This is a genomic window from Streptomyces exfoliatus (assembly GCF_000725545.1).
Lineage (GTDB): Bacteria > Actinomycetota > Actinomycetes > Streptomycetales > Streptomycetaceae > Streptomyces > Streptomyces exfoliatus.
The window spans coordinates 1-115,343 of record NZ_JNZP01000007.1 but is presented as its reverse complement, the minus strand read 5'-3'; the positions used below and the strand labels follow the sequence as shown (position 1 = coordinate 115,343).

The following is a 115,343-nucleotide window of genomic DNA, read 5'->3' as shown; positions in this document are numbered from 1 at the left end:
AAGAATTGGGAAACCGCCCCGCACGGCCCGTCAGCGGTCCGGAAGGACTGTGCTGTGGTGCGCCCTCGCCCGACCTTGCCCGCCTCGCGGGCGCGTATCCGAAGGGAGGACCGTGACCCTCGGATTCGCTCCGTCCACAGCCGCCTCGCTCAGATCGTCGTCCGTGTCCGCCAGCCGCCTCGCCCGGATACTCGAACCGGCCGAGTGGTCCGCGGCGGGGGTCCCGCTGCTGCGCAATCCGCGTGAGGTCGTCAGCGGGCTGCACTCGCGTCATACGCCCACGCCCGAGACGGCGGTTCTGGCGGTCCTGGACCACGAGGACCGCCTCGCCGCCAGCGCATCGTTCGTGCGGCGGCCCGTTCCGGCGGACGGCTGGGAGTTCCGCAACGCGCTGCTCGCGCATCTGCGGCGGGTCATTCCGCACGACCTGCGGAGGCGTACGCCGGTGCGTACCGCCGTCCTGCTGTACTGCCGTGAGGGCGACGAGCGCTGGACGGAGGAGGACGGTGCGTGGATGTGGGGCCTGCGGGACGCCTGCACCCTGCACGGTCTCCGCTGCGGTGCCTACATCACGCTGACCCGTGGGGGCTGGCAGGTGCTCGGCGAGGGCCGGGGCGGGCGGCGCCCCAGCTCCGACTCGCTCCCGCTGCCGCTCGGCGACGGGCCGGCCGAGCTCGGCCGTCTGACGCCGAGACCCGAGAGCGGCTCGGCGGAACCGCTGCGCCGGGCCGCCGCGCGCTGATCGCGCGGACGTCACCGGGCCTCCGCCGAGCCGGGTTCGGTCCGGCGGAGGGACGGCAGGCGGGCGCGGTCGGTCAGACGCCGGCGCCCGCTCCGAGGAGCGTGGTGACGCGCTGCTGGTCGCCGCAGACGATGAGCAGCGCGCCGGCGCGGGCCATCGCCGACGGCAGGGCCTCGGCGGTCGTCTCGTCGTCTCCGCCGTTGACGGCCACGATCACCACGGGTCGGGGGGCAGCCCGCTCGACGGAGGCGGCGCGCGCGAAGAACACGTCGTCCCCGGCGTCCTGCTGCGCCCAGTAGGACGCCTCGCCGAAGGACAGCTCGTGCGTGGTCCACGGGTGCGGGTCGCCGGTGGTGAGGACGAGGATCTCGCCGGGCGCCCGGCCGCTCTCCAGGAGCATGTCCAGGGCCTCTTCGGCGGCGTCGAGCGCGCCGTCGACGGGGGCCGGGATCAGCTGGAGCTGCGGCGTGGACCGCTGGTCGGAACGATTCTCCGGGGTGTTCGCCGGAGTCGGGGTGGTCGCCGGGGTCGGGCCGGCGACGGGGGCCGGGCGCGGGGCCGGCGGCGCGGGCCTGGGACCGGGGACGGGGCGTCCGGGCCGCGGAGTGGCCGCGGATCGCGGGCCGGGTACGGGACGGGGGGTCGACGCGGGGCGGCCGGTGGCCGCGGTGGCGCGGGGACCCTGGGCGCTCTCGTGAATCTGAGGCTCCTCGGGGATGAGAGGCATGAGTGGATGTCTATCAAACGCCGCTGCGGGAAGCACCGGCGGGTGGGCACGCATGTGCACCCCGGTCGTACTGGAGGCCCTGCGACAGGGACCCGCGACCGGAAGATCAGAAGTCGAAGCCGAGTTGGCCCCCGCTTTCCAGCGCGACCGCCTCGGCGGAGAGGCGGACCTTTTTGAGGTGGCGCCACCTGGGCATGGCGTCCATGTACGACCAGGAGAGACGGTGGTGAGGGGTGGGCCCCAGCTCTTCGAGCGCCGCTTTGTGGACCGGCGAAGGGTAGCCCGCGTTGGCTCCGAAGGCGTACGCCGCGTACTCCTCCGACCCGGCGGCCAGCTCGGCCATGACGGCGTCCCGCCGGACCTTGGCGATCACGGAGGCGGCGGCCACGGCGATGCAGGACTGGTCGCCCTTGATCACCGTACGGACCTGCCAGGGGGTGCCGAGGTAGTCGTGCTTGCCGTCGAGGATCACCGCGTCGGGCCGTACGGGCAGCCCTTCGAGGGCCCGGACCGCAGCCAGCCGCAGGGCAGCGGTCATGCCGAGCTCGTCGATCTCCTGCGGGGTGGCGTCGCCGAGCGCGTACGCCGTGACCCAGCGTTCCAGTTCCACGGCGAGCGCGGTACGGCGCTTGAGGGTGAGCAGCTTGGAGTCGGTGAGCCCTTCGGGCGCCCGGCGCAGACCGGTGACGGCCGCGCACACTGTGACGGGGCCGGCCCAGGCGCCGCGTCCGACCTCGTCCACTCCGGCGACGATCCTGGCGCCGGTGGTGGCTCGGAGCGACCGCTCGACGGTGTGGGTGGGTGGTTCGTAGGGCATGGCGCCTGACAGGTTACGCCGCTCGGTGCCGCACGCGGTACCCGGATTCCCTCCGGGGGCCCGAGGGGCGTGCGCGCCGGGGCGCGAGGCCCCGGCGGGCTGCCCCTCGGAGGCGCCCCGTCCGGGTCACACCCGTAGCAGCGGCAGCATGATCCGGTCGATCAGATCGGCGATCTCGGTGTCCGGCCATTCGCTTGCGCACACTTTGGAGCGGTACATCAGCATGGCCGGGATGACGTCGAGAACCAGGTCGTCGTTCGCGTCCGCTCGCACCTCTCCCCTTGCGATTCCGCGCCTCAGCACCTCACTGAAGAGTCGGGCCGAGGGCTCGACGACCCCCGCGACAATCAGGTGATGGAACCTCTCGGCGGACTCCGCATCGCATTCGTGAAGCACGGCGCGCAGTGCGAAGCCGGGCTTGGAGTACATGACGTCCCGGACCCGGCGGCACAGCTCGTACAGGTCCTCGCGCACCTTTCCGAGGTCCGGCGCCTCGTCGAGCGCCGGCAGCCCGGCCTGAAGCGCGTCGGCGACGAGGTCTTCCTTCGACGGCCAGCGCCGGTACACCGCGGCTTTACCCGTCTGCGCGCCGACGGCGACACCCTCCATCGTCAGACCGTTCCAGCCGACACTGCCCAGCTGTTCGAGCGTGGCCTCCAGGATGGCCTTCTCGAGCACGGGACCGCGGCGGCGCAGGGACACCCCTTCCGGCCGGGCGGCGGCCGTGGAGCGTGAACTAACCATCAGGATCTCTCCGTTGAGGCGAAGTCCGTCGTCGGCGGCGCCCAGTGAACGGTTGCGGTCACTGAGGGGGACTCACTACCGTGATGGACAGTGAACGGGTGCGTTCACTAATTCTTCCGTGGGGGATCCATAGTGACAACTTCTCCGGTGGACACACAGGCCAAGGACGGACCCGCTCGCGCCGGAGGTCGGCCGGGTATCGCCTTGACCGTCATCGCCGCCTGCCAGCTGATGGTCGTCCTCGACGCCACCATCGTGAACATCGCGCTGCCGCACATTCAGGACGCGCTCTCCTTCTCGACCACCGACCTGTCGTGGGTGCTCAGCGCCTACACGCTCACCTTCGGCGGACTGCTGCTCCTCGGCGGACGGGCCGGGGACATCCTGGGGCGCCGCCGGGTGTTCATGGCCGGCATCCTGCTCTTCACCTTCGCCTCGCTGCTCGGAGGCTTCGCCCAGGAGCCCTGGCATCTGCTCGCCGCACGGGCCCTGCAGGGCGTGGGCGGCGCCATCGCCTCGCCCACCTCGCTCGCCCTGATCACCACGACGTTCCCTGAAGGTCCCGAGCGCAACCGGGCGTTCGGCGTGTTCGCCGCCGTCTCCGCCGGTGGCGGCGCGATCGGTCTGCTCGCCGGCGGCATGCTCACGGAGTGGCTGGACTGGCGGTGGGTCCTCTTCGTCAACGTGCCGATCGGCCTGCTGATCGCCTTCCTCGCCCCGCGCTACATCGGCGAGTCCGAGCGTCACCCCGGCCGGTTCGACATCGCGGGCGCCACGACCTCGACACTCGGCATGGCCGCGCTGGTCTACGGGTTCATCCGAGCCTCGGAGAAGGGCTGGAAGGACGAGCTGACCATCGGCTCCTTCGTCTCCGCGGTGATCCTGCTCGTGGCCTTCGCGGTCGTGGAGTCGCGCGCCAAGGAGCCGATCACCCCGCTCCGGATGTTCGCGGACCGCAACCGGTCGGGCACGTACGTCATCATGCTCAGCCTGGCAGCCGCCATGTTCGGCATGTTCTTCTTCATCGTGCTGTGGGTCCAGGGCGTCCTCGGATACAGCCCGATCCGGTCCGGTCTCGCCTTCCTGCCGGTGACGGTGGCGATCGTGACCGGCGCGGGGCTCGCCCAGCGGCTGCTGCCGACACTCGGGCCCAAACCGTTCATGGTGAGCGGTTCGGCGATCACCGGTGCCGGTCTCTTCTGGCTGACGTTCATCAGCCCGGACAGCAGTTACGCGAGCGGGGTCCTCGGCCCGATGGTCCTGTTCGGCTTCGGCATGGGCCTCAACTTCGTGACGCTCACGCTCACGGCCGTCTCCGGGGTGGCCCAGCACGAGGCGGGCGCCGCATCGGGCCTGCTCAACGCGACCCAGCAGGTCGGCGGTTCGCTCGGCCTGTCCATCCTGGTCACGGTCTTCGGCACCGCCAGCCGCGAGGAGGCCGAGAAGCAGATGCCCGGCTTCCTCAAGGCCGCCACGCCCGAGCAGCAGGCCGAGGCCCTGAAGACGAAGGAACTGCCCGCGCCCTGGGGCCACGAGGTGCTGACCTCGGGCATCGCCTCGGCGTTCACGGCGGCCGTCGCGATGGTGCTGATCGCGCTGCTCACCGCGGTCCTCGTGATCCGGGTCCGCAAGAGCGACCTGGAGGCGCTCAGCGGCCGCGCGGAGGCCGCGGGGCCGGTGGCCTGAGAACACCGCGATGCCCCCTGGGCCCCGCGCAGGGGCTCAGGGGGCATCGTGCCGCTTCAGGCGCGTCGGACTCGGGTCAGCGCAGCCACCTCAGGCCGCCGCGCCGAGGACCCACTCCGGCAGGGCCTCGGTCTGTCGCAGCCAGTCCGCCGGCGGCGCACCGTCCGCCGCGGCGGCCACCACACCCCCCGCGATGGCACAGGTCGTGTCGACATCGCCGCCGACCTGCGCGGTCGTCCAGAACACCCGCTCGAAATCGCCGAGGCCCCGGGCCGCCGACCAGAGGGCGAACGGAACCGTGTCGTGCGCGCTCGTCCGCCGGCCGCTGCCGAGCACCGCGGCGACCGTGCCCGCGTCGCCGTAGTCGAGCATGTCGCGGGCCCGGCGCAGCCCCGCCCCGACCGCGCTGCGCGGCACGAGGGCGATGACGCCGTCGAGCAGCTTCTCGGCCGTGGGCGGCCCGGCGGGGTCGGCGGCCAGCGCTGCGGCGGCGGCCACGGCCATGGCGCCGACCACGGCCTCGCGGTGCTGGTGGGTCGTGTACGCGGAGATCTCCGCCTGGTGCGTCGCCTGCTCCGGGTCGTCCGCGTACCAGGCTCCGAGCGGGGCGATCCGCATCGCGGCGCCGTTGCCCCAGGACCCCTGGCCCTGGAAGAGCGCGGCGGCCAGTTCCCGCCAGTCGCCGCCTTCCCGGATGAGCCGGAGCATCCGGTTGACGGCCGGGCCGTAGCCGCGGTCGAAGTCATGGTGCTGGGCGAAGGACATCGCCAGGGCGTCCTGGTCGATGCGTTCGTGGCGGGCGAGGACGGCCAGGACGGAGCAGGCCATCTCGGTGTCGTCGGTCCACTGCCAAGGGCCGTCGGGCAGCTCTCGCCGCTTCAGCAGGGGATAGTGGGCGGGTACGAAGAACTGGGAGCCCAGGGCGTCTCCCACGGACAGCCCGCGCAGGCTGGCCAGGGCGCGGTCGAAGCGCCGGTCGAATGAGGAGTCAGCGGTCATCGGTCTGCCACTCTATCCGGTATGGCCGTACGGTTCCGGGGTGCGCCAGCGCTCGAACGGCCGGTCAAGACGGTATCTCCCGTCCTCGCCGAGCAGGAGCACGCGGGTCTCGGCGTTGCCGGGGTTGGAGAGCGACTCGAAGTCCGCCACGGTCCAGTGGAACCAGCGCATGCAGAACAGGCGCATGGTCAGCCCATGGGTGACGAGGAGGACGTTGGGCGGATGGTCGGGCGCCTCGAAACTGCGGTACAGGCTCTCCAGGAAAGCCCCGACGCGGTCGTAGACGTCCGCCCCCGACTCACCCTGGGCGAAGCGGTAGAAGAAGTGCCCGTACGCGTCCCGGTAGGCCTTCTGCAGACGGACGTCCTCCCGCTCCTGCCAGTTGCCCCAGTCCTGCTCCCGGAGGCGCGGCTCCTCCCGTACCCGTACCTGCCCCGGCGGCAGCCGGAAGGCGCGGAGGGTCTCATGGGTGCGGCGGTACGGCGAGACGTAGACGCTGACCGACTCGTCACCGAACAGCTCCCGAAGCCGCTCCCCCGTCTCCCCGGCCTGCCGCAGCCCGGTCGCGGTGAGCCCCAGCGCGTGGTCGGGCTCACGTTCGTACACCGTGTCATCGACATTGCCCTCGGACTCTCCGTGCCGTACGAGAACGATGCGCCGCGGTCGTGCCATACCCCGACCCTAGATCGCCGGTCCCGGACCGGCTCAGCCGAGGTGGTGTCCGGAGTCCATCCGGCGTACGCGGGCGGGCGCGGGCCGGCGTGTTCGTACCGGCTCAGGCCTTCACACCGTCCAGGTCGGCTCGAGCTGCACCACGTCCCCCGTCAGCGCCGCCACGTCGGCCGCGGTCCTGGCCCGCAGCCCGAGCCGCTCGATGCGCTCCACCCGGTACTTTCCGTGCTCCGCCGCCGAGTGCCACATCGACAGCACCAGGAACTCGCTGCCGGGCGCCTCGCCGAACATGCCCCGCAACATGCCGGGAGAGCCGGCCATCGCCGGGTTCCACACCTTCTCCTGCATGAGCGCGAAGTGCTCGGCACGGTCCTCGTGGACACGGCAGTGCGCCACCCGTGCCACGTCGGCGTCGGAGAACCGCGGCTCGAAGCCCATCTTCACGTCGAAGCGGTGGTCGAACAGCTTGGCCTGGGCGTCCTTGAACGTGCCCGCCTGCGCGGCCGCCAGTCGATCGTGCGAGCGCGCCATGAACGAGTCGTAAAAAGCCCGGCTCTCCCAGAACGCGAAGACATGGGCGACGTCCGGCCGAGCCCGGCTCCACCCGCCGCCCTGGCCCCGGAATCCCGGCTCACCGAGCAGCCCCGCCCATTTCCGCTGCCCCCGCTCGAACCCTCGACGGTCCATCACGGTGCAGCGAATCCACTTGACCAGCACCGCGCCATCGTACGGGGCCGACGAGCGCCCCGGCAGACCCTCGCGGACCCCGTCAGACGCCCGTCGGGTGCATTCGTTCCAGGCCCGCGCGCTCCTCTTCGTTCAGTTCGATGCCGAATTCGGACTGAAGCGTCGCGATCAACACCCCGGTACCGACCACGCGTTCCTCGGCGGTGCCGTCCGGCCGCACCACCGAGAGCGTCTCGCGGACCAGAGCCCTGCGCGCCTCCTCGCCGGGCCGCTGGGCCACGACCTGGCCGAGGAAGCGCGAGTGCGGATGACTGGAGCTGTAGTGGTTCATCACGGTGAAGTCGCCGGGGTAGAGGGTCTGGGGAGCGAAGGCGTACAGATCGGTCCAGCCCTGCGGTCGCAGGGAGCGGAGTACGAGGATGCCCTCGCCCTCGGCCTTGATCCCGAACGTCCAGCCACTCTGCTCGACCCTGACCCCGTCGCGCAGGGGCACCGGTTCCAGCGGCCCCTGCCAGCCGAACCCGACGTCGCAGAGCCACTGTTCGCCGTCGACCGTCACCACGAGCAACGCGTGCGTGACGGGCGGCAGCGTGGCGCCCCGCGAACGGTTGCGGGCGCCGCGCGCCGCGACCGTGAAGCCGATCCGTTCGAGGACCGCAGCGAACAGGGAGTTCTGCTCGTAGCAGTACCCTCCGCGACGCCGTCCGACGAGCTTGTCCTGAAGGCTCTTCAGATCCAGGGGAACCGACTTCCCGAGGGCGACGTCGAGATTCTCGAACGGCACGGCCCGGACATGCGCCCGATGAAGACCCCTCAACGTCGCGAGGTCAGGGGCGAGTTCACCTCCGCTCCCCGCCTGCCATCCGATTCGAGCCAGATATGCGTCGAGATCCAGCTCGTCACCGCTCCACAAACCGCTCTCCCCCTCCACCCTCGGGTCCTCTGTCGTAGCCACATGACACCATGGGCAACCGGCCACGACCACGGGCTTTCGAGCGGGTCGGCGGTACGGAGCGAGGCGTGCGCGGGGGCGTACGCGGAGAGGGGAAGCACCATGAGCGGACTCAACAAGGGAGTGGGACGCGTCGAGGTGACGCTCAAGTGGGACCCCGCCCCTATCGGCGCGCCCGCCCACGACCTCGACATCGTCGCCGGCGTCTTCACGTCGGACGACCCGCACGGAGCGCCGGCCCATCTGGTGCACTTCGGCAGCCGCTCCCCCGACGGCACGATCACACTCCACCGCGACAGCCGTACGGGGCAGGGTTTCGGCTACGACGAGGCCATGACCCTGGAACTCGACCGGCTGGCACCGCGGTACGCGCGCGTGGTGGTGGGCGTCGCGATACAGCAGGCCGGGGGACGAAGGACCTTCGGCGACATAGCGAACACGGGCATCCGGGTCCGCGAGGGCTACACGGACCTGCTGGTCCACGACTTCGCGGACGTGCCGGACGCCCTGTCGGCGACGGTCGTGGAGTTCACCAGGGACGGCACCGACGGCTGGGCGTACCGTCCCCTCAGCCACGGCTTCGACGCCACCCCCCAGGCCTTCGCCGCCCTACTGGGCACACCCCGCCCCTGACCGGCCCGGCCCACACCGAAGGGGACCGACCCAGAGGCCCGGTCCCCTTCATGAAGCACTGATCAGCACGCGCCGCTCAACCACGTGCGCGAACGAGCGTCATTCCTCGGCGTCCGGCTCCCGGTCGGGGAACGCACGCAGCCTCAGCTGTGGCGCCCGGTGGTCGGCGAGCCATCGCATACGGTTGTCGTCCGCCGCGAACCCCGCGCGTGCGGCCTGGGCCCACTCCTCCCGGTCGAGAACTTCGAGGTAGGTCGCCCGAAGCGCTTCCTGCTGAGCCTCAGTGCACCCCGCGGCCTCCGGGGGCTCCGTAGTCAGGTGCTGAGTGAGCACCGCGATCGTGAAGTAGCGCTCGATGGTCGGGCCGAGCGAACCCACATGGCGAGCATGAGCCTCCAGGACCACGCCCGAATGGGGATAGCGGGCGAGGGTGAGTCCCATGCTCCCGCAGTCGATCATCAGATGAAGGAGCCGACCTATGTGGTCGACCATCTCGCTGTCCGTGTCGAGGCCCGAAAGCGCCTCATGGAGTCTGGCGACTGTGGCGACCCGGCCGGCGAAGTACCCGTTGAGGAAGTCTCCGTCGCAGGCCCTGCGAAGCAACCACGGTCGGGCAGCTGGGTCGTCGAGCCGGCAGAGAGCCTCAACGACATAGACGCGTCCCCAACCGGTGACTCGCTCGGCAAGCCAGAGCAGGGCCTCGACTCCCCCTGGCCGACTCTCGAAAGCGTGCGCCGCCAGTGGACCGAAGCGGTCGGACAGCAGCCCGATCGTTTGAATCAACGGGATGTCGTCGGCTGTTCCCACGACAGCGACCAGGGCCAGCCCAACGGTGACCGCGCATCGGTCGGTGCCATGTCGGACGAGCCAGCGGCCCGTTCGGCGAACGCGTTCTCCGTCCGCCCGCAAAGCCGCGGCGGCGATGTGATCGTTGGGGTGAATCGGGATGTGGACGTCGTGGAAGGCGTCGGCCAATTCGCTGGGGTGGGCGGAGGTGCGCGCGAAGTACGCGTCCAAGATGAGCGCCGCGTCCTTGCCGGTCAAGTGCCGGTCCTCGGGTGCGCGCGGGCCTTTCCGATGACGGTGCAAGCCGTCGTCGGGGTACGGCTCCCCTTCGCGATGGAGCGGCTCTCCGGGCGCCAGCCGGTGCAGCCGGAGGGCATGGTCGAACAGTGTGGTCGGACATCCGGGCAGTCCTGTCCCGGTCGTCTCGCTCATCGGCGGACGGAGGACTCGATTCTCTTGATCATGACGCGGAGCATGTCACGCCGACCGTCATCGGAACAAGCCCTCGCCACAGCTGTGGAGCGGATACGACGAAGGGGATCGACCTGTGGTCGATCCCCTTCAACGAGCTGCTGGTCAGCTACGCGCGCGGGCTACGCCGGACGGTGCGTCCGGCGCGATTCCGCCCGGTGTCAGCTGCAGCCGCTGGTCGAGCCGCAGCCCTCGCAGATGTAGCAGGAGCCGGCGCGCTGCATCTTCGTGCCGCAGGAGAAGCAGAGCGGGGCGTCGGCGCTGATGCCGAGCTGCATCTCGACGAGCTCCGCCGAGGTGTGGGCCTGCTTCGGGGCCGGGATGTCGGCCTTCGGGGCCGGGGCCGCGACGGCCTTCAGCTCCTGGGCGCGGGGCGCGGACTGGGCCAGCGCCTCGACGTCGACCTCGTCCTCCTCGGACTGCTCGTACGAGCCGGTGTCCAGGTGACGCTGACGCTCCTCGGCGGAGTGGATGCCGAGCGCGGAGCGGGTCTCGAAGGGCAGGAAGTCCAGGGCCAGGCGGCGGAAGATGTAGTCGACGATCGACTGCGCCATCCGCACGTCCGGGTCGTCCGTCATGCCGGCCGGCTCGAAGCGCATGTTGGTGAACTTCGAGACGTACGTCTCGAGCGGGACGCCGTACTGCAGGCCCACGGAGACGGCGATGGAGAAGGCGTCCATCATGCCGGCGAGGGTCGAGCCCTGCTTGGACATCTTGAGGAAGACCTCGCCGAGACCGTCGTCCGGGTAGGAGTTGGCGGTCATGTAGCCCTCGGCTCCACCGACGGTGAAGGAGGTGGTGATCCCCGGGCGGCCCTTGGGCAGGCGCTTGCGGACCGGGCGGTACTCGACGACCTTCTCGACGGCCTCGCGGATCGTCGCCTCGGACTTCGCGGTGACCTCGGCCTTCTCGGTCTCCTTCTTCTTCGCGGAGAGCGGCTGGCCGACCTTGCAGTTGTCGCGGTAGATCGCGAGCGCCTTGACGCCCATCTTCCAGGCCTCGAAGTAGACCTCCTCGACGTCCTCGACCGTGGCCGTCTCCGGCAGGTTCACGGTCTTGGAGAGGGCGCCGGAGATCCACGGCTGGATGGCGGCCATCATGCGGACGTGGCCCATCGCGGAGATGGAACGCTCGCCCATGGCGCAGTCGAAGACCTCGTAGTGCTCGGTCTTCAGGCCGGGGGCGTCGATCACATTGCCGTGCTCGGCGATGTGGGCGACGATCGCCTCGATCTGCTCCTCCTGGTAGCCCAGGCGGCGCAGGGCCTGCGGGACGGTGCCGTTGACGATCTGCATCGAGCCGCCGCCGACGAGCTTCTTGAACTTGACCAGGGCGAGGTCGGGCTCGAGGCCGGTGGTGTCGCAGGACATCGCGAGACCGATGGTGCCGGTCGGGGCGATGACCGAGGCCTGGGCGTTGCGGAAGCCGTTCTTGGCGCCGAGGTGGATCACGTCCTGCCAGGCCTCCGTGGCGGCGGCCCAGATCGGCGAGTCCAGGTCGTCCATGCGGACGGCCTTGGTGTTCTCGTCGGCGTGCTGCCGCATGACGCGCTGGTGCGGCTCGGCGTTGCGGGCGTAGCCGTCGTACGCGCCGACGACCGCGGCGAGCTCGGCGGAGCGCTTGTACGAGGTGCCGGTCATCAGGGAGGTGATGGCGCCGGCGAGGGCGCGGCCGCCGTCGGAGTCGTACGCGTGACCGGTCGCCATCAGCAGGGCGCCGAGGTTGGCGTAGCCGATGCCGAGCTGGCGGTAGGCGCGGGTGTTCTCGCCGATCTTCTGGGTGGGGAAGTCGGCGAAGCAGATGGAGATGTCCATCGCGGTGATGACGAGCTCGACGACCTTGGCGAAGCGCTCGACGTCGAAGGACTGGTTGCCCTTGCCGTCGTCCTTGAGGAACTTCATCAGGTTCAGCGAGGCGAGGTTGCAGGACGTGTTGTCCAGGTGCATGTACTCGCTGCACGGGTTCGAGCCGTTGATCCGGCCGGACTCGGGGCAGGTGTGCCAGTGGTTGATCGTGTCGTCGTACTGGATGCCCGGGTCGGCGCACGCCCACGCGGCTTCGGCCATCTTGCGGAAGAGCGACTTGGCGTCGACCTCCTCGATGACCTCGCCGGTCATACGGGAGGTGAGGCCGAACTTGCCACCGGACTCGACGGCCTTCATGAACGTGTCGTTCACGCGGACGGAGTTGTTGGCGTTCTGGTACTGGACGGACGTGATGTCGTCGCCGCCCAGGTCCATGTCGAAGCCCGCGTCGCGCAGCGCGCGGATCTTCTCCTCCTCCTTGACCTTAGTCTCGATGAAGTCCTCGATGTCGGGGTGGTCGACGTCGAGGATGACCATCTTGGCCGCGCGACGGGTCGCACCGCCCGACTTGATCGTTCCCGCGGAGGCGTCGGCACCGCGCATGAAGGAGACCGGGCCGGAGGCGTTGCCGCCGGAGGAGAGCAGCTCCTTGGAGGAGCGGATGCGGGAGAGGTTCAGGCCGGCGCCGGAGCCGCCCTTGAAGATCATGCCCTCTTCCTTGTACCAGTCGAGGATGGACTCCATGGAGTCGTCGACGGACAGGATGAAGCAGGCGGAGACCTGCTGGGGCTGGGGCGTGCCGACGTTGAACCAGACCGGCGAGTTGAAGCTGAAGATCTGGTGCAGGAGGGCGTACGCCAGCTCGTGCTCGAAGATCTCGGCGTCGGCGGGCGAGGTGAAGTAGCCGTACTCCTCGCCGGCCTTCGTGTACGTCTTCACGATCCGGTCGATGAGCTGCTTGAGACCGGTCTCGCGCTGCGGGGTGCCGACAGCCCCGCGGAAGTACTTGCTGGTGACGATGTTGACCGCGTTCACCGACCAGAAGTCGGGGAACTCGACGCCACGCTGCTCGAAGTTGATCGAGCCGTCGCGCCAGTTGGTCATGACGACGTCTCGGCGCTCCCAGGTCACCTCGTCGTACGGATGCACGCCGGGGGTGGTGTGGATGCGCTCGATACGCAGGCCCTTGCTCGCCGCCTTGGTCCCCTTGGAACGAGAACCACGTGCCGGACCGCTCGCCGTCTCTGTCATGCCGCCTCCCATATACGGGCAAAACACACTTTGGCACCCAGAAAGTCCCAGGGCACCGTCTTCTGTACGTCGTTCTGTACTGCTGCCACGAGCGCCACGGGGGTCACTCGGGGCACGTCTGCCAGGCCGCTCGGCGGCCGGCCGCCGGGCACTGTCGGCCCGGACCGCCGGTCAGTCGGCGGCGGTGGCGGGAACGGGGACCTCAGGGGTCGCACCGGTCCCGCGGTTCTCAGCGGGAGGCCGCACGCGGAGTTCCACGATGGCGGCCTCGAAGTCTTCGAGGCTGTCGAACGCCCGGTACACGGACGCGAAGCGCAGGTACGCGACGAGGTCGAGCTCCTGCAGGGGGCCGAGGATGGCCAGACCCACGTCGTGGGTGGTCAGCTCGGCGCTGCCGGTGGCGCGCACCGCCTCCTCGACCCGCTGGCCGAGCTTGGCGAGGGCGTCCTCGGTGACCGGTCGCCCCTGGCACGCCTTGCGTACGCCGGAGATGACCTTGGTACGGCTGAAGGGCTCGGTGACACCGGAGCGCTTCACCACCATCAGCGAGCACGTCTCCACCGTCGTGAAACGACGGGAGCAGTCGGGGCACTGGCGACGACGCCGGATCGACGTCCCGTCGTCCGTGGTGCGACTGTCGACGACACGACTGTCGGGGTGCCTGCAGAAGGGGCAGTGCATTGGTTCCGACCCTCCCTCACGGCACGACTGGTGAGCCTCGCCCGACCCGTCAAGGCCTTGCGAAGCGACCACCAGCATAGGCGATGTGGGCACCCCCGGCAGACCGGGGACCACTACCCCTGGGTGGCCGGTGCCATCCAACCACTAGATCTTGGGTTGGGGGCGATTCCGGGCGCTCCGCGTGTCGCGGCGCACCCGGGCCGGAAATTCCGCCCCGCCGGCCCTCAGGATGCGACACTGAGAGGGCGCACGGACGCTCGCGACCCAGCGGGGAAGGTTACCGTAACGGCTGATTCGGGGCGGCTGCGTGAGAGTGCTCATACACCCGTATGCGAACAGACGTAAGGCAATCTGCGAATTTTCACTCGAACGTGTGTTTGGCGCAACCTTTCGAAAGCCACTACCGTTGTGCCAGCCAGGGAGACCATTCGAGAGGGGCCGACGACGTGACCACCACCGCAGACAGTGCCACCATCACCGCCCAGGACCGCTCCCAGGGCCGACTCGAGCCGGTGCACGCCATGAATGACACGGGCATGAACGGCGAGGACCCCGGGCGACCCGCCCGGGCCCTCCCCGGGCGACCTCCAGGCATCCGAGCCGACAGCTCCGGTCTCACCGACCGGCAGCGCAGGGTCATCGAAGTCATCCGCGACTCGGTCCAGCGTCGCGGCTACCCGCCGTCGATGCGTGAGATCGGGCAGGCGGTCGGCCTCTCCAGCACCTCTTCGGTGGCGCACCAGCTCATGGCGCTGGAGCGCAAGGGCTTCCTCCGCCGCGACCCTCACCGCCCCCGGGCGTACGAGGTGCGGGGCTCCGACCAGCCGAGCACCCAGCCGACGGACACCACCGGCAAGCCGGCCGCGTCCTACGTGCCCCTGGTCGGCCGGATCGCGGCCGGTGGCCCGATCCTGGCCGAGGAGTCCGTCGAGGACGTGTTCCCCCTCCCCCGGCAGCTGGTCGGCGACGGAGAGCTGTTCGTCCTCAAGGTCGTCGGCGACTCCATGATCGAGGCCGCGATCTGTGACGGCGACTGGGTCACCGTTCGACGGCAGCCCGTCGCGGAGAACGGCGACATCGTCGCCGCCATGCTGGACGGCGAAGCCACCGTCAAGCGCTTCAAGCGCGAGGACGGTCACGTCTGGCTGCTCCCGCACAACGCGGCGTACCAGCCGATCCCCGGCGACGAGGCCACGATTCTCGGCAAGGTCGTGGCGGTACTGCGGCGGGTGTGACACACCCCGCCGGCTCTGACCGGGCCCCGGAACCCTCTGCGCCGGTTCCGGGGCCCTGCCATGTCCCGCGCAGCGCGCGACACCCTCCGCCTCAGACGCCTGCCGCCTTCGACGCGGCGTCAATGGCGGCGAGCGACTTCCGCACCTGGTTGCGGTCGGTCGTGTACCAGAAATCGGGCAACGAGGCCTTCAGATAGCTGCCGTACCGCGCCGTGGCCAGCCGGGGGTCGAGGACCGCCACGACACCTCGGTCGCCCGTGGCACGCACCAGCCGACCGGCGCCCTGGGCCATCAGCAGGGCCGCGTGCGTCGCCGCGACCGCCATGAAGCCGTTGCCTCCGGCCTCATCGACGGCCTTCTGCCGGGCGCTCATCAGCGGGTCGTCCGGGCGCGGGAAGGGGATCTTGTCCATGACGACCAGCTGACAGCTGGCGCCCGGAACGTCCACGCCCTGCCAGAGCGAGAGCGTCCCGAACAGGCAGGTCTTCGGATCGGCGGCGAAGTTCTTGATCAACTCGCCAAGGGTGTCCTCACCCTGGAGCAGGATGGGCAGCTCCGGGACTCGGGTCCGCAGCTCCTCCGCGGCAAGCTGTGCCGCGCGCATGGACGAGAACAGCCCGAGGGTCCGCCCGCCGGCCGACTGCATCAGCTCGGTCAGCTCGTCGAGCATGTCGCCGCGGTCCCCGTCACGCGCCGGACGGGAGAGGTGCTTGGCGACGTAGAGAATGCCCTGCTTGGGATAGTCGAACGGGGAGCCGACGTCGATGCCCTTCCAGACCGGCAGGTCGTCGCCCGTGGTGCCCTCGGGCGCGAGACCGAGCGAAGCGCCCACGCCGTTGAAGTCGCCGCCCAGCTTGAGCGTCGCCGAGGCGAGGACCACCGAGCGCTCCGTGAACAGCTTCTCCCGCAGCAGCCCCGAGACGGTGAGCGGGGCGACCCGCACCGAGGCCCCGAAACGATCATGACGCTCGTACCAGACGACGTCGTACTCCGAGCCCTGGGTGATCCGCTCCGCGACACCGTGGACCGTCTCCACGGAGGCCATGGCCTGCTTGCGGACGGCGTCCTCGTCCTGCACGGACCGGTCCCTGGTCGAGCCCAGGGCCGTGATCACCGCCCGGGCGGCGTCGCGCAGCGCCATCAAGGCGTACCCCAGGTCCTCCGGGATCTCCTCCAGGCGCCCCGGCAGTGCCAGCTCCATGACCCGCTCGAAGCCCTCGGCGGCCGTCTGCAGCTGGTCGGCTACCTTCTCGTCGACGAGCTTGGAGCACCGCCGCACGGCTCGGTTGACCTGGCCGGGCGTGAGCTCGCCGGTGGCGACGCCGGTGACCCGGGAGACCAGCTCATGGGCCTCGTCGACGATCAGCACCTCGTGCTGGGGAAGCACGGGGGCGCCCTCGATGGCGTCGATGGCGAGGAGGGCGTGGTTGGTCACGACGACGTCGGCGAGCTTGGCACGCTCACGCGCCGCCTCGGCGAAGCACTCCGCCCCGTAGGCGCATTTGCTCGCGCCGAGGCACTCCCGGGACGAGACGGAGACCTGGGCCCATGCCTTGTCGGAGACGCCCGGCGTCAGGTCGTCCCGGTCCCCGGTCTCCGTCTCGTCCGACCAGTCCCTGAGCCTCATCAGGTCCTGGCCCAGCTTGCTGGTGGGCGCGGCCGCCTCGAAGGGATCGAAGAGGCCGTCCTCCTCGTCCTGCGGGACCCCTTCGTGGAGCCGGTGCAGACACAGGTAGTTCGACCGGCCCTTGAGCATGGCGAACTGCGGGCGGCGGCGCAGCTGCGGGTGCAGCGCGTCGACCGTCCGCGGAAGGTCGCGCTCGACGAGCTGGCGCTGCAGCGCCAGGGTGGCCGTGGCCACCACCACCCGCTCGCCCTGGGCCAGTGCCGGGACCAGGTAGCCCAGCGACTTTCCGGTGCCGGTGCCGGCCTGGACCAGGAGGTGGGAGTTGTCGTCGATGGCCTCGGCCACGGCCTCGGCCATGGTGACCTGGCCGGGCCGCTCCGTGCCGCCGACGGCGGAGACGGCGGCGTGGAGGAGGTCGGGGAGGGATGGCTTCGTCATAGCCCTTCCAGCCTACGGGGCTCCACTGACAGCCCGGTCACGCGCGGACGTCACGCGAGCGGGTTGGCGACGGTGCCGTGGACGGCCGCGTGGGGCCGTTCCGAGCGGTCGCGGTATCCGTCCAGGTGCAGACGGTTGCGGTTGAGGCAGAGTCGGTCGATCCGGGGGGTGAGGAGGTCGAACAGCTCGAACCGTTCCTTCAGCTCGGGGAAGCGCTCCTGATGGCGGAGGATCTCCGCCCGGACGAGGGACCAGAAGGTCGTCTCGGATACTCCGAGTTGTGCCTCGCAGAGCGGCGCAAGGTAGCGGAAGACACCGACGAAGAGCCCCGAATGGATGAACTGGACGAGGAAGTCGGGTTCTTCGGTCAGGAGTACGGCACGGACGTCGTCCGGCAGGGTGTCGTGTTCGGGGAGCGGCCGGGCGCTGATGTTCACGTCGTCGACGAAGTCCTTGATCGCCAGGCGTACGGGGACGTCCTGGTCGTCGTAGACGACGATGGCGTTCTCGCCGTGCGGGGAGAAGACCGTGCCGTACCGGTAGAGGAAGTGCAGCAGCGGGGGCAGCAGGGCGGCGAAGAGGCGCTGGAGCCAGACGGCGGGAGCGAGTCCCGAGCGCTCGACGAGTTCGGCGACGAACGCCCGGCCGGCGGGGTCCGTGTGCAGCAGGGAGGCCAGGGTGCGGGCCCGCTCGCCCGGGGGCAGCCGCAGCGGTTCGCGCCAGATCGCGCCGAGGAGTTCCTTGTACTGGTACGGGACTTCGGGCAGCCGGTCGTACAGGGGGTGCTCGACCGTGACGGAGGCGACCTCGCCGAGGAGGACCACCCCGCACTCGTCCCGCAGGAACGGGTCGGCGTCACGCAGGCCGTGCACCCAGGCGGTGACGGCGGGCGCGGCGAGGGTCCGCTCGGTGGGCAGGCCGCGCCAGACGAGGGTGTTGAGCACCGACAGGGGGAGCTTGACGGTGTGCCGGTCGGGGCGGCTGGTGTTGAGGAAGGTGCGGACCGACTGCTGCGGAAGCCGGAGGTCGCCGTCGGCGCCGAGGGGGACGACCGTCCCGGCGGCGATGTGCGGGGCGTAGAGGGGGAGCAGGATCTCGTCCCACTGCCAGGGGTGGACGGGCAGCAGGAGGTAGCCGTCCGGTTCGTGGCCGCGTGCGGTCAGTTCGGCGCGGAAGGCGGCGCGGATCTCGGGGTCGAGTTCCCGGGCGTAGAGGCGGTCGGGAGTGTCGAGGCCGGGCACGCCGCAGTAGGCGGCGAGGCGGTTGCTGACGGCGATCCAAGGCAGCCTGGTCGCGCGCCGCGCTTCGGGGGCCCAGCGGGCGGCGTCGGTGGCGGAGAAGCCGATGCGCCCCTTGTTGAGGACGAGCCAGGGGTGGCCGGTCTGGTGGCCTTCGAGTTCCGCGTAGGAGAGGTCGGCGAGCAGGGCGGCGGAGAGGGCCGTGTGGTCGAGGCGGGTGTCGGCGGCGAGGGTGGCGGAGAGTTCGCGGAGGAGATGGCCGAGGGTGGCGCCGTCGAGCCGGAGCAGGCGGCGGGCCCGGACCAGGAAATCGAGGGGGTCGGTCATGGGCCGGCCCTCGTGGGTGATCGAGTCGGCGGCGATGTACCAGCTGCCGTAGGCGCCGCGGCGGGCGCGGAAGGCGAGGGTGGTCCCGTCGTCGAGCCGCAGGACGTGGTCGCCGGGTGCGCCGTCGGCCGCGGGGGCGGGTTCGACGATCTCCTCGTAGGCGAACTCGGCGAGGGCCTTGGCGAGGAGGCGGGACGAGGCCCGGCTCCAGGCGGCGGCGTTCAGCTCCGGGGGCGCGAGCAGCTCGGGGGCCGGTTCGGCGCCGGAGGACGGGGCGGGCGGTGTGGGCTGAGCGGAGTCGTGGGGTGCAGGGGACATCGACACGAGGACTCCTCGGGGTGGGAACCGCTGCGGGACGAGCGGTGTATAGAAGGCAGAGGGTTGTTCACAGAACGTGACGAAGGGCGCGGTCACGGATCATGAGCGCCGCTCGCTTGTCGGGAAGGTCGACTTCCGCCGCGTAGCGGAAGCCGCCGTTGAGGAAGGCCGAGACGGAGGGGGTGTTACGGATGTCGGGTTCGGCGACGACCCGGGTGCAGCGGGGACGGTGGTCGAGGACGAGGTCGGCGACGGCGCGCAGGAGCGCGGTGCCGACACCGCGGCCCCGGTCGGTGACTCCTCCGATCAGCAGATGGATACCGGTGTCGTGGGGGCGGGCCGGGTAGTGCCGGGCGAGCGGGTCGAGGTCGGCGCGGTAGATCTCGAAGTAGCTCATGGGCGTCGCGTCGAGCAGACCGAGGCAGGGGACACTGCGTCCGTCGCCCTCGAGTTGGGCGCGGAGGTGCTCGGCGGTCACGGCTTCGGGTCCGGAGAGTTCCCAGAAGGCGGCGACGGCGGGGTCGTTCATCCATCCGGCGAGGAGCGACACGTCGCGTTCGAGTCGCACGGGGACGAGGCGGAAGGTGCCGACGGGCGTGACGGCCGGGTCCCAGGAGGCGACGGAGTCCAGCAGGTCGCCGTCGAGGAGCTCGGCGTCGGAGTGACCGACTTCGGGGTGACGGCCGCCGGGGTGTCCGCCTTCGGGGTGACCGCCTTCGAGGAGGGCGACGAGCTCGTCGAGCCTCAGGTCGAGGGTGTCGTCGCCGGGCGGGTCGGCCGGTGGGCGGGTGGGTGACACGGTGTCGCTCTCCTCTCGGCGGTGCGGTCGGGACATGGGGGCGCGGAGGGCGGGCTCAGGTACGGAGGGGGTTGGTGACGGTGACGTAGACGGACTGGGTGTCGACGGGTCCGACGAGTTCGTCCATACCGTGCAGGCGGGTGAGGAGGTTGGCCTTGCTGCGGAGGGTCGCGGCCTCCAGGAGCCGGTGCGGCAGTGGTGAGCCCAGGCTGGTGGCGGAGGTGAGGAAGCTGCGGAAGGCGGCGAGCAGGACGCGTTCGTCGGCGAGGTGCTGGGCGCCGAAGGCGCCGATCAGGCCGAGGACGTTGTTGATACCGAGGTAGTAGGCGAAGCGCTCGTCCGTGACCGGGTCGGAGACGAAGGTGTCGCTCTCGGCACCGATGCCGGGGAGGCGGCTCTCCAGCTCGCTCCGGCGGGACTCCCGGAAGTAGTAGCCCTGGTTGTCGCGGTAGCGGCCGCCGACGGGCCAGCCGTCGGGGTCGAGGAGCACCAGGGTGTTCTGCTGGTGGGCCTCCAGGGCGATGCCGGCGTGTCCGTCGAGCCAGAGGACGGGGCGGACGACCTGGTCGAGGTAGCGCAGGAACCACTCCGCGGAGACGGCCGTGAGGGGGCGGCCGGTGCGGGCGGCGAGGCGGCCGATGACGTCGGCGAGGCGGGAGCGCATGGCGGTGGCCCCGGGCCACGGGCGGGGGGCGGTGAGGGAGGCGATGCAGACGGCGTCGTCGCCGGGCCCGAAGGGGTTGTGGCGGATCATGACGTCGAGTCCGGGGACGGGGACGCCGTCCGGGGCGTCGACGGCGAGCCAGGCGGGGTCGCGGACGATGTCGAAGCCCGGGTGGGCGGCCTGCCACTCGTCGACGAGGCCGGTGCGGAGCAGCCGGTGGACCTCGACGCCGCGGTGGAGTTCCTTGCGCAGGTTCTCCCTGCGGGAGTTGGTGATCCGCAGGCCGAGGGAGAGCTTGAGCATGGCCCGCGCGCCGGGGCGGTGCACGGTACGGACGGAGGAGGTGGGGTGCCAGGGACTCCCGTGGAGACCGAGGTCGTGGAGGAGGCCCGCGTTCAGGAGGGCACGGATGTCGGGGCGGTGCAGCAGCTCGCGGGCCTGCCAGGGGTGTACGGGCAGGGGTGCGGTTCCGGCCAGGAGGGGGAGGCCTTCGGCGAGGCCGAGGGCGAGTTGTTCCGCGGTGACGGGGCGGCCCTGTTCGGTCCAGGCGGAGTCGGAGGCCAGGAGGGAGGAGTCGACGGCCAGCCAGTGGAGCGGGAAGGAGCCGTGCAGTTCCGGTGAGTAGAGACGGGCCTCGGCCTCGGAGAGGCCTTCGCGGCTCTTGGGGGTGGGGTGCAGGGGGTGGCCGAGCAGCAGGGACTGTTCGGCGGCCAGGAAGAGGTCGGCGTCCGGGTGGGGCAGGGGCCGGCGGCGTCGCTCGGTGAGGAAGTCGGCGGTGCGGCGGGTGGAGTCGGCGACCCTGCCGACGAGATCGGTGCCCTCGGGCCGGCCGGTCTCCCGGCTGAGCAGAGCGGCGACGGTCACGGCGTCGACGGTCGGCGCGGTGACCGGGAGCCCTTCGAGGGTGGGGGCGCCGAAGCGGTGCCATCCGGTGGGCGACCAGTAGGTGACGGGGACGAGGAGGGCGGTGCCGCTGGCGGCGAGGGGGATCCGCACGGTGGTGGAGCCGGGGGCGGGCAGGTTCTTCTCCCGGACCCAGCAGCGGAGCAGGTTCTCGATGGCGGCCGCGTCGGCGGCTCGGTGCGGGTCCGGGTCGTCCAGGGGGTCGGCGACGGTGGCCGGGCGGTGCGGCCTCGGGTCGTGCGGACAGGTGTGCTGGCGCGGGACGGTGGGGTCGGCGGCGGTGCCGGGAGGGGTGACGGGCTCGGGGCCGAGGGCCTCGGAGGGAGGCGGCTGGGGGGCGAGTGCCTCGGCGGCGAGGATCTGGGAGGCGAGTTCCTTGACGGTGAAGGGGGCCTCGGTCTCGGGCGCCGGGGAGGGGGGCGTGGCGTTCACGGGGGCTTCCTAGGGGTGGGGCCGGTGGCGGTCCGGGTCAGTGGGACGGCCCGGGGGCGGCGGTCGCGGGGGCCGTGGCCCGGCGGGAGGCGGGCGATTGGGGGATGTGGGCCCGTTCGGCCGCGGCGAGGGCGTCGGCGAAGCGGTCCAGGACGGCGGTGGCCTGCTCGTCGGTGAGGGTGAGCGGGGGCAGCAGCCTGACCACCGCGGAGTGGCGGCCGCCGAGTTCGACGATGAGTCCGCGGGCCAGGCACTCCTGCTGGACGGCGAGGGCCAGGGCGGAGGAGGCGGGCGGGACGAGGTCGTCGGGGCCGGCCGCGTCGGGGTCGACGAGTTCGACGCCGATCATCAGGCCCCGACCGCGGACGTCGCCGACGCAGGGGTGGGCGGCGGCGAGGCCCCGGAGTCGGCCGAGGATGCGGTCGCCGAGGATGCCGGCCCGTTCGGCGAGTTTGTTCTCGCGGACGTACGCGAGGGTGGCCGTGCCCGCGGCCATGGCGAGCTGGTTGCCGCGGAAGGTGCCCGCGTGGGCGCCGGGTTCCCAGGCGTCGAGCTCGGACCTGTAGACGATGACGGCGAGGGGAAGGGAGCCGCCGATGGCCTTGGAGAGGACCATCACGTCGGGCACGACGCCGCTGTGCTCGACGGCCCAGAAGGCGCCGGTGCGGCCGACGCCGGTCTGGACCTCGTCGACCACGAGGGGGATGGAGCGGTCGGCCGTGATCCGGCGCATCCGGCGCATCCAGTCGTCGGGCGCGGGGATGACCCCTCCTTCGCCCTGGACGGCCTCGACGATCATCCCGGCGGGGGCGGCGACACCGCTCTTGGGGTCGTCCAGGAGGTTCTGGGTCCAGTGGGCGGCCAGTTCGGCTCCGCGGGCGCCCCCGACGCCGAAGGGGCAGCGGTAGTCCTGCGGGTAGGGCAGCCGGGTGACGCGGACGTCGGTCGCTCCGCCGGAGGCGGCGAGGGCGCCGGCCGTCATGCCGTGATAGGCGCCGGTGAAGGCGAGGAGGCCGCTGCGGCCGGTGGCGGTGCGGACGAGTTTGAGGGCCGCTTCCACGGCGTCCGTGCCCGCCGGACCGCAGAACTGGACGCGGGCGTTGTCGGCGAGCTCACCCGGGAGGGTGGCGAACAGCTCGGAGGTGAAGGCGTCCTTCACGGGGGTGGCGAGGTCGAGGACGTGCAGGGGCGCACCCGAGTCGAGGACCTTCTTGATCGCTTCCAGGACCACGGGGTGGTTGTGTCCGAGGGCGAGTGTCCCGGCGCCGGACAGGCAGTCCAGATAGCGGCGGCCGTCGGCGCCCTCGATGGTCAGCCCCCGGGCGCGGACGGGGACGATGGGCAGGGAACGGGCGTAGGTGCGGGCGGCGGACTCGCGCAGGGACTGCCTGCGCAGGATGCCCTCGTATCCACCACCGCCCTGGTCGGGCGTTCCCCGGTCCGGGGCGCCCCGGACCGTCGGGTCGTGCGCCCCGGTGCCGGGGGCGTCGGACGTCCCGTCGGGCGTCCGGGTCTGCGTCCGCGCGGCCGGTGGGACGGCCGGAGCTGATTCGGTCACGGCCACGGCTCGGTGTCCTCCCGCTGTAACAGTTGCGTTGCACATCGGGACGTCGTGGAGCCGCCGCAAGGGCCGCCCTGTGCGCCACCGTTGTGTCCCCCGTACGTACCAACGACGCGAACTGCCCGGGATCACGGGCCGGAGGCGAGAACTTGGCGTGTCCCGGATCACGGCACGGCAACGGACCGACGATGGCCGGAACCGCCGACCGGCCGCGTACCGTCCCCTCCGGCACCGGCATAGTGGGGGCCGTCGGCCGCTGTCCACGCCGGGCACGGCCGCTGTTCGTCCATGCACCAGTTGACGTAGTCCCAGGGGGATCACGAGATGCGATCGATTCGTCCGCTCCTTACGGCGGCTTCCGCCGTCGCGGCGCTGACGCTCACCGTTACGGCCTGCGGGCCGAGCGAGGAGAACGCGGGAGACAAGCCCAGCGCGCCCGCGAGCCAGAACCCGGCCGACAAGATCAAGATTCCGGAGGACCTGAAGGACCGTCTGAAGGAACACGGGATCGACCTCGACCAGTGGCGCGGCGGTGAGTGGAAGAACTGGGACCGCGACAAGTGGCTGCGTGAGGCCAAGGACTTCGTCAACCCGATCATCGAGGACCTCTGGGACCCGGACCGGATGCGGGACGCCGAGCGTCCCGACAAGCCGGTCGAGGAGGAGGACATCTCGGGTGACGAGGGCGTGACCGACCCGACGCCGGATCCGGTGCGGGCGAAGGCCGTGCCAGCGAAGTACCACGGCAACGCCCCGGAGTCCGGGAAGGTCTTCTTCGACGGCCCCGAGGGTTCGATGGTCTGCTCGGCCACGGTCGTGCAGGACCCGGCGCACCCGGGCAAGTCGAACATGGTGTGGACGGCCGGCCACTGCGTGCACAAGGGCAAGCAGGGCGGCTGGTACCGCAACATCGCCTTCGTGCCGTCGTACAACGACTCCGCGCTGCCGACGTCCGCCCTCGAGAAGGCGACGCGGGAGCAGGTCGCCCCGTACGGCGTGTGGTGGGCGGACTGGGTGAAGACCTCGGACCAGTGGATCGCCCAGGGCGCGTCCACCGGCGGTGCGGGCGCCCCCTACGACTACGCGGTCATCCAGGTGACCCCGGAGAAGGGCGGCTCGGGCAAGTCCCTGGAGGAGACGGTCGGTTCGGCTCTCCCGGTGGACTTCAACGCGCCGGCGGTGCCGAAGATCGCGAGCATGGAGGCGACGGGCTACCCGGCGGCCCCGCCGTTCGACGGCCAGAAGATGTTCCAGTGCGAGGACAAGCCGGGCCGGCTGTCCCTGAAGGCGGAGCAGCCGACGATGTACCGCATCGGCTGCACGATGACCGGTGGTTCGTCCGGTGGCGGCTGGGTCGCTCAGGGCAGTGACGGCAAGCCCGCGCTGGTGTCGAACACCTCGATCGGCCCGTCGACGGCGGGTTGGCTCGCCGGTCCGCGCCTCGGTCCCGAGGCGAAGGCCATCTTCGACGAGGTCAGCAAGAAGTACGCCGGCCAGTAGGCGCGGCGGAACGGGAGGCGGGGCCCTGGGGTCCCGCCTCCCCCATGCTCGTCCGCCGGGCCGGCAGGCCCGCACCTGCATCAGGCCTCACCCGCGTCCGGTCCGACGTGCATACTGTTGCACCGCAAGTGACGCGTCCATGGCAACGTCAAGGCGGTATCGCGCCGGATCGTGGCCGCTCCCGGACGCGGAATCATCACAGGGGGAATTCACCACATGCGTTCTGCACGACTCCTGCCCGCCGCCCTGGGCCTGGTCACCGCGCTCGCGCTGACCGCCACGGCCTGCGGCCCCACCGAGACCCCGGCCTCCGACAAGCCGTCCGCCGGGGCCAGCAGTTCCGCGCCGGCCACCGACGGCGGTGACACCGACCTCACCAAGGACCTCGCCGACAAGCTCAAGAAGCACGGCGTCGACGTGGACAAGTGGAAGGACGGCGAATGGAAGAACTGGGACACGAAGACCTGGCTCCGTGAGGCCGAGGACTTCGTCAACCCGGTGATCGACGGCCTCTGGGACCCGGCGCGCATGCAGTCGGCGAAGAGCCCGGACCCGACGATCGCCGCTCAGGCCGGCAGCAGCGGCTCCGACCCGACGCCCCGCCCCGTCCAGGCGCAGCGCGAGAAGACGCCGTACCACCGCAACGCGGCCCCGGTCGGAAAGATCTTCTTCGACTCGCCCCAGGGCCACATGGTCTGCTCCGGCACCATCGTGAAGGACCCGCGCCGGCCCGGGAAGTCCAACCTGGTCTGGACGGCCGGCCACTGCGTCCACGCGGGCAAGAAGGGCGGCTGGTACCGCAACATCACCTTCGTCCCGGCCTTCAACGACCTGGGCAAGTCGCCCGCCGCGCTCAACAACGCGAAGCCGCACGAGGTGTACCCGTACGGCCAGTACTGGGCCGACTGGGCCGTGACCTCGGGCGAGTGGATCAAGTCCGGCGGCAGCAACCAGGCCTGGCCGTACGACTACGCCGTGCTGCACGTGAAGCCGCAGCGGGGCGGCAAGTCCCTGGAGGAGACCGTCGGCGCCGCACTGCCGGTCGACTTCTCCGCGCCGGCGCCCGCGCGGGCCGGAACGGTGGGGGCCTGGGGTTACCCGGCGGCGCCGCCGTTCAACGGCATGATCATGCACAAGTGCCTCGACCGGGCGACGCGTTACACGACGGCTCCGGCCACGCCGACGATGTACCGGATCGGGTGCACGATGACCGCCGGTTCCTCGGGCGGCGGCTGGTTCCGCGTCATGTCGAACGGCAAGACGGCGCTCGTGTCGAACACCTCGATCGGCCCGGCCGGCAGGAGTGGCTGGCTCGCCGGACCGCAGCTGGGCCGGGGCGCCAAGAACGCCCACGAGATGGTCAGCAAGAAGTTCGCCCGCTGACGCACGGCCCGCGACACCCGTCCATGGACCGGTCCATGGCACCGGTCCACGGCACCGGTCCACGAACGCCCATGACATGACAGAGGGCGCTGTCCTCCTCCCGTGAGGAAAGGAGGACAGCGCCCTCTGTCGTTCAGCCGTGGGTCAGTGCGCGGCGGGGACGTACGGCGCGAGCATCGCCGCCAGCTCCTCGTGCACCCGGGCCTTGAGCAGGGTGCCCTCCGGGGTGTGCTCCTCGGACTGGACCTCGCCCTCGGCGTGCACCCGGGAGACCAGACCTCCGTGCGTGTACGGCACGAGGGCTTCGAGTTCGACCTGCGGGCGGGGCAGCTCGGAGTCGATGAGCGCGAGCAGCTGCTCGATGCCCTGGCCCGAACGGGCCGAGACGGCGATGGAGTGCTTCTCCATCCGCAGCAGTCGCTGGAGTACCAGCGGGTCCGCCGCGTCCGCCTTGTTGACGACGACGATCTCCTTGACGTTCACCGCGCCGACGTCCCGGAAGACCTCGCGCACGGCGGCCAGCTGCTCCTCCGGCGCCGGGTGCGAGCCGTCCACCACGTGCAGGATGAGGTCGGAGTCGCCGACCTCCTCCATGGTGGAGCGGAACGCCTCGACGAGGTGGTGCGGCAGGTGCCGGACGAAGCCGACGGTGTCGGCCAGGGTGTAGATCCGTCCGGTGGGCGTCTCGGCCCGGCGGACGGTCGGGTCGAGCGTGGCGAACAGCGCGTTCTCCACGAGCACGCCCGCGCCGGTGAGTCGGTTGAGCAGGGAGGACTTGCCCGCGTTGGTGTAACCGGCGATGGCGACCGACGGCACCTTGTTCCGGCGCCGCTCCTGCCGCTTGATGTCGCGGCCGGTCTTCATCTCCGCGATCTCCCGGCGCATCTTCGCCATCTTCTCGCGGATACGGCGCCGGTCGGTCTCGATCTTGGTCTCACCGGGACCACGGGTGGCCATGCCGCCACCGCCGCCGCCACCCATCTGCCGGGAGAGCGACTGACCCCAGCCGCGCAGGCGCGGCAGCATGTACTGCATCTGCGCGAGCGCGACCTGCGCCTTGCCCTCTCGGGACTTGGCGTGCTGGGCGAAGATGTCGAGGATCAGGGCGGTCCTGTCGACCACCTTGACCTTGACGACGTCTTCGAGGGCGATGAGCTGGCCGGGGCTGAGCTCGCCGTCGCAGACGACGGTGTCGGCACCGGTCTCGATCACGATGTCGCGCAGTTCGCGCGCCTTGCCGGAACCGATGAAGGTCGCCGGGTCCGGCTTGTCGCGGCGCTGGATCACGCCGTCGAGCACGAGGGCGCCCGCCGTCTCGGCGAGGGCCGCGAGTTCCGCGAGGGAGTTCTCCGCGTCCTGGACGGTCCCGGAGGTCCAGACACCGACCAGCACGACGCGCTCCAGGCGCAGCTGGCGGTACTCGACCTCGGTGACGTCCTCGAGTTCGGTGGAGAGGCCGGCGACGCGGCGCAGGGCCGCGCGCTCGGAGCGGTCGAACTGGTCGCCGTCCCGGTCTCCGTCGATCTCGTGGCTCCAGGCGACGTCCTCTTCCATCAGGGCATCGGCCCGAAGGCTCTCGGTACGGCTCGTCTCCGCGAAGCTCTGCTCGTCCTGGGAAGGGGAAGAAGAGGAGGTCATTTGATCCTTACGTCGATTGCTTCATGTCGATCGAATCGATGAAGCGATGAGTCTGATGCCGTCACAACGCGTGAGGGCGCCGGAAGATTCCCGGGCCGTCGGCCGCGTCGCCGACCTGACGATGGTGACACGGCCCGGCGGGGCCCGTCACCCGGGTTTCGGGGTGGTCCGCCCGGCCCCGGCCGGGCTGCTGCGCCAGTCCGGGTGCCCGGGCATCGCCGGGGTCTTCGCCTCGTACAGCCAGCCCCGGAAGAAGGCGGCGAGGTCGCGTCCCGCGATCTCGGAGGCCAGGGCGGTGAAGTCGGCGGTGGTGGCGGTGCCGTCCCGGTGGTCGGCGACCCAGCGGCGCTCCAGGCGCTGGAAGGCCTCGGTGCCGATCTCCTGGCGGAGCGCGTAGAGGACGAGGGCGCTGCCGTCGTAGACGACGGGCCGGAAGAGGCTGATCTTGTGGGTGGGCGAGGGGGGCTCGGGTGCCGCCGGGGGGCCGCCGTCGGCCCGCCATCCGTCGGAGGCGGCGTAGGCGGCCTTCATGCGCGCCTCCAGGGACCTGCCCGCGGTCTCCTCGGCGTACAGCGCCTCGTACCAGCTGGCGTGTCCCTCGTTGAGCCACAGGTCGGACCAGGTCCGGGGGGAGACGCTGTCGCCGAACCACTGGTGGGCCAGCTCGTGCACCATGATCGAGTCGACGTACCACTCCGGGTAGCCCGGCTCCGTGAAGAGTCCGCGCTCGAAGAGCGAGAGCGTCTGGGTCTCCAGCTCGAAACCCGTGTCGGCGTCCGCGACGAGCACCCCGTACGTCTCGAAGGGGTACGGGCCCACCTGCCGCTCCATCCATTCCAGGTGGCCGGGGGTCTTGCGCAGCCAGGGCTCCATGAGTTCCCGGTCGGCGGTGCGCACGACGTCCCGTACGGGCAGGCCGTGCGGGCCCGCCCGGTGCACGACGGTGGAGCGGCCGATGGAGACCTGGGCGAGCTCGGTGGCCATGGGGTGCCGCGTGCGGTACGTCCAGGTGGTGGTGGCGCCGTGGGTGACGCGGCCGGCGGGCAGGCCGTTGGCGACGGCGGTGAGCTCGCTGGGGGCCGTGATCCTGAAGGTGAAGTAGGCCTTGTCCGCCGGGTGGTCGTTGGACGGGAAGACCCGGTGGGCGGCGTCGGCCTGGTTGGCCATGGCGAGGCCGTCGCCGGTACGGACCCAGCCGCCGGTGTCGGCGGGACCGCTGGGGTCGCTGGTGTGGGTGACGGTGATCTCGACGGACTCGCCGGCGTCGATCGGCGCGACGGGGGTGATGACGAGGTCCTCGCCGCTGCCGGTGTGCTCGGCGGGCAGGCCGTCGACGGTGACGGCGGAGACCGTGCCGTGGGTGAAGTCGAGGTTGAGCCGTTCCAGGTCTGCGGTGGCGAGCGCGTCGATCCTGGTCACGGCGGCCAGCGGCTCGGTGTTCACCCCGCGATAGGTGAGGTCGAGGTCGTACGCGAGGACGTCGTAGCCGGGGTTGCCGAGGTGCGGGAAGAGCGGGTCGCCGATGCCGAGCGGCGCCGGGGCGGGCAGTGCGGCGGCGACGAGGCCTGCCGAGGCGGCGACCAGGACGGCGGAGCGGAGCCACCGCGCGCGGGGCAGGGGCGTTCGGACGAGCGGCATGGGCCAGGCCTTTCCGGAGGACTGGCCCTACGGCTACCAGCGGATCGGCCGCTCCCCCGGGCGGCGCGCTCGCCCGCCACCCGAAGGGGGACACCATACGGAGCGCACGCCGCTCCCCTCCGTACTCCGCGCCGCTTCAGTCCCCGCGCGGTTCCCGGGACGAGCGGTGGCGGGCGCGGCTCACGTCGTACACCCCGGGCACGTCCCGCATGGCGCGCATGAGGGCGGAGAGCCTGCCCACGTCGGGCAGGTGGAGGGTGTACGTGTGGCGGACCCGCTGCTCGTTCGGCGGCTCGACGTTCGCGGAGACGACGGCCGCTCCGGCGACGGCGATGGCCTCGGTGAGGTCGGCGAGGAGGCCTGGGCGGCCGAAGGACTCCGCGATCAGGGTGACCCTGCCCTGGGCCGTGTCGCCCCAGCGGACGGAGACGGGCTCGCGGCCCAGCCTGCGCATGGTGTCGACGGCCGCGCAGCCCGCGCGGTGGACGGTGACGGAGCCTCCCCGTACCCGGAAGCCGGTGATCTCGTCCGGTGGTACGGGGGTACAGCAGCCCGCCGGCCGGACGGCCGCGCTCGGCTCGCCCTCCAGGTCGGCGTGGAGCTCGACGCCGGAGCGCCGGTCGGCGCCGGCCTGGGCCTGGGGCCGGGCGCCTCCGGCGGTGGCGGCGACCGGCGCGGCGCTCTCGGGGTGCGCCTGGAGCCAGCCGGTGATCGCGATCCGGGCGGCCGGGGTACGGGCGTGGTCGAGCCACTCGGGGGACGGCCCGGACACGGGGTCCTGGGCGAGCAGCAGCTGGACGGTGTCGCCGTCGCCGAGGACGGTGCTCAGCGGCGCGAGGCGGCCGTTGACGCGGGCGCCGAGGCAGCCGTGGGCGGCCTCGCCGTGCTGCGCGTAGGCGGCGTCGACGCAGCTGGCCCCGGCGGGCAGGCTGATCGTGCCGGGAGCGCCTCCGTCGGCACGGAAGACGGTGATCTCGTCGTCCTCGGCGAGGTCGGCACGGAGGGACGTCCAGAACGTGTCCGGGTCGGGGGCGGCCTGCTGCCAGTCGAGGAGCCGGGAGAGCCAGCCGGGGCGGGTGGGGTCGACGCGCTCGCCGTCCTCGGGCGGGGGCGTGCCGGCGGGGCGATCGGCCTTGGTGTCGGCGTCGGCGGAGGGGTGGGCCTCGGCGGACTGCCGGGAGAGGACGCCGGGCCCGTCGGAGGTGCCGGGCCGGTCGTGCGACGGCCGGCCGGCCGGGACGGTCGAGGCGGGTAGGCCGGTCGAGGCGGACGTGTCCTCGGCGCCGGGTCGAGAAGCGGTACCGGGTCCAGGAGCGGCGTCGGGTCGAGGAGCGGTGGCCGGCCGCCCGTCGGTGGTTCGGGGTCGTGTGCTGGCGTCGGCACCGTCGCCGCTCCCCGCGAGGGCCGGCGGGGTCGGCGGAGGGGCGGTGTTCCCGTCCGCTGTGGCGTCGGGACGGCCCCCGGCTTCCTGGCCCACGTGAGGATTCCCGAGGGCGACGACCCCCGCCTCCGCGACCTTGTGCATCCGGTGGGTCCGGATGAGGACCTCGGCGACGGCGCCGTCGGGGGCGGCGATCGCGGTGTGCAGGGACTGGTACAGGTTGAACTTCGGGGCCGCGATGAAGTCCTTGAACTCGGAGATCACCGGGGTGAAACAGGTGTGGAGCTCGCCGAGGACCGCGTAACAGTCCGCGTCCTCCGCGACCAGGACGAGGAGCCGTCCGAAGTCACAGCCGCGCAGTTCGCCGCGCTTGAGGCGGACCCGGTGGACGGAGACGAAGTGGCGTGGACGGACGCCGACTTCGGCGCCGATGCCGGCCTCACGCAGGACCGCCGACACCTGCTCCGCGACGGCGTTCAGCGCGTCGCCCGCGTGCGGGTTCGCGGCGATGAGCGCGCGGGTGGTCTCGTACTCCTCGGGGTGGAGGATGGCGAAGACGAGGTCCTCCAGCTCCGTCTTCAGGGCCTGGACGCCGAGCCGTTCGGCGAGCGGGATGAGGACGTCGCGGGTCACCTTGGCGATCCTGGCCTGTTTCTCGGGCCGCATCACCCCGAGGGTGCGCATGTTGTGGAGCCGGTCGGCGAGCTTGATCGACATCACCCGGACGTCGTCGCCGGTGGCGACGAGCATCTTGCGGAAGGTCTCGGGTTCGGCGGCGGCGCCGTAGTCGATCTTCTCCACCTTGGTGACGCCGTCGACGAGATAGGCGACCTCGTCGCCGAACTCCCGGCGCACCTGATCGAGCGTCACCTCCGTGTCCTCGACGGTGTCGTGGAGGAGGGAGGCGGTCAAGGTGGTGGTCTCCGCACCGAGTTCGGCGAGGATGAGGGTCACCGCGAGCGGGTGGGTGATGTACGCCTCGCCGCTCTTGCGGAACTGGCCGCGGTGCGAGGACTCCGCGAGCACGTACGCCCGGCGCAGCACCGTGAGGTCGGCGTCGGGATGGTGGGCGCGGTGCGCCTCGGCGACATGGCTGATGGCGTCGGGCAGCCGGTCACGGGGCGCCGGTCCCGCGGTGGCGCCCAGGAGGGCGGCCCGTCCTAGCCGGCGCAGGTCGATACGGGCGCGTCCGCGTCTGCGTACGGTCACATCGGTGGAGGCGGCTTCCGCCGCGCTCACAGGGTTGGTGGCCTCTGCGCTCATGGGGCACCTCCGGCAACGTCGACCGGCGGTGGGCGGGCCAGGCGTGCCCGGGGGGCCGGTGCTTGATGCTACCGACCCCACCACGCGGTGCAGTCGCCCTCTCGCTCAGCGTGAACCGGATCACCCATTCGAGCGAAAAATCAGTCGTTGACTGTTTCGATTCTTCGACTCACGCGACCCGGTCGGGCGTCAGGAGGCGAGCCAGGCCGGGTCGACGGTGCCTTCCGCGACGATCACGGCGGGGCCCGTCATGTCGATCCGGCCGTCGGGGTGCTCGGTGATGATCAGCGTCCCGCCGAGTACGTCGACGGTGTACGTGACGGGGGTGCCGCTCTCGGCGGGGTCGGCGCCGTCCCGGCGGGCGGTGGCGACGGCGACGGCGCACGCGCCCGTGCCGCAGGAGCGCGTCTCGGCGGCGCCGCGCTCGTGGACCCGCATGGCGACGTGCCGGGGACCGCGGTCGGCGACGAACTCGATGTTCACACCGTCCGGGTAGACCGCGGCGGGCTCGTACGGCGGCTCGGTGTAGAGGGTGCCGGCGTGGTCGAGGTCCTCGACGAAGGCGACCGCGTGCGGATTGCCCATGTTCACGTTCCGCGCGGGCCAGCTGCGGCCGTCGACGGTGATGGTGACCCCGTCCTCGGCGAGGACCGCACGGCCCATGGAGACGGTGACGGAGCCGTCCTTGTCGAGGTGGACGCGCTTGATCCCGCCGCGGGTGGCGACGGCCACCTCGCCCGCGGTGACGTGCCCGGCGTGCTCCAGGTAGCGGGCGAAGACCCGGACTCCGTTGCCGCACATCTCGGCGACCGAGCCGTCGGCGTTCCGGTAGTCCATGAACCACTCGGCTTCGTCGGCCATGTGCCGGGCCTCGGGGTGGGCGGCACTGCGCACGACGTGCAGCAGTCCGTCGCCGCCGATGCCGGCCCGCCGGTCGCAGAGCCGCGCGACGGCGTCGGGGGGCAGGGCGACGGCGTTCTCCGCGTCCGGGACGATCACGAAGTCGTTCTCGGTGCCGTGGCCCTTGAGGAAGGGGAGGGGTGAGGTCTGCGCGCTGGTCACGAGATCAACTGTACGGGGTGGGGCAACGGACGGCCCGGTCGTCCACAGAACCAGGTGCCTCGGCAGAGCGGGTGCCCAGCGGAACCAGGTGCCTCGGCAGAGCCGGGTGCTCAGCGGAGGCGGGCGACGCGCCAGACCGCGAGGGCGACCAGGGCCGCGGTCGTCGTCGCGTACAGGGCGACGTACCGCCAGTTCGGGCGCTCGCCCGAACCGCGCTGCGGAAGGCCCGGCCAGGTGTAGCCGACCTTGCGGGCGGCCATCATGCCCCAGCCCGCCGCGCAGGAGCTGATCAGCAGTCCGAGCATGGCGAGGACGGCTCCGCCGTCCCCCGAACCGAAGGCGAGCGGGAACGCGAACATCAGGGAGCCGACGGCGGCCAGACCCACGATCGGGGCGAGCTGCCAGATCCGCAGACGGCGCTGGGGGCGCAGTTCGACCTCGACCTCGTCGGCGTCCACCTCGACGGCGGTGCCCACCGCGTCGTCGGGACCGTCCGGGGTCAGCCCCGAAGCGCCGACCGGTACGTCGGCGGCGGTCGGACGGCCCGGTGTGTCACCCATCGGGTCACCCAGGGCCGCTTCGTGCTGTTCTCTGTCGCGAGGGCCGGCCTCCATCGCCACGCGCCCTCCCCACTCGGACTCCACCTTGGTCGATCGATGCTCGATGATGGCACGCTCCTGACCGCCGGAATGACGGGCAGGGCGTCCCGATGCCATCACGTGATCAGGCTGTAACCGCTCGTTCGACCAACGACAGCGCCTCCCCCGGGAGTTCCCCCCGGTGATCGGCGGCTCCGCTGAGCCAGTGGACGCGCGGGTCGCGGCGGAACCACGAGTCCTGGCGGCGGGCGAAGCGCTTCGTCGCCCGTACGGTCTCCGCGCGCGCCTCGTCCTCGGTGCACTCCCCCGCGAGCGCCGCGAGGACCTGCTGGTAGCCGAGGGCCCGGGCGGCCGTGCGGCCCTCGCGCAGGCCCCGCGCCTCCAGGGCGCGGACCTCGTCGACGAGGCCCGCCTCCCACATCCGGTCCACGCGCGTGGCGATCCGCTCGTCCAGCTCGGGGCGGGCCACGTCGACACCGATCTGGATCGTGTCGTAGACGGAGTCGGGCCCCGGCAGGTTGGCGGTGAAGGGCTTGCCGGTGATCTCGATCACCTCGAGGGCGCGGACGATGCGGCGCCCGTTGCTGGGCAGGATCGCCCGGGCCGCCTCGGGGTCCGCCTCGGCGAGCCGGGCGTGCAGGACGCCGGAGCCGCGTTCTTCGAGCTCGGCCTCGAGCCGGGCCCGGACGGCGGGGTCGGTGCCGGGGAACTCCAGGGCATCGACGGCCCCCCGTACGTACAGCCCGGAACCGCCGACGAGGACGGGGGTGCGGCCGGCGGCGAGCAGCCGGTCGATCTCGGCGCGGGCGAGCCGCTGGTACTCGGCGACGCTGGCCGCCTCCGTCACCTCCCAGATGTCGAGGAGGTGGTGCGGAACGCCGCCGCGCTCCTCCGGCGTCAGCTTGGCGGTCCCGATGTCCATCCCCCGGTAGAGCTGCATCGAGTCTGCGTTGACGACCTCGCCCCCGAGCTGCTGGGCCAGGAATACACCCAGATCGGACTTTCCGGCTGCCGTGGGGCCGACGACGGCGATGACCCGCGGGGCGGGAGCTGCGCTTCTCACCGTCCCAGTCTCGCAAACCTCACGGCCCGTCCCCGAACGAGCTACGTGACGGGCCTCATCCGGCTTCGTTGCCTGTTGCGAGGTTCCGGCCGTCGATCGCCAAGGAACCACCCCCGTCCGAGTACGCTATGGAGTGAATATGGGCGTTTTTGCAGTATTTCGCCGTAAGAAGAAGGATGTGGCGGCGGTCTCGCCCGAGACGGCGTCGGAGGAGGCCGGGACCGCGGCCGTGGCCGAGACTCCGGTGGAGGATGGCGACGCGGCGTCCGGGGTAGGCGGTCCGGAGACCGTAGCCTCGACCGAGGTGACGGACGCCGAAGCGGAGGACGCGGACGAGACGGTCGCGGCGGAAACCGTGGAGGCCGCCGCGGACGCTGTGGAGATCCCGAAGCAGCAGTCGGCCGAGGCCGCCGCGGACAACGAGGCGGGCGAAGGCGTCCGTCGCTGAGCCCCCGGAGACCTGGGGGCAGGACACGGCAATCGGACCCCAGGGGGGTCCGCGGAGGGAAGGTGCCCCATGGGTCTCCTGGATTCGCTGAAGGCCAAGCTCAACCCCGCCAAGGACAAGGTCGCCGGTCTCGCGCAGCAGCACGGCGAGAAGATCGACCACGGCCTGGACAAGGCGGCGAAGCTGGTCGACGAGAAGACCAAGGGCAAGTACAGCGACAAGATCCAGTCCGGCACGGGCAAGGCCAAGGAAGCCATCGACCGGATCGGTCACAAGGACGACGGCACGCCCAGGAGCGGCGGCACGACACCGCCGCCGGCCGCCTGACGTCCGGCGTCACCCGACAGTCCCTCCCGCACGGCGGACGGCCGCGGAGCACCTCGCTCCGCGGCCGTCCGCCGTTCTCGTCCGTCCGTCCGCCTGTTCGTCGCGGTTCTCTCAGGACCAGGCGGCGACGAAGTACCCCACCCCGTACGGGGCGTCCTCGAAGAGCAGCCGGCCGTCGAGCCCGGCGTCCTCGGCGGCGCCCGCGAGGACCTGCCAGGGAGCGCGGCCGGCGACCTTCAGTTCGTACGCGAGTTCCGGGTCCAGGGCCAGCAGCGCGGCCACGTCAGCCGTGCCCAGGGCGCGGGCGGCCTCCGCGTCGAAGCCGGCGGCCCGCTCGTCCAAGTAGCCGGGGGCCTTCACGGTCCGGCAGGCGCTGCCGTCCCCCAGCACGAGCAGGGCGACCCGCTCGGCGGAGGCGGCGAGTCCGCGGCCGAGGCCGGCGCAGACGCCGGGTGTGGCCGCCTCGTCGACGCCCAGGCCCTCGATCGGCGCGTCGGCCCAGTCGGCCCGGTCGAGGAGCCAGGCGCCGACGGCGAGGGACGCGGGCAGGGGCCGGGCGCCTGGCGAGGCCGTGCCGGCCGGAGCGGTGCCGGGCTGGTCGGTGCCGGGCCGCTGGTCGTCCTCCGGGGCTTCGCCCAGGCGTACGGAGAGGTCGACGCCGAATCCGGCGAAGGAGCCCGCCGACCCCGCGGGAAAGACTCCGTGGGCGCCCTCCGGCGCGGGCCCCAGGACGTACAGCCGGTCGGGGCGGGCGGCGGCGAGCAGCCCGACGGCGTCCAGGCACGCGGCCCGCGCCGCGTCCAGTTCGTGGGCGGCGCCGGTCGCGACCTCGGGTACAAGAAGCGGCGGGCAGGGGCAGACGGCTGCGGCGACAAGCATGATCGGCAGCCTACTGCGCGAGGATCGGGGACTCCGGGACCCGCGACACGCGGTACACGCGGCACACGACCGACAAAGCCCCCGCCGTACCCGGCCGCCGACCGCGCGTCGCCGACCCGCGCGTCGCCGACCGCCGGCGCCCGCGACCGGCGGAGCCCGCCGGTCGCTCGTGTCCCCGTCCGGTGTGGGTCAGTGGCTTCCGCAGGCCGGGGCGTCCATCGCCGGGAGGGGTTCCGGGGCGCCGATCTTCGGCAGGCCGAGCAGGACGCCCGCCGGCTTCGACGCCGCCTGCGTGGTCCGCTTCTCCCAGGCGTCACCGGCGCGGGTGCGGCGCACCGCCGTGACGGGGCCTTCGGCGAGCAGGTGGTGCGGGGCGGCGTACGTGATCTCGACGGTCACGACGTCGCCGGGGCGGACGTCCTCGCCGGGCTTCGTGAAGTGGACGAGCCGGTTGTCGGGGGCGCGTCCCGAGAGGCGGTCCGTGGCGCCGTCCTTGCGGCCCTCGCCCTCGGCGACCATGACCTCCAGGGTGCGGCCGACCTGCTTCTTGTTCTCCTCCCAGGAGATCTCCTCCTGGAGGGCGACGAGCCGCATGTAGCGCTCCTGCACGACCTCCTTGGGGATCTGGTCCTCCATGTCGGCCGCCGGGGTCCCGGGGCGCTTGGAGTACTGGAAGGTGAAGGCGTTCGCGAAGCGGGCCTCGCGGACGGTGTGCATCGTCTGCTGGAAGTCCTCCTCGGTCTCGCCGGGGAAGCCCACGATGATGTCGGTGGAGATGGCGGCGTGCGGGATGGCCGCGCGGACCTTCTCGATGATCCCGAGGAAACGCTCCTGCCGGTAGGAACGGCGCATCGCCCGGAGGATCGAGTCCGAGCCGGACTGGAGCGGCATGTGGAGCTGCGGCATGACGTTCGGCGTCTCGGCCATCGCCGCGATCACGTCGTCGGTGAAGTCGCGGGGGTGCGGGGAGGTGAAGCGGACCCGCTCCAGGCCCTCGATCTGGCCACAGGCGCGCAGCAGCTTGGAGAAGGCCTCGCGGTCGCCGAGGTCGGAGCCGTACGCGTTGACGTTCTGACCGAGCAGGGTGATCTCGGAGACGCCCTCGGCGACCAGCGCCTCGATCTCGGCGAGGATGTCGCCGGGGCGGCGGTCCTCCTCCTTGCCGCGCAGGGCCGGGACGATGCAGAAGGTGCACGTGTTGTTGCAGCCGACCGAGATCGAGACCCAGGCGGCGTACGCGGACTCGCGGCGGGTCGGCAGCGTGGAGGGGAAGGCCTCGAGGGATTCGGCGATCTCGATCTGGGCCTCCTCCTGCACGCGGGCGCGCTCCAGGAGGACGGGCAGCTTGCCGATGTTGTGCGTGCCGAAGACGACGTCGACCCAGGGGGCCTTCGCGACGATGGTGTCGCGGTCCTTCTGGGCGAGACAGCCGCCGACGGCGATCTGCATGCCGGGGCGCGTGGTCTTCATCGGGGCGAGCCGGCCGAGGTTGCCGTACAGCTTGTTGTCGGCGTTCTCGCGGACCGCGCAGGTGTTGAAGACGACGACGTCGGCGTCCCCGTCGGAGCCCTTGGGGGCCTTGACGTAGCCCGCCTCCTCCAGCAGACCGGAGAGCCGCTCGGAGTCGTGGACGTTCATCTGGCACCCGTAGGTGCGGATCTCATAGGTCTTGGTGCCGTCAACGCTCACTGCGGTGCTCCGGTCGCTGCTGCTCGTCATGCGTCCAAGGGTAGGCGGTCCGGGGAGGGCCTCCGCCCGGGTCCGGGAGGGCGTACGGCGGACCGCGCCCCGTCCTCGGGCTGCGCACCCTGCGGTTTTCCGCAGGGGTGGGGGTGCGGGGAACCGCACCGGGCTGGGCGGTCCTCCTCATACCGCCGCTGAGCGGGGGTTCCTAGGTTCGATGACGAAGCACGGGGCGCCCGCCCCGGGTCGTCCTCCCCGCCCGCTTTTTGGAGCCCTCATGGACCCCGTCATGAACCTCACGCCCCTGGCGCTCGCCCAGCAGCCCGCGGACGGTGTCGCCGGCTGGGCCGCCGGTCTCGTCGACACGATGGGCGGTCCCGGAGCCGGTCTCGCCATCGCCCTGGAGAACCTCTTCCCGCCGCTGCCCAGCGAGATCATCCTGCCGCTGACCGGCTTCGCGGCCGGTCAGGGCGTGCTGAGTCTGGCCTCCGCGCTGTTCTGGACCACGCTCGGCTCGGTGGTCGGCGCGGTGGCGCTCTACTGGATCGGGGTCCTCTTCGGCCGGGAGCGGATGCACCGGATCTGGGCGCGACTGCCTCTGGTGAAGGCCTCGGACCTGGTCCGTACCGAGGAGTGGTTCGGCAGGCACGGCGCCAAGGCGGTCTTCCTCGGCAGGATGGTGCCGATCTTCCGGAGCCTGGTCTCGGTGCCGGCCGGTGTCGAACGGATGCCGATGCCCCTGTTCATCGTGCTCACCACGCTCGGCAGCCTCGTCTGGAACAGCGCCCTCGTCGTGGCGGGGTACTGGCTCGGCGACCGCTGGGACGTCGTGGAGACCTACGTGGGCGTCCTGTCGAAGGTCGTGCTGGTCCTCGCCGTCGCCGCCTTCGCGGCCTACGTGGCGGTCCGGCTGCGCGGCCGGAGCGGGGCGCAGCACCGACGCACCTCGTGATCCCCGGCTCCCGCCCCGGCGGTACGGCACCGCCTCCCGTACGGCCGCCGGGGCGATCTTGTCCGGGTCCTACGGGCGCACTACTGTCGAGTCCCGTGCAGGAGGAGCCGGGAGGGACCGCGCCCTGGCCGCGGCGCGGCCTCGGGACCCTCGTCGGCTGTGCGACCGCCCTGCTGGGCGCGCTCCACTTCCTCGTCGCCGGCGTGGCCCTCGGACCGTTCCTGCTGTGGCCGCGCACCCGGGCCGCGGCTCTGCGGATCCTGATGGCCGGCGCCCGGCGCCTGGCCGGCCTCGAACGGCTCCGCCGCTCCGCCTTCTTCGGTGACCGCTTCCCCGGCCGGTACCAGGCCTCCGACCGGAAGATCCTGCGCTACCTCGGGGTCCGCGCCGCCACGGGACTGCTCTGCGCGGTGGTCGTCGGACTCCTCGTCTTCGGTGCCGTCCTCGCCGGGCTCCTGGTCCACGGAGCCGTCCGGGGCACCCTCGGCCGGTACGAGCTGCTCGGCCAGGTCCTGCTCGGCGGGGTGCTCCTCTTCCTCGACCTCCAGGGCCTGTACTCGCTGGCCGCGCTCGACGCCCGTACCGCCCGTGAGTGCTTCGGTCCCTCCGAGCGGGAAATACTCCGGCGCCGGATCGACGAACTCGCCGCCAGCCGGGCCGCGGTCGTCGAGGCCGTGGACGCCGAGCGGCGGCGCATCGAGCGCGATCTGCACGACGGGGTCCAGCAGCGCCTGGTGGCGCTTTCGATGCTGATCGGCCGGGCGCGCCGGGGCCGTGACCCCGGGCAGGCCGACGCGCTGCTGCTCCAGGCGCACCAGGAGTCCCAGGGCGTGCTGACCGAACTGCGCGAGGTGGCCTGGCGGGTGTATCCGTCGGCCCTGGACGGTCTGGGGCTTGAGGAGGCGATCGGCGGGGTCGCCGAACGCTGCGCCATCCCGCTGCGGACCCGCTTCGAGGTCGGCGCACCGCTGCCGCGGCCGGTGGAGACCGCCGCCTACTTCGTGGTGTCGGAGTCCGTGACGAACGCGGCCAAGCACTCCGCGGCCTCGGCAATCTCGGTGGCGGTGGTGCTCGACGGGACACGGCTCACCGTCCGGGTCGAGGACGACGGCACGGGCGGCGCGGACGCGACCGGCGGCGGGCTGACCGGCCTGCGCAGCCGGGTGGCCGCGCTCGACGGCGTCCTGCACATCCACAGCCCCCTCGGGGGACCCACCACCGTCACCGCGGAGCTGCCGTGCGCGTGATCCTTGCCGAGGACTCGACCCTGTTGCGTGAGGGCCTGGTCAGACTGCTGGCCGAGGAGGGCCACGAGGTCCTGGCCGCGCTGGGGGACGCGGTGACGCTGCTGAAGGAGGTCGAGGAGCGCCGGCCGGACATCGTCGTCGTCGACATCCGGATGCCCCCGACCCATACCGACGAGGGGCTGCGGGCGGCCGTCGCGATCCGGGAGCTCTTCCCCGAGGTCGGCGTGCTCGTCCTCTCCCAGCACATCGAGCGCGCCTACGCCGCGCAGCTCCTCGCGTCGAACGCCGAACGGGTCGGCTATCTCCTCAAGGACCGGGTCGGGCAGGTCGAGGAGTTCCTCGACGCCCTGGAGCGGATCCACGCGGGCGGGGCGGCGATCGACCCGGAGGTCGTACGGCAGCTGGTCGTACGGACCACCCGCGCCGACCCGCTGGCCCGGCTCACTCCCCGGGAGCGCACGGTCCTGGAGGCGCTGGCGCAGGGGCACACGAACACGGCCATCGCGGGAAAGCTGCACATCTCCCTGAGCGCGGTGGAGAAGAACCTCAACGCCGTCTTCGACAAGCTGGAGCTGTCCCGCACCAGCGGCTACAGCCGACGGATCCTGGCGGTGCTCCGCTACCTGGAGTCGTAGGCCGGCCGCGGGGGCGGGACGGTGAGGAGCCTCAGCGACGCCACTCGGCGAGGACTTCTTCGGTGTGCTCGCCGGGCAGCGGAGCCTGGCCGGGGGCTTCGGCGGGGGTGCGGTCGAAGCGGGACGGCGGCGCGGGCTGCAGTGCGTCCCCGACGCGTACGAAGGCCTGGCGGGCGGCCAGTTGGTGGTGCTCGGCGGCCTCTGCGGCGGTGAGGACCGGGGCCACCCCGGCGTCCACCGCGTCGAAGAGCTTCACCCAGTGTTCCCGGTCTCGGGTCGCGAAGCGGGCGGCGATCAGTGCGCGCAGCGCGGGCCAGCCGCTCGGGTCGGCGCGGTCGGGCAGCCCCTCGGCGTCGGTGAGGCCGAGCTGGTCCAGGAGGCTCTGGTAGAGCCGGGGTTCGATGGCGGCGACGGCGAGGTGGCGGCCGTCCGCGGCGCGGTAGAGCGAGTAGTGCGGGGCGTCCGTGACGGTGTGGTTTCCGGGCACCTCCCGCCATTGGTGGATCAGGGTCGAGATCAGGGCGGCGCCGTCCGCGAGCGCGGTGTCGACGACCTGGCCGCGGCCCGAGCGTTCCCGCTCGTGGAGCGCGGCCAGCAGACCGTGGACGTGCGCGTTGGCGCCGCCGGCGAAGCTGGAGAGGTACGCGGTGGGCGGCGGCAGCGGGTCTCCGGTGGCCGGGTCGGTGTCCAGGGCGCCGGTCAGGGCAAGAACGGTCAGGTCGTGGGCGGCGCGTCCCGCCCACTCCCCCTCGCTGCCCCAGCCGCTGAGCCGCCCGTACACCAGGCGCGGATTGCGGACCAGAGCAGGACCGGGGCCGATGCCGAGGCGGTCGGCGACGCCGGGGCGGAAGCCCTCGACCAGGATGTCGGCGTGCTCGGCGAGCGACAGGGCCTGCTCGGCCCCGACGGGGCTCTTGAGGTCCAGGGCGACCGAACGGCGACCGCGGGAGAGCGGGTTCTCGGGCGGGCGCGGGGCGTCGGGGCCGGGAGCGGTCCCGGGGGCCCGGTCGACGCGTACGACATCGGCGCCCAGACCGGACAGGACCGTGCCGACGAAAGCGGTGGGCGCCGAGCCCGCGAATTCCAGAACGCGTACTCCCGCCAGCGGTCCTGCCATGGCCAACTCCCTCGCGTAGAAAGGCTTTCGAGGAAATCCACGCTATGGCGCGACGGGACCTACGTGACTGCGGAGATCCGTAGCGTACGGAATTCGGGGGCGGCCGAGACTGGGGGAATTCCCCTTCTCCGAACCGAAAGGCCCGCGACATGGCCGTCGTCTACACCGCCGAGGTCACCTCCACCGGAGACGGGCGCAACGGCGCCGTGCGCTCCTCCGACGGGCTGCTCGACCTTCCGCTGTCGAGTCCCAAGGCCGTGGGCGGCTCCGGTACCGCCACCAACCCCGAGCAGCTCTTCGCCGCCGGCTACGCCGCCTGCTTCCACAGCGCGCTCCGGGTCTCCGCCCGCGAGTCCAGGGTCGCCCTCGCGGACGACACGGTCGTCGCCGAGGTCGCGCTGCACAAGGAGGAGAGCGGATTCCGTCTGTCGGTGGTGCTCACCGTCGAACTGCCCGGGCTCGACCCCGCCGAGGCGCGGCGGCTCGCCGACGCGGCGCACGGGCGCTGCCCGTACTCCAAGGCGATCCGGGGCAATGTGGAGGTGCGGGTGAACATCGTCGCCTGATCCGTTCTCCGCGCTCACGCGGGGAAAAGCCCCCGTGGTGTTTCCACGGGGGCTTTTCTCGTGCCCGAAGACGTACCGCTCCGCCGTCAGGGCTTCGCCGCGGCCGCTGCCGCCGCCGCTGCCGGAAGCGCCTCGACCACCCGGCCGATCGCCGTGTCGTCGTGGGAAGCGGAGACGAACCAGGCCTCGAACGGCGAGGGCGGCAAATAGACGCCCCGGCGCAGCAGCTCGTGGAAGAAGGGCCGGTAGCGGTACGACTCCGTGGCGCGGACGCCGTCGAAGTCGACGACCTCGTCCTCGGTGAAGAACACGGAGAACATCGTCCCGGAGTACTGGAGCCGGTGCGCCACGCCCTCCTTGGTGAGCGCGGCGGACACCTCGCGGCCGATCGTCCCCGACACGTGGTCGAGCCGCTCGTACACCTCGGCGGTGCTGTGCCGGAGGGTGGCCAGACCCGCCGCGGTGGCGACCGGGTTCCCCGAGAGCGTGCCCGCCTGGTAGACGGGACCCGCCGGGGCGAGGTGGGCCATGACGTCCGCGCGGCCCCCGAAGGCCGCCGCGGGGAAGCCGCCGCCCATGACCTTGCCGAAGGTCAGCAGGTCGGGGGCGACGCCGTCCCGCCCGTACCAGCCGGCGCGGCTCGCGCGGAAGCCGGTCATCACCTCGTCGGAGATGAACAGCGTCCCGTGCCGGGCGGTGATCTCCTTCAGGCCCGCGTTGAAGCCGGGCAGCGGAGGGACGGCGCCCATGTTTCCCGGGGCGGCCTCCGTGATGACGGCGGCGATCTCGTCGCCGATCTCGGCGAAGACCTTCTCGACGGCGGCCAGGTCGTTGTACGGCAGGACGATCGTGTCGCTCGCCTGGGCGCCGGTGACGCCCGGTGTGTCGGGCAGCGCGAAGGTGGCGAGGCCGGAGCCGGCCGAGGCGAGCAGCGCGTCGACGTGACCGTGGTAGCAGCCCGCGAACTTCACGATCTTGCCGCGGCCGGTGAAGCCGCGCGCCAGGCGGATCGCCGACATCGTGGCCTCGGTGCCGGAGCTGACGAGCCGTACCTGCTCGACCGGGGCGACCCGGTCGACGATCTCCTCGGCGAGCTCGACCTCTCCGGTGGACGGAGCGCCGAAGGACGTGCCGCGTTCGAGGGCACCGGTGACGGCCTCGACGACGGCCGGGTGCCGGTGCCCGAGGATCATCGGGCCCCAGGAGCAGATCAGGTCGACGTACTCGTTGCCGTCGCTGTCGGTGAGGTACGGGCCCTGGGCCGAGGCGATGAAGCGCGGGGTGCCGCCGACGGCCCCGAAGGCGCGGACCGGGGAGTTGACGCCGCCGGGGGTGACCCTGCGCGCGCGCTCGAAGAGCGCCTCGCTGCGGGTCGTCGTTCCGCCGCTCATCGGCCGGCCTCCTCGGGGGCTTCGTGGCTGAGAGCGGCGTCCAGGACGACGGCGCCCCGCTCCAGGACGCGCACGGGGTTGAGGTCGAGGGCGAAGCCCGCCGGCCAGTCCTGGACCAGTTCGCCGACGGCGTGCAGCAGCTCGGCGGCGGCCCGCACGTCCACGGCCGCCCGTCCCCTGGTGCCGGCGAGTATCTTGGCGCCGCGCAGCCCCGCGAGGAGTTCGGCGCCCTCCCCCGGGGCCAGCGGCAGGAGCCGGTGGCCGACGTCGTCCAGGACCTCGGTGAAGATCCCGCCGAGGCCGGCGGTGAGCACGGGCCCCAGGTCGGTGGTGTGGACACCGACGATCAACTCGACTCCTTCTCCGACCAGTTCCTCGACGAGGACCTGTCCGCCGAGCGCGGCGAGCCGGCCGAAGACCTCCGGCGCGGTGTCGGCGGTGACGCCGATCTCGACGCCACCGGCCTCCGTCTTGTGGAGCAGGCCCGGCACCACGGCCTTGAGCACCGCCGTACCGCCGACCTCGGTCACGGCGCGGGCCGCGTCCTCCGCGTCCTCCGCGATACGGCCCCGGGGCACGGCGATCCCGGCCTCGGCGAGGAGCCGCTTCAGCTCGGGCTCCGAGGCGTCGACGCCGGGGCCGGGAACGGTCCCGGGGCGCGGGGCGTCGGGCAGCACCCGGGGACGGCTGACCTCCCACAGGGCGGCGGCGGCGCGCAGCGCGCGGGCGGGGGTCGGGTACTCGGGGAGCCCGGCCTCGCGCAGGTCGCGCGGGGCGTCGGGGGCGAGGAAGTCGGCTCCCGTGCGGGCGACGAGGATGGGCTTGCCGCCCTTCAGGGCGGCCCGGAAGAGGGCGTTGACGGCCTTCTCGACGTCGGGGCCCGCCATCACGCAGAAGGCGGCGACGATGATGTCGACGGTGTCGTCGGCGATCAGGACGTCGAGGGAGCGGTCGAAGAGCGAGGGGTCGCTGAGGACCGTGGCCGTGATGTCGACGGGGTTGTCGATGGCTCCGAAGGCGGGGACGATCTCGGCGAGCGCCTCCTTGCTGCGCGGTTCGAGGGCGCTGAGTTCCAGGCCGTGCGCCTCGACGGCGTCGGCGGCGAGGATGCCGGATCCGCCGGAGGTGGTGACCACGGCGACCCGGTTGCCGGTGGGGCGCCGCTCGGACTCGAAGACCCGTGCCACGTCGAGCAGTTCGTCGATGTCGTCGACCCGGACGATGCCGAGGCCGCGCAGGGCGGCGTCCAGGACGCGGTCGTCGGTGGCGAGGGCCCCGGTGTGCGAGGCGGCGGCGCGGCCGCCCGCCTCCGTACGGCCCGACTTGAGCAGGGCGACGGGCTTTCCGGAGCCGGCCAGCTCGCGCAGCGTCGCGATGTCGGGGGTGTCCTCCAGGTAGCCGAGCAGACCGGTCACTTCGGGCACAGCGGCGAGCTCGCGGAGGACTTCGAGTGCGGTGACGTCGGCGTCGTTGCCGGTGCTGACCACCCAGCCGGGGCGCAGGCCCCGCTCCAGGGCGAGGCTGGCGGCGCCGAAGCCGAGGGCGCCGCTCTGGCTGACGAAGGCGAGGGTGCCGGGTTCGAAGGGCACGGACTCGGCGCCGAAGAGGGGGCTGAAGGTGGCGAGGACGCGGTTCTCGTACCCGACGGCTCCGATGCAGTTGGGGCCGATGATCCGCAGGCCGCCGGCACGCGCCTTGGCGACCACCTCCGCCTGGAGGCGGGCGCCCTCCTCGCCGGTCTCGGCGAAACCGGACGAGGCGATGACGGCGAGCTTGACGCCCGCGGCGACGCAGTCGTCGACGGCGCCGGGGACGCGCTCGGCCGAGACCATGATCAGGGCCAGGTCGACGGGGCCGGGGGCGTCCTTCACGCTGGGGTACGCGGGGATGCCGAGGATCTCCGGTGAACGCGGGTTGACCGGCAGGACGCGGCCCTTGTAGCCGTACCGGAGGAGGTAGTCGAGCGGCTTGCGGCCCAGGGCGCCGGGGCGCTCGCTGGCGCCGATGACGGCGATGGATCCGGCTTCCCAGAGAGCCGAGATGTCACTCATGCGATGGCCTCGATCTTGTTGTCGGTCGTGCTGTTCGTGGTGTGCGTGGTGTTCACGTCGTTCGTGGGGGTGTCGGTGGTGGTGCCGGTGGTGCCGTCCTCCGCCGCCGCGAAGAGGCGCGCGAAGGCGGCGATGTGCCGGGCTCCGTCCGGGTCGGCCGCCAGCTCCCGCACGAGGACGGTCGGCTGATGGAGGGCCTTGTCGACGATGCGGCGCACGCTGCGGTCGATCTCCTTCCTGACCGCGCTGTCGACGCCCTCCAACCGCCTTTGCAGTCGGTCGAGTTCGGCCTCGGCGGCCTCGGTGGCGGCCGCCCGCAGCGCGGTGAGGACGGGCTTGGCGCCCGCCAGGCGGAGACCGGTGCGGAACCGGGCGACCTCCGCGTCGATCAGCTCGTGCGCGGCCTGGACGCTGGCCGTGGAGATCTCGTCCTCCTGGCCCTCCTCCGCGATCCGGCGCAGGTCGACGAAGGTGACGCCGGGCAGTCCGGCCGCGGCGGGCGCGATGTTGTGCGGCAGCGACAGATCGAGCAGGAACAGTTCCCGGCCGTCCCGGGCGGCGAGCGCCTCCTCGACGTGCCGTGCGGTGACGAGGTGGCCGGTGGCGGCCGTCGCGCCGACCACCACGTCCACCTCGGTGAGCAGCCGGGGCACGTCCGTCAGGTCGTACCCCGCTCCCCCGCCGGTCTCGGCGAGGCGCTGTGCCTTCTCCGGGGTGCGGTTGGCGACGTGCACCCGGTCGAGGCCGGAGCGGCGCAGCGCGGCCACGACGACTCCGGCGAACGCTCCGGCGCCGATGACCAGGGCGGTCTTGCCGTGCAGGGAGCCGGCCGAGCCGATCCGGCGCTCGAAGAAGCCGAGTCCGGCGGTGGCGAGCGAGCGGCCCGCCTCGTTGAGTCCGGTCTCGTTGCGGGCCCGCTTGCCGACCCGCAGGGCCGTCTGCACGGCCTTGGCGAGGACCCGGCCGGTCCGGTCGAGCCGCTGGGACCGTTCGAGGCCCAGTTTGACCTGGCCGAGGATCTGGTCCTCGCCGACCACCACCGATTCGAGGCCGGAGGCCACGGCGAAGAGGTGGCGTACGGCCCCGTCGGCGTGGTGGCTGTAGAGGTGGGGGGCGATCTCCTCGTGGTCGACGCCGGTGTGCCGGGCGAACAGCGCTCCGAGCCCTTCGAGTTCGGAGGGTCCGCCGGCTCCGGAGGAGCCGACCCGGGTCTCGGCGTAGATCTCCAGGCGATTGCAGGTGGAGACGACGACGGCGGCGTCGATGCCGTCGACGGAGGTCACGTCGGAGACGAGGTCCTCGGTGGGCCGGTCGGTCCCGGCGAGTCTCTCCAGGAGGTCGAGCGGGGCGCTGGCGTGGCTGATGCCGAGGACCAGCATGGTGGAGGACGCGGTCACCGGGTCACCGGTCCAGGCTCTGGGCGAACTCGGAGGCCCAGTACGTGATGATCTGGGTGGCGCCCGCGCGGTGGATGGAGGCAAGGCTCTCGCGGACGACCTGGTCGCGGTCGATCCAGCCCTTGGCGGCGGCCGCCTCGACCATGGAGTACTCGCCGGAGACCTGGTAGGCGGCGACGGGCACCTGCACGTGGTCGGCGATGAGCCGGACGATGTCGAGGTACGCGAGCGCGGGTTTGACCATCACCAGGTCGGCGCCCTCGGCCACGTCCAGCGAGACCTCCAGGAGGGATTCGCGGATGTTGCCGGGGAACTGCTGGTAGCCCTTGCGGTCGCCGCGCAGGGTGGACTCGACGGCGTCCCGGAAGGGGCCGTAGAAGTGCGAGGCGTACTTGGCGGAGTAGCCGAGGATGGCGACGGACTGGTGGCCGGCCCGGTCGAGGGCCTCGCGGATACGGCGCACCTGGCCGTCCATCATGCCGCTGGGGGCGACGATCTGGGCGCCCGCGTCGGCCTGGACGACGGCAGCCCGGGCGTACAGCTCGATGCTGGCGTCGTTGTCGACGTCGCCGTTCGCGTCCAGGACTCCGGTGTGCCCGTGGTCGGTGTACTCGTCGAGGTTGATGTCCCCGATGATCACGGTGGAGTCGCCGACCTCGGCGACGACGTCGCGCAGGGCGACCTGGAGGATGCCGTCGGGGTCGACGGCACCGGTGCCGGTGGGGTCCTTCTGCTCGGGGATGCCGAAGAGGATCAGTCCGCCGACGCCGTTGGCGACCGCTTCGGCCGCGGCCTTCCTGAGGGTGTCGCGGGTGTGCTGGAAGACGCCCGGCATGGACGGGATCTCCCGGGGCTCGCCGAGGCCCTCGCGGAGGAAGAGGGGCTGGACGAGGTTGGCGGGGCCGACCCGGGTCTCGGCGGCGAAGCGGCGCAGCGCGGGCGTCCGGCGCAGGCGGCGGGGGCGGTAGTAGGGGGCGGCGGGGTCGGTGCCGGCGATGTTGCGGCCGTAGGCGGCTTCGTACGTCATGGGCGTGGCTCCCTGGAGGGCGTGGCGGCGTGCGAGTACGAGTACGGGTGCGGGTGCGCATACGGGTGCGCGTGCGTATGGGGGTGCGGGTGCGTATGGGGGTGCGGGTGCGGGGCGTGAGGGGCGCGCGGCGCGGTGGACACGGCATCTCCTAGAGGGCCTCGCCCAGGAACACCTGCTCCAGGTGCTTGGCCACGGGCTCCTCGGGGCGGCTGAACCAGTAGCCGTGGCCGCTGCGCTGGAAGAGCTTCAACTCGCCCAGCTGCACGAGGGTTTCGGCGAGTTTGACGGCGAGTCCCGCCGGGTCGATCACCGGGAGTCCGTGCAGCTCGTGGATGCCGAGGTGCCAGAGGATCTCGTTGGGGATGCCCTCGGCGGGGATGATGACCTCCGCCCCGGCGCGTGCGGCCCGCTCGGCGGCTGCCGAGTACACCTCGACGAACTCGTCGAAGTCCCCTTCGAGGGAGCGGTGCACGGAGTCCCAGCCGCCGGGGACGACCTCGTAGGAACTCAGCGAGGATTCGAGGCGGTACTGCCGGATGTTGGCCCGGATGGGCTCCTCCAGGGGCGGCATGAAACCGAGGACGCCGAAGCGCTGCCCGGTGAGCGCGGACAGGAAGAAGGCCGTCTCGCCGTAGCCGAGGGTGGGGATGGAGGCGAGGTGCCGGGCGTCGCGCAGGCCGGGGTCCTGGCCCGCGGCGATCACCCAGGCGTCGTAGCCCTCGCGCTCGGCGACGAGCGCCGACTCGGAGAAGTGCCGGCTGAAGAGCACCTGCGCGGAGTGGTGGCCGACGAGCCCGAACGGTGTGCGGTCGGGGTACGTGTCGGCCGGCAGGGTCTTGATGTCGACGGTGGTGCCGGGTGCGGCGATCGCGTCCAGGTGTTCGCGGTACCACTGGTCGAGCAGCGGCAGGCGTCCCTCAACGGTGTGCTTGTGAAACCAGATCCGCATGCGCCTCACCTTTCGGGGGTCGTGTCAGGGGTCGTGGTGCGACGTCGAGAAGTGATGCCTTGAGCAGGTAGTCGGTCGCCGAGCGGGGGTCGGCGGCGGTGCGCCTCAGGGAGGCGAGCCGGGCGGGGAGTTCGGCCGCGCTGTCGAGTCCGGCCGTGCGGGCCTCGCTGCGGGGGATGACCGCCGTCTCGACGACGGAGCGGCGGCGCCCGAGGGCCGTGTCGAGCGGTGCCTCGTCCGGCCCTTCGCCCCGCAGCACGGCGGCGAGGGCCCGTCCCGTCTCCACGGCGTCGTGGATCCCGCAGTTCATGTTCAGGCCGCCCGCGGTGGAGGTCAGGTGGGCCGCGTCCCCGGCGAACAGCACCCGGCCGGCCCGGTAGCGGGGCAGCAGGAACCGTGCGAGCCGGTAGGTGTGGGCGTCGGCGACGCGCACGGCCCGTCCGGCGGCGCCCGGCAGGGCCTGCTCGACCCTGGCCCGTACGGCCTCCGGCGTGAGGACCTCGTCCCGCGCCACCCCGTTCGGGATCCGGAAGATCAGTCGCCAGTGGTCGGGCATGCCGAGCGCGCTGAACGAGGCCCTCGGGTCGCGGACGTACGCGAGCGGGGCGAGCCCGGGGAGCAGCTCGTCGAGCGGTGACTCGGTGACCACGCGGAGGGCGTAGTCGGGGTACTCCTCGGCCGTGCCGGGGAGCCCGGCGAGTTCACGGAGGCGACTGCGGCTGCCGTCGGCCGCCAGGACGTACGGGTGACGGCTGACGGTCCCCCGCCCCGCCGCGTCTTCGGTGCGGAGCCGCACCCCGTCGCCGGTGTCCTCCGCTCCGGTGACGGTGGCCCCGAACCGTATGTCGGCGAGGCCGGTCGCGGTGAGCCGGTCGAGCAGCAGCGGGGTGAGCCGGGCCTGTTCGACGTGGAGCCGGTACGGGTGCGCGGTGTGCCCGGCGAGCAGGGCGTAGTCCAGTTCGGCGTGGACGACGCCGTCCAGGTCGCGCCACTGGACGCGGTCGACCGTACGGCCCTGGCGGCGCAGGGCGACGGCGACGCCGAGTTCGTCGAGGAGGTCGAGGGTGGACGGGTGGAAGGTGGACGCGCGGGACTCGGTGGCCGGCGCGTCCCTGGACTCCACGAGGGTCACCGGGACCCCGGCCTCGGCGAGGACGAGGGCGGCGGTCAGACCGACGGGGCCTGCGCCGACGACGGCGACGGTGCCGACGGAGGCACGGGAGGCACGGGAGCCGCTCACGACACGGCCAGCGCGTCGCGCCCCGCGGTGTCGTCACGGCCGGTCCGCTCCGCGAGCCTGCGCAGCAGCGGGTGCGCGTCCGGGCCCGTGGCCGGGAGCCCGAGGGTGTCGCGGGCCCACCAGGCGCTCGCCAGGTTGGAGGTGAGCAGGGTGCGTCCGCTGTCGCGGCCCAGCTCGGCGAGGGCGTCGAAGGTGAACATGCCGGTGCCGGTGAACAACAGCGTCGCGTCCTCGGGGAGTTCGGCCTCCCGGACCTGGGCGACGAGTTCGCCGGTGGTCACGTCGTACGGCGAGAAGCGGGCGCCGGCCCGGACCTTGACCACCCGGTCGACCGCGAGTCCCGCGGACTCCCAGTAGGCGCGGGAGAGTTCGGTGAGCCAGGGCTCGTACGGCGAGACGAGGACCAGCCGCTCCGTACCCACCGCCCGCGCGGTGTCGAGAATGGCGAGGGCCGCTGACCGTACGGGTGATCCGAGGCGCTCGGAGAGTTCCGCGCAGAGGGCCAGGTCGCCGTCCGGCGTCAGAAGGTAGTGCGAACCGGTGCAGGAGACGACGGCGGCGTCGAGACGCAGTCCGCCGAAATTCCCCAGCACTTCGGGGAGCACGTCGTTGTACGTCTCGAGCCGGCCGCGCAGGTCTTTTCCGGGGAGCACCGGAAATCGCGAGGTGTGGACATGGAAAGCGGGGCTGACGAGGCTGCCGATCTCGGGTTCGGCCGCGGCGTTTCCCGAAGGAACCACCACACCGAGTCGCGGCGCCGAATGCAGAGCCATGAACGAGTCTCTCCCATCCGTCGGTGCCATTGACATCACCGTACGATCCCGACGGGCTGTACATCGATACGGGATTCCGCACCCGCGGCTTGATCCGGCACCGGGATTCACGCAAAAAGAACGGCGCCGCACCGTATTACGGTGCGGCGCCTCCGAAAAGCTGAATTCAGTGGGCGCGGGCGGCTTCCGCTTCTGCTTCGGCCACGAATTCGTCGATCTTCGCCCGGCGGGTGAGAGCGCCGTTCACGGCCCAGTTCCCCTCCGGGATCTCGTTGACGACGACCCAGACCACGGCGTCGGAGCCCGTCGCCTCCCTCGCCTGCCGGGTGATCTCCACGGAGAGGGTCTCGTTGCGCTCGGGGGTGAGGAAGCCCTCCAGGGGCGTGACCACGACCAGGACCCCGGGGGGCGTGCCGGCCCCGGTGGTCGCGAGCCCCTTGGCGGCCTCACGGACGTACACCCAGGTGGCGGAGGCGAAGAAATCCGTGTGCGGCAGCCCCATGGCCGTCAGCACGGAGTCGGCGACCCGCTGCTGCAGGACCTGCGCCGCAGCCTCGGAGAGGGCGCCCTCGGGAACGGTTATCTCGACCAGCGGCATGGTGACTCCCCATCGTGTGCGTGTGGTGTGGCGGACCGGTCAGAGGGCCGGCGCGGCTTCGAAGCGGCCGATGGCAGCGGCCAGTTGGGCGCGGCGTCGGATGTCGAGCTTGCGGTAGATGCGGGTGATGTGCAGCTCCACGGCCCGGGTCGACACCGTGAAGGAGTCCGCGATCTGGCGGTTGGTCAGACCGTCGAGCATCATCGTGGCGATGCGCCGCTCGTGGGCGGTCAGCCCCTCACGGGTGCTCGGCGGGGCGAGCGGTGCGACGGGCGCCGGGACGCCCCGACGTATTCGCTCGTGGGTCCCGGCCCCGCCGGTGGTCCGCTCCAGGCCCGCGAGCACCGCCTGCCCCATGGTCGCGTTCCATTCCCTGACCCGTACCTCTCCGATGAGGTGGGCCTGCGCGTACGGGTCGGCGTACAGGACCCGTAAGAGTGCGCGGCGGTCGCGGGCCTCACAGACCAGGAGTTCCCCGCTGCCGTCCCGCCAGGGACCGCCGCCGAGCAGGATGCCGTGCGCGGCCATCCTTTTCCAGTAGGTCCGGTGAGCCTCTCCGAAACTCAACCGGTCCGTCTCATTTCCACGGAAGACGAGTTCGACGACAAAAGGCACGTACGACTCCCCCACAAAGGCCGGGTGTTTCCGTATATGACGCTACCATCCGTCACCCGTACCATTAATGAACACAATGTTGCGGCCGACCGCCCGGCATTTCCGAGGGAATGGCGCGCACCCGGCCGCCGAAAACGGCCGGGTATCGCCTTGCGGTGCCGATTTTCGACGGTGGCCGGCTATCGGCTCCGATCGGCCGCCACCGCGGCCGGTACGGAGGCGGCCGGGGGCTGCGGCTCGGGTGCGGGGCGCGGCTTGCGCCGGAGCAGACCGGTGGCCGCGAGGACCGCCACCGCCCCGAGCCACACGGTCCAGCCGAGCGGCTCGTTCAGCACGACGGCGCCGAGGACGACGGCCACCGCGGTCATCAGGTAGGTGACGGTGGAGGCGACCGTGGGCCCGTCCTTGATGATCAGCTCGAAGTTGAGAAGCGCGGCGAAGCCGGTGCAGACCACGCCGAGGACGAGGACGGAGATCACCGAGTCGGTGCGCCAGGTGACGGTCTGGAGTCCCAGGAACGGGAAGGCGGCCAGGAGCAGCACGGTGGCGGCGCCGAGCTGCCCGCCCGCGAGCATCAGGGGCGGGACGCCCTTGCCGACGAGGAATTTGCCCATGTACGCGAAGCTGGCGCCGAAGCTGATGGAGCCGAGGACGAAGCAGAGGATGCTCCAACCGGTCCCGGCGGAGGCGGAGTTCCAGGGAGAGGCGATGAGCGCGGTGCCACCGAGGCCGAGCAGCACCCCGCCCGCCTTGAAGCCGGAGACCTTCTTCTCCTGGCCGAGGAGCAGGGCGGCGGCCAGGGTCCAGATCGGCGCGCTGCCGTTGACCACGGCGGCGACGCTGCTCGATCCGGCGATCTCCCCCTGGGCGTACAGGGTCCACGGGACGGCGTTGCCGAGGAGGGCGGCGACGGTCAGATGGCCCCAGGTGGCCGGATCCTTGGGCAGTCGGAGGCCCTTGGCGTACCCGATGGCGAGGATGACGACGGCGCCGAGGGCGAGCCGGATCAGCACCATCTGCACGGGTGAGAAGCCGTACCCGGCGATCTTGATCCACAGGAAGACGGAGCCCCAGATGAGGCTCAGCGCGGCCAGCCGCGTGTACGTGGCTTTGGACATGGGTGTTCCGCTCCAGGAGGAGAGAAGGGGGAGAAGCAGGGGGTGCGCGGGGCGGTCCGCGGTACGGGTTCGAGCCTCGCACCGGCGGCCGGGCCGGTCCAGCAACGGCTTGTGGACGGTACCGTCCACGAGCCGTGGCGAATCGCGTTCCGCCTGGTCAGCCGGGCGTGCGAATCGCTCTGCCTGGTCAGCCGGGCGGGCGAATCGCTCCGCCTGGTCAGCCCGCGACGGCCGCCGTGGCCGCGGTGCGGAGCGCGTCCAGGACGGCGGCGATCTCCGGGGAGGTCTGGCTGCCCTCGCGTACGGCGGCGAAGACCGTGCGCGAGGGCGCCAGCTCGCTGAACGCGCGGATCGTCACTTCGGGCCGCGGCGCCGGCTTGGCGAGCCGTGGCACCAGCGCGACCCCCAGGCCGAGCCGTACCGCCGCGAGCGTGGCGTCCCAGTCGCCGATGGCGTGGGAGGCCTGCGGGGTGAACCCGGCCGCCGTGCACGCGGCCACCCCGATGTCGTGACAGAGGCCCGTGGTGGCGAAGATCCAGGTCTCGTCGGCGAGGTCGGCGAGGACGAGCCGCTCGCCGTCCAGGAGCCGGTGGCCTTCCGGCAGGGCGATGTCGAAGGGGTCGTCGCAGAGCGGGACCCGGTGGAACCGGCCGTCGGGGCGGCCGTCCTGCGCCGCCGTGCCCGGGGCGCGGGCCGTGTCCAAGGCGCGGGCGGTGTCGGCGGAGATGACCACGTCCGCCTCGCCGCGGTGCAGCAGGGAGAAGCTCTCCGGCGGGTCGACCTCGGCGAGCGAGGTCCGCAGCAGCGGCCGGGTCTCGCGCAGCCGGGCCACGGCGGGCAGGATCAGCGCCGAGAGGGTCGTGGAGAATCCGGCGATCGCCACCTCGCCACGCTCGCCGCCCCGGTGGGCGGCGAGTTCCGCGCGGAGCTGCTCGACCTGGGTGAAGACGACGTCGGCGTGCCGGAGCACGATCCGTGCCGCCGCCGTGAGCCGCAGCCGACGCCCGGACGGTTCGGTGAGGGGGACGCCCAACTCCCGCCCGAGGGCGCTGATCTGCTGCGAGACGGCCTGCGGGGTGAGGTGGAGGGCGCGGGCGGCCGCGCTGACGGTGCCGCGCTCGCTGAGTTCCCTCAGCACCCGCAGCTTCCGCAGGTCCGGATCGGTCATGTCGCCTGCCCCCGTACCCTGCCGTGCCGCTCCCGCTGCCGCCGTCCGGTCATCGTACGCAGCCGGCGTCCACGTCGATGACCTCCTTGACCAGTGTCTCCAGCACGTCGAGGTCGCGGGCGGTGCGGCCCGGCTCCCGCCGGTCGCCCGGGTAGGTGGGGTCGAGGACGACGGCCCGCGCGCCCAGGTCCTGGAGCAGTCCGAGGTCGTCGGCGATCTGGTCCCGCGTGCCCTCGCCGAGGAGCCGCCCGTGCCCCAAGGGGCGTGACGTGAGCCGGAGTTTGATGCGGGGGCAGACGTCGGGCACGGGCAGTTCCTGTTCCTCGGCGACCCGGCGGAGCGCCGGAAGGCCGACGCCGATGAGCCAGTCACCGGTGACGGACGTGGGGTGCCAGGCGTCGCCGAGGCGGACGGCCCGGCGGAGCGCGCCGTGGCTGTGTCCGCCGACCCACACGGGCGGGCCCGGCCGCTGCACGGGAAGCGGTCCGGTGTGCAGGTCGCGGAAGGAGACGTGGGCGCCGTCGAAGGAGGCGACCTCGTCCGCCCAGCAGGCCTTGATCGCGGCGAGGTACTCGTCACTGATCGCGCCGCGCCTGCGGTACGGGACGCCGAGTGCGGCGAACTCCCCCGCCGCCCAGCCGGCCGCCGCGCCGAAGACGAGCCGGCCGTTGCTGAACCGGTCGATGTTGGCGGCGACCCGTGCGGTGTGCACGGGATGGCGGTACGGGAGGATCGTCACCGTCGTGCCGAGGCCGACGGTCCTGGTGACCCCGGCGAGCCAGGCGAGGGTCGCGAGGGGGTCGTAGAACGGGGCGGGGAACAGGTGCTGCACGTCCGGGGTGAGCGCCACGTGGTCGGAGACCATGGCGTAGTGGTAGCCCATCGACTCGACCCGCAGCGCCCAGTCGGCGAGCGCGTCGGGGGTGGCCTCCGGCCCGTAGTTGGGCAGATTGACGCCGAACTTCATGGGGCGTTCCTTTCCGGGGCCCCGGCCGCGGTCGCGTCCGCGGCTCCGGCCCCGTGGGCGTGTTCCGTGGTGGGCCGGCCGGTCCTGGCCTCGCGCCGGGCGAGCGCGGGCACGGCCGTGAGATGGAGGAGGACTCCCGCGCACGCGACCCCGGCGGCCAGGAGCGGGAGCCGGCCTGCATCGAGCCCGTGGGCGAGGGCGAGGCCGCCGAGCGCGGAGCCGACGGCGCCGCCCAGGTAGGTGGCGGAGCTGTTGAGGCCGACGGCGGCCGCGCCCCCCTGGGCGTCCGGGCCGAGGAGCCGGTGCTGCTGCGGCACGACGAAGGCCCAGCCGACCGCGCCCCAGACCACGAGGGGCAGCAGGACGAGTCCGGGTACGGCGCCGGCCCACGGCAGCAGGGCCAGGGCGCCGCCGAGGGTGCCGAGCAGGGCGACGGCGAGCAGGGCGGGCTTGCCCGTCCGGTCGACGAGGGTGCCGGCGAGGAGGCTGCCGCAGACGCCGCCGATGCCCCAGACCCACAGGTACGGCACCACGCTCCCGATGCCGGCGACGCGGTGCAGGACCGGCTCCAGATAGGTGTACAGCCCGAGGCCGGCGACGGTCTGGGTGAAGGTGACGGCGACGACCACGGCCACCCGGGGCCGGGCGAGGGCGCCGAACCTGGCCCGCAGCGAGGGCGCGGCAGCTCCCCGGACCGGGGGGAGGGCGCCGGCGACGCCGAGCAGTGCGGCCACGCCGAGTGCGGTGATCAGCCAGAGAGCCGCCCGCCAGCCGTGGGCGGCCGCGACGAGCAGTCCGAGCGGCACGCCGAGGACGGTGCCCGCGCTCATCCCGCCGAGGACCAGGCCGAGGGCCCGGCCGCGCCGCTCGGGCGGGACGAGCGCGACGGCGGCGGTGGCCGCCGCCGGGGTGAAGAGGCCCGCCGCGGCCCCGGCGAGGGCGCGGGTGCCGAGAAGCCCGGCGTACGAACCGGTGAGCGCGGTCCCGGCGTTGGCGAGGACGAAGACCACGAGGGCGGTCACCAGGACGGTACGGGTGCCCCAGCGGGCGAGGACGGCCGAGAACAGGGGCGCCGCCAGGGCGTAGCAGAGGGTGAAGGCGGTGACGGACTGGCCGGCGAGGGAGACGGAGACGTGCAGGTCGGCGCCGATGGCGGGGAGGAGTCCCGCCATCGCGTAGGCGTCGGTCCCCATGGCGAAGGAGCCGAGGGCGAGCAGGGCCACCGCGCGCGTGCCGCCCATGGTCCCCCCGAGTCGCTGATCCGCGTACGTCCTGTCGATCCGTCCCGCCGACGCTACTGACCGGCCGTCCCGCTCGCAGCGGTCGACGCCGAAGAGGGTTCGGGGTTCCGCAGCCTCGGGCCCCCGGTCCGCTCGAATCGGCCGGTCACCTGCCTACCGTGGATCTCCGCAGGAACCCCAGGAGGGAGTCCACCGTGCTCGACCTGTCCGTCATCAACGCGATGTTCCCGCCCGATCTCCCCGAACCGGCCGACTGGGAGCGGCGGTTCCGGCCGCGCGCCCTTCCGGCGGGTGCCGAGGTGACGCGCTTCGCCCCGAGCCCCACCGGACATCTGCACATCGGCGGTCTCTACACGGCGGCCGTGGCGCGCGCCCTGGCCCACCAGTCGGGCGGCGTGCACGTGCTGCGCGTCGAGGACACCGACCGCTCGCGCCGGGTGGCGGGGGCGGCGGAGGAGTTCTCACGCCTCCTCGGCGCCTTCGGGCTCGCCCCCGACGAGGGCGGGACCGCCGGGGACGGCGATTGGGGCCCGTACCTCCAGTCGGAGCGCCGGGACGTCTATCTCAGCCATGTGCGGGAGCTGCTGCGCCGGGGCCGCGCGTATCCCTGCTTCTGCGCGAAGGACCGGCTCGCCCGGAGCGCGGAGGAGCAGCGCGCGGGCCGATCGCCGCTGGGCTACTACGGCCGGTGGGCGCCGTGCCGGACGGCCGCCCCCGAGGAGGTGGCGCGTCGGCTCGCGGCGGGCGAACCGTACGTGGTGCGGTTCCGCTGCCCGTACGAGTTCCCCGGCCGGGTCCGTTTCGCGGACCGCATCCGCGGCTCCGTCACCATGCGGGACAACGGCAACGACATCGTGCTGCTCAAGTCCTCGCGGGAGGAACTCCCGCTGCCGACCTACCACTTCGCGCATGTCGTGGACGATCGCCTGATGCGGGTGTCGCTCGTGGTGCGCGGCGAGGAGTGGCTCTCGTCGACGCCGGTCCATCTGCAGCTGCACACGGCACTCGGCTTCGAGCCGCCCGCGTACGCGCATCTCGCGCCGCTGATGAAGGCCGAGGGGCCCTCGCGTCGCAAGCTCAGCAAGCGCAAGGACCCCGAGGCGTCGGTGGACTACTACCTGACCGCCGGCTATCCACCGGCCGCGGTACGGCACTACCTGCGAGGTCTGGCCAACATCCGGCTGATGGACGTCCCCACGTCCCAGGCGCTGGCCGCCCCCGTCCGCCTCGACGGGATGCGCCCTTCGGGCCCGCTCCTCGACCTCCCCAAACTGCAGTCGCTGAGCCGGGAGTTCATCGCCTCGCTCGCCGCGGACGAGCTGTACGACCAGCTCCTCGCCTGGGCGGAGGAGCACGATCCGGAGCTGGCGTCGGTCCTCGTCCGCCACCGGGGGCTCGCGCTCGCCGCCGTGGCCACGGGCCGCCCCGAGGGCGCGCCGGCCCGGAAGGACCTGGACCGCTGGTCCTGCTTCCGCGATCGTTACGGCTTCTTCTTCACGGAGCTCTTCGGTCCGCCGCCGGCCGCCGACGACGACCGCTACGGCGGCCTCGCCCCGGATCTCGTACGCCGGATCGCGGCCGACTTCGCGGCGGCGGTGCGGCAGGCGGTGGGCGCCGGGACGCCGGAGCGGTGGCTCGCGGAGCTCCGCGAGCTCGCCGGGCGGCACGGCTACGCGCCGGACACGGCGGCCTGGCGCCGGGATCCGGGCCGCTGGGCGGGCCCGCCGAGGGACGTCGCGAACGTGGTCCGGGTCGCGTTGACGGGCGCCACCCGCAGCCCCGACCTGTTCGCCGTGGCACGGGTCCTGGGGGTGGAGGAGGTGGTGCGCCGCCTCACCGCCGTGGCGGGGTGAGGCGGGCGCGGTCCCTCACCGCCGTGGCGGGGTGGGGCAGGGGCGGTCCCGCCGGGTCAGTCCAGCGGCATGCTCCGGTCCGATGACCGCACACCGGGAGCCGTCGGCGCGGGGATCTTGAGGAGCCCCTTGTCGCTGGAGCTCGCGGGCGCGTCCGCGCCGACCGGGGTGGTGGCCATCGGCCGGGCGGCGGTGCAGCGCTGCTTCTCCGCCTCCGACATGGGTCCGGTGCGCTGGAGCAGCCGGTCGGGCACGGCCCGCGAGGGTCCGTCGATGACGGCGTGCAGCCGGTAGTCGTCCTTCTTGCTGACGAACCAGCCCTCGACCCGCTCGCGGCTGGGCTGCATCTCGACCCAGCTCACCTCGCCGGGCTGGATCTTCTCCACGACGGTCCGCTGGTCGCTGCTGAACCACTGCCAGGGCCGCTGCCAGCCCTTCTCGTAGGCGAGGGCGAACTGGGTGGCCATGGGCCGCTCCTTGACCCGCTTCTCGTCCTCCTCGCGAACGCCCGAAGTGGGCAGCCTGGCCACCTCGTTGAGCGCCAGGTTGGCGTCGGCGTAGGTCTGGGAGACGCTGTCGTGCCCGCGCTCGGCGTAGGACAGGAGCCGGGAGTGTTCCAGGGTGTTGCGGGTGCAGTTGACGAAGGCCTCGCCGATGACCCGTGCCCGGTCGTAGTAGCGGAAGGAGGTGCGGGTGTCCGGCCGGAAGGTGCAGGCGTTCTCGCCGTTGCAGGCGGCGGCCGCGTTGTGGAGGGTGCTCTCGCGTTCGTTTCCCTTGTACGCCTCCGAGGTCCCGAGCGCCGTCTTGTCGACGGTCTTGTCGAGGGCCGGCGGGACCTCGACCGCGCGGATGCGGGCGATCATCGGCGAACAGGTCACGTGCGTACGGGAGTCGGTGACCTTGGAGGTGAAGGTGAGCAGCGGCTCGTTCTCGCTCGCGGTGAAGACGTAGCTGCGGGCGGTCCAGCGGCCGGTGCCGGGCTTCCCCTTCGTACGGTCGGGGTCCGTGGCGGTGGTGACCTCCCGGACGGGGCCGCCGGAGCCGCCGACGGTGTACGGCTGTCCTTCGACGACCTGTTCGCCGGTGCACTCCTTGGAGACGGCGGGGCTGTCCTCGTAGCTGACGGTGACGCGGGCTCCGGCCCGGACCCCGCGCAGCCGCTGCTGGAGGGTGTTGCCGTCCTTCTGGAGGGCGACGCCGTGGGAGCTGTCCGAGCGGCCCGAAGCGGTGGGCGAGTAGCGCTGGTTGAGGCCGGTCCAGGATTCGATGCCGACGGTGGTGGGGCCGTCGCCCTTCATGACCGGTTCGGCGAAGTCGCCGTTGAGGACGGGGACGGCCTGGGACGCCGGAGCGGCCTGTGCCGCGTACGCGAGTGGCACGACGGGCAGCAGCAGTCCGGTGGCCCCGAGGACGACGAGGGCCGGGAGCACGGTGCGGTTCATGGTGGTTCTCCCCCGGGTCAGGAAGCGTCGGCGGGCAGGTTGACGACGTGCTTCGGAGCCGCGCCCGGAGGCACCGCCCGCGCGGCCGGGACCTCGGCTGCGGAGACCGGCCCGGGACCGGGAGCCGGAGCGGGACCGGGACCGGGAGCCGGGGCGGGAGCGGGGGCGGGAGCCGGGGCGGGAGCGGGGGCGGGGGGCCGCGTACCGCTGCAGGTGCCGGCGGGGGCGGCGTACGTCTGGGCGATGAACATGCTGCTGGTGACCATCGACGGGCTTTCCACGGCGATGCCCATGATCCGCGCCCCGGTGTCGGCGACGAGGTTGCCGACCACACGTCGTATGGCGGCGCTCGCACCGAAGACGAGCATGTCGTGCGCCTTGACGGTGGACTTGTAGACGGTCGTCTCGGTGTTGTCGACGGTCCAGGACTTGGAGTACGTGGCCTTGAACGCGGCCTCGAAGGCGAGCTTCGCGCTCATCGATCCGGCCGCCTTGGCTCCGCCGGCGACGCTGATCTTGGTGCCGTTCGTCGAGGTCGGCCCGTCCTTGAGGTTGGGCGTCTTGGTCTCGCTGCTGTTGTCGTTGGAGAGGTTGGTGGTGACCTCGCCGGAGGCGGTGACGGAGCCCTCGGCGGTGATCTTCCCGGAGATCTCCCCGCCGATGTTGTCGGTGCTGCTGGTCCTCAGGGTGACGGTCCGGTCGACCGCCATGTCGCTCTGGGTGCAGTTGACCACGGCGTTGCCGAGCGACTTCACGGTGGTGGCGTACTCGCGGCCCAGCTTGCGGTCGATGGCGAAGGTGCAGGCGGAGCGCTTGGTGTCGCAGTACCTCAGGACGTCGGCGACCTTGGCCGGGCGCCCGTCGGCGGTGAGGGCGCGGGCCACGGGGGGCTCGCCCGGCCCCCCTTCGGAGGCGGCACCGGCGGGCGGCGCGAGGGAGACGGCGGCGAGGCCGACGAGCACAGAGAGGGCGGGCAGCAGGGCGGCGCGGCGATGGCACGCGGGCATGACGGGGGATCCCTTCGGGACGGAGGGGAGGCGGAGGGGACAGGGGACGTGCGCGGGGTGCGGCTCAGCTGCCGAGGAGGCTGCAGAGCTGGTCGACCGGGAAGGGGGACTGTCCCGGGTCGGTGGAGCCCTGCGGCAGCGAGCCGGGGAAGGACGCGCAGGTCGAGGTCACGGCCTGGGCCGCGTTGTTCGCCGGCTCGGGCTTGTTCGAGGAAATGGTCTCGGTCATGTCCTTGAGGCCCTTCTCCTCGGCGGCGCCCTTGCCGCCGGTCAGCTTGCTCATGCAGGAGGACGAGTCGGGCGGACACTCTTCGAGCTTCTTCTCCGCGGCCTTGATGTCCTTGTCGGCCTTGGTGGCCGCCTCCTGGTTCTTCTTCTGCTGCTCCTCGATCTTCTTCGCCTCCTTGGCGTTGGCCTCCTTGTCCTGCTGGTCCTGGCAGACCTGGTCATCGGGCTTGCACTCCTCGCCGTACGCGGCGGGGGCCAGGGGGAGGGCGAGGGCTGCGGCGAGGAGGGCGACGGTCAGCACACGACGGGGCGACGCCTTCGACACGGGCATGGGGAACTCCCTTGGGACGGGGGGTGGTTGGCTGGCTCGGCCAGGGACGCCAGGGGCGGACAGGGGACTGTCCTCAAGATCACCGAGCGCAGACCGACGCTAACCGCAGGGGCCCCGGCGCCCCGGCAGGACACACGGCGCGGCGTGCCCGCCGGGGGCCGCTCACCACTTCGGCGGAGCGCACTCGGATCCGCGGCGAGGGGCCGGCCGGGGGTGTCCACGAGCCACCTCCCCGACATGCCGGTCCACCCGTTCGTAGGGATTCGGGGGTACGGGTGAGAGCGCGGGCGACCGGGCACGGCGGGGCTCCTCACTCCCCCGGCCGCCGCCGTTCGGCGGCCCGCCGGGACGCCCCGGACGAGCCGGCGGAAGGGGTGCTCCGGGGCCGAGTGCGCCCCCTGGACTCCCGCCCCGAACGGAGGTCCGACAAACGGGTGTTTCAACGCTTTCCGCTCGCCATGGTGATCGTTTTCGGACAGTCTGCTCCTGTGCCCGGCGGCCCGTCCCGGCCGCCGCACCCGGCCGTGGGCGCCCCATGCCCAGAGGCCCGGCACACCGTGTTCGCATGACCCGCGCCCGGCCTCGTACGCCTCCGCCCTCCCCGCGGACGCCACGGTCCGGACGCCGCGCTCCCGTATGTCCCCGTCGAAGGAGAGCAGAGCCATGTCCCGTTCACGAACCCTCCCCCCGCGCAAGGCATCGCGCACCCGGCCCTTCGCCGCCGCGGTCCTCGCCACCGCCGCCCTCGCCGCCCTCCCGGCCCTCGCCCCCGCCGCCCAGGCCAACGAGGGCAACCCGACCGTCCTGAGCTGGGGCGCGGGCCGCACAGGCCAGCTCGGCAACGGCACCCTCGGCGACAGCCTCAGCCCGTCCTCGGTCACCAGCCTCTTCCGCGGCGACGTCGACCAGATGTCGGCGGGCGGCACCTCGTCCGCCGACTCCTTCGCCCTCGCCCGCACCGACAAGACGGTCAAGTCCTGGGGCCACAACTCCTCCGGCCAGCTCGGCAACGGCGGCAACGCCAACCAGACCGTGCCCACCACCGTCCCCCGCCTGACCAACATCAAGGACATCGCGGCCGGCGGGCGGCACGCCCTCGCCCTCGACACCAGCGGCCAGGTCTACTCCTGGGGGGACAACGCCTACGGCCAGCTCGGCAACAACCGCACCGGCGACAGCCGCACCGTCCCCGACCGCGTCCAGGGCATGCCCAAGGTCAAGCAGATCTCGGCCGGCTGCGACTTCAGCCTCGCCCTCCTGGAGAACGGCAAGGTGTACGCCTGGGGCCGCGGCATCCACGGCCAGCTCGGAACCGGCAACCGCGCCACCAGCTCCGTACCCCGGCAGGTCGAGGACCTGAAGGAGATCGTGGAGATCGACGCCGGCTGCCACCACGCCCTCGCCCTCACCTCCGACGACACCGTCAAGGCCTGGGGCTACAACCTCTACGGCCAGCTCGGCAACTCCAGCACCAAGAGCTCGACCCTGCCGGTCGACGTCGACTGGGTGGAGGGCGTCTCCGACATCGAGGCGGGCGCGCACCACAACTACGTCAAGACGAGCGACAGCCACGTCTGGGGCTGGGGCAACAACCAGTACGGCCAGCTCCTGGAGTCCGACGAGGCCTTCGACTCCAACGTCTCCCGCACCAACCGCACCGCCCCCGTCGAGATCCCGCGCCTCGAAGGCGTCCAGCACCTCGCCGCGGGCGCCCGGCACGGCGTCGCCGTCACGGCCGACGACATCTTCGCCTGGGGCCACAACGGCGAGGGCCAGCTCGGCAACGGCACCACGGTCTCGCGCTACGAGTCGGTGAAGATCCTCAACGAGGGCTCGGCGATCAAGGCGGTGGCGGTGTCACTCGGCGGCAACACGACGTACGCCTACTGAGCGGGCGGGTACGTCATGACGTACACCTGCGTCCGGCCCCTCGTCGCCCTGATCACGCTCCTCGTGGCCGGTACACCGGCCGCCGCCGAACCCAGCGACCCGTGGGTGCGCTCCTGGGGACTCAACTCCGCCGGCCAGCTGGGCGACGGCTCCACGCTCGACCAGTGGACCCCGTCCGCGGTCAAGGGCCTGGCCTTGGCCGATGTGCGTGAGCTGGGCGGTGGCGGGGGCAACAACGTCAACTCGTTCGCCGTCGCCCTCCTGAACGACGGCACCGTCCAGTCCTGGGGCGGCAACAGCAACGGTCAACTGGGCGACGGAACGACCACCGGCCGGCCGTTCCCGGCGACGATCGCCGGTCTCTCCGGTGTCTCCGAGGTGGCGGCGGGGGTCCATTTCGCCTTCGCCGTCCGAGCGGGACGGGTCCTGGGCTGGGGTGACAACGCCTTCGGTCAGCTCGGCAACGGCAGTGCGGAGGCGGCGACGCGCCCGGTAGCGGTCCAGGGCCCGAACAAGGTGAAGGACATCGCGGCAGGCTGCTACCACACGGTGGCCCTGCGCGAGGACGGCACCGTGTGGACCTGGGGCCGGAACACCGACGGCCAGCTGGGCATCGGCTCCGCCACCGACCAGAACACCCCGAAGAAGGTCCCGGGACTCACCGATGTCGTGGCCGTCACCACCGGCTGCTATCACAGCCTCGCGCTCACCGCCGACGGAACCGTGAAGGCCTGGGGCCGGGGAGCGTACGGCCAGCTCGGCAACGGCGCCACCGACTCCAGTCCGACCCCCGTGCACGTACGGCACCTCGACGGAGTCGCCCACGTCTTCAGCGGCGGCCACCACAACCTCGCCGTCCTGGACGACGGCACCGTCCGCGCCTGGGGCTGGAACACGGCGGGGCAGCTCGGCGACGGCACCACCGTCGACCGGACGACTCCCGTCCCGGTCCCCGCACTCGACGACGTGACCGCCGTCGCCGGGGGCTGGAAGCACACGATCGCCGTCCTCGCCGACGGGTCCGTCCGGTCCTGGGGCGACAACAGCTCCGGCCAGCTCGGCGACGGCACCACCACAAGCTCCCTCACCCCGGTCACCGCCCTGCCCCCGGGCAGCGGCACGACCCGCGTAGCGGCCTCCACCGTCTGGCAGACCAGCTACGCCTACTGACCCGAAAGGTCCTCCCGTGCACCACCGCAAGCGCGTCACCCTGCTCGCCGCCCTCACGGCGGCCACCGCCCTCACCGCCCCCGTGCTCACCGCCCACGCCGCCGCCGACCCCTGGGTGCGTGCCTGGGGCGAGAACGCGCAGGGACAGCTGGGCAACGGCAGCGTCCTCGCCCAGCAGACCCCCGCGGCCGTCTCCGGCATCACCCGGGACGACGTCCGTGAGCTGTCCGGAGGCGGCGGCGGTGCCGGCACCGCCGCGAACGGCTTCGCCGTCGCCCTCCTCAAGGACGGCACCGTCAAGAGCTGGGGCTCCAACGCCACCGGCCAGCTCGGCAACGGCACCACCATCGCCCAGAGCTTCCCCGCGACCGTCAGCGGTCTCTCCGGGGTGAGCGAGGTCTCCGCCGGCGCGAACCACGCCCTCGCCGTCAAGGGCGGCCGGGTCCTCGCCTGGGGCAGCAACGCCTCGAAGCAGCTCGGCACCGGCCAGGACACCACCAACCCGTACAAGAACCCGATCCCCGTGCAGAGCCTGGACAAGGTCAAGGACGTCGGCGCCGGCTGCGACTTCAGCGTGGCACTGCGCCAGGACGGCACGGTCTGGACCTGGGGCCTGGGCACCAACGGCAGGCTCGGCACGGGCAACAACACGACCCGCGAGACCCCGCAGATGGTCCCCGACCTCGTCGACGTCGAGTCCATCGCGGTGGGCTGCGAGCACGTCGTCGCCCTCACCGCCGAAGGGACGGTGAAGAGCTGGGGGAAGGGCACCGAGGGCCAGCTCGGCAACGACACCGTCGTCGACAGCAACAAGCCGGTGGACGTCGCCTTCATCGACTCGGTCGCCAGGATCTTCGCCACCTCGGCCTCCGCCTTCGCCGTCCTCGACGACGGCAGCCTCGCCGGCTGGGGCAAGAACACCGACCGGCAGCTCGGCGACGGCACCAACGCCAACCGCACCACCCCGGTCGTCCTGGACGGCCTCAAGGGCGTGCAGGACATCGCCGGCGGAGCCGACTTCACCCTGGCCGCGCTCGACGACGGCTCGGTGATCGGATGGGGCGCCAACGGAGCCGCCCAGCTCGGCGACGGTTCGACGACCGCGCCCACCGCGCCGAGCGTCACCACGGTCGCGCTGCCGCCGGGCAGCGGCATCACCCACGTCACCACGACGAAGACGGGCAAGTCCGGCTTCGCCTACTGACGAGCACCCCCGATGTCCGCACGGCCCCGCGCGCCCGGGTCCGTGCGGGCCCCGATGTCCGTACGGCCCCGCTCGCCCCGGGTCCGCGCGGGCCCCGATGTCCGCACGGCCCCGCTCGCCCGGGTCCGTGCGGACTCCCACACCGCCCGATCCTGGCCAGGGACGGCGGTGAGCTGGCAGGATCGCCGTCATGTTCGCCTCGCTCTCCCGCGCCGCCCGCCGCCGTGTCCTGGCGGCCTCGGCCGCGCTGCTCGCGCTGTGCGGGGTGCTGGTGTGGTGGCTGGCGCCCTTCGGCGCCCCCGCGCCGAGCGGCACGGTCACCTTCAGCACGGGCGTGCCCACCGGCGTCTACCAGCGGTACGGGGATCTGCTCAAGCAGGCCCTCGCCACGGACCTGCCCGAGGTGTCGATACGGCTCAAGGACAGCGAGGGCTCCCAGCAGAACCTGGCCCGGGTGGCCACGGGCGAGGCCGACTTCACCGTCGCCACGGCCGACGCGGTGGCGCAGTACCAGCGGGAGGGCAGGCCCGGCTTCGCGCGGCTGCGCGGCTGCGCCCGGCTGTACGACGACTACGTCCAGCTGGTGGTCCGCAAGGGCTCGGAGATCCGCGAGCCGCAGGACCTGCGCGGGCTGCGGGTCGGGGTGGGCCAGGACGGGTCCGGCGTACGGCTGATCGCCGACCGGGTCCTCGCGGCGGCCGGCCTCACGCCCACCCGGGACGTCGAGCCGGTGTCGGCGGGCATCGACACGATGCCGGGGCTCCTGCAGCGCGGTGATCTTGACGCCTTCTTCTGGTCGGGCGGGCTGCCGACCCACGCGGTGCAGGACCTGTCCGAGCGCTTCCCGATCCGGCTGATCCCGCTGGACGCGGCCCTGGTGGACCGGATGCACCAGGCCGGCGACGCGACCCGCCACTACCGGTCCGCGGTGATCCCCGCCGACGCGTACACGAAGGCCCAGGACGGTCAGCAGGTGGAGACGCTGGCGGTGGCGAACCTCCTGGTCACCACGGTCGGGGCCGACCGGGACCTGGTGGAGGGCTTCACCCGTACGGTGATCAGGAGCCGGGACCGGATCGGCGGCCAGGTCCACCCGGCCCAGCTGGTGGACCTGCGGACCGCCGTCTACACGGAACCCCTGAAGCTCCACGAGGGAGCCCGCCGCTACTACCGCTCGGTGAAGCCCTGACCGGTGCTCCTGCCGCCGTCGGCCGGGGCGTGCCGGGGGACGGTCACCGTCACCCGTAGCCCGTGCGGCTCGTTCGGGGCGAACGCGAGGCTTCCGCCACCGGCCGTCAGCAGGACGCGCGTGATGGACAGGCCGAGCCCCGAGCCCTTGACGTTCTGGTGCCGCCCCGAGCGCCAGAAGCGGTCGCCGACCCGTACCAGCTCGTCCTCGGTGAGGCCGGGCCCGTGGTCGGCGACGACGACCGAGACGCCGTCGGCGCCCTTCGGCACCGGGACCGTGACGGTGACCTCCTCCCCGGGCGGCGTGAACTTGAGCGCGTTGTCGATCACCGCGTCGAGGGCGCTGGAGAGCGCCACCGGGTCCGCCCAGCCCGTGGCGGCCCCGCACTCCCCGGTCAGCAGGACGCCCTTGTCGTCGGCGACCGGCCGCCAGGAGGCGACCCGCTCGGCGGTGAGCGCGCCGACGTCGACGAGCCGCAGCTCGGCCGCCGCGTGCTCGGCGAGCGCCAGGTCGAGGAGGTCGTCGAGGACCTGCGAGAGGCGCTTGCCCTCGGTCCGGACGGAGGCGATCTCCTCGTTCCCCTCGGGGAGCTCCATGGCGAGCAGCTCGATCCGCAGGAGCAGCGCGGCCAGCGGGTTGCGCAGCTGGTGGGAGGCGTCGGCGACGAACGCCCGCTGCTGTTCGAGCGCCTCCTCGACGTTGTCGGCCATCTCGTTGAACGAGAGGGCGAGGCGGCGCAGTTCGGGCGGCCCGCCGGTCGCGGCGACGCGGGAGTTCATCCGGCCCGTGGCGATGTCGTGGGTGACGGAGTCGAGGACGCGGACGGGCCGCAGGACCCAGCCGGTGAGCCGGAAGGCTGCGCCGACGGCGAGCAGCATGGCGGCGGCCTCGCCCACGAAGATCAGCAGCCAGCCGCGCAGGATGCGGGAGCGCAGCTGTCCGGTGGGCGAGTCGGTGACGACGACGGCGACGACGTCCCCGTCCCTGACGACCGGGGAGGCGATGGTGATCCGGGCGTGGCCCTGCCAGGGCCACACCTGGGGCGGGTCGTGGCTGCGGCGGCCGAGGAGCGCCTCGCGGAAGGCGCGGCGGCCCTCCCCCTCGTTCGGGACGGCCCAGTCCTCGGGGGCGGCGGCCATGGCGCGGTTGTCGCGGTAGAAGATGCCGACGCGGATGTCGTACACGTCGTGGTAGCTGGCGAGTTCGCCGCGGAGGGTGGCGCGCCGCTCGTCGGTGCCGGGGCTGGTCTCGCTGACGAACTGGGCCAGGGCGGCGAAGCGCGCGCCGTCGTCGAGCCGGTCGACGATGACCCGCTGCTGTTCGGACGCGGCGAGACTGGCGGCGAGCGGAAAGCCGAGGGCGAGCAGGACGCCCGCCATCAGGACGATGAGCAGCGGCAGGAGGCGGGTGCGCACGGAGGGGCCGTCCCGCGGTCAGGCGGCGGGGGCGACCAGGCGGTAGCCGACGCCCCGCACGGTCTCGATGAGGGCGGGCATGCGCAGCTTGGAGCGCAGGGAGGCGACGTGCACCTCCAGGGTGCGGCCGGTCCCCTCCCAACTGGTGTGCCAGACCTCGCTGATGATCTGCTCGCGGCGGAAGACGACTCCGGGGCGCTGGGCGAGGAGGGCGAGGAGGTCGAACTCCTTGCGGGTGAGAGGGACGCTCTCGCCTTCGACGCTGACCCGCCGGGTGGGCAGCTCGATGGTGACGGAACCCAGCCGCAGCAGGGTGCCGTCGGTACCGGCGCCGCTCCCGGTGGTCTCTTCGGTGCCCGCGTTGCGCCGGCTGACCGCGTGGATGCGGGCGAGGAGCTCGCCGGGGTCGTAGGGCTTGACGACGTAGTCGTCGGCGCCGAGGTTGAGCCCGTGGATCCGGGAGCGTACGTCACCGCGCGCGGTAACCATGATCACCGGGGTGGTGGTGAGCTTCCGGATGCGACCGCAGACCTGGTAGCCGTCCTGGTCGGGGAGGCCGAGGTCGAGCAGGATCACCCCGTAGGAGGGGCGCTCGCCCTGCGCCGTGGGCAGGACGGCCTGGAGCGCCTCCTCGCCGTTGCGGGCGTGGGTGACGGTGAAGCCGTGCCGGGCGAGGATCGCGGAGAGGGCGGCGGCGACATGGTCGTCGTCCTCGACGAGCAGCAGTCGCATACGTACCTCCTCCGTGGTGATGTGCCGATCGGCGGCTCTCTGTGTACCAGGTGGTACCAGGGCATGAACACCGATCATCGGTGTCACAGTCAAGTGTCACCCTGTGTCGCCGGTGTTTCTGTTATGTACCCGGTACGGCTGCGGGTGTCCCGTTCACACACTGTGTCCGGTTGCGGCCGGATCGTTATCCTCAATTTCCGCTCAGATGTAATGACGGTCCTCACATCGGGTCTCTAGTGTCCTCCCCAACCGAGGAGGACGGAGCAAGAGCCCGATGAGCGGAGAGTCTGTGTCCAAGTCAGCGCCCGGAGGGCCCGAGGACACCCCGCGCGCCGCGGACGACCTGGTCGTACTGACCGGCGTGAACAAGCACTTCGGCGCACTGCATGTCCTCCAGGACATCGACCTGACGATCAGTCGCGGCGAGGTCGTGGTCGTCATCGGACCGTCCGGGTCCGGCAAGTCGACGCTGTGCCGCACGATCAACCGGCTGGAGAGCATCGACTCCGGCTCCATCAGCATCGACGGCAAGCCGCTGCCGGCGGAGGGCAAGGAGCTCGCCCGGCTGCGGTCCGACGTCGGCATGGTGTTCCAGTCGTTCAACCTCTTCGCGCACAAGACGGTGCTCGAGAACGTGATGCTGGGGCAGATCAAGGTCCGCAGGACGGAGAAGAAGGCCGCCGAGGCCAAGGCCCGCGCCCTGCTGGACCGGGTCGGGGTCGGCACCCAGGCCGACAAGTACCCCGCACAGCTCTCCGGTGGTCAGCAGCAGCGCGTGGCGATCGCCCGCGCCCTCGCGATGGGCCCGAAGGTCATGCTGTTCGACGAGCCGACCTCGGCCCTCGACCCCGAGATGATCAACGAGGTCCTGGAGGTCATGCAGCAGCTGGCCCGGGACGGCATGACGATGGTGGTCGTGACCCACGAGATGGGCTTCGCCCGCTCCGCCGCCAACCGGGTCGTGTTCATGGCCGACGGACGCATCGTCGAACAGGCCACGCCCGAGGAGTTCTTCAGCAACCCGCGCAGCGACCGGGCCAAGGACTTCCTCTCCAAGATCCTTCACCACTGAGCGAGTTCGGGCCTATTCTTCCCAACTCACTTCTAGATCAAGGGACATTCCTCGATGAAGCTTCGTCGCACCTCCACCGCCGTCGCGGCCGCCGCCGTCCTCGCCCTGACCGCCACCGCCTGCGGCGGCGGCTCGGACTCCGGCAGCAACGGTGACAAGATCAACGTCGGCATCAAGTTCGACCAGCCCGGCCTGGGCCTGAAGACCCCGGACGGCAAGTACGCCGGCTTCGACGTGGACGTCGCCCGTTACGTCGCCAAGGAGCTGGGCTACGCCGAGGACAAGATCAACTTCAAGCAGGCGCCGAGCGCCGAGCGCGAGAACCTGATCAAGAACGGTGACGTCAAGTTCGTCGTCGCCAGCTACTCGATCAACGACAAGCGCAAGAAGGAGGTCGACTTCGCCGGTCCGTACTTCCTGGCCCACCAGGACCTGCTCGTGCGCGCCGACGACAGCTCGATCACCAAGGTCGAGGACCTGAACTCCAAGAAGCTCTGCTCGGTCACCGGCTCGACCTCCGCGCAGAACGTCAAGGACAAGCTCGCCCCGAAGGCCGACCTCCAGCAGCTCGGCGGCTACTCCGAGTGCCTCACCGGCCTGGAGAACAAGGCCGTTGACGCCCTGACCACCGACGACTCCATCCTCGCGGGCTACGCCTCGCAGAAGGAGCACGCGGGCAAGTTCAAGCTCGCCGGTCTCCGGATGAGCGACGAGAAGTACGGCATCGGCGTCAAGAAGGGCGACGACGAGCTGCGCGGCAAGATCAACAAGGCGCTGGAGAAGATGGTCTCCGACGGCACCTGGGAGAAGCTCGTCAAGGAGCACTTCGGCCCCTCCGGCTACAAGTACGAGGCCGCGCCGAAGGTCGAGAACTGACCTGACCCGCTCCGGCCGTGACGGCCGCCCCTCGACGGGCGGCCGTCGCACCGGCACCGGCCGCCGCCCACGCGGCGGCCGTCCCACCGACCGACCACCAGGGGAGAGCGCGGGCATCGTGTTCGACTTTCTTGATTCCGGGCAGTACGACCTGCTCGGCGCCTTCTGGGTGACGGCGAAGCTCGCCCTCTACTCGGCGATCGGCTCGCTGATCTGGGGCACCGCCCTGGTCGCGATGCGGGTCAGCCCGGTTCCGCTGATGCGCGCCTTCGGCACCGCGTACGTGAACATCGTCCGGAACACTCCGCTGACGGTGGTCATCGTGGCCTGCTTGCTGGGCCTCAACCAGACGCTGCTCATCACGCTCGGCGGGCAGCGCTCCGAGGACATCGGTTTCCGGCTCGCCGTCCTCGGACTCATCGCGTACACCGGCACCTTCGTCTGCGAGGCACTGCGCTCGGGGATCAACACCGTCCCGCCGGGCCAGGCCGAGGCCGCCCGCGCGCTCGGCATGAGCTTCACCCAGGTCCTCACGCTCGTGGTCCTCCCGCAGGCCTTCCGCGCCGCTGTGACCCCGCTCGCCAACGTCCTGATCGCCCTCACCAAGAACACCACCGTGGCGGCGGCCATCGGCGCCGCCGAGGCCGCGTTCCTGATGAAGGAGATGATCGAGAACGAGGCCGACGCACTCTTCGCCGTCTTCGCGGTCTTCGCCTTCGGATTCATCGCCCTCACCCTCCCCACCGGCCTGATCCTGGGCTGGGCGGCCAAGCGACTGGCGGTGAAGCGATGAGCTCCGTCCTGTACGACACCCCGGGGCCCCGCGCCAAGCGGCGGAACATCCTCTACACGATCGGCTTCCTCGCGGTCCTCGCCCTGGCGGGCTGGTGGGTGCTGGCCGCCCTGAACGAGAAGCACCAGCTGGACGCGGACAAGTGGAGCCCGTTCGTCACCGACTCCCAGGTCTGGACGACGTACCTGGTGCCCGGCCTCATGGAGACCCTCAAGGCCGCCGCGCTCTCCATCCTGATCGCACTGCCCCTCGGCGCGCTCCTCGGCATCGGCCGGCTCTCCGACCACCGCTGGGTACGGGTGCCCGTCGGCGCCGTCGTGGAGTTCTTCCGCGCCATTCCGGTGCTGCTCCTGATGATGTTCGCCAGCCAGCTCTACCGGGAGTTCACGACCGTGAGCTCGGACTTCCGCCCGCTGTACGCGGTCGTCACCGGCCTGGTGCTCTACAACGCCTCGGTGATCGCCGAGGTCGTCCGGGCAGGAGTGCTCTCGCTGCCCCGGGGCCAGGGCGACGCGGCCGTGGCACTCGGCATGCGCAAGGGCCAGAGCATGCTGTACGTCCTGCTGCCGCAGGCCGTCACCGTGATGCTCCCGGCCCTGGTCAGCCAGCTCGTCGTGATCGTCAAGGACACCGCACTCGGCGGCGCCCTGCTCGGCTTCGGCGAACTGCTCAGCCAGAACCGGCAGATCACGGCCAACTACGGCGCCAACACGATCGCGACGCTCGTTGTCATCGCGCTGATCTACATCGTCCTGAACTTCGTCCTGACCACCTTCGCGAGCCGCCTGGAGAAGCGCCTGCGGCAGGGCAAGAAGACCGCCGCGGTGACCATCCCGGCCCAGGCCGGAGCCACCGACGCGGTCAAGAAGGCCGTCAGCGACGCCTGACCCCTACGGGGTCCGTGGGACAACAGGGGTGGGCCGGAGCGGAACCGACTTCAGGTCGGCCGCACCGCGCCCACCCCGTCGCTTGACGCAAGCACCCTCAGTGGGTTGCATACGGTCTGTGATCAAGCACCGGGCTCGTGCCACACTCAGCTGTGCTGCCCCCATGACCGTCCGGCCTTCAGGAGCCGCGCCGTGGACCCGGTGATCATCGTGGGCGCGGGGCCGGTCGGCCTCGCGCTCTCCCTCGCGCTCGCCGCGCAGGGTGTGCCCAGCGTCGTCCTCGACGAGGGCTCGGGCAAGGAGGAGCCACGCCCCGCCCAAAGCGTCGTCCTGCGCGCCGACACGGCCGCCATGGTGGAGCGGCTCGGCTGCACCACCCTCCGTGACGAGGGCCTCCGCTGGGTCGGCTGGCGCGGTATGCGCCGCCGCCAGCTGGTACGCCACCACGAGCTCGACCTCGGCCTCGGCGGCACGGAGGAATGGTCGGAAGACCCCGGCGCGCCCGCCACCCCAGCCGCGCCGCTGCACATCCCCCAGCACGCCCTCGCACGCGGACTCCGCGACGCCATCGCCCACCAGAAGCTCGTCCGGCTCGTCACCGAGTCCCGGCTCGACACCATCGAGCAGGACATGGACGGGGTGGTCGCCCACACCCGGGGCCCCGGAGGCACCTGGTGGCGCGGCAGCCACCTCGTCGGCTGCGACGGGGCCCGCTCGACCGTGCGCAAGCTCCTCGGGATCCGCTTCCCCGGCCGTACGGCGGTGGAACGGCACGCCGTCGCGGCGCTGCGCACGGAACTCCCCTGGCCCGGCGAGGCCCTGCTGCACCGTCAGCCTCCCTGGCGGGGCGCCCCCGACGAGATCACCGCCCGCCCGCTGCCCGACGGGGTGTGGCGGATCGACTGGCTGCTGCCGCCCCGGGGCGACCTCGTCACCCCGGACGCGCTGGTCGCCCGGATCCGCGAGACCCTGGCCGGCTGGTGCGACGGGGTGACGCCCCCGTACGAACTCATCGACACCGGCGTGCACACCCTGCACCAGCGGCTCGCCCGCCGCTGGCGGGTCGACCGGGTCCTCCTCGCCGGGGACGCGGCGCACCTGCTCGGCGCGGTCGGCACCCAGGGGCTCGACGAGGGGTTCAGGGACGTGGACAACCTCGCCTGGAAACTCGCCCACACCTGGCACCACGGCGCCTCGGAGCGACTGCTCGACAGCTACCAGAGCGAGCGGCGTACGGCCGTCGCCCACCGGCTGCGCGCGGCGGACCAGTCGCTTCCCGTCCTGCGCGGCGGCGGGGGCCTGCGGACCTACCTCCCCGGGGGCGCCCGCGGCCACGACGCCCTGCTGGCCGACGGCCACGTGGGGCGCGGCCCGCTCGGCGCGCCCCCCGCGTACCCGCACTCCCCCCTCGCACCCCCGTACACCGAGGGGCGGACGCCCGTGGGCACTCCGGAGGGCGCCCCCGTCGAGGACGTCCGCGTGACCGCCCCGGACGGCACGACCGTACGACTCAGGGACCGGCTCGGTCAGGGCCGCCTCCTGGTCGTCCTCGTCGCTCCCGGCACCGGGGTCTGGGACCGGCGCCACTGGCAGGGTGCGGGGGTCATGCCTCGGCTCGACGAGGCGGTACGCGCCCTCCCGGCGAAGGCGGAGGTCCTGGTGACCGAGGCGTATCCGGGCGCCCCGGCCCACGCCGTCCTGCTGGTACGGCCCGACGGGCACCTCGTCGCCGCGTTCTCCGGGGTCCGCCCCGAGGAGCTGTACGCGGCGGCGGACGCAGCTCGCGGCGGCGCGGTGACGGACGGGCCGGAGGCGAAGACGGAGGAAGAGGTGGCGGCAGGAGTGTCCGCCGACAGCGACCGCACGGCGGACATGCGTTGATTCCCCCCGGGCGCTCATGGTGTACTCCGGAGCGTGACCGACACCGATGTGCGCCTGTGGCGGAGGGTCCATATGGACCTCGTCCGCTACGCGGGCTGCGTGTGTCGCCCGTCCTGCTGATCTCGCCCTTCCCCCGCGCGCGCCACCACTGGTGCTGCCGCCGCGCGCTCTCAGCGAACCAGGACGGTCACCCGTGTCCCCATCCACCCCTGCGTCCACCCCTGCGTCCACCGCGGACGCCCACTCCCCTGCCGCTCCCTCCGGCGCCCCCACGGCAGCCGATCTCCTCGACTTCGTCCGGCGCACCGCCGCGGACCGTGAACTGGTCGACTTGCTGCCGCTCGACCCCGAGGGCCGCACCTGGGTGCGGCTCGAAGGCCCCGGCGGCAGCGAGGCCTGGCTCATCGGCTGGCCGCCCGGCACGGGCACCGGCTGGCACGACCATGCCGAGTCTCTGGGTGCCTTCGCCACCGCGCGCGGCACGCTGACCGAGAACGCGCTCGCGGTCCGGCTGCCGGCGAGCGGCTGGAAGACCCTGGAACTGGCCGACGGCCTCGACCGCTCCCGCCGCCTCGGGGAGGGCAGGGGTCGCGCCTTCGGCACCCACCATGTGCACGAGGTCCTCAACGAGTCCCCGGACACCCATGCGGTGTCGGTGCACGCCTACTATCCGCCGCTTCCGCTGATCCGGCGGTTCAGCCGGACGGGCGCGGTACTCCGTCTTGAGCAGGTCGAGCGTCCGGAGGACTGGCAGTGAGCGACGCACACGAGAGCGAGCGGGTCGGCATCGACGAGCTCCTGGAGCGGGTCAGGTCGGGCCTCGACCGGATCACGCCCCGGGCCGCCCACGAGGCGTACGAGGCGGGCGACGCGCTCCTGGTGGACACGCGCTACGCGGCCCTGCGCGATCGGGACGGGCTGATCCCGGGCGCGCTGGTGGTGGAGCGCAACGAACTGGAATGGCGGCTCGACCCCCAGGGCAGCCACCGCGCGCCCGAGGCGAACAGCCACGACCTGCGGGTGGTGGTCCTCTGCAACGAGGGGTACGCCTCCTCCCTCGCGGTCGAGTCCCTGCGCCGCCTAGGTCTCCACCGGGCGACCGATCTGATCGGCGGCTTCCAGGCATGGAAGGCCGAGGGCCTCCCGGTCCTGCCGCCGGTCACGAGCGGCTGAGAGACGCGGGCGGCTGACGGACGAGGCCCGGCCCGGCCGCCCGGCCGTGCTCGACCCGGCTCGACCCCGCTCGGCTCGGCTCGACAGGGTCCGACTCGACAAGTCCTTCTGATCTCCCCCCGGGGATCAGAAGGACTCGTCGAGCCCGTCCGTGTCCTCGCCCTCGGCCTCAAGGGCCTGGCGGACGACACGGAGGGCCATGCCCTCGGGATACCCCTTGCGGGCGAGCATCCCGGCGAGCCGGCGCAGGCGCCGGTCGCGGTCGAGGCCGCGGGTGGCGCGCAGCTTGCGGGCCACGAGTTCGCGCGCCGTGGCCTCCTCCTGCTCGGAGTCGAGCTGCTCCACCGCCTCCTGGATGAGGGTCGGCTCGACGCCCTTCGTCCGCAGCTCGCGGGCGAGCGCCCGCCGGGCGAGGCCCCGGCCGTGGTGGCGGGACTCCACCCAGGCCCCCGCGAAGGCGGCGTCGTCGATGAGCCCGACGTCCTCGAAGCGGGAGAGGACCTCCTCCGCCACCTCGTCGGGGATCTCCCGCTTGCGCAGCGCGTCGGCGAGCTGCTTGCGCGTGCGGGGGGTCCCGGTGAGCAGGCGCAGACAGATCGCCCGCGCCCGCTCCGCCGGGTCCTGGGGTGACAGCTCCTTCTCGGCCCTCGACGAGTCGGGGCTGTCACCCGGCCATTCGGTGCGACCGGTCACCGGTTCAGCTCTTGACCGCGGTGGCCTTGGTCGCCTTCGCGGTCTTGCTCGCGGGTGCCGGGACGCTCTTGGCCGCGTCGTCCGCGCCGGCCGCGTCCGCGGCGACCGCCGCGTCCGTCGCCGGTTCGGCCTTCGCGGCCTCGGGCCGGACGCCGACGCCCAGCTTCTCCTTGATCTTCTTCTCGATCTCGTCGGCGAGGTCGGGGTTGTCCTTCAGGAAGTTGCGGGCGTTCTCCTTGCCCTGGCCGAGCTGGTCGCCCTCGTACGTGTACCAGGCGCCGGCCTTGCGCACGAAGCCGTGCTCCACGCCCATGTCGATCAGGCCGCCCTCGCGGCTGATGCCCTGGCCGTAGAGGATGTCGAACTCGGCCTGCTTGAACGGGGGCGCGACCTTGTTCTTGACGACCTTGACGCGGGTGCGGTTGCCGACCGCGTCCGTGCCGTCCTTGAGGGTCTCGATACGACGGATGTCGAGGCGCACCGAGGCGTAGAACTTCAGGGCGCGGCCACCGGTCGTGGTCTCCGGCGAACCGAACATCACGCCGATCTTCTCGCGGAGCTGGTTGATGAAGATCGCGGTGGTCTTGGACTGGTTGAGCGCACTGGTGATCTTCCGGAGCGCCTGGCTCATCAGCCGGGCCTGGAGACCCACGTGCGAGTCGCCCATCTCGCCCTCGATCTCCGCACGCGGGACGAGCGCGGCGACGGAGTCGATGACGATCAGGTCGAGGGCGCCGGAGCGGACCAGCATGTCGACGATCTCGAGGGCCTGCTCGCCGTTGTCCGGCTGGGACAGGATGAGGTTGTCGATGTCGACGCCGAGCTTCTTGGCGTACTCGGGGTCGAGGGCGTGCTCGGCGTCCACGAACGCCACCTGGCCGCCGGCCTTCTGGGCGTTGGCGACGGCGTGCAGGGTCAGGGTCGTCTTACCGGAGGACTCCGGTCCGTAGACCTCCACGACACGGCCGCGCGGCAGGCCGCCGACACCGAGCGCGATGTCGAGGGCGGTCGACCCGGTGGAGATCACCTCGATCGGCTCCTGGACACGGTCACCCATGCGCATCACGGCGCCCTTGCCGAATTGGCGTTCAATCTGTGCGAGCGCGGCGTCGAGCGCCTTCTCGCGGTCGGTTCCTGCCATGGGTTCCACCCGGTTTGCTTGAGTCGATCGCTTCATGTGAAAGACGCTAACCCCTGCCACTGACAATGGGCCCCGACGTCCCCTCCGGCCTGTGGACAACTCGCCGACAAGCCCGCGATTCCAAGGGCCGGACTTCCATAAGAATGGATGTTCGATTTCAGTGTCAAGCGAGCCGCGCCGGTGGCGGAGGGGCGTGGCGGCCGCCGCGCGCCGGGTGCCGTGCCCGGCCACGGAGCCTGCGCTGTCATCGGCTCCGCGTACGGTCCGCGCATGGTCGATCAGAGACTCCCCCTGTCCTCCGTAGGTGCTTTCGCGGTCTGGGAGCCCGTGCTGCGGCTCATGCTGGGTGACGACACGGACCGGCGTGCGGCCAGGACGGCGCGTGTCGCGGGACGTGTCGGTCCGCACGGATGGAGCCTGGCCCACCGGGGGTCGATGTCGTCGGCGGCGCGGACCGCGGTGGAGGGCATTCAGAGGGCGCTCGCGCGCGGCCGGGTCCAGGAGGTCGCGTTCAGTGCTGAGGTCCGGCCGGACGGAAGGACCACACTCGGCCTGGTCTGGCCCAGCCCGGTCGTGGAGCCGGCCATCGGCCGTCCTGACCTGGGCGTGCTCGTCCTGGCCGAAGGTTCCCTCGCCGAGCCCTGGCTGCGCCGTCCCGAGCCGGTGCCAGGGGCAGTGCCGGCGCCTTCGGCGGATCCGGAGTCGCTTGAGCGGACGCTCCGCGAACGGCTGCCCGGCGTCGTCGGCGCGACGGAGGCGGAGATCGCCGCCACCGAAGCGCGCCTCGGGGCCACCCTGTCCGACGAGCTCAAGGCGCTCTACCGGGTGACCCGGGTGGACTGGGCCGACGACTTCGAGGCGGCGGTCCGCGCCGGACAGGCGGTCGGCTGCGAGCTGTCCGGCCTGGAGGACCTGGAGGGCGTCGACGCGGCGGCCCGACACCCCGGCTGGGGCTCCGGCGCCGCGCACGCGGCCGGCACTTCGCCCGACGCCGCGGTGCAGGACCTGGCCGGCTCACCGGGCTGGATCCGCTTCGGGGGCAACGGCGGCGACGACTTCGCGGTCGACCTGACTCCCGGCCCTGCCGGGCATCTCGGGCAGGTCATCCTGGTCGATCACGAGCGGAGCTTCGGTGCCGAGCTCGTGGCCGACTCCCTCACCGACTTCGTGCTGGGCCGGCCGCGGGAGGAACGCCACGACCGCCCTCACCGCCGCGGTGACGGGCTCCCGGCCGTGGCCAGAGTCGGCGCCGGAGGTCCCGGAGTCGCCGGAGTCGCCGGAGTCGCCGGAGTCGCCGGAGTCGCCGGGACCGTACAGGCCGCCGCTCATCCCGCCCTGGAGGTCCTCGCCATAGAGGCGGCCGGGGACGGCGCCCCGTTCAGCCTCGCGCCTGTCTCCGGCCTGCCCCGCCTGCGCACGCTCACCGCCGCCCCCGGCGCACTGGCCGACCCGCTGGAGGTCGCCGGGCTGACCGGCCTGGAACACCTGGAACTCGGCACGGAGGAATGGCGCGCCCTCCTGGACGCCGGAGCCGTCCCCCGGACCCTGAAGGCCGCCGCGGTCACGGCACGGGACCAGGACCATCTGCACGTCGTGGCGATCGCCAACCAGATTCTGGCGCTCTGGGACCGGCCCCGGATCGTCCAGACGCTCCTCGACGGAGACCTCGGCCCCGCGACCTGACCTGCGGAGCCGTACGGGGTCAGGACTGGCTCGCCGACGGATGCGGCAGTCGCGTCCACAGGTCCCCGCCGCCGTCCGGATCCAGTCGCATCAGGGTGAGCGCCTTCGCCGGAAGGGGTTCCGACCGCAGGGCCCGTACGTCCGGGGTGGCGGCGAGGTCCCGGGTCGCCGCCTCCAGGATCGTCCCGAGGGTCGGCGCGTCGCCGGCGAGCGGGCCGAGCGCCCCGGTGACCAGGCTGCCGAGGACCTTGCGGCGGAGCACCGCCGGGTCGTCGTCCAGGAGCCTGCCGTGCAGCGGCGGGACCGGGATGCCGTGCCGGGTCAGGCGGGCGGGGCTGATCCGGATGTCGGCGAGGTCCCGGTAGACGAGGCGCACGACCCGGTCCTCTGCGTCGACGACGGCGAGCAGGTTCTGACCGTGCGCCTCCAGCGCCACCCCCAGGTCGAGCAGCTCCAGGCAGGCACCGAGCGCCATGCGCGCGAACTCGACGGCCCTGTCCAGCCGTTCCCCCGGTGCGCGGGACGCGAGGAGCGCGGGGAGGACGGCCACCGGGACGACCCTCTCCCCGGCCGCCGCGTCCGCGTGGACGTGCGGTGCCTCGCGCAGGAGCACCGCCAGGTCGGCCGTTCCCGCTCCGGCCGCCGCCAGGTTGCGGGCGATGCGCAGCCGTCCGTCGAGCCGGCGGACGAGCCGCTCGACGAAGTCGGACGTCGCGACGGCGTGGGTGACGGTGTACGCCGAGATGTCCCGCACGGTCGAGGTGAGCCGCGTACTCAGCGACGTCTTGACGTGCGTGTCCCCGCCGATGTCGAGCGTCCGCAGCGACAGCAGCGGGTGCGCGGCGGGGCCGGGCCGCAGCGGTCGGCCGGACAGGACGTGCTCCGCCTGCCAGGGGTGGACGGGAATCAGCACGGAGGCGCCGTCGCGCAGCTCGGGGGGCCATTCCCCCGTCACCGCCGCGTCCTCGACCGCGGCCAGCCCCAGGGCGACGACGGGCCGGTGCTCCGGTGCGTACGCCAGCTGCTCGGCGGCGGAGAAGCCGGGCCGGGAGCGGCAACCCGGATGGTACGGGTGCCCGTCGGTCTCGCCCTGCTCCCATTCCCACGGGTGGGCGGGCGGCGCCGCCCGCCCGGGGGCCGTACGGGAGAGGGCCATGGACGCGACGCTGTGGTCGAGTTCGGCGGCCAGTCGCCCGCCGCCCCGCACGGCCAGGGCCGTCACCAGTTCAGCCGGATGGTCGTGCCGGACCCCGTCCAGGTCGAGCCCGGTCACCGACACCGCCGTCGCCCAGGGGTCCGAGCGCGGGCCGCGCAGACGCCGCCCGTCGTCCAGGAGCAGGGTGACCCCCTCCCGGCCGGTCGCACGCCCGGCGACCCAGGGCAGCGGCTCATGGACGAGGCCGCGCCACAGCCGGGTCAGCACCGCGGCCCTGGCCCCGGGGAGTCCGGCGACGTACGCCGCCGTCAGCCCCGGCCGGACCGCGTCCAGCTCGGCGGCGAGGGTCCGCTCCGCGGCAGTTCGGCACATGCGGTTGTTCTATCGCGACCGGGGGCAATCCACACATACTGATGTCGATGAACGCACTCACGCGGGCCGCCGACGCGCTGGCGGTGACGCCTCTGCTGAACTGCCTGCTCCGTGAGGCCGCGGACCCGGCGGCGGACCCGGCCGCGAACCCTGCGGCGGACCCCGCGGCGAACCCGGCGGCGGATCCCGGGGCAGGTCCACCCGCGAACCCGGCAGCGCACCCGGCCCCGGAGTACCCATCCAAGAACCAGGCCCCCGCCCAGGCCGAGACCCGGCCCCCCGAGTACGCCGTGCACCGCCTGCGCGTCAGCGGCCGGCTGCTGCGGGTCCGCCCCGGCCACCGCCCCTCCGGCGCCGAGCTGTGGACGGGGCAGGCCTGGCGCGCCCTGCGCCACGCCGGTCTCGTCGACCTCGCCGTCCAGGAGATGCACGCCGCCACCGGACGGCCCAACCCCGCCCTGGCCGCCGAAATGGCCGCGAGCCGCGCCGCGGTGCGGGCCGTCCTCGCCGCGCGCGCCCGCACGGCACCCCCCGACGACCCGTGGCTGCGCTCCGAACAGGCCCTGGTCATGGGCCACCCGTACCACCCGGCCCCCAAGGCGCGCACGAGCGACGGCTCCCCCACCGCCTGGCTGCGCTACGCGCCCGAGGCGTACGCCCGGTTCCCGCTCACACTGCTCGGCGTACGCGAGGACGTACTGGTCGAGGACGGCGACACACGGGCCCTCGACGCCCTCGGCGAGGCTCCCCCCGGTTACCGGCTGCTGCCGGCCCATCCCTGGCAGCTCGAACTGTCCGAGCGGGCTCCACGCGTGCGTGCCGCCTTCGCCGACGGCCGCCTGGTCCGGTTGGGCGTCACCCCGCGCCCGGCCCGGCCGACGGCCTCCGTGCGCACCCTGTACGTCGAGGGGGACGGCTCCCGTGACGGCGGGGACCTGTTCCTGAAGTTCAGCCTCGACGTCCGGATCACCAACGACGTCCGCCGGATGCGACGGCACGAACTGCTCCACGTGCGCCGCACCGACCCGGTGGTCAGCGCCGCCTTCGCCGCCATGGACGGCCCGGCGGCCTGGCTGAGCGACCGCGGCTACCGCACGGTGGGCGGCCTCTTCGAGACCTGCGCCGTCGTCGTCCGGGACGGCCTGGACCGGCATCTGCCCGCGGGCTCGACGGCCGTCCTCGCCGCCGCCCTCGCCGAGGGCTTCCCCGGCAACCCCCTCGACCGGATCACCGATCCCCGTCCCTGGTGGTCGGCCTACCTGCGCTGTGTCGTGGCGCCCGTCCTGGAGGCGTTCGCCCGCTTCGGCGTCGTCGTGGAGTGCCACCTGCAGAACACGCTGATCGCCGTGGACGGGCGAGGCACCCCCGTGCAGTCCGTCTTCCGCGACGCGGAGGGCGCGAAGACGGTCCCGCTGACACCCCGCGCGGCGGCCTGGCGCAGGCTCGTCTACTGCCTCGTCGTCAACAACCTCTCCGAGATCGCCGGCGCCCTCGCCCACCGCTTTCCGGGCTCCGCCCCGGCCTTGTGGGACCTGGCCCGCGCCGAGTTCGAGCAAAGCGGCCGGCTGCCGGCGCTCCCCGACGTCAAGGAGCTGCTCGACTCCCCCACCCTTCCCGGCAAGGCGAACCTGCTCTCCCGCTGGATCGGCGCGGAGGCGACCGCCCCCCACTACCTCCCCGTGCCCAACCCCCTCACGGGTTCTCGCTGAGGTCCCGTACGCGCCCGGCGCGACGCGCGCGTACGGCCCGTACCGCACGCGTGGTGCCGTATCCGAGCAGCCACGGCAGCACCGTGATGCCGAGGACGTACACGAGGAGGTAGGCCAGGATGTCGCCGGCCTCTTCGGCCAGGCTCCAGGAGTCGAGGGGAAGCACCACGACGGCGGCGGAGACCAGGACCGGGACCAGCGGCAGGAGCACGGACGACAGCCGCGGCCACCTGCCGGGCCGCCGGGCGCACCACACGCCCATGCCCGCCATGAGGAAGGGCCCGATCGGCACCCACAGCACCGCCGGAACGAGCAGCAAGGCCCACCACTCGTCCGGCGCACCGAACATCATCGAAGCCGCCCCCTCGACCCGCCCCTGTCCCGCACCACCGCGGCCGGAACCCGAACCCTCACGACCCGCCCCACCCGGCCGGAACCCGAACCCCGCACGACCCGCCCCACCGCGAACCCCCGCCTATCCTTCGACGCATGTCCCTCCCCCTCCGTTCCCCCGGCGGCGGACGTCTTTCGCCACGTGCCGCCGACGCCCTGGTGGCGGGTGGCGTCCTGGCCGTCGTCGCCGTCTGGACGCTCGTCTCCGCGCGGTGGTCGAGCGAGCCCGCCGTCCGTACGGTGCTCGGCTGGGCGCTGATCCTGGTGGGGTGCGGGGCTCTCGCCTTCCGGCGGCGGCAGCCGGTCGGCGTCGCCGTCGTCACCCTGCTGGCCTGCGTCGTGTACTACCCGCTGTCCGCCCAGGACGGCCCGCTCATGATCGCTTTCGCGCTCGCGCTGTACACGACCGCCGCGGAGGGCAGGTTCGCCGCCGCCGTCGCGCTCGCCGCCGTCACCCTGCTCGCGGTGGGCGTCGGCGAGATCCGTCAGCGGCCGGGACACCGGCAGATCGACGAGACCTCGCTCGCCATGCTGGCGGGCTGGCTGATCAGCCTCGTCGCCGTCGGCCGGGCCCACCGGACCCGGATCGCCTACCTCCACGAGGTGGAGCAGCGGGCGCTCGCCGCCGAGCGGGAGCAGGAGGCCCGTGCCCGGCAGAGCGCCACGGAGGAGCGGCTGCGGATCGCCCGCGAGGTGCACGACGTACTGGGCCACAGCATCTCGCTGATCAACGTCCAGTCCGGGGCCGCGCTGCACCGGCTCGGCAAGGGGCCCGCCCCCGAGGCCGGGCTCGTCACCGCCACCGAGGCCCTGGAGGCGGTCAAGGCCACCAGCAAGGACGCGCTGCGCGAGCTGCGGGCGACCCTCGGGGTACTGCGCCGCGCCGACGAGCCCACGCCGACCACCCCGACCTCCGGTCTCGCCCTCCTCGGCGATCTCGCCGGGCGCGCCCGGAGCGCCGGTCTCGACGTCCGTACGGAGACCACGGGCACGCCCGTGCCGCTGCCGCCGCCCGTCGACCTCGCCGCGTACCGGATCGTGCAGGAGTCGCTCACGAACGTGACCCGTCACGCGGGCGCGCGGACCGTCCGCGTCACCCTGGACTGGGGTGGGGACGCGGTGCGGCTGCGGATCGAGGACGACGGCGGGGGCACGCCGGAGGGCCGGCCGCTGGGCAGCGGCGTCCGGGGCATGACCGAGCGGGCTCGTGCGCTCGGCGGCGAGCTGACCGCCCAGAATGGGGACGGCGGCGGTTTCCTGGTGGACGCCAGGCTGCCGTACTCCGTACCCACCGTGTCCGAGGGGGACTCCCGATGATCCGTGTCGTGCTCGCCGACGACCAGACCCTGGTCCGGGCCGGCTTCCGGTCGATCCTCTCCGACGAGGAGGACCTGGAGGTCGTGGGCGAGGCCGGGGACGGGGAGCGGGCGATCGCGCTGGCCCGTGAACTGCGCCCGGACGTCGTCCTCATGGACATCCGCATGCCGGTGCTCGACGGCCTCGAAGCCACCCGCCGCATCACCGCCGACGAGCGGCTCGAAGGGGTCCGGGTGGTCGTCCTGACCACGTTCGACGCGGACGACCACGTGTACGGGGCGCTGCGCGCGGGCGCGTCGGGTTTCCTCGTGAAGGACACCGAGCCGATGGAACTGCTGCACGCGGTACGGGTCGTGGCACGCGGCGACGCCCTGATCTCCCCGGCCGTGACCCGCCGTCTGATCGCCGAGTTCGCGGGCCGGGCGGAGCGGCAGCCGGATCCGAGCCCCCGGCTCAACGCCCTCACCGAGCGGGAGCGCGAGGTCCTCGGCCTGGTGGGCGCGGGGCTCTCGAACGACGAGATCGCCGGCCGTCTCGTGTTGTCCCCCGCGACGGCGAAGACCCATGTCAGCAGGATCATGACCAAGCTGGCCGTACGGGACCGGGCGCAGCTGGTGATCCTGGCGTACGAGTCCGGGATGATCACCCCCGGCTGGCTGGCCTGACCCGTAGGGGATCGGGGCCGGCCGTCGCGACCCGGGGAGTACGCGCGCGCGGACCGGCACGACCGGTGGGGTACGGCCGGTGTCCACCGGGGGGTGACGACGGGCCCCTGACCGTACGCCGACGCTGAGCGGGTGAAACAGGACGTACTCGATCTCGCGCGGCTGCAGTTCGCCCTCACGGCGGGCGGCCACTTCCTCTTCGTCGCCCTCACCCTGGGGCTCGCGACCGTCGTCGCCGTGCTCCAGACGAAGGCCACGTTCGGCCGGAAGCCGCTGGACGCGCGCATGGTGCGTTTCTGGGGCCGGCTGTACGTGATCAACTACGCGGTCGGGATCGTCACCGGCCTCGTGATGGAGTTCCAGTTCGGCATGGCCTGGAGCGGGCTCACCCACGAGGCGGGGAACGTCCTCGGGGCCTCGCTCGCCGTCGAGACGATCGTGGCCTTCTTCGTCGAGTCGACCTTCCTCGGCCTGTGGATCTTCGGCTGGAACCGGCTCAACCGCTGGGCCCATCTGGCCGCGATCTGGATCGTCGTCCTGACCGCCTACCTGTCGGCGTACTGGATCCTCGTCTCCAACGGCTTCCTCAACCACCCGGTGGGGTACGGCTCCGAGAACGGCGAGCTCGTCCTCGACGACCCGCTCGCGGTGCTCACCAACCCCTCCGCGCTGCTCGCCTTCGGGCACGTCCTGGCGGGGGCGCTGCTCACCGCGGGCTTCTTCATGGCCGGCGTGAGCGCCTACCACCTCTTCCGGCGCAGCCCGGAGTGGGAGTTCTTCGGCCGCAGCCTGCGGATCGGGGTGTTCCTTTCGGCGCCCGCGCTCATGGCGGCCGCCGTCTTCGGCGGCGTGCAGTTCGCCGTCCTGGATTCCTTCCAGCCGATGAAGTCGGCGGTGTTCAGCGGGCAGGCGGCCGAGATCGCCCGGGTCCAGGCGGAGATGGTGGAACGTTTCGGGCCGGGGGACTACGTGCCCTCGGAGGCGTGGACCCGGGGCGGCGCGCTGCTGATGCTGATCAGCTTCGCCCTGATGATGTACCTGTGTTTCGCCGGGGTGGTCCTGGCCTCCTTCAAGAAGGTCGTCCTCCGGTTCCGGCTCTGGCATGTCGTCCTGATGGCGGCCGTGCCGCTGCCGTATCTCGCGATGATCAGCGGCTGGGTCTTCCGGGAGTCCGGGCGGCAGCCGTGGGTGGTGTACGGGCTGCTGAAGACGGAGGACGCCGTCTCGGACCTCTCCCCCGGCACCATGCGCCTCTCCCTCACCGTCTTCACCACGGTCTTCGTCCTGCTCGCCGTCCTCAACGCCTGGCTCCTCACCCGCCACGCCCGCCGGGGTCCCGTCGAGTCCGGCCTCGGCCACGACGAGCGCCCCGCCGAAGGGCCGGTGGACGGCGCGCCCGACCCGGCCGACGCACTCCCCGCGCCCCGCTACTGAGCCCCTGAACCTCCCCCGCCACGAACCCGAGGAGCCCCCGTGGAGACCCTGGCCATCGTCCTGCTCGCCTTCTTCGCGGCGGGCTGGTTCGTCCTCGCCGGGGCGGACGTCGGCACCGGCATGCTCCTCCCCTGGCTCGGCCGGAGCGACCGCGAGCGGAGGCTCGTCCTGGCCTCCTTCGCCCCCTTCTTCCTCGGCAACGAGGTCTGGCTCGTCGCCACCGCCGGGGTCCTGGTCGGCTGCTTCCCCGCCCTCGAAGGGGAGCTCCTGAGCGCGCAGGTGCCGGTCCTCGTGGCCCTGCTCACCGGCTGGATCGTGCGGGACGCGGGACTCTGGTCGCGCGGCCGGGGCCCGGGTCCGCGCTGGCGCGCGGCCTGCGACGGGGCCGTGACGTGCGGGAGCTGGGCCGTCGCCCTCTCCTGGGGGTGGCTGCTCGCGGCCCTGCTGGCCGGACGGCCGTACGCGCCGGCGGCCGGCCCCACGGGCCTCCTCGCCGCGCTCGCCGTCTCCGCGCTGTTCGCCGCGCACGGGCTCGGTTTCGCCAGCCTCCGGCTCACCGGTCTGCCGTACGAGCGGGCCCGCAGGCTCGTCGGACACGCCGGGCGGCCCTGGCAGTCCTTCGCGCTGACCGCGGTCCTGATGGGCGGGCTGCCGCTCTGGGCGGGGACCGCGCTCCCGCTGGCCGAGCGGGCGGCCGCCCCCGGCACGCTCGCTCTGCTCGTGCCCACCCTGCTGTGCGTCACCCCGCTGCTCGTGGCCGTCCAGGCGTGGATCTGGCACACCTTCCGGCACCGGGTCACCGGGCCTTCGTACCTCTGAGGCCTTCGCACCTCTGAGCCTTCCTGCGCCCGAGGCGAGGGCTCAGGTGCCGTCCGGTCCGCCGGTCTCCTTCTTGTGGTGCAGGGCCTTCTGCAGCCGGGCCACCACCGCCTCGCCGTATCTGCGGTGGCCGTGGACCCGGGGGTCGTCCGTCACGTCGTACCGCTTCACATAGGCGCCGAGGAAGGCCTGCAGGGTGGCGACGGCCGGGATCGCGATCAGCGCGCCGACGGCGCCAAGCAGCGCCGTCCCCGCGATGACCGAACCGAAGGCCACCGCCGGGTGGATGTCCACCGTCTTCGACGTGAGCTTCGGCTGGAGCACGTAGTTCTCGAACTGCTGGTAGATCACGACGAAGCCGAGCACCCACAGCGCGTACCAGGGGTTGACCGTGAAGGCGATCAGCATCGGCAGCGCACCGGCCAGATAGGTGCCGATGGTCGGGATGAACTGCGAGACCAGGCCGACCCACACGGCCAGCGCGGGCGCGTACGGCACGTCCAGGATCTCGAGGAGCACGAAGTGCGCGAGACCCGAGATGAGGGCCATGAGACCGCGCGAGTAGAGGTAGCCGCCGGTCTTGTCGACCGCGATCTCCCAGGCCCGCAGCACCTCGGCCTGCCGGGCGGGCGGTAGGACGGAGCAGAGCGCGCGCCGGAGCCGGGGCCCGTCGGCGGCGAAGTAGAACGAGAACAGGAAGATCGTCAGGAGCCGGAAGAGGCCGCCGAGGACGGTGGCGGAGACGTCGAGCACACCGGACGCGCTGTTCTGCACGTACTTCTGCAGCCAGTCGGAGCTCAGGAGACTGTCCTGGACCTCGACCCGCGACAGGTCCGTGTGGAAGGTCTGGTTGATCCACCTGATCACCGAGTCGAGGTACTGGGGGAAGTTCTCGACCATGTCCACGATCTGGCCGGCGAGCATCGAACCCAGGAGCACGACGAAGCCGACACCGAAGATCAGGACGGCGATGAAGACGAGGAAGGTGGCGAGGCCGCGCCGCATCCCGCGCGCCGCCATCCGTCCGACCGCCGGTTCGATGGCGAGGGCGAGGAAGAAGGCGAGCAGGATGTTGACGAGGAGTCCGACGAGCTGGTGGAAGGCCCAGTTGCCCAGCAGGAAGCAGGCGTAGAGCGCGAACGCGAGGACGAGTGCGCGGGGCAGCCAGCGCGGCATCCGGGCGGCCGGGTCGCCGCTCACCGGGACCTTGCCGCCTCCGTCGCCTCTTCCGGCCGCGCCGGCCGTCCCGACCGAGGACATCGCCTCGGCCGCGTCGGTCGTGCCGGCCGTCACGGCCGTCTCGGCCGCGCCGTTCACCTTGATCGCGGAGGTCGGGTCGGGCGTCTTCGTCGTGTCGGTCGTCTTCGTCGTGTCGGTCGCGGAGGTCGTCTCGGTGTCGTCAGTCGGGGCCACCCCGCCAGTCTCGCGCACCGGACGGACATTCCACCCGGGACCCCTCACATCCCCGCCGGTCGCCCCGTCCCCCACCGACCGCTACCGCTTGTCCGCCGGTACGTCGACGGCCGCGCAGACGGCCCGCCACACGTCCTTCGCCTCCCAGCCGGCGTCCAGCGCCTCGCGTACCGTACGGCCCCCCAGCTCGGTCATCACATGGTCACGCGCGAAGGACTCGGCGTAGGCCCCACCGAAGTGGTCAGCCATCCGCTCCCAGAAAATCGTCAACCGCATGACCCCAGTATCCCGCTCCCAAGAGTGCAGCCCGCTCCGTAGGCCTTGTCACCGCGCCTTTCCGCCCTACGGTCGGACCATGGCCGAAAAACCCCTCTCCTCCCCGCCCCCGACCTCCCTGGCCCGCGCCGAGCGATTCGTCTGGCTGACGGCCCGCGTCCTCGAACAGCGCCGGTTCGCCTACCACTTCCTGCGCGGTGGCGCGGACCAGGTGGAAACGGCGCTCGCGGCGTACCTCAACGAGGACGGCGGCTACGGCCACGCGCTCGAACCCGATCTGCGCGGACCCGTCAGCCAGCCCCTGCACACCGCGCAGGCGCTGCGGGTGCTCGACTCCATCGGCCGCTGCGGCGGGCTGCGCGTGGAGCGGATCTGCCGGTACCTGACGGAGGTGTCCACCCACGAGGGCGCCCTCCCGGCGATCCACCCCTCGCAGCGCCCGTATCCGTCCGCGCCGTTCGTGCCGGTCGTCGACTCCCCGCCGAGCGCGCTGCTCACGACCGGCCCCGTGGTCGGGCTGCTGCACCGCAACCAGGTGTGGCACGCGTGGCTGTTCCGGGCGACCGAGTTCTGCTGGTCGGCCGTGGAGTCGCTGGAGAAGACCCATCCGTACGAGGTCGAGGCCGCCGTCGCCTTCTTGGATGGGGCCCCGGACCGCTCGCGCGCGGAGGCGGCGGCCGACCGTCTCGGACGCCTGGTGCGCGAGCAGCGGCTCGCCGTCCTCGACCCCGACCGGCAGGAGGAGTATCCGGTGGCCGAGGGCTACGCGCCCGGGGAACTGCACTTCCCGCACGACTACGCGCGCGTGCCGGACTCGCTGGCCGCGCGCTGGTTCACGGACGAGGAGATGGCCCGGTCCCTCGACCGGCTCGCGGCCGACCAGGAGGAGGACGGCGGCTGGCCGATCCGCTGGCGCGCCTGGGCCCCCGGCTCGGCCCTGGAATCGCGGCCGATCGTCACGGTCGAGGCCCTGCGCACCCTGCGCGCCCACGGTCGCGCCGTCGACTGACCAGGGGCCCGCTCCCCTGCCGGCGGCCTCACCAGCCCAGGGCCCGTACCCCCGCGGTGACGGCGACGGCGGCGCCCACGACGACCAGGAACGGTGCACGCAGCACGAGCGCGACGGCTGCCGCGGCGAGTCCGGCGGCGCGGGCGTCCAGGACGACGGCGTCGCCCGCGCCGAACGTCTGCTGCGCGGTGAGCGCGGCGAGCAGCGCGACGGGGAGCAGGGTGGCGAGGCGCTGGACGAGCGGCCGCTCCAGCGTTCCCGCGGGTACGATCAGGCCGAGCAGTTTGACCAGGTAGCACCCGACGGCGGTGAGGCCGATCGCGATCCAGACGTTCATCGGGAGTCCTTCTCTCGTCCGGCCGCCGTGGCCGCGCGGCGGCCCCGGGCCCAGAGCACGGCGGGCGCGGCGAGGGCCGCCGCGAGGACCGGGACACCGGCGGGCAGCACGGGCAGCAGTCCGAGGCCGAGGAGGACGGCGAGCCCGGCGGTGGCCCGCTCGGTCGCGGACTTCAGCATGGGGGCGAGCAGGGCGAGGAAGACGGCGGGACCGGCCGCGTCGAGCCCCCAGGCCGCGGTGTCGCCGATCGCCTCGGCGCCGAGCGCCCCGAGCAGGGTGGTCGCGTTCCACAGGACGTACAGCGTGAGTCCCGTGACGGTGAAGCCGATCCGGGCGGCCCGGCGGGACGGCTGGGCGAGGGCGACGGCCGTGGTCTCGTCGATCACCCAGTGGGCGGCCACCGGCCTGACGGCCCTGGGCAGGGCGAGGAGCTGGGAGAGCCGCAGTCCGTAGAAGGCGTTGCGGGTGCCCAGGAAGAAGGCCCCGGCGGCGGCCGTGAAGGGGTTGCCGCCCGCGGCGAGTGCTCCGACGAGGGCGAACTGCGAGGCGCCCGTGAAGACCAGCAGGCTCAGGACGCAGGTCTGGAGGACGCTGAGGCCGGAGCCCGCCGACGTCACGCCGAAGGCGAAGCCGGAGAGTCCGACGGCGACGCCGACACCGAGGGCGTCGCGGACGACGGCGGCGTCGGGTTTGGCCGGCGTGCCGTCGCGTATGACGGGGGGTGCTGTCTGTTCTGCCACGTCAGCGATGGTACGGCGGCGCCGGCGGCCCGGTCCTGTCCGTTTCCGGAGCGCGAGCGGCAGCGGATTCGCGCAGGTCCGGGCGGTTGTCAGTGCGTGGGTGCACGATGGGGGGCATGGTCAGGTCCGCGCTCGACTCGTTCTCCCCCGCGACCCGTGGTTGGTTCACCGGGGCCTTCACCGCGCCCACGGCGGCGCAGGAGGGTGCCTGGCGGGCCATCGGCGCGGGCTCCGACGTGCTCGTCGTCGCCCCGACCGGCTCGGGCAAGACACTGGCCGCCTTCCTCGCCTCCCTGGACCGACTCGCCTCCTCGCCCCCTCCGGCCGAGCCGAAGAAGCGCTGCCGCGTGCTGTACGTGTCACCGCTGAAGGCGCTCGCCGTGGACGTCGAGCGGAACCTTCGCTCGCCGCTGACCGGCATCCGGCAGGAGTCGGTGCGGCTAGGGCTGCCCGAGCCGGACGTGCGGGTCGGCATCCGTTCCGGTGACACGCCGGCCGCCGAGCGCCGGTCGCTCGCGACCCGGCCGCCGGACATCCTGATCACCACGCCCGAGTCGCTGTTCCTGATGCTCACCTCCGCCACCCGCGAGGCCCTGGCGGGCGTGGAGACGGTCATCCTGGACGAGGTCCACGCGGTCGCGAGCACCAAGCGGGGCGCGCATCTGGCCCTGTCCCTGGAGCGGCTCGACGAGCTGCTGCCCCGCCCCGCGCGCCGGATCGGCCTGTCGGCGACGGTCCGCCCGGTGGACGAGGTGGCCCGCTATCTGTCCCCGGGGCGCGCCGTGGAGATCGTCCAGCCGCCGTCGGGGAAGGAGTTCGACCTCTCCGTCGTCGTCCCCGTCGAGGACATGGGCGAGCTGGGCGGCTCCCCGGCCTCCGAGGGCAAGGACGGCGGCGACAAGCCGTCGATCTGGCCGCACGTCGAGGAGCGGATCGCCGATCTCGTCCAGGCGCACCGCTCCACGATCGTCTTCGCCAACTCCCGGCGTCTCGCCGAGCGCCTGTGCAACCGGCTCAACGAGATCGCGTACGAGCGGGCGACCGGCGAACCCCTTCCCGACACGGCCTCCCCGGCCGAGATCATGGCCCAGTCGGGGTCCGCGCAGGGGGTCCCCGCACTGCTCGCCCGCGCCCACCACGGCTCGGTGTCGAAGGAGCAGCGCGCCCAGGTGGAGGAGGACCTGAAGGCCGGCCGGCTGCCCGCCGTGGTGGCCACCTCCAGCCTGGAACTGGGCATCGACATGGGCGCCGTCGACCTCGTCGTGCAGGTCGAGTCGCCGCCGTCGGTCGCCTCCGGACTCCAGCGCGTGGGCCGCGCGGGGCATCAGGTGGGCGCGGTGTCGACGGGCGTCGTCTTCCCGAAGTACCGCGGCGACCTGGTGCAGGCCGCCGTGGTCACCGAGCGGATGCGCTCGGGGGCGATCGAGTCGATGCGGATCCCCGCCAATCCGCTGGACGTCCTGGCGCAGCAGCTCGTCGCCATCGTCGCGCTCGACACCTGGCAGGTGGACGACCTCCTCGCCCTGGTGCGCCGGGCGGCGCCCTTCTCCTCGCTGCCCGAGTCGGCGTTCACGGGCGTGCTCGACATGCTCGCGGGCCGCTACCCCTCGGACGCCTTCGCCGAGCTGCGCCCCCGCGTGGTCTGGGACCGGGTCGCCGGGACGGTCACGGGGCGGCCGGGCGCGCAGCGGCTCGCCGTCACCTCCGGCGGCACGATCCCCGACCGGGGCCTGTTCGGCGTGTTCCTCGCGGGCTCGGACCCCAAGAAGGGCGGGGGCAGGGTCGGAGAGCTCGACGAGGAGATGGTGTACGAGTCGCGGGTCGGCGACGTGTTCACGCTGGGCACCACCTCGTGGCGGATCGAGGACATCACCCGGGACCGAGTGCTCGTCTCCCCCGCGCCCGGCGTTCCGGGCAGGCTGCCGTTCTGGAAGGGCGACCAGCTGGGCCGCCCGCTCGAACTGGGCCGTGCCGTGGGGGCGTTCCTCCGCGAGGTCGGCGCACTCGCCGACGAGGACGCGCGACTGCGGCTGCTCGCCGCGGGCCTGGACGCCTGGGCCTCCGACAACGTCCTGGCGTACCTCAAGGAGCAGCGCGAGGCCTGCGGACACGTGCCGGACGACCGGACGATCCTGGTCGAGCGTTTCCGGGACGAGCTCGGGGACTGGCGGGTCGTCATCCACTCGCCGTTCGGTGCGCAGGTGCACGCCCCCTGGGCTCTCGCGCTCGGCGCGCGGCTCGCCGAGCGGTACGGCATGGACGCGCAGGTGATGCACGCGGACGACGGCATCGTGCTGCGCCTCCCGGACGCCGACCTGATGGGCCTGGACATGGGCCTGGACCTCCTCGACCACGAACCGGTCGACCCGAGCCGGCACCTGGACACGACGTACGACGCCGACAAGGCGCCCGTCGGCGCGGCCGACGCGCTCTTCGACAAGGGCGAGATCGGGCAGATCGTCACCGACCAGGTGGGCGGCTCCGCGCTGTTCGCGTCCCGTTTCCGCGAGTGCGCCGCGCGCGCCCTGCTGCTGCCCAAGCGGAACCCCGGCAAGCGCACCCCGCTCTGGCAGCAGCGGCAGCGCGCGGCCCAGCTCCTGCAGGTGGCGAGCGAGTTCGGCTCGTTCCCGATCGTCCTGGAAGCCGTCCGCGAGTGCCTCCAGGACGTCTTCGACCTCCCCGGTCTGACGGAGCTGATGGGGGACATCGAGGCCCGCCGGGTCCGCCTGGTCGAGGTCACCACCCAGGAGCCCTCCCCCTTCGCCCGCTCCCTGCTCTTCGGCTACGTGGCGCAGTTCCTGTACGAGGGCGACTCCCCGCTCGCCGAGCGGCGGGCGGCGGCGCTGTCCCTGGACTCGCGGCTGCTCGCGGAGCTGCTCGGCCAGGCGGAGCTGCGCGAGCTGCTCGACCCGGAGGTCCTGACCGAGCTGGAGCGGGAGCTCCAGTGGCTGACCGAGGACCGGCGGATCAAGGACGCGGAGGGCGTCGCCGACCTGCTGCGGGTCCTGGGCCCGCTCACCGACGCCGAGCTCGTCGAGCGCGGTGCCGAGGCCGGCTGGGCGCCCGACCTCGGGGCCGCGCGCCGCGCGATCCGGGTGCGGATCGGGGGCCGGGAGCACTGGTCGGCCATCGAGGACGCGGGCAGGCTCCGGGACGCCCTGGGCACGGCCCTGCCGGTCGGTGTGCCCGAGGCCTTCACCGAGCCGGTCAAGGACCCGCTCGGCGATCTGCTCGCGCGGTACGCGCGCACGCACGGCCCGTTCACCTCCTCCCAGGCCGCCGCCCGCTTCGGCCTCGGCGCGGCCGTCACCGACGGGGCACTCCAGCGGCTGGCCGCTTCCGGCCGGGTCGTCCAGGGCGAGTTCCATCCCTCCGGCATCGGCCAGGAGTGGTGCGACGCGACCGTCCTCCGCCGGCTGCGTCGTCGCTCCCTCGCGGCCCTGCGCCACGAGCTGGAGCCGGTGCCCCCGACGGCGCTCGCCACCTTCCTGCCGCAGTGGCAGCACCTGGGCAGCAACAGCCTGCGCGGCATCGACGGCCTCGCCCGCGCGATCGAGCAGCTCCAGGGCGCGGCCGTCCCGGCCTCGGCCCTGGAGAAGCTGATCCTGCCGTCGCGGGTCCGCGACTACACCCCGGCGCTTCTCGACGAGCTGACGACCACCGGCGAAGTCCTCTGGGCGGGCGCCGGGTCCCTGCCCGGGAAGGACGGCTGGGTGTCTCTGTACCTCGCGGACACGGCACCGCTGCTCCTGCCGCCGCCGCATCCGCTGGAGCTGTCCGCGGTGCACGAGTCGCTGCTGACGACCCTCTCCGGCGGGTACGGCCTGTTCTTCCGCCAGATCGCCGACCAGGTCCGGGCCACCACCCACCCGGACGCCACCGATCCCCAGCTCGCCGACGCCCTCTGGGACCTGGCCTGGTCGGGCCGGCTCACCAACGACACCCTGGCTCCGCTGCGCTCGCTCCTCGGCTCGGGCCGCACGGCCGGGTCCACCGCCCACCGCGCCCGGCGCACGGTCCCCCGCGGCCGGTACGGCACGCTGACGGCGGCCGCCCGCCCCGCATCCCGCACGGGCCCGCCCACGGTCTCGGGCCGATGGTCGCTGCTGCCCCCGCTCGAACCGGAGCCGACGCACCGGGCGCACGCCCTGGCGCGCACCCTCCTGGACCGGCACGGAGTGGTCACCCGGGGCGCGGTGGCCGCCGAGGGCGTGCAGGGAGGTTTCTCGGCCACGTACCGCATCCTGGCCGCCTTCGAGGACAGCGGCCAGGCCCGCCGCGGCTATGTCGTGGAGGGGCTCGGCGCGGCCCAGTTCGCGATGGACGGGGCGGTGGACCGGCTGCGTGCCGCGGCGACCGCCCGCGACCGGGGCGTGGAGGCGGCGGCAGGCCCGCGCGCGCTGGTTTTGGCGGCGGCGGATCCCGCGAGCGCGTACGGGGCGGCCCTGTCCTGGCCGGAGCCGCCGACCGGCGCGGGGCACAAGCCGGGGCGCAAGGCCGGCGCACTGGTGGTTTTGGTCGACGGCGAGCTCACGCTGTACATGGAGCGCGGCGGCAAGACGCTCCTGTGCTGGCCGACCGAGCCGGACGACCCCGCCCTGACGGCGGCGGCGGAGGCGCTGGCCGCGTCCGCCCGCGCGGGCGCCCTGGGCACGGTCACGGTGGAACGGATCAACGGCACGACGTCCCTGACGTCCCCCCTGGCCCGCCCCCTGGAAGCGGCGGGCTTCCTGGCCACCCCGAGAGGCCTCCGCCTCCGCGCCTAGGTCGTGTCCGGCCCTGATCCAAACGAAAGACCCCAGGGCCTGCCCACCCCTCACGCCACACCCACAGACCACAACCGCCCCCACCCTCCCCTCCCGGGCATCATGGAACCGTGCCCGAAGGCGACACCATCTGGCAGACCGCCCGCCGTCTGCACACCGCGCTGGCCGGTCGGACCCTCACCCGCGCGGACCTCCGCGTGCCCAGGTTCGCCACGGCCGACCTCACCGGCCGGACGCTCCTCGACGTCACTCCGCGCGGCAAGCACCTCCTCGCCCGGATCGACGGCGGCCTCACCCTCCACTCGCATCTGCGGATGGACGGCGCATGGCGGGTGTACGCCACCGGGGAGCGCCCGCGCGGGGGCCCCGACCACCAGATCCGGGCGATCCTCGGAAACGAGGAGTCCACGGCGTACGGCTACCGGCTCCCGGTCCTGGAGCTGATCCGTACCGCGGAGGAGTCCCGTGTGGTGGGCCATCTCGGCCCGGATCTGCTCGGCCCCGACTGGGACCCCGAGGAGGCGGAGCGCCGACTGGCCGCCGACCCGGCCAGGTCGCTCGGCGAGGCCCTGCTCGACCAGCGGAACCTGGCCGGCATCGGCAACGTGTACAAGTCGGAGCTGGCCTTCCTCGCCGGCGTCACGCCCTGGCTGCCGGTCGGCGAGCTCGCCCCGGGCGTGCCCGCCCGCCTGGTCGTGACGGCCCGCCGCCTCCTGGAGGCGAACAAGGACCGCCCCGACCGGCGCACCACCACCACGCGCCGCCCCGGCACCCCTCTGCACGTCTACGGCCGCGCGGGGCATGCCTGTCTGCGCTGCGGCGCCCCGATCCGCAAGGCGGAACTCGGCGACCGGATCACGTACTGGTGCCCAGGCTGCCAGCACGGCCCCACCGACACGACGGACCCCATGCCCCCCGCCGACGACGGGAAGGGCAGCCGCGACCACCGTCCCGCCAATTGACGGGCCGTCAGATCCGGTCGTACCGTCCGGACATGACGACACTCCCCGCGTACGACCTCACCGGCCGCACCGCGTTCGTCACCGGCGCCGCGAGCGGCATCGGCCGCGCGACGGCCGTCCTCCTCGCCCAGGCCGGTGCCACCGTGCACTGCGCGGACCGGGACGAGGCAGGCCTCCTGGACACCGTGGCCATGACCGCGCGCGAGGGCGGTACCGCCCACCCGCACACCCTCGACGTCACCGACCGCACCGCCCTCGCCGCCGCCGTCCGCGCCGCGGGCCCCCTCCACGTCATGGCCGCGGTCGCCGGGATCATGCACACGAGTTCGGTCCTGGAGACCCGCGACGAGGACCTCGACCGCGTCCTCGCCGTCAATTTCAAGGGCGTGCTCTACGCGTGCCAGGAGGCGGCCCGCTCGATGATCGCCGCGGGCGTCCAGGGTTCCATCGTCACGATGGCCTCGGGCGCGATGGACACCCCGAGCCCCGGGCTGCTCTGCTACAGCGTCACCAAGGCGGCCGTGGTCCAGCTGACGAAGACGCTGGCGACGGAGGCCGGCCGGTACGGCATACGGGTCAACGCGGTCGCCCCGGGCTGGATCCGCACCCCCATGACGGACCGCCATGAGCCGGCCGCTCAGCAGCAGGCGGAAGCCGCGATGATCCGCCACTCGCCGCTGGGCCGGGTCGGAGAGGCACAGGACATCGCGCACGCGGTCCTGCACCTCGCGTCGGACGCCTCCGCGTTCACGACAGGCCAGATCCTGCGCCCCAACGGCGGCGTCGCGATGCCCTGGTGACGCGCCGCCCGAGCCCGCCCGGCCGCCGCGCCGCGGCGGCCACGTGCACCGGCAGCAGGCTCAGCCCCCAGCCCCCCGCGGCCACCGCACCCTCGACGGGACCGGTCTCCCCGGGCGCGAGGAGCAGGCGCAGCACCGCCCACCACCAGAGCCCCCCGGCCGCCAGCCCGATCGCGACCAGCGCGAGCGTCGCCGGCGTAACCCGTCGCCGTACCATGGCCGCCTCCTGCGGTCGACGCTAGACCGGCAGGATCACCCTGCGGGAGGGCGCACCGGAGGCAGACCCGGCGCGCACGGCCCAGTCGTGCGTCCCCCCACCATGGCACGGCACACCGGACCCCGGCATCTCAGACAATGAAGCCCAAAAGCAACAAAAGAGAGAACAAAGGAGATACAAGTCACCGAGAACGAAGAAAAGCCCCGGTCAGCGCCTCACCAAGAGGCACCGACCGGGGCTTCGCCCCACTTCGGTCAGGCGGCGACGACGTCCACCGCTTCCGCGGGCGCCTTGATGGTCACCCGCCCGGTGGGCACACCAGCCACCGACGTCACCGACACCGAGTTGAGCATCGGGCGCACCGGCGTCGGCACCGGTTCGCTCGCCCGTGCCGACTCGGCCAGTTCGGCCAGTGACAGTTCGTCGCTCACTTCACGCATGAGCTCGGACATCCGTACGTCCAGCGCGTCGCAGATCGCGGAGAGCAGCTCGGAGGAAGCCTCCTTCTGCCCCCGCTCCACCTCGGAGAGATAGCCGAGCGAGACTCGGGCGGACGAGGAGACTTCGCGCAGAGTACGGCCTTGGCGCTGGCGCTGCCGACGCAGCACGTCACCCAACAGGCGACGGAGCAGAATCATCGGTGGCTCCCTCCTCGGACCGCGTAGCCGCATCCTTCACGCCCCACCGTACCGCCTCGCGCTGCGGCCGTGCGGGGAGCGATGTCGTGTTCACTCAGGGCTGCAAACATCAATTCCCCCCGTTGTGTTCCGTATCCTGTGCCCGCGCATTTCCCGAGAGTTCCTCAAGGAGCAGTTCCAGCACGCTCCGTACACTCTCTCTACGGATTTCCGCACGGGCGCCGTTCAACCTCAACGAGACCACTTTCCCCGCGCCGGCGCCTGTCGCGGCCGGTCCCGCGACCGCCACGTAGACGGTCCCGACCGCCTGTCCGTCCTGCGGGTCGGGCCCCGCCACCCCGGTCGTCGACATCCCCCAGTCGGCGCCGAGCCGGTCCCGTACACCGGCCGCCATCTGCAGCGCGACCTCCGGGTCAACCGCCCCGCGCTCCGCGAGGAGGCCCCCGTCGACGCCGAGCAGCTCCCGCTTGAGGGCCGTGGCGTAGGCCGTGACGGACCCCCGGAAGGCGGCCGAGGCTCCCGGCACACCGGTCAGCTCGGCGGCCACCAGACCACCCGTGAGCGACTCGGCGACGGCCAGCGTGTGACCACGCTCCGCCAGCAGTGCCAGCACCCGGGCGGCCTCGGTCATCGCGTCGCCGTCTCCGACCGCGCCGCGCGCTCCTCGGCGAGCCCCTGGCGGCGCAGCACGACCGCCTGTCGTACGTAGTCCAGCCCGGTGACGACCGTCAGCACGACGGCCACCGCCATCACCCAGAAGCGCAGGGTGGCCAGGGGGCCGGTGAGCATCAGCACGTACATGCCGACCGCCGTGCCCTGGGCCAGCGTCTTCATCTTGCCGCCGCGGCTGGCGGGGATGATCCCGTGCCGGATCACCCAGAACCGCATCAGGGTGATCCCCAGTTCACGGGCCAGGATGACCCCGGTGACCCACCAGGGCAGGTCCCCGAGGACGGACAGGGAGATGAGTCCGGCCGCCATGATCGCCTTGTCGGCGATCGGGTCGGCGATCTTCCCGAAGTCCGTGACCAGATTGTACGCACGGGCGAGGTGCCCGTCGAAGACGTCCGTGATCATGGCGACGGCGAACGCCGCCCATGCCCAGGCGCGCCAGGCGGGGTCGTGGCCGCCGTCCTGGAAGAGCAGCAGCACGAACCCCGGCACGAGTACCAGCCGGATCATGGTGAGGATGTTCGCGATGTTCCACAGGCTGGCCTGGTTGACGGCCGCCGCGCCCAGCTTGCCGCGGGGCGCCGGCCTCCCGGTCTCGCCCGTCGCGGATGCCGGGACTCCGGTCATCTGCCCGCCTCCTCGAAAAGACACTCGGCCACCAGGTCGACGCCTTCCGTGCCGACGACCTTCGCACTGACCATACGGCCCGGGGCCAGGTCGGGGCTCGCACCGTCGGCCGTGGTGAGGAGCACCTGCCCATCGGTCTCGGGGGCCTGGTGGGCGGCGCGGCCGATCACGCCGTCCTCCTCGTCCACGGATTCCACCAGTACCTCCAGGGTCTCTCCGATCCGCTCCTCCGCGCGCTGCGCGGTGAGCTCCTCGGCGAGCCGGGAGAGGTGGGCGAGCCGGGCGTCGACGACGTCCTGGTCGAGCTTGTGCTCGTACGTGGCGGCCTCGGTGCCGTCCTCGTCGGAGTAGCCGAAGACGCCGATGGCGTCGAGCCGGGCGTGGGTGACGAAGCGTTCCAGCTCGGCGAAGTCCGCTTCGGTCTCGCCGGGGAAGCCGACGATGAAGTTGGAGCGGGCACCGGCCGTGGGGGCCTTGGAGCGGATGGTCTCCAGGAGCTCCAGGAATCGGTCGGTGTCGCCGAAGCGGCGCATGGCCCGCAGCACGTCCGGGGCGCTGTGCTGGAAGGACAGGTCGAAGTAGGGCACGACCTTCTCGGTCGACGTGAGGACGTCGATCAGGCCGGGGCGCATCTCGGCGGGCTGGAGGTAGCTGACGCGGACGCGCTCGATGCCGTCCACGGCGGCCAGCTCGGGCAGCAGACTCTCCAGGAGCCGGATGTCGCCGAGGTCCTTGCCGTAGGAGGTGTTGTTCTCGGAGACCAGCATGACCTCCTTCACCCCCTGCTCGGCGAGCCAGCGCGTCTCGTTCAGGACGTCCGAGGGGCGGCGCGAGACGAAGGAGCCGCGGAAGGAGGGGATGGCGCAGAAGGAGCAGCGGCGGTCGCAGCCGGAGGCCAGCTTCACGGAGGCGACGGGGCTGCTGTCCAGACGGCGCCTGAGGGGTGCGCGCGGCCCGGAGGCGGGCGCGACGCCCTCGGGAAGGTCGGCGGGGGCCTCGGGAGCGTCCACGGAGCCGTGTCCCGGCAGGGCCACGGCCGCGGCGGCCTCCTGGCGCTCCACGGGCGAGAGCGGCAGCAGCTTGCGCCGGTCACGCGGGGTGTGGGCCTCGACGCTGCCACCGTTGAGGATGGTCTGGAGGCGGTTGGAGATGTCGGCGTAGTCGTCGAAGCCGAGGACGCCGTCGGCCTCCGGAAGGGCCTCGGCGAGTTCCTTGCCGTACCGCTCGGCCATACAGCCGACGGCGACCACGGCCTGGGTCTTGCCGTGGTCCTTCAGATCATTGGCTTCGAGCAGGGCGTCGACGGAGTCCTTCTTGGCGGCCTCGACGAATCCGCAGGTGTTGACGACGGCGACGTCCGCTTCTTCGGCGTTCTCGACGAGCTCCCAGCCGTCCGCTGCCAAGCGGCCTGCGAGCTCCTCCGAGTCCACCTCGTTACGGGCGCAGCCAAGAGTGACAAGGGCGACGGTACGGCGTTCGGGCATGGACTCAAGACTACTTCGTCCCGGCCGTTCCCCCGTCGCGCAGGGTTCACCTGCGCGACAGAGGTCACATCGGGGCCGGGATCACGGGGCTCAGCCCGCCTCGGGGTCGCCCTTGGTGTAGGTCAGCCGCTCGACCTGGCCGGATTCGAACTTGTCCGCGATCTTCTTGCCGTTCACGTGGAGCTCGATCGCGCCGGCGTTGCCGAGCACCAGGTCGATGCGCTCGTCGTCCTGGAAGGTCTTCGACTCGCCCTCGAGGAGGAGGCCGTCGAAGAGCAGCTTGCCGTCGTGGCCCTTGGCCGAGATCCAGCTCTTGTCGTCGATCGCGGAGAGCTTGACCGTCACCTTGTCCTGCGGGACGGCGGCGATGGCGCTCTCGGTCGGCTTCGGGGCGGGCTTGACGGGCGTGGGCTTGGCGGCGGAGGGGGCCTTCTCCGGTGCGGGCGCCGGGCCGCCGTCGGCGGTGGTGGTGCCCTTCGGAGCCTCGTTGCCGTTGAACATCGTGAAGCCGACGAAACCGACGACGGCGACGATGGCCGCGACCATCGCGGCGGTCCAGTTGGGCCGGCGCGGCTCGGGGCGGATGCGTTCCGCCTCGAACAGCGGGGCGGCGGGGGTGGGCGCGGGACGACCACCGTGCTCGGCGTCGTACTGCTCGATCAGCGCGGCCGGATCGAGGCCGACGGCGCGCGCGAGGGTACGGATGTGCCCGCGGGCGTAGACGTCGCCGCCGCACCGCGAGAAGTCGTCCTCCTCGATGGCGTGCACGATCGGGATCCGGACACGGGTGGAGGCACTGACCTCTTCGACGGTGAGACCGGCGGCGATGCGGGTCTGCTGGAGAGCGCGACCGATCGAGTCCCGGTCGTCTGCCGGGAAGGTCCGGTCGTCTTCGGGGGAGTTGCCGATGGACACGAGAGCGCCTTTCGAGCGTGTAGCCACCTGCTGGACGTTCAGTCTATGGGTGGTACGAAAGGGTGGGGCAACCGGGCGGGTGCTGTTTGTACGCCATGAGGATGGGACATCCTTCTGTCCCTCCCTCCAACTTGACGTACGGCCAGGGGAAACGGTTGCCCTCCGTTCCCTTACGAGTGAGTCTCGGCCCGGTCTCGATCGCGTACCCCGCCACCTCGCGCCCACTCCGGAATCCGCCGCCGCTCCCCGGCCGCTCCCCTCCGCTCCCCCGCTATTCGCCCGAATGCGACTCCCCGCGGATGACGGCGAGCACGCCGTCCAACTCGTCGGGCTTGACGAGCACGTCACGTGCCTTCGAGCCCTCGCTCGGCCCGACGATGTTCCGGGACTCCATCAGGTCCATCAGCCGGCCGGCCTTCGCGAAGCCGACGCGCAGCTTCCGCTGGAGCATCGACGTGGAGCCGAACTGGGTGGAGACGACGAGTTCGGCGGCCTGGCACAGCAGATCGAGGTCGTCGCCGATGTCCTCGTCGATCTCCTTGCGCTGCTTGGTGCCGACGGTGACGTCCTCCCGGAAGACCGGGGTCATCTGGTCCTTGCAGTGCTGTACGACGGCCGCGACCTCGGCCTCGGTGACGAAGGCGCCCTGCATGCGGACGGGCTTGTTGGCACCCATCGGCAGGAACAGACCGTCACCCTTTCCGATGAGCTTCTCGGCGCCGGGCTGGTCGAGGATGACGCGGCTGTCGGCGAGCGAGGAGGTCGCGAAGGCGAGCCGGGACGGCACGTTCGCCTTGATGAGACCGGTGACGACGTCCACGGACGGCCGCTGGGTGGCGAGCACCAGGTGGATGCCGGCGGCGCGCGCGAGCTGCGTGATGCGCACGATCGAGTCCTCGACGTCCCGGGGCGCCACCATCATCAGGTCGGCGAGCTCGTCGACGATGACGAGCAGGTACGGATACGGGTTGAGCTCCCGTTCGCTGCCCTCGGGCAGCTTGATCTTGCCGTCCCGGATCGCCTGGTTGAAGTCGTCGATGTGCCGGTAGCCGAAGGCGGCCAGGTCGTCGTAGCGGAGGTCCATCTCCTTCACCACCCACTGGAGGGCCTCGGCGGCCCGCTTGGGGTTGGTGATGATCGGGGTGATCAGGTGCGGGATGCCCTCGTACGCGGTGAGCTCGACCCGCTTGGGGTCGACCAGGACCATCCGGACGTCCTCCGGGGTCGCCCTTATCATGATCGAGGTGATCAGGCAGTTGATGCACGAGGACTTGCCGGAGCCGGTGGCGCCCGCCACCAGCACGTGCGGCATCTTCGCCAGGTTGGCCATCTCGTAGCCGCCCTCGACGTTCTTGCCGAGCGCCACCAGCATCGGATGGTCGTCCTCCGCCGCGGCGGCGAGCCGCAGCACGTCCCCGAGGTTGACCATCTCCCGGTCGCTGTTCGGGATCTCGATGCCGACCGCGGACTTGCCGGGGATCGGCGAGATGATCCGCACGTCGGGGGAGGCGACGGCGTAGGCGATGTTCTTGGTCAGGGCCGTGATCTTCTCGACCTTCACGGCGGGCCCGAGCTCGACCTCGTACCGGGTGACCGTCGGCCCCCGGGTGAAGCCGGTGACGGCCGCGTCGACCTTGAACTCGGTGAAGACGTTGGTCAGCGCGTCCACCACGGCGTCGTTGGCGGCACTGCGCGTCTTGCCCGGCCCGCCCCGCTCCAACAGGTCGAGCGACGGCAGCGCGTACGTGATGTCGCCGGACAGCTGGAGCTGCTCGGCGCGGGGCGGCAGATCGGTCGGCTCGGGCGCGGGCTTGGTCAGATCCGGTACGCCTCCGCCGGGCCGCTGGTCCCCACCACGGGCCGGCGGCACGGGAGCGGCCCCCGCCCCCGCTTCCCCCACCTCCCCGGCACTCTTCGCGGCGGCCTTCGCGGCCTTCCGCTCGGCGGTCACGTCCCTGGTCAGGTCGGCGACGATCGGCGAGGGCGGCATGCCGTTGAGCACCGCGCCGTCGAGCGCGGCGGCGGCCGCCGCGGCGACGTCCACCGGGTCGAGACCGAGGTCGAAGTCGGGCCGCTCGGAGGGGCGTCGCGCCGCACGCCCGCGCCGCTCCAGCATCTCCTCCTCGGCCCGGTCCACGTCGTACGGCTGCGCCGGACCGGCCGCGCGGCGCCGGACGGGCCGGGGCCGCGGCCGCGCCTCCCGCCACTCCTCGTCGTACCCCTCGTACCCCTCCTGTCCCTCGCCGCGCTCCTCCGCCGGGTCGTACGCGGGTTCGACGATGCCGAGCCTGGCGCCGAGGGCGCGCAACCGCTGCGGGATCGCGTTGACGGGGGTGGCGGTGACGACGAGCAGCCCGAAGATCGTGAGCAGCACCAGCATGGGTACGGCCAGGACCTCGCCCATCATGAAGACGAGCGGCTGGGACGCGGCCCAGCCGATCAGGCCACCGGCGTCCTGCATGGCCTCGCTGCCGTCCCCGCGCCCCGGCGAGCCGCAGGCGATGTGGACCTGGCCGAGGACGCCGATGACGAGCGCGGACAGACCGATGCTGATCCGGCCGTTGGCCTCGGGCTTCTCCGGATAGAGGATCAGCCGCACACCGATCGCGCCCAGGAGCAGCGGCACGAGCAGATCGAGCCGGCCGAAGGACCCGGTCACCAGCATCTCGACGAGATCGCCGACGGGCCCGCGGAGGTTGGACCAGGTGCCCGCCGCGACGATCAGCGCGAGACCGAGGAGCAGCAGCGCGAGCCCGTCCTTGCGGTGGGCCGGGTCGAGGCCCTTGGCGCCACGCCCTATCCCCCGGAACATCGCCCCCACCGCATGGGCGAGACCGAGCCAGGCACCGCGGGCGAGCCGGTACACACCCCCGGTGGGGGACGGCGCGGGACGGGGCGGGGCCTTCTTCGCCGCCGTCTTCCGCGCGGGCGCCCGCTTGGCGGGCGCGGCCTTCTTGGCCGGTGCCTTCTTCGCGGGCGGCTTGACGGGGGGCTTCGCGGGGGCCGCTTTCTTCGCGGCGCCCGTCGTACGGCCGGCGCGCGGCTTTGCGGTGCCCGCCGTGCCCTGGGAACCCTTGCCGGACGTACGTGAAGCCATGGTGCCGAGGTTACCGGTGTGAGGACCGGCTGTCCGCCTCACCCGTTCGTGTCGCCCTTGCGGAGGCGCCGAGCTGACGCCGCATCACGGCGGATCGCGCCGCCGCGACGCCTCGGTGACGGCGGGTCAGCTCTGGGCCGGCAGCGTCGGCGCGGTGCCGGTGCCGGGCTCCAGCGCGTCCAGGGCCCGGCGCAGCCCGGTGAGCTTGCGCTCCAGATGCGCGGCGGTGGCGACGGCCGCCGCGTCGGCGGAGTCGTCGTCGAGCTGCTTGGACAGCGCCTCCGCCTGCTCCTCGACCGCCGCGAGCCGGGCGGAGAGCTCGGCGAGCAGACCGGCGGACTCCTTGCCGTGACCGCCCTCGCCGCCCTCCAACTGCAGCCGCAGCAGAGCGGCCTGCTCGCGCAGCTTGCAGTTCTTCATGTACAGCTCGACGAAGACGGAGACCTTGGCGCGCAGCACCCACGGGTCGAACGGCTTCGAGATGTAGTCGACCGCCCCGGCCGCGTACCCACGGAAAGTGTGGTGGGGTCCGTGGTTGATGGCGGTGAGGAAGATGATCGGGATGTCCCGGGTCCGCTCCCGCCGCTTGATGTGCGCGGCGGTCTCGAAACCGTCCATCCCCGGCATCTGGACGTCGAGCAGGATGACCGCGAAGTCGTCCGTCAACAGCGCCTTGAGCGCTTCCTCCCCGGACGATGCCCGCACCAGCGTCTGATCGAGCGCGGAGAGAATGGCCTCCAGCGCCAGCAGATTCTCCGGCCGGTCATCGACCAGGAGGATCTTGGCCTTCTGCACCATGCCCCGTCCTCCTCGTCCCGGCAACGGCTCCCCCCGGCTCCCCGAACCAGGAGAAGCACCGGGCGCCGCCCCAGAAGACGACTCCCTAACGCCGTCCGTCCTTGTGCCGGTCATCGTAGCCGCACCCCGCCCGTCGCCACACCCTGTCACCGCGATGTCACTGTGCACGTACCTGAAACGCGGTGGGAGACCAGAAGGTTCCCCGTATCCAGGGCCCTCACACCCTCTTGGCGACAGTCCGTCAGCGAGGAGCCGGGGCCCGCGCGGCGCTGCCCGCGGGCCCCCGGAGCGGAGTCACTCCCCCCGCATCCACTGCTCCATCACCGACAACAGATGATCCGGATCGACCGGCTTGGTCACGTAGTCCGACGCCCCGGACTCGATCGCCTTCTCCCGGTCGCCCTTCATGGCCTTCGCCGTCAGCGCGATGATCGGCAGCCCCGCGAACTGCGGCATGCGCCGGATCGCGGTCGTCGTCGCGTACCCGTCCATCTCGGGCATCATGATGTCCATCAGGACGATCGACGCGTCGTCGTGCTGCTCCAGGACCTCGATGCCCTCCCGCCCGTTCTCCGCGTAGAGCACCGCGAGCCCGTGCTGCTCCAGGACGCTCGTGAGCGCGAAGACGTTACGGATGTCGTCGTCGACGATGAGCACCTTCTCCCCGGAGAAGGAGAAGGTGCGGCGCGGCTCCGCCTCCTGCTCCGCCCGCTCGGCCGCCGCCTGCTGACCGTTCTGCCCCGGCACCGCCATCCGCGCCCCGGTCGCCTCCGCCGCGGCCTTCCGCCGGTGCCGGAACAGCGCCCCGGCCCCCGACCGCGCCTCCGTCCGCACGGGCGGCGGCGGGAAGTGCGGGAAGGGGTGGACGGCCCCGTCCGCCTCGGCCTCGGCACCCTGCGGATCGTCGGCGTCCTGCGTCCCCTGCCCGTAGGCACCCGCCGGCAGCTCCGTCGGACTCAGCGGCAGATAGAGCGTGAACGTCGAACCCCGGCCCGGCTCGCTCGCCGCGAAGATCTCGCCGCCGAGCAGCCGCGCGATCTCCCTGCTGATGGAGAGCCCGAGACCCGTACCGCCGTACTTCCGGCTGGTCGTTCCGTCGGCCTGCTTGAACGCCTCGAAGATGACCCGCATCTTGCTCGCGGCGATCCCGATCCCGGTGTCGGTCACCGAGAAGGCGATCAGGTCCGCCTCCGGGTCCCGCAGCGAGCCGGCCTCCAGGAGCTGCTCCCGGATCGACTGCGGCACGTCCGCCCCGGACGGCCGGATCACCAGTTCCACCGCGCCCGTGTCGGTGAACTTGACCGCGTTGGACAGCAGGTTGCGCAGCACCTGCAGCAGCCGCTGCTCGTCGGTGTGGAGCGTGGCCGGCAGCTCGGGCGAGACTCGTACCGAGAAGTCGAGCCCCTTCTCCGCCGTGAGCGGCCGGAAGGTCGCCTCCACGTAGTCGACGAGCTGGACGAGGGCGATCCGCGTCGGCGAGACGTCCATCTTGCCCGCCTCGACCTTGGACAGGTCGAGGATGTCGTTGATCAGCTGGAGCAGGTCGGACCCGGCTCCGTGGATGGTCTCGGCGAACTCGACCTGCTTCGGCGTCAGGTTCGTCTCGGCGTTGTCCGCGAGCAACTTGGCCAGGATGAGGAGCGAGTTGAGCGGGGTGCGCAGCTCGTGCGACATGTTCGCCAGGAACTCGGACTTGTAGCGCATGGAGACGGCGAGCTGCTCGGCCCGCTCCTCCAGGACCTGCCGGGCCTCCTCGATCTCGGTGTTCTTCACCTCGATGTCGCGGTTCTGCCGGGCGAGCAGCTCGGCCTTCTCCTCCAGCTCCAGGTTGGAGCCCTGGAGTTCCTTCTGCCGGTGCTCCAGCTCGGCCGAGCGCTCCTTGAGCTGCGAGGTGAGCTCCTGCGACTGCTGGAGCAGCACCTCGGTCTTGGTGTTGACGCTGATGGTGTTGACGGTGGTCGCGATGAGCTCGGCGATCTGGTTGAGGAAGTCCCGCTGGATCTGCGTGAACGGCTGGAACGAGGCCAGCTCGATCACCCCGAGGACCTTGCCCTCGAAGAGCACCGGAAGCACGATCACGTGCGCGGGCGAGGCCTCCCCGAGACCCGAGGAGATCTTCAGATAGCCCGGCGGCACGTTGACCTGGATGGTCCGCTTCTCCTCGGCGGCCGTACCGATGAGCGTCTCCCCGGGCCGGAACGAGGTCGGCATGGAACCGGTGGAGTACCCGTAACTCCCGCGCATCCGCAGCTCGTACGAGCCGTCGCCCTCACCGACGAGTTCGGCGTCGCTGTGGGCGGAGCCCGTCGGCATGGCCACGAAGAAGGCGCCGTGCTGGGCCGAGACCACCGGCGTCAGCTCGCTCATGATGAGCGAGGCCACGTCGTCGAGGTCCCGCCGGCCCTGCATGAGGCCGGAGATGCGGGCCAGGTTGCTCTTGAGCCAGTCCTGCTCGTCGTTGGCGAGGGTGGTGTCGCGCAGGTTGGAGATCATCGTGTTGATGTTGTCCTGAAGCGCCTGGATCTCGCCGGCCGCGTCCACACCGTCGATCTTGACGTTGAGGTCGCCGCGGGTCACCGCGGTGGCGACGGCCGCGATGGCCCGCACCTGCCGGGTGAGGTTCCCGGCCATCTCGTTCACGGACTCGGTGAGGTCGCTCCAGGTGCCCTCCACGTCCCGGACCCGCGCCTGGCCGCCGAGCTGCCCGTCGGTGCCCACCTCGCGGGCCACGCGGGTGACCTCCTCGGCGAAGTTCGACAGCTGGTCGACCATCGTGTTGATGGTGTTCTTCAGCTCCTGGATCTCACCGCGCGCGTCGATGTCGATCTTCTTGGTGAGATCGCCCTTGGCGATGGCGGTGGTGACGGCCGCGATCTGCCTCACCTGGCCGGTGAGGTTGTCGGCCATCGAGTTCACCGACTCGGTCAGGTCCTTCCAGGTGCCGGAGACGCCCGGCACCCGCGCCTGACCGCCCAGTTCGCCCTCGGTACCCACCTCGCGGGCCACCCGGGTGACCTCGTCGGCGAACGAGGACAGGGTCGTCACCATGGTGTTGACGGTCTCGGCGAGCTCGGCGACCTCGCCCCGCGCCTCGACCGTCACCTTCTTCGTCAGATCGCCGTTGGCGACGGCCGCGGAGACCCGGGAGATGTTCCGCACCTGACTGGTCAGGTTGTTGGCCATCAGGTTGACGTTGTCGCTGAGGTCCTTCCAGGTGCCGGTGACTCCCCGCACCCGGGCCTGACCGCCGAGGATGCCCTCCGTGCCCACCTCGCGGGCCACGCGGGTGACCTCGTCCGCGAAGTTCGACAGCTGGTCGACCATCGTGTTGACGGTCGTCACCAGCTCCAGGATCTCGCCCCGGGCGTCGACCGTGATCTTCTTCGACAGATCGCCCTTGGCGACGGCCGTCGTGACCTCGGCGATGTTCCGCACCTGGATGGTGAGGTTGTTCGCCATGAAGTTCACCGACTGGGTCAGGTCCTTCCAGGTGCCGGAGACCCCCTGCACCTCGGCCTGACCGCCCAGGATGCCCTCGGTACCCACCTCTCGGGCGACCCGGGTCACCTGCTCGGCGAAGTTCGACAGCTGGTCCACCATCGTGTTGAGGGTGTTCTTCAGCTCGAGGATCTCGCCGCGCGCGTCCACGTCGATCTTCTGCGACAGGTCACCGCGGGCGACCGCGGTGGCGACCTGCGCGATGTTGCGCACCTGGGTGGTGAGGTTCCCGGCCATGCCGTTCACCGAGTCGGTCAGGTCACGCCACACCCCGGCCACGCCGGGCACCTGCGCCTGACCACCGAGCCGCCCGTCCGTGCCCACCTCGCGGGCCACCCGGGTCACCTGCTCGGCGAAGGCGGAGAGCTGGTCGACCATCGTGTTGATGGTGTTCTTCAGCTCAAGGATCTCGCCGCGCGCGTCCACGTCGATCTTCTGCGACAGGTCGCCCCGCGCGACGGCCGTCGTCACCTGCGCGATCTGCCGCACCTGCGAGGTCAGGTTGCCGGCCATGAAGTTCACCGAGTCGGTGAGCTCCCGCCAGCGCCCGGAGACGCCGTCCACCCGCGCCTGACCGCCCAGCCGGCCCTCGGTGCCCACGTCGCGGGCCATCCGGGTCACCTGGTCCGCGAAGGACGACAGCTGCGACACCATCGTGTTGACGGTGTTCTTCAGCTCCAGCATCTCGCCGGCCACGTCCACGGTGACCTTCTGCGACAGGTCGCCGTTGGCCACCGCCGTCGTCACCTGCGCGATGTCCCGCACCTGACCGGTCAGGTTGCGGAAGGCCGTGTTCACCGAGTCCGTGAGGTCCTTCCACGTCCCCGCCGCCCCCGGCACCTCGGCCTGACCGCCGAGCAGACCCTCGACACCGACCTCGCGGGCCACCCGGGTCACCTCGGAACCGAACGCGGACAGCTGGTCCACCATCGTGTTGACGGTGTTCTTCAGCTCCAGCATCTCGCCGGCCACGTCGACCGTGACCTTCTGCGACAGGTCACCGTTGGCCACCGCCGTCGTCACCTGCGCGATGTCCCGCACCTGCGTGGTGATGTTCCGGAAGACCGTGTTGACGGAGTCCGTGAGGTCCTTCCACGTCCCCGCGGCCCCCGGCACCTGCGCCTGACCACCGAGCAGACCCTGCGCACCGACCTCGCCGGACACCCGGGTCACCTCGTCGGCGAACGTCCGCAGCGTCTTGGTCATCTGGTTGATCGTGTCCGCCAGCTGCGCGATCTCCCCGCGCGCCGACACCCGCACCTTCTGCGACAGGTCACCGTTGGCGACCGCCGTCGTCACCTCGGCGATGCCCCGCACCTGGTTGGTCAGGTTGCCGGCCATCGTGTTGACGGAGTCCGTGAGGTCCTTCCACACACCGGCGACCCCGGCCACCTCGGCCTGACCGCCGAGCTCCCCCTCCGTACCCACCTCACGGGCGACGCGGGTCACCTCGGAGGAGAACGACGACAGCTGGTCCACCATCCGGTTGACGGTGTTCTTCAGCTCCAGCATCTCGCCGGCGACGTTCGCCGTGACCTTCTGCGACAGGTCGCCGTCCGCGACCGCCGTCGTCACCAGGGCGATGTCCCGCACCTGTGCCGTCAGCCGGTTCGCCATCGTGTTGACCGAGTCCGTGAGGTCCTTCCACGAACCGGACACCCCACGCACCTGCGCCTGCCCGCCCAGCTTGCCGTCGGTACCCACCTCGACGGCGACCCGCGTCACCTCCGAGGCGAACACCGACAGCTGGTCGACCAGGTTGTTGGCGGTACGAGCGACCTTCAGGAACTCGCCGCGCAGTGGCCTCACGGCCCCGTCGGCACCCTCCGAACGCAGGTCCATCCGCTGGTCCAGATCGCCCTCGGCCACCGCCGAGAGCACCCGGCCCACCTCGGAGACCGGCCGGGCCAGATCGTCGACGAGCGCGTTCGCGGCCTCGATCGCCGCCGCCCACGCCCCCTCACTGGCCCCCGCCTCCAGGCGCTCGGACAGCTTGCCCTCGCGCCCCACCACGCGGCGGACCCGCGACAGCTCGCCCGTCACATGCATCTGCCGGTCCGCGACCTCGTTGAACACGGCGGAGATCTCCGCCATGACCCCGTCGCCCGAGACCGTGAGCCGCCTGCGGAGGTTCCCGTCCCGCATCGACACCAGAGCGCCCAGAAGCCGCTCCAACGCCGCAGCGTCGACCTGCACCGTCCCCCCACGGGAACGCCCGCCCCTCGCGCGCGTACCGCTGCCTCCGCCGCGCCGCGCCGCCGTGCCAGGTTCCACCGTGTCCCTCCCGAAAGGGGTCGACCGTACCGCTCCGGCTTCCACCGGTAGCCTGCCCAGTGTTTCACCGCCACCCAACCAGGCGATAACAGTTCGGCAGCTTCGCACAGCGTCCCTACCCCCGGGGGACGGAATCACCACGACCGGCATCCGCGCGCACCGAGAAGGTAAGTAACCTGGCTTCCGGCTGTCCAGCCGCCCCGGTCCGCCCGGCAGGGGCGGTGTGGTGTGCGCACGACCACCGGGCAGCGGGAGGGACAGACCGAGCATGGCAGAGCCGGGCGTCGAGACGCGTACGAGGAGTGCTGTGATCACCGCGCGGGCGACTGCCAGCTTCGAGCCCGTCGGGCGGTCCGTCGCGGCCGCCCGCGCCTTCGTCCGGGACACCCTCCAGGGCTGGGGACACCCCGAACTCGTCGACGACGCCGTCGTCCTCACCAGCGAGCTCGTCACCAACGCCGTCATCCACGCCGGCACCGCCGCCGACGTCCTCTGCCTCCGCGCCGAGGACAGCATCCGCGTCGAGGTCGCCGACCGCTATCCCGAACGCGAGATCCCCGTCCAGGGCGGCCGCTCGCTCGGCAGCCCCGACCGCGAGAACGGCCGGGGCCTGCTGCTCTGCGCCGCCCTCGCCCACCGCTGGGGCGTCGACTACACCCCCACCCGCAAGCACGTCTGGTTCCACCTCGACCTCGCCCAGCGCCCGGTCGGCACCCGCTCCGCGGGCCCTGTCCTCCCCGACGCGCTCCTCCCGGTCACCGACAGCCGCGTCCGCGTCGCCGTCGTGCAGATCGACCGCGGCGGAGCCGTCACCGCCTGGAACGAGCACGCCCAGGACCTCTTCGGGTACGACCCCGAGCAGGTCACCGGCAAGCCCCTCGGCGACCTCGCCGCCTGGCCTCACACCCCCGGCATCGGCACCGGCCTCGCCGAGGCGCTGCGCCTCTCCCGCTGGGAGGGCAGCTACGGCATCCGCTGCGCCGACGGCCGCGTCATCCCCGTCTACGCCGCGCACCTCCGGGTCCGCGACGCCCAGGGCGAACCCTCCACCGTCTGCCTCCTGGTACGCGAGCACGAACGGGCCGTCCTCCAGACCCCGCACCGCCCCGCCGCCGAGGGCTCCGAGGGCCGCACCGCCGACCCCTTCGAGGTCTTCATCGGCTCCCCCGCCCCCGACGACCTCGACGGACTCCTCCAGCGCACGGTCGAACGCGCCCGCGACATGCTCGACGGCGACGCCGCCTTCCTGCTCCTCGCCACCGACGACGAGACGGAGCTGGAGGTACGGGCGACCACCGGCCTCCCGGCCGCCCGCCAGCGCTTCGCCCGCGTCCCCGTCGAGACCGGCGCCAGCCGTTACGGCTCCGCCCGGATGCCCGCGGTCCACGAGGACCTGGCCGCGGTCCCGGGCGCCGTCCCGCTCCTCGAAGGCACCGGCATGCGCTCGGTCGTCACCGTCCCCCTCAAGGTCGAGGGCCGGCTCACCGGCTCCCTCGGCGTGGCCGCCGAGGCCGCGAACCGCTACTCCAACGAGGAGGCCCTCCGCCTCCAGTTCGCGGCCGACCGCATCGCCCTCGCCGTCGAGTCCGCCCGTCTCGGCGAGCTCGAACGCCTCCGCAGAGGCTCCCTCAGCTTCCTCGTCGAGGCCTCCGACCTCCTCGCCGGCACCCTGGACCGCGATCAGACGCTGGCCCTGATGGCCCAGATGACGGTCCCGACCCTCGCCACGTGGTGCGCGGTCTACACGATCGCCGACCAGTCCTCCGACCCGTACCTCTCGTACGTGCTGCACGAGGACGAGGACCGCATCGACGGCCTGAAGGACCTACTCTCCTCGATCTCGCCGCCCGACCCGGTGCCGACGCCGGGCGCCCGCGTCTGGGCGGCACCGGCCGACGCAGCCCACCGTGCCGCGCTGACCGCCTCGGTCCGCGCCCTCGACCACCCCACGAGCCCGCTCTCCTCCGGCATCGACACCACGCTGGCCACCGCGAGCACGGTCGCCGGCGAGACGGTCGTGCTGCCCCTGGTCGCCCGCAACCGTGTCATCGGCATGCTGACGCTCGGCCGGCCCTCGGACGACCACTTCCGCCAGGAGATCCTGGAGCTCGCCGAGGACCTCTCGCGCCGGGCCGCCCTGGCCCTGGACAACGCCCGCCTCTACTCGGAGCGCATGGCGATCAGCCAGTCCCTCCAGCGCAGCCTCCTGCCGCCCGGCCTCCCGGTGATCCCCGGTGTCGAGGTCGACGTCATCTACCGCGCGGCCGGCGAGGGCAACGAGGTCGGGGGCGACTTCTACGACCTCTTCCCGATCCGTGACGGCGTCTACGGCTTCGCCATCGGCGACGTCTGCGGTACGGGCCCGGAGGCCGCCGCGGTCACCGGTCTGGCCCGCCACGCACTGCGCCTCCTGGCCCGCGAGGGCTTCGGCGGCCCGGCCGTCCTGGAACGGCTGAACGCGGCGATCCTCGACGAGGGCGCCCGCAGCCGCTTCCTGACCCTCCTCTACGGCGAGATGCTCCCGCAGGAGGACGGCTCCGCGATCCTCAAGGTCGTCTGCGCGGGTCACCCGCTCCCTCTCCGTCTCCGTCCGGACGGCACGGTCAGCCCCGCGGCCGAACCGCAGCCGCTCCTCGGCGTCATGGAGGACCTGGAGCTGTACGAGCAGAAGATCACGCTCGACCCCGGCGACGTCCTTCTCTGTGTCACGGACGGCGTGACGGAACGCCGCGAGGGCACCCGCATGCTGGGCGACGACGGCCTGGCCGAAGTCCTCAAGACGTGCACGGGTCTGACGGCCGGCGCGGTCGCCTCCCGGGTCCTCCGAGCCGTGGAGCGCTTCGCCCAGGCCCCGGCCTCCGACGACATGGCCATCCTGGCGATGCGTCTGCGCGAACCGGACCCCCGCTGACGACACCGGCGGTCCCCGAAAGGGGACCGCCGGCCCGGCACACTCCTGGAAACGCAAAAAGGCCCCCGCCACGAGGCGGGGGCCTTTCTACTTTGAGCCCTTTAACGGAATCGAACCGTTGACCTTCTCCTTACCATGGAGACGCTCTACCGACTGAGCTAAAAGGGCGGGTGTTCGGCGGCGTCCTACTCTCCCACAGGGTCCCCCCTGCAGTACCATCGGCGCTGAAAGGCTTAGCTTCCGGGTTCGGAATGTAACCGGGCGTTTCCC

The 115,343-nt window shown here is 72.3% G+C and carries 94 protein-coding genes, 1 tRNA gene, 1 rRNA gene and 1 pseudogene; 36 read left to right on the top strand and 61 right to left on the bottom strand.

All coding sequences use genetic code 11. From position 1 onward, the window contains the following. Positions 1-112: 112 nt before the first annotated feature. The gene (locus tag IO20_RS0110495) at positions 113-742 is read left to right on the top strand and encodes a hypothetical protein (protein ID WP_030548219.1); all 630 of its coding nucleotides are present in this window, start codon (positions 113-115) and stop codon (positions 740-742) included. 73 nt (positions 743-815) lie between these two features. Here IO20_RS0110495 and IO20_RS0110490 read toward each other — a convergent pair whose 3' ends face one another. The 3 genes from IO20_RS0110490 to IO20_RS0110480 form a co-directional block, all read right to left on the bottom strand. Continuing rightward, on the bottom strand, positions 816-1,469 hold the full coding sequence (locus IO20_RS0110490) for a hypothetical protein (RefSeq protein ID WP_030548217.1): 654 nt from the start codon (positions 1,467-1,469) through the stop codon (positions 816-818). A 106-nt stretch (positions 1,470-1,575) separates the two neighbouring features. Continuing rightward, a complete protein-coding gene (locus IO20_RS0110485; protein WP_030548215.1) occupies positions 1,576-2,286 on the bottom strand; it encodes a ribonuclease HII in 711 nt (236 codons plus the stop codon). A 126-nt stretch (positions 2,287-2,412) separates the two neighbouring features. Further along, positions 2,413-3,030: a TetR/AcrR family transcriptional regulator gene (locus tag IO20_RS0110480; protein WP_030548213.1), complete on the bottom strand. Its 618-nt coding sequence runs from the start codon at positions 3,028-3,030 to the stop codon at positions 2,413-2,415. A 132-nt stretch (positions 3,031-3,162) separates the two neighbouring features. Here IO20_RS0110480 and IO20_RS0110475 point away from each other — a divergent pair, with 132 nt between their 5' ends. After that, a complete protein-coding gene (locus IO20_RS0110475; protein WP_030548205.1) occupies positions 3,163-4,716 on the top strand; it encodes an MFS transporter in 1,554 nt (517 codons plus the stop codon). A gap of 90 nt (positions 4,717-4,806) precedes the next feature. Here IO20_RS0110475 and IO20_RS0110470 read toward each other — a convergent pair whose 3' ends face one another. The 4 genes from IO20_RS0110470 to IO20_RS0110455 form a co-directional block, all read right to left on the bottom strand. Further along, positions 4,807-5,715 carry an ADP-ribosylglycohydrolase family protein gene (locus IO20_RS0110470; RefSeq protein ID WP_030548203.1) on the bottom strand — a complete coding sequence of 303 codons (909 nt, stop codon included), beginning with the start codon at positions 5,713-5,715 and terminating at the stop codon, positions 4,807-4,809. Between the two features lie 12 nt (positions 5,716-5,727). Then, positions 5,728-6,387, bottom strand: a complete 660-nt coding sequence (locus IO20_RS0110465) for a histidine phosphatase family protein (RefSeq protein ID WP_030548201.1) — start codon at positions 6,385-6,387, stop codon at positions 5,728-5,730. 111 nt (positions 6,388-6,498) lie between these two features. Further along, a complete protein-coding gene (locus IO20_RS0110460; RefSeq protein WP_030211696.1) occupies positions 6,499-7,104 on the bottom strand; it encodes a YdbC family protein in 606 nt (201 codons plus the stop codon). A gap of 52 nt (positions 7,105-7,156) precedes the next feature. Next, positions 7,157-8,005, bottom strand: a complete 849-nt coding sequence (locus IO20_RS0110455; protein WP_030548198.1) for an arylamine N-acetyltransferase — start codon at positions 8,003-8,005, stop codon at positions 7,157-7,159. Between the two features lie 123 nt (positions 8,006-8,128). On the opposite strand from IO20_RS0110455, the gene IO20_RS0110450 reads away from it, so the two are divergent. Further along, complete coding sequence (locus tag IO20_RS0110450; protein WP_030548197.1) at positions 8,129-8,659, top strand: TerD family protein; 531 nt, start codon at positions 8,129-8,131, stop codon at positions 8,657-8,659. Between the two features lie 99 nt (positions 8,660-8,758). On the opposite strand, the gene IO20_RS0110445 is transcribed toward IO20_RS0110450, so the two are convergent. The 3 genes from IO20_RS0110445 to nrdR form a co-directional block, all read right to left on the bottom strand. Further along, positions 8,759-9,877, bottom strand: coding sequence for a hypothetical protein (locus IO20_RS0110445; protein WP_030548196.1), 1,119 nt, complete (start codon positions 9,875-9,877; stop codon positions 8,759-8,761). A 200-nt stretch (positions 9,878-10,077) separates the two neighbouring features. After that, on the bottom strand, positions 10,078-12,972 hold the full coding sequence (locus tag IO20_RS0110440) for a vitamin B12-dependent ribonucleotide reductase (protein WP_030548195.1): 2,895 nt from the start codon (positions 12,970-12,972) through the stop codon (positions 10,078-10,080). Between the two features lie 171 nt (positions 12,973-13,143). Then, a complete protein-coding gene (gene nrdR, locus IO20_RS0110435; protein WP_030211688.1) occupies positions 13,144-13,653 on the bottom strand; it encodes a transcriptional regulator NrdR in 510 nt (169 codons plus the stop codon). Positions 13,654-14,099: 446 nt separating this feature from the next. Here nrdR and lexA point away from each other — a divergent pair, with 446 nt between their 5' ends. Next, positions 14,100-14,888, top strand: coding sequence for a transcriptional repressor LexA (gene lexA, locus IO20_RS0110430; RefSeq protein ID WP_030211686.1), 789 nt, complete (start codon positions 14,100-14,102; stop codon positions 14,886-14,888). A gap of 91 nt (positions 14,889-14,979) precedes the next feature. Here the strand turns inward: lexA and IO20_RS0110425 are convergent, their stop codons facing one another. The 5 genes from IO20_RS0110425 to IO20_RS0110405 form a co-directional block, all read right to left on the bottom strand. Continuing rightward, a complete protein-coding gene (locus IO20_RS0110425) occupies positions 14,980-16,953 on the bottom strand; it encodes an ATP-dependent DNA helicase (protein ID WP_030548194.1) in 1,974 nt (657 codons plus the stop codon). 50 nt (positions 16,954-17,003) lie between these two features. Then, positions 17,004-18,836, bottom strand: a complete 1,833-nt coding sequence (locus tag IO20_RS0110420; protein WP_030548193.1) for an IucA/IucC family protein — start codon at positions 18,834-18,836, stop codon at positions 17,004-17,006. Between the two features lie 67 nt (positions 18,837-18,903). Then, positions 18,904-19,635, bottom strand: coding sequence for a GNAT family N-acetyltransferase (locus IO20_RS0110415; protein ID WP_030548191.1), 732 nt, complete (start codon positions 19,633-19,635; stop codon positions 18,904-18,906). Between the two features lie 55 nt (positions 19,636-19,690). After that, the gene (locus IO20_RS0110410) at positions 19,691-21,634 is read right to left on the bottom strand and encodes an IucA/IucC family protein (protein WP_078945911.1); all 1,944 of its coding nucleotides are present in this window, start codon (positions 21,632-21,634) and stop codon (positions 19,691-19,693) included. Between the two features lie 37 nt (positions 21,635-21,671). Continuing rightward, on the bottom strand, positions 21,672-23,198 hold the full coding sequence (locus tag IO20_RS0110405; protein WP_030548187.1) for a diaminobutyrate--2-oxoglutarate transaminase family protein: 1,527 nt from the start codon (positions 23,196-23,198) through the stop codon (positions 21,672-21,674). Positions 23,199-23,519: 321 nt separating this feature from the next. Between IO20_RS0110405 and IO20_RS0110400 the strand changes: the two genes are divergently transcribed. Both IO20_RS0110400 and IO20_RS0110395 read left to right on the top strand, forming a co-directional pair. Further along, a complete protein-coding gene (locus IO20_RS0110400) occupies positions 23,520-24,695 on the top strand; it encodes a trypsin-like serine peptidase (protein ID WP_030548184.1) in 1,176 nt (391 codons plus the stop codon). A gap of 216 nt (positions 24,696-24,911) precedes the next feature. Next, complete coding sequence (locus IO20_RS0110395; RefSeq protein ID WP_030548182.1) at positions 24,912-26,078, top strand: trypsin-like serine peptidase; 1,167 nt, start codon at positions 24,912-24,914, stop codon at positions 26,076-26,078. 144 nt (positions 26,079-26,222) lie between these two features. Here IO20_RS0110395 and hflX read toward each other — a convergent pair whose 3' ends face one another. From hflX to miaA, 6 genes are all read right to left on the bottom strand, one after another. Next, positions 26,223-27,716, bottom strand: a complete 1,494-nt coding sequence (gene hflX, locus IO20_RS0110390; RefSeq protein WP_030548180.1) for a GTPase HflX — start codon at positions 27,714-27,716, stop codon at positions 26,223-26,225. 147 nt (positions 27,717-27,863) lie between these two features. Next, entirely contained in the window at positions 27,864-29,354 is a 1,491-nt protein-coding gene (locus IO20_RS0110385; RefSeq protein ID WP_030548174.1) for a M1 family metallopeptidase, read from the bottom strand. A 136-nt stretch (positions 29,355-29,490) separates the two neighbouring features. Beyond that, positions 29,491-31,998 (bottom strand): RelA/SpoT family protein, encoded by a 2,508-nt coding sequence (locus tag IO20_RS0110380; protein ID WP_030548172.1) that lies wholly within the window; start codon positions 31,996-31,998, stop codon positions 29,491-29,493. A gap of 189 nt (positions 31,999-32,187) precedes the next feature. Beyond that, entirely contained in the window at positions 32,188-33,060 is an 873-nt protein-coding gene (gene dapF / locus IO20_RS0110375) for a diaminopimelate epimerase (protein WP_030548166.1), read from the bottom strand. Positions 33,061-33,170: 110 nt separating this feature from the next. Next, positions 33,171-33,620: a hypothetical protein gene (locus IO20_RS0110370; protein WP_051874356.1), complete on the bottom strand. Its 450-nt coding sequence runs from the start codon at positions 33,618-33,620 to the stop codon at positions 33,171-33,173. A 163-nt stretch (positions 33,621-33,783) separates the two neighbouring features. Beyond that, entirely contained in the window at positions 33,784-34,722 is a 939-nt protein-coding gene (gene miaA / locus IO20_RS0110365) for a tRNA (adenosine(37)-N6)-dimethylallyltransferase MiaA (RefSeq protein ID WP_030548163.1), read from the bottom strand. A gap of 139 nt (positions 34,723-34,861) precedes the next feature. Between miaA and IO20_RS0110360 the strand changes: the two genes are divergently transcribed. Both IO20_RS0110360 and IO20_RS0110355 read left to right on the top strand, forming a co-directional pair. Continuing rightward, the gene (locus tag IO20_RS0110360) at positions 34,862-35,170 is read left to right on the top strand and encodes a hypothetical protein (protein ID WP_030548161.1); all 309 of its coding nucleotides are present in this window, start codon (positions 34,862-34,864) and stop codon (positions 35,168-35,170) included. Between the two features lie 69 nt (positions 35,171-35,239). After that, positions 35,240-35,497 (top strand): antitoxin, encoded by a 258-nt coding sequence (locus IO20_RS0110355; protein ID WP_030548158.1) that lies wholly within the window; start codon positions 35,240-35,242, stop codon positions 35,495-35,497. 111 nt (positions 35,498-35,608) lie between these two features. On the opposite strand, the gene IO20_RS0110350 is transcribed toward IO20_RS0110355, so the two are convergent. Then, positions 35,609-36,376: a class III extradiol dioxygenase subunit B-like domain-containing protein gene (locus tag IO20_RS0110350; RefSeq protein ID WP_030548156.1), complete on the bottom strand. Its 768-nt coding sequence runs from the start codon at positions 36,374-36,376 to the stop codon at positions 35,609-35,611. Positions 36,377-36,565: 189 nt separating this feature from the next. Then, on the bottom strand, positions 36,566-38,095 hold the full coding sequence (miaB, locus tag IO20_RS0110345; RefSeq protein ID WP_030548155.1) for a tRNA (N6-isopentenyl adenosine(37)-C2)-methylthiotransferase MiaB: 1,530 nt from the start codon (positions 38,093-38,095) through the stop codon (positions 36,566-36,568). A gap of 253 nt (positions 38,096-38,348) precedes the next feature. Here miaB and IO20_RS0110340 point away from each other — a divergent pair, with 253 nt between their 5' ends. The 3 genes from IO20_RS0110340 (at position 38,349) to IO20_RS0110330 (ending at position 40,893) form a co-directional block, all read left to right on the top strand. Next, entirely contained in the window at positions 38,349-39,011 is a 663-nt protein-coding gene (locus tag IO20_RS0110340; RefSeq protein WP_030548145.1) for a DedA family protein, read from the top strand. Positions 39,012-39,106: 95 nt separating this feature from the next. After that, entirely contained in the window at positions 39,107-40,258 is a 1,152-nt protein-coding gene (locus IO20_RS0110335) for a sensor histidine kinase (protein WP_030548143.1), read from the top strand. Further along, positions 40,249-40,893: a response regulator transcription factor gene (locus tag IO20_RS0110330; RefSeq protein WP_030548142.1), complete on the top strand. Its 645-nt coding sequence runs from the start codon at positions 40,249-40,251 to the stop codon at positions 40,891-40,893. Before IO20_RS0110335 ends, IO20_RS0110330 begins: the two co-directional genes overlap by 10 nt. Before the next feature lie 31 nt (positions 40,894-40,924). Here the strand turns inward: IO20_RS0110330 and IO20_RS0110325 are convergent, their stop codons facing one another. After that, positions 40,925-42,010, bottom strand: a complete 1,086-nt coding sequence (locus tag IO20_RS0110325; protein ID WP_030548141.1) for a CaiB/BaiF CoA transferase family protein — start codon at positions 42,008-42,010, stop codon at positions 40,925-40,927. 149 nt (positions 42,011-42,159) lie between these two features. On the opposite strand from IO20_RS0110325, the gene IO20_RS0110320 reads away from it, so the two are divergent. Then, the gene (locus IO20_RS0110320) at positions 42,160-42,576 is read left to right on the top strand and encodes an organic hydroperoxide resistance protein (RefSeq protein WP_030548140.1); all 417 of its coding nucleotides are present in this window, start codon (positions 42,160-42,162) and stop codon (positions 42,574-42,576) included. A gap of 86 nt (positions 42,577-42,662) precedes the next feature. Here the strand turns inward: IO20_RS0110320 and hemL are convergent, their stop codons facing one another. The 13 genes from hemL to IO20_RS0110255 form a co-directional block, all read right to left on the bottom strand. Further along, complete coding sequence (hemL, locus tag IO20_RS0110315; RefSeq protein ID WP_030548139.1) at positions 42,663-43,967, bottom strand: glutamate-1-semialdehyde 2,1-aminomutase; 1,305 nt, start codon at positions 43,965-43,967, stop codon at positions 42,663-42,665. Then, the gene (locus IO20_RS0110310) at positions 43,964-46,018 is read right to left on the bottom strand and encodes an acetate--CoA ligase family protein (RefSeq protein WP_030548138.1); all 2,055 of its coding nucleotides are present in this window, start codon (positions 46,016-46,018) and stop codon (positions 43,964-43,966) included. The genes hemL and IO20_RS0110310 overlap by 4 nt, the downstream gene beginning before the upstream one ends. Further along, positions 46,015-47,415 (bottom strand): glutamyl-tRNA reductase, encoded by a 1,401-nt coding sequence (hemA, locus tag IO20_RS0110305; protein WP_078945910.1) that lies wholly within the window; start codon positions 47,413-47,415, stop codon positions 46,015-46,017. The genes IO20_RS0110310 and hemA overlap by 4 nt, the downstream gene beginning before the upstream one ends. 4 nt (positions 47,416-47,419) lie before the next feature. Next, complete coding sequence (gene hemB / locus IO20_RS0110300) at positions 47,420-48,442, bottom strand: porphobilinogen synthase (RefSeq protein WP_106978543.1); 1,023 nt, start codon at positions 48,440-48,442, stop codon at positions 47,420-47,422. A gap of 151 nt (positions 48,443-48,593) precedes the next feature. Further along, positions 48,594-49,394: an aspartate/glutamate racemase family protein gene (locus tag IO20_RS0110295; protein WP_030548132.1), complete on the bottom strand. Its 801-nt coding sequence runs from the start codon at positions 49,392-49,394 to the stop codon at positions 48,594-48,596. Next, the gene (locus tag IO20_RS0110290; protein ID WP_030548130.1) at positions 49,363-50,634 is read right to left on the bottom strand and encodes an FAD-dependent oxidoreductase; all 1,272 of its coding nucleotides are present in this window, start codon (positions 50,632-50,634) and stop codon (positions 49,363-49,365) included. The genes IO20_RS0110295 and IO20_RS0110290 overlap by 32 nt, the downstream gene beginning before the upstream one ends. Continuing rightward, positions 50,631-51,407 carry a maleate cis-trans isomerase family protein gene (locus IO20_RS0110285; RefSeq protein ID WP_051874343.1) on the bottom strand — a complete coding sequence of 259 codons (777 nt, stop codon included), beginning with the start codon at positions 51,405-51,407 and terminating at the stop codon, positions 50,631-50,633. Before IO20_RS0110285 ends, IO20_RS0110290 begins: the two co-directional genes overlap by 4 nt. A gap of 166 nt (positions 51,408-51,573) precedes the next feature. Continuing rightward, on the bottom strand, positions 51,574-52,005 hold the full coding sequence (locus tag IO20_RS0110280; protein ID WP_030548126.1) for a tautomerase family protein: 432 nt from the start codon (positions 52,003-52,005) through the stop codon (positions 51,574-51,576). Positions 52,006-52,044: 39 nt separating this feature from the next. Further along, positions 52,045-52,620, bottom strand: coding sequence for a LuxR C-terminal-related transcriptional regulator (locus IO20_RS0110275; RefSeq protein ID WP_037635154.1), 576 nt, complete (start codon positions 52,618-52,620; stop codon positions 52,045-52,047). A gap of 179 nt (positions 52,621-52,799) precedes the next feature. Continuing rightward, entirely contained in the window at positions 52,800-53,738 is a 939-nt protein-coding gene (locus IO20_RS0110270; protein WP_030548122.1) for a DMT family transporter, read from the bottom strand. A gap of 217 nt (positions 53,739-53,955) precedes the next feature. After that, positions 53,956-54,906: a LysR family transcriptional regulator gene (locus IO20_RS0110265; protein ID WP_030548120.1), complete on the bottom strand. Its 951-nt coding sequence runs from the start codon at positions 54,904-54,906 to the stop codon at positions 53,956-53,958. Positions 54,907-54,955: 49 nt separating this feature from the next. Then, complete coding sequence (locus IO20_RS0110260) at positions 54,956-55,873, bottom strand: TIGR03619 family F420-dependent LLM class oxidoreductase (RefSeq protein WP_030548118.1); 918 nt, start codon at positions 55,871-55,873, stop codon at positions 54,956-54,958. After that, positions 55,870-57,114 carry an MFS transporter gene (locus tag IO20_RS0110255; RefSeq protein ID WP_030548117.1) on the bottom strand — a complete coding sequence of 415 codons (1,245 nt, stop codon included), beginning with the start codon at positions 57,112-57,114 and terminating at the stop codon, positions 55,870-55,872. The genes IO20_RS0110260 and IO20_RS0110255 overlap by 4 nt, the downstream gene beginning before the upstream one ends. Positions 57,115-57,308: 194 nt before the next feature. Between IO20_RS0110255 and IO20_RS0110250 the strand changes: the two genes are divergently transcribed. Continuing rightward, the gene (locus IO20_RS0110250) at positions 57,309-58,967 is read left to right on the top strand and encodes a glutamate--tRNA ligase (protein WP_030548115.1); all 1,659 of its coding nucleotides are present in this window, start codon (positions 57,309-57,311) and stop codon (positions 58,965-58,967) included. Between the two features lie 56 nt (positions 58,968-59,023). Here the strand turns inward: IO20_RS0110250 and IO20_RS0110245 are convergent, their stop codons facing one another. From IO20_RS0110245 to IO20_RS0110235, 3 genes are all read right to left on the bottom strand, one after another. Continuing rightward, positions 59,024-60,409 carry a hypothetical protein gene (locus IO20_RS0110245; protein WP_030548113.1) on the bottom strand — a complete coding sequence of 462 codons (1,386 nt, stop codon included), beginning with the start codon at positions 60,407-60,409 and terminating at the stop codon, positions 59,024-59,026. A 17-nt stretch (positions 60,410-60,426) separates the two neighbouring features. Next, positions 60,427-61,416 (bottom strand): hypothetical protein, encoded by a 990-nt coding sequence (locus IO20_RS0110240; RefSeq protein ID WP_030548110.1) that lies wholly within the window; start codon positions 61,414-61,416, stop codon positions 60,427-60,429. Between the two features lie 64 nt (positions 61,417-61,480). Further along, positions 61,481-61,975: a hypothetical protein gene (locus IO20_RS0110235; RefSeq protein ID WP_030548108.1), complete on the bottom strand. Its 495-nt coding sequence runs from the start codon at positions 61,973-61,975 to the stop codon at positions 61,481-61,483. A 663-nt stretch (positions 61,976-62,638) separates the two neighbouring features. Here IO20_RS0110235 and IO20_RS0110230 point away from each other — a divergent pair. From IO20_RS0110230 to IO20_RS0110215, 4 genes are all read left to right on the top strand, one after another. Beyond that, positions 62,639-63,865, top strand: a complete 1,227-nt coding sequence (locus IO20_RS0110230) for an RCC1-like domain-containing protein (RefSeq protein WP_030548106.1) — start codon at positions 62,639-62,641, stop codon at positions 63,863-63,865. Between the two features lie 15 nt (positions 63,866-63,880). Continuing rightward, complete coding sequence (locus IO20_RS0110225; RefSeq protein WP_030548104.1) at positions 63,881-65,035, top strand: RCC1 domain-containing protein; 1,155 nt, start codon at positions 63,881-63,883, stop codon at positions 65,033-65,035. Between the two features lie 16 nt (positions 65,036-65,051). Continuing rightward, a complete protein-coding gene (locus tag IO20_RS0110220) occupies positions 65,052-66,239 on the top strand; it encodes an RCC1 domain-containing protein (protein ID WP_030548102.1) in 1,188 nt (395 codons plus the stop codon). A 190-nt stretch (positions 66,240-66,429) separates the two neighbouring features. Then, positions 66,430-67,428: a TAXI family TRAP transporter solute-binding subunit gene (locus tag IO20_RS0110215; protein WP_030548100.1), complete on the top strand. Its 999-nt coding sequence runs from the start codon at positions 66,430-66,432 to the stop codon at positions 67,426-67,428. Here IO20_RS0110215 and IO20_RS0110210 read toward each other — a convergent pair. Together IO20_RS0110210 and IO20_RS0110205 are read right to left on the bottom strand one after the other, a co-directional pair. After that, positions 67,407-68,843: a sensor histidine kinase gene (locus tag IO20_RS0110210; RefSeq protein ID WP_051874342.1), complete on the bottom strand. Its 1,437-nt coding sequence runs from the start codon at positions 68,841-68,843 to the stop codon at positions 67,407-67,409. The genes IO20_RS0110215 and IO20_RS0110210 overlap by 22 nt on opposite strands. Before the next feature lie 18 nt (positions 68,844-68,861). Then, positions 68,862-69,575: a response regulator transcription factor gene (locus IO20_RS0110205; protein WP_030548095.1), complete on the bottom strand. Its 714-nt coding sequence runs from the start codon at positions 69,573-69,575 to the stop codon at positions 68,862-68,864. Positions 69,576-69,849: 274 nt separating this feature from the next. On the opposite strand from IO20_RS0110205, the gene IO20_RS0110200 reads away from it, so the two are divergent. The 8 genes from IO20_RS0110200 to IO20_RS0110170 all read left to right on the top strand — a co-directional run bounded on the left by IO20_RS0110200 (position 69,850) and on the right by IO20_RS0110170 (position 76,257). Then, positions 69,850-70,647 carry an ATP-binding cassette domain-containing protein gene (locus IO20_RS0110200; RefSeq protein ID WP_030548093.1) on the top strand — a complete coding sequence of 266 codons (798 nt, stop codon included), beginning with the start codon at positions 69,850-69,852 and terminating at the stop codon, positions 70,645-70,647. 54 nt (positions 70,648-70,701) lie between these two features. Beyond that, a complete protein-coding gene (locus IO20_RS0110195; protein WP_030548091.1) occupies positions 70,702-71,523 on the top strand; it encodes a glutamate ABC transporter substrate-binding protein in 822 nt (273 codons plus the stop codon). 118 nt (positions 71,524-71,641) lie between these two features. After that, complete coding sequence (locus tag IO20_RS0110190) at positions 71,642-72,316, top strand: amino acid ABC transporter permease (protein ID WP_030548090.1); 675 nt, start codon at positions 71,642-71,644, stop codon at positions 72,314-72,316. Continuing rightward, complete coding sequence (locus IO20_RS0110185) at positions 72,313-73,203, top strand: amino acid ABC transporter permease (RefSeq protein WP_030548088.1); 891 nt, start codon at positions 72,313-72,315, stop codon at positions 73,201-73,203. The genes IO20_RS0110190 and IO20_RS0110185 overlap by 4 nt, the downstream gene beginning before the upstream one ends. A gap of 192 nt (positions 73,204-73,395) precedes the next feature. Further along, entirely contained in the window at positions 73,396-75,084 is a 1,689-nt protein-coding gene (locus IO20_RS0110180; RefSeq protein WP_030548086.1) for an FAD-dependent monooxygenase, read from the top strand. A gap of 33 nt (positions 75,085-75,117) precedes the next feature. Continuing rightward, positions 75,118-75,204, top strand: coding sequence for a putative leader peptide (locus IO20_RS42310; RefSeq protein ID WP_311605579.1), 87 nt, complete (start codon positions 75,118-75,120; stop codon positions 75,202-75,204). A gap of 73 nt (positions 75,205-75,277) precedes the next feature. After that, positions 75,278-75,841, top strand: coding sequence for a cupin domain-containing protein (locus IO20_RS0110175; RefSeq protein WP_030548084.1), 564 nt, complete (start codon positions 75,278-75,280; stop codon positions 75,839-75,841). Continuing rightward, positions 75,832-76,257: a rhodanese-like domain-containing protein gene (locus IO20_RS0110170; RefSeq protein WP_106978542.1), complete on the top strand. Its 426-nt coding sequence runs from the start codon at positions 75,832-75,834 to the stop codon at positions 76,255-76,257. Before IO20_RS0110175 ends, IO20_RS0110170 begins: the two co-directional genes overlap by 10 nt. A 126-nt stretch (positions 76,258-76,383) precedes the next feature. On the opposite strand, the pseudogene recX reads toward IO20_RS0110170, so the two are convergent. Both recX and recA read right to left on the bottom strand, forming a co-directional pair. After that, positions 76,384-77,010 (bottom strand): annotated as a pseudogene (gene recX, locus IO20_RS0110165) (recombination regulator RecX); the annotation flags it as partial. Further along, the gene (recA, locus tag IO20_RS0110160) at positions 76,955-78,091 is read right to left on the bottom strand and encodes a recombinase RecA (RefSeq protein ID WP_030217661.1); all 1,137 of its coding nucleotides are present in this window, start codon (positions 78,089-78,091) and stop codon (positions 76,955-76,957) included. The pseudogene recX and the gene recA, both read right to left, overlap by 56 nt. Positions 78,092-78,361: 270 nt before the next feature. Between recA and IO20_RS0110155 the strand changes: the two genes are divergently transcribed. Further along, complete coding sequence (locus IO20_RS0110155) at positions 78,362-79,774, top strand: SMI1/KNR4 family protein (protein ID WP_106978546.1); 1,413 nt, start codon at positions 78,362-78,364, stop codon at positions 79,772-79,774. Between the two features lie 19 nt (positions 79,775-79,793). Here the strand turns inward: IO20_RS0110155 and IO20_RS0110150 are convergent, their stop codons facing one another. Next, entirely contained in the window at positions 79,794-81,302 is a 1,509-nt protein-coding gene (locus IO20_RS0110150) for an IucA/IucC family protein (RefSeq protein WP_030548078.1), read from the bottom strand. A 41-nt stretch (positions 81,303-81,343) separates the two neighbouring features. On the opposite strand from IO20_RS0110150, the gene IO20_RS0110145 reads away from it, so the two are divergent. After that, positions 81,344-83,011: an IucA/IucC family protein gene (locus tag IO20_RS0110145; RefSeq protein WP_030548076.1), complete on the top strand. Its 1,668-nt coding sequence runs from the start codon at positions 81,344-81,346 to the stop codon at positions 83,009-83,011. On the opposite strand, the gene IO20_RS0110140 is transcribed toward IO20_RS0110145, so the two are convergent. After that, a complete protein-coding gene (locus IO20_RS0110140; protein ID WP_037635123.1) occupies positions 82,995-83,363 on the bottom strand; it encodes a hypothetical protein in 369 nt (122 codons plus the stop codon). The genes IO20_RS0110145 and IO20_RS0110140 overlap by 17 nt on opposite strands. A gap of 137 nt (positions 83,364-83,500) precedes the next feature. Here IO20_RS0110140 and IO20_RS0110135 point away from each other — a divergent pair, with 137 nt between their 5' ends. From IO20_RS0110135 to IO20_RS0110120, 4 genes are all read left to right on the top strand, one after another. Beyond that, on the top strand, positions 83,501-84,721 hold the full coding sequence (locus tag IO20_RS0110135; RefSeq protein ID WP_051874341.1) for a sensor histidine kinase: 1,221 nt from the start codon (positions 83,501-83,503) through the stop codon (positions 84,719-84,721). Further along, positions 84,718-85,386: a response regulator gene (locus IO20_RS0110130; protein WP_030548070.1), complete on the top strand. Its 669-nt coding sequence runs from the start codon at positions 84,718-84,720 to the stop codon at positions 85,384-85,386. Before IO20_RS0110135 ends, IO20_RS0110130 begins: the two co-directional genes overlap by 4 nt. Before the next feature lie 132 nt (positions 85,387-85,518). Further along, positions 85,519-86,820 (top strand): cytochrome ubiquinol oxidase subunit I, encoded by a 1,302-nt coding sequence (locus tag IO20_RS0110125; protein ID WP_030548068.1) that lies wholly within the window; start codon positions 85,519-85,521, stop codon positions 86,818-86,820. A gap of 39 nt (positions 86,821-86,859) precedes the next feature. Continuing rightward, the gene (locus IO20_RS0110120) at positions 86,860-87,639 is read left to right on the top strand and encodes a cytochrome d ubiquinol oxidase subunit II (protein ID WP_030548067.1); all 780 of its coding nucleotides are present in this window, start codon (positions 86,860-86,862) and stop codon (positions 87,637-87,639) included. A 42-nt stretch (positions 87,640-87,681) separates the two neighbouring features. Here the strand turns inward: IO20_RS0110120 and IO20_RS36390 are convergent, their stop codons facing one another. After that, positions 87,682-88,899 (bottom strand): AI-2E family transporter, encoded by a 1,218-nt coding sequence (locus IO20_RS36390; RefSeq protein ID WP_397789061.1) that lies wholly within the window; start codon positions 88,897-88,899, stop codon positions 87,682-87,684. 234 nt (positions 88,900-89,133) lie between these two features. After that, positions 89,134-89,328, bottom strand: a complete 195-nt coding sequence (locus tag IO20_RS0110110) for a DUF3046 domain-containing protein (RefSeq protein WP_030548065.1) — start codon at positions 89,326-89,328, stop codon at positions 89,134-89,136. 79 nt (positions 89,329-89,407) lie between these two features. Here IO20_RS0110110 and IO20_RS0110105 point away from each other — a divergent pair, with 79 nt between their 5' ends. Continuing rightward, complete coding sequence (locus tag IO20_RS0110105; protein WP_030548064.1) at positions 89,408-90,337, top strand: hypothetical protein; 930 nt, start codon at positions 89,408-89,410, stop codon at positions 90,335-90,337. A gap of 28 nt (positions 90,338-90,365) precedes the next feature. Here the strand turns inward: IO20_RS0110105 and IO20_RS0110100 are convergent, their stop codons facing one another. Both IO20_RS0110100 and IO20_RS0110095 read right to left on the bottom strand, forming a co-directional pair. Continuing rightward, the gene (locus tag IO20_RS0110100) at positions 90,366-90,674 is read right to left on the bottom strand and encodes an AzlD domain-containing protein (protein WP_030548062.1); all 309 of its coding nucleotides are present in this window, start codon (positions 90,672-90,674) and stop codon (positions 90,366-90,368) included. After that, positions 90,671-91,414 (bottom strand): AzlC family ABC transporter permease, encoded by a 744-nt coding sequence (locus IO20_RS0110095; protein WP_030548060.1) that lies wholly within the window; start codon positions 91,412-91,414, stop codon positions 90,671-90,673. The genes IO20_RS0110100 and IO20_RS0110095 overlap by 4 nt, the downstream gene beginning before the upstream one ends. A gap of 116 nt (positions 91,415-91,530) precedes the next feature. On the opposite strand from IO20_RS0110095, the gene IO20_RS0110090 reads away from it, so the two are divergent. From IO20_RS0110090 to IO20_RS0110080, 3 genes are all read left to right on the top strand, one after another. After that, positions 91,531-96,180, top strand: coding sequence for an Lhr family ATP-dependent helicase (locus tag IO20_RS0110090; RefSeq protein ID WP_030548058.1), 4,650 nt, complete (start codon positions 91,531-91,533; stop codon positions 96,178-96,180). A 110-nt stretch (positions 96,181-96,290) separates the two neighbouring features. After that, entirely contained in the window at positions 96,291-97,142 is an 852-nt protein-coding gene (locus tag IO20_RS0110085; RefSeq protein WP_030548056.1) for an Fpg/Nei family DNA glycosylase, read from the top strand. Positions 97,143-97,174: 32 nt separating this feature from the next. Beyond that, positions 97,175-97,942, top strand: a complete 768-nt coding sequence (locus tag IO20_RS0110080; RefSeq protein ID WP_030548054.1) for an SDR family NAD(P)-dependent oxidoreductase — start codon at positions 97,175-97,177, stop codon at positions 97,940-97,942. Here the strand turns inward: IO20_RS0110080 and IO20_RS41260 are convergent. The 9 genes from IO20_RS41260 to IO20_RS0110040 form a co-directional block, all read right to left on the bottom strand. Next, positions 97,890-98,159 carry a hypothetical protein gene (locus IO20_RS41260; RefSeq protein ID WP_078945908.1) on the bottom strand — a complete coding sequence of 90 codons (270 nt, stop codon included), beginning with the start codon at positions 98,157-98,159 and terminating at the stop codon, positions 97,890-97,892. The genes IO20_RS0110080 and IO20_RS41260 overlap by 53 nt on opposite strands. A 254-nt stretch (positions 98,160-98,413) precedes the next feature. Beyond that, complete coding sequence (locus tag IO20_RS0110075; protein ID WP_030217612.1) at positions 98,414-98,797, bottom strand: helix-turn-helix domain-containing protein; 384 nt, start codon at positions 98,795-98,797, stop codon at positions 98,414-98,416. Between the two features lie 109 nt (positions 98,798-98,906). Continuing rightward, on the bottom strand, positions 98,907-99,428 hold the full coding sequence (locus IO20_RS0110070; protein ID WP_030548052.1) for a CinA family protein: 522 nt from the start codon (positions 99,426-99,428) through the stop codon (positions 98,907-98,909). Beyond that, the gene (gene pgsA / locus IO20_RS0110065) at positions 99,425-100,096 is read right to left on the bottom strand and encodes a CDP-diacylglycerol--glycerol-3-phosphate 3-phosphatidyltransferase (protein ID WP_030548050.1); all 672 of its coding nucleotides are present in this window, start codon (positions 100,094-100,096) and stop codon (positions 99,425-99,427) included. The genes IO20_RS0110070 and pgsA overlap by 4 nt, the downstream gene beginning before the upstream one ends. Next, positions 100,093-101,580 (bottom strand): 30S ribosomal protein S12 methylthiotransferase RimO, encoded by a 1,488-nt coding sequence (gene rimO, locus IO20_RS0110060; RefSeq protein ID WP_030548048.1) that lies wholly within the window; start codon positions 101,578-101,580, stop codon positions 100,093-100,095. The genes pgsA and rimO overlap by 4 nt, the downstream gene beginning before the upstream one ends. A 90-nt stretch (positions 101,581-101,670) precedes the next feature. Then, complete coding sequence (locus IO20_RS0110055) at positions 101,671-102,495, bottom strand: helix-turn-helix domain-containing protein (RefSeq protein WP_030548046.1); 825 nt, start codon at positions 102,493-102,495, stop codon at positions 101,671-101,673. A gap of 271 nt (positions 102,496-102,766) precedes the next feature. Continuing rightward, positions 102,767-105,592, bottom strand: a complete 2,826-nt coding sequence (locus tag IO20_RS0110050; RefSeq protein WP_051874340.1) for a DNA translocase FtsK — start codon at positions 105,590-105,592, stop codon at positions 102,767-102,769. A 126-nt stretch (positions 105,593-105,718) separates the two neighbouring features. Next, entirely contained in the window at positions 105,719-106,390 is a 672-nt protein-coding gene (locus IO20_RS0110045; RefSeq protein ID WP_030548042.1) for a response regulator, read from the bottom strand. Between the two features lie 294 nt (positions 106,391-106,684). Beyond that, the gene (locus tag IO20_RS0110040) at positions 106,685-112,162 is read right to left on the bottom strand and encodes a HAMP domain-containing protein (protein ID WP_078945907.1); all 5,478 of its coding nucleotides are present in this window, start codon (positions 112,160-112,162) and stop codon (positions 106,685-106,687) included. Positions 112,163-112,430: 268 nt separating this feature from the next. Here IO20_RS0110040 and IO20_RS0110035 point away from each other — a divergent pair, with 268 nt between their 5' ends. Continuing rightward, a complete protein-coding gene (locus tag IO20_RS0110035; protein ID WP_037635119.1) occupies positions 112,431-115,073 on the top strand; it encodes a SpoIIE family protein phosphatase in 2,643 nt (880 codons plus the stop codon). Positions 115,074-115,168: 95 nt separating this feature from the next. Here the strand turns inward: IO20_RS0110035 and IO20_RS0110030 are convergent. Then, positions 115,169-115,241 (bottom strand) — tRNA-Thr (locus IO20_RS0110030). 4 nt (positions 115,242-115,245) lie between these two features. Further along, a 5S ribosomal RNA gene (gene rrf, locus IO20_RS37505) occupies positions 115,246-115,343 on the bottom strand; the annotation flags it as partial.

Coding starts and splice junctions, on each gene's coding strand:
- IO20_RS0110490 (WP_030548217.1), bottom strand. CDS start 1,469: ATGCCTCTCATCCCCGAGGAGCCTCAGATTCACGAGAGCGCCCAGGGT.
- IO20_RS0110485 (WP_030548215.1), bottom strand. CDS start 2,286: ATGCCCTACGAACCACCCACCCACACCGTCGAGCGGTCGCTCCGAGCC.
- IO20_RS0110480 (WP_030548213.1), bottom strand. CDS start 3,030: ATGGTTAGTTCACGCTCCACGGCCGCCGCCCGGCCGGAAGGGGTGTCC.
- IO20_RS0110470 (WP_030548203.1), bottom strand. CDS start 5,715: ATGACCGCTGACTCCTCATTCGACCGGCGCTTCGACCGCGCCCTGGCC.
- IO20_RS0110465 (WP_030548201.1), bottom strand. CDS start 6,387: ATGGCACGACCGCGGCGCATCGTTCTCGTACGGCACGGAGAGTCCGAG.
- IO20_RS0110450 (WP_030548197.1), top strand. CDS start 8,129: ATGAGCGGACTCAACAAGGGAGTGGGACGCGTCGAGGTGACGCTCAAG.
- IO20_RS0110445 (WP_030548196.1), bottom strand. CDS start 9,877: ATGAGCGAGACGACCGGGACAGGACTGCCCGGATGTCCGACCACACTG.
- IO20_RS0110440 (WP_030548195.1), bottom strand. CDS start 12,972: ATGACAGAGACGGCGAGCGGTCCGGCACGTGGTTCTCGTTCCAAGGGG.
- nrdR (WP_030211688.1), bottom strand. CDS start 13,653: ATGCACTGCCCCTTCTGCAGGCACCCCGACAGTCGTGTCGTCGACAGT.
- IO20_RS0110425 (WP_030548194.1), bottom strand. CDS start 16,953: ATGACGAAGCCATCCCTCCCCGACCTCCTCCACGCCGCCGTCTCCGCC.
- IO20_RS0110420 (WP_030548193.1), bottom strand. CDS start 18,836: ATGTCCCCTGCACCCCACGACTCCGCTCAGCCCACACCGCCCGCCCCG.
- IO20_RS0110400 (WP_030548184.1), top strand. CDS start 23,520: ATGCGATCGATTCGTCCGCTCCTTACGGCGGCTTCCGCCGTCGCGGCG.
- IO20_RS0110395 (WP_030548182.1), top strand. CDS start 24,912: ATGCGTTCTGCACGACTCCTGCCCGCCGCCCTGGGCCTGGTCACCGCG.
- hflX (WP_030548180.1), bottom strand. CDS start 27,716: ATGACCTCCTCTTCTTCCCCTTCCCAGGACGAGCAGAGCTTCGCGGAG.
- IO20_RS0110385 (WP_030548174.1), bottom strand. CDS start 29,354: ATGCCGCTCGTCCGAACGCCCCTGCCCCGCGCGCGGTGGCTCCGCTCC.
- IO20_RS0110380 (WP_030548172.1), bottom strand. CDS start 31,998: ATGAGCGCAGAGGCCACCAACCCTGTGAGCGCGGCGGAAGCCGCCTCC.
- IO20_RS0110370 (WP_051874356.1), bottom strand. CDS start 33,620: ATGGGTGACACACCGGGCCGTCCGACCGCCGCCGACGTACCGGTCGGC.
- IO20_RS0110360 (WP_030548161.1), top strand. CDS start 34,862: ATGGGCGTTTTTGCAGTATTTCGCCGTAAGAAGAAGGATGTGGCGGCG.
- IO20_RS0110355 (WP_030548158.1), top strand. CDS start 35,240: ATGGGTCTCCTGGATTCGCTGAAGGCCAAGCTCAACCCCGCCAAGGAC.
- IO20_RS0110350 (WP_030548156.1), bottom strand. CDS start 36,376: ATGCTTGTCGCCGCAGCCGTCTGCCCCTGCCCGCCGCTTCTTGTACCC.
- miaB (WP_030548155.1), bottom strand. CDS start 38,095: ATGACGAGCAGCAGCGACCGGAGCACCGCAGTGAGCGTTGACGGCACC.
- IO20_RS0110340 (WP_030548145.1), top strand. CDS start 38,349: ATGAACCTCACGCCCCTGGCGCTCGCCCAGCAGCCCGCGGACGGTGTC.
- IO20_RS0110325 (WP_030548141.1), bottom strand. CDS start 42,010: ATGGCAGGACCGCTGGCGGGAGTACGCGTTCTGGAATTCGCGGGCTCG.
- IO20_RS0110320 (WP_030548140.1), top strand. CDS start 42,160: ATGGCCGTCGTCTACACCGCCGAGGTCACCTCCACCGGAGACGGGCGC.
- hemL (WP_030548139.1), bottom strand. CDS start 43,967: ATGAGCGGCGGAACGACGACCCGCAGCGAGGCGCTCTTCGAGCGCGCG.
- IO20_RS0110310 (WP_030548138.1), bottom strand. CDS start 46,018: ATGAGTGACATCTCGGCTCTCTGGGAAGCCGGATCCATCGCCGTCATC.
- hemB (WP_106978543.1), bottom strand. CDS start 48,442: ATGACGTACGAAGCCGCCTACGGCCGCAACATCGCCGGCACCGACCCC.
- IO20_RS0110295 (WP_030548132.1), bottom strand. CDS start 49,394: ATGCGGATCTGGTTTCACAAGCACACCGTTGAGGGACGCCTGCCGCTG.
- IO20_RS0110285 (WP_051874343.1), bottom strand. CDS start 51,407: ATGGCTCTGCATTCGGCGCCGCGACTCGGTGTGGTGGTTCCTTCGGGA.
- IO20_RS0110280 (WP_030548126.1), bottom strand. CDS start 52,005: ATGCCGCTGGTCGAGATAACCGTTCCCGAGGGCGCCCTCTCCGAGGCT.
- IO20_RS0110270 (WP_030548122.1), bottom strand. CDS start 53,738: ATGTCCAAAGCCACGTACACGCGGCTGGCCGCGCTGAGCCTCATCTGG.
- IO20_RS0110265 (WP_030548120.1), bottom strand. CDS start 54,906: ATGACCGATCCGGACCTGCGGAAGCTGCGGGTGCTGAGGGAACTCAGC.
- IO20_RS0110260 (WP_030548118.1), bottom strand. CDS start 55,873: ATGAAGTTCGGCGTCAATCTGCCCAACTACGGGCCGGAGGCCACCCCC.
- IO20_RS0110255 (WP_030548117.1), bottom strand. CDS start 57,114: ATGGGCGGCACGCGCGCGGTGGCCCTGCTCGCCCTCGGCTCCTTCGCC.
- IO20_RS0110245 (WP_030548113.1), bottom strand. CDS start 60,409: ATGAACCGCACCGTGCTCCCGGCCCTCGTCGTCCTCGGGGCCACCGGA.
- IO20_RS0110240 (WP_030548110.1), bottom strand. CDS start 61,416: ATGCCCGCGTGCCATCGCCGCGCCGCCCTGCTGCCCGCCCTCTCTGTG.
- IO20_RS0110235 (WP_030548108.1), bottom strand. CDS start 61,975: ATGCCCGTGTCGAAGGCGTCGCCCCGTCGTGTGCTGACCGTCGCCCTC.
- IO20_RS0110230 (WP_030548106.1), top strand. CDS start 62,639: ATGTCCCGTTCACGAACCCTCCCCCCGCGCAAGGCATCGCGCACCCGG.
- IO20_RS0110225 (WP_030548104.1), top strand. CDS start 63,881: ATGACGTACACCTGCGTCCGGCCCCTCGTCGCCCTGATCACGCTCCTC.
- IO20_RS0110215 (WP_030548100.1), top strand. CDS start 66,430: ATGTTCGCCTCGCTCTCCCGCGCCGCCCGCCGCCGTGTCCTGGCGGCC.
- IO20_RS0110205 (WP_030548095.1), bottom strand. CDS start 69,575: ATGCGACTGCTGCTCGTCGAGGACGACGACCATGTCGCCGCCGCCCTC.
- IO20_RS0110200 (WP_030548093.1), top strand. CDS start 69,850: ATGAGCGGAGAGTCTGTGTCCAAGTCAGCGCCCGGAGGGCCCGAGGAC.
- IO20_RS0110195 (WP_030548091.1), top strand. CDS start 70,702: ATGAAGCTTCGTCGCACCTCCACCGCCGTCGCGGCCGCCGCCGTCCTC.
- IO20_RS0110185 (WP_030548088.1), top strand. CDS start 72,313: ATGAGCTCCGTCCTGTACGACACCCCGGGGCCCCGCGCCAAGCGGCGG.
- recA (WP_030217661.1), bottom strand. CDS start 78,091: ATGGCAGGAACCGACCGCGAGAAGGCGCTCGACGCCGCGCTCGCACAG.
- IO20_RS0110155 (WP_106978546.1), top strand. CDS start 78,362: ATGGTCGATCAGAGACTCCCCCTGTCCTCCGTAGGTGCTTTCGCGGTC.
- IO20_RS0110150 (WP_030548078.1), bottom strand. CDS start 81,302: ATGTGCCGAACTGCCGCGGAGCGGACCCTCGCCGCCGAGCTGGACGCG.
- IO20_RS0110145 (WP_030548076.1), top strand. CDS start 81,344: ATGTCGATGAACGCACTCACGCGGGCCGCCGACGCGCTGGCGGTGACG.
- IO20_RS0110140 (WP_037635123.1), bottom strand. CDS start 83,363: ATGATGTTCGGTGCGCCGGACGAGTGGTGGGCCTTGCTGCTCGTTCCG.
- IO20_RS0110135 (WP_051874341.1), top strand. CDS start 83,501: ATGTCCCTCCCCCTCCGTTCCCCCGGCGGCGGACGTCTTTCGCCACGT.
- IO20_RS0110130 (WP_030548070.1), top strand. CDS start 84,718: ATGATCCGTGTCGTGCTCGCCGACGACCAGACCCTGGTCCGGGCCGGC.
- IO20_RS36390 (WP_397789061.1), bottom strand. CDS start 88,899: ATGTCCTCGGTCGGGACGGCCGGCGCGGCCGGAAGAGGCGACGGAGGC.
- IO20_RS0110110 (WP_030548065.1), bottom strand. CDS start 89,328: ATGCGGTTGACGATTTTCTGGGAGCGGATGGCTGACCACTTCGGTGGG.
- IO20_RS0110105 (WP_030548064.1), top strand. CDS start 89,408: ATGGCCGAAAAACCCCTCTCCTCCCCGCCCCCGACCTCCCTGGCCCGC.
- IO20_RS0110100 (WP_030548062.1), bottom strand. CDS start 90,674: ATGAACGTCTGGATCGCGATCGGCCTCACCGCCGTCGGGTGCTACCTG.
- IO20_RS0110090 (WP_030548058.1), top strand. CDS start 91,531: ATGGTCAGGTCCGCGCTCGACTCGTTCTCCCCCGCGACCCGTGGTTGG.
- IO20_RS0110080 (WP_030548054.1), top strand. CDS start 97,175: ATGACGACACTCCCCGCGTACGACCTCACCGGCCGCACCGCGTTCGTC.
- IO20_RS41260 (WP_078945908.1), bottom strand. CDS start 98,159: ATGGTACGGCGACGGGTTACGCCGGCGACGCTCGCGCTGGTCGCGATC.
- IO20_RS0110075 (WP_030217612.1), bottom strand. CDS start 98,797: ATGATTCTGCTCCGTCGCCTGTTGGGTGACGTGCTGCGTCGGCAGCGC.
- IO20_RS0110070 (WP_030548052.1), bottom strand. CDS start 99,428: ATGACCGAGGCCGCCCGGGTGCTGGCACTGCTGGCGGAGCGTGGTCAC.
- pgsA (WP_030548050.1), bottom strand. CDS start 100,096: ATGACCGGAGTCCCGGCATCCGCGACGGGCGAGACCGGGAGGCCGGCG.
- rimO (WP_030548048.1), bottom strand. CDS start 101,580: ATGCCCGAACGCCGTACCGTCGCCCTTGTCACTCTTGGCTGCGCCCGT.
- IO20_RS0110050 (WP_051874340.1), bottom strand. CDS start 105,592: ATGGCTTCACGTACGTCCGGCAAGGGTTCCCAGGGCACGGCGGGCACC.
- IO20_RS0110045 (WP_030548042.1), bottom strand. CDS start 106,390: ATGGTGCAGAAGGCCAAGATCCTCCTGGTCGATGACCGGCCGGAGAAT.
- IO20_RS0110035 (WP_037635119.1), top strand. CDS start 112,431: ATGGCAGAGCCGGGCGTCGAGACGCGTACGAGGAGTGCTGTGATCACC.